General features: G+C 70.2%; 91 protein-coding genes and 3 tRNA genes (1 of these 94 running past the window's edge). 34 read left to right on the forward strand and 60 right to left on the reverse strand.

Annotated elements, in window-relative coordinates; translation table 11 throughout:
• The 5 genes from ACIBFB_RS19580 to ACIBFB_RS19600 all read right to left on the reverse strand — a co-directional run.
• The coding region (locus ACIBFB_RS19580) for a ClpX C4-type zinc finger protein (protein ID WP_397232057.1) at window positions 1–584 on the reverse strand (584 nt) is incomplete at its 3' end.
• Between the two features lie 291 nt (window positions 585–875).
• Window positions 876–1,532 carry an ATP-dependent Clp protease proteolytic subunit gene (locus ACIBFB_RS19585; RefSeq protein WP_397232059.1) on the reverse strand — a complete coding sequence of 219 codons (657 nt, stop codon included), beginning with the start codon at window positions 1,530–1,532 and terminating at the stop codon, window positions 876–878.
• 49 nt (window positions 1,533–1,581) lie between these two features.
• Window positions 1,582–2,145, reverse strand: coding sequence for a ClpP family protease (locus tag ACIBFB_RS19590; RefSeq protein WP_397232061.1), 564 nt, complete (start codon window positions 2,143–2,145; stop codon window positions 1,582–1,584).
• Window positions 2,146–2,421: 276 nt separating this feature from the next.
• On the reverse strand, window positions 2,422–3,858 hold the full coding sequence (tig, locus tag ACIBFB_RS19595; RefSeq protein WP_397232063.1) for a trigger factor: 1,437 nt from the start codon (window positions 3,856–3,858) through the stop codon (window positions 2,422–2,424).
• A gap of 227 nt (window positions 3,859–4,085) precedes the next feature.
• A tRNA-Pro gene (locus tag ACIBFB_RS19600) sits at window positions 4,086–4,160 on the reverse strand.
• A gap of 114 nt (window positions 4,161–4,274) precedes the next feature.
• Between ACIBFB_RS19600 and ACIBFB_RS19605 the strand changes: the two genes are divergently transcribed.
• The 3 genes from ACIBFB_RS19605 to ACIBFB_RS19615 all read left to right on the forward strand — a co-directional run bounded on the left by ACIBFB_RS19605 (window position 4,275) and on the right by ACIBFB_RS19615 (window position 7,067).
• Window positions 4,275–4,348: transfer RNA gene (locus tag ACIBFB_RS19605), tRNA-Gly, on the forward strand.
• A gap of 235 nt (window positions 4,349–4,583) precedes the next feature.
• Window positions 4,584–5,087 carry an adenylyltransferase/cytidyltransferase family protein gene (locus ACIBFB_RS19610; protein WP_397232065.1) on the forward strand — a complete coding sequence of 168 codons (504 nt, stop codon included), beginning with the start codon at window positions 4,584–4,586 and terminating at the stop codon, window positions 5,085–5,087.
• A gap of 117 nt (window positions 5,088–5,204) precedes the next feature.
• On the forward strand, window positions 5,205–7,067 hold the full coding sequence (locus tag ACIBFB_RS19615; RefSeq protein ID WP_397232067.1) for an ABC transporter ATP-binding protein: 1,863 nt from the start codon (window positions 5,205–5,207) through the stop codon (window positions 7,065–7,067).
• 36 nt (window positions 7,068–7,103) lie between these two features.
• On the opposite strand, the gene ACIBFB_RS19620 is transcribed toward ACIBFB_RS19615, so the two are convergent.
• The 9 genes from ACIBFB_RS19620 to ACIBFB_RS19660 all read right to left on the reverse strand — a co-directional run bounded on the left by ACIBFB_RS19620 (window position 7,104) and on the right by ACIBFB_RS19660 (window position 14,623).
• Window positions 7,104–7,670: a (2Fe-2S) ferredoxin domain-containing protein gene (locus ACIBFB_RS19620; RefSeq protein ID WP_397232069.1), complete on the reverse strand. Its 567-nt coding sequence runs from the start codon at window positions 7,668–7,670 to the stop codon at window positions 7,104–7,106.
• Window positions 7,671–7,847: 177 nt separating this feature from the next.
• Window positions 7,848–8,048 carry an antitoxin gene (locus ACIBFB_RS19625; RefSeq protein WP_397232071.1) on the reverse strand — a complete coding sequence of 67 codons (201 nt, stop codon included), beginning with the start codon at window positions 8,046–8,048 and terminating at the stop codon, window positions 7,848–7,850.
• Between the two features lie 124 nt (window positions 8,049–8,172).
• Window positions 8,173–9,516, reverse strand: a complete 1,344-nt coding sequence (gene mgtE / locus ACIBFB_RS19630; protein WP_397232073.1) for a magnesium transporter — start codon at window positions 9,514–9,516, stop codon at window positions 8,173–8,175.
• A 252-nt stretch (window positions 9,517–9,768) separates the two neighbouring features.
• Window positions 9,769–10,872 carry a PP2C family protein-serine/threonine phosphatase gene (locus ACIBFB_RS19635; RefSeq protein ID WP_397232075.1) on the reverse strand — a complete coding sequence of 368 codons (1,104 nt, stop codon included), beginning with the start codon at window positions 10,870–10,872 and terminating at the stop codon, window positions 9,769–9,771.
• A 500-nt stretch (window positions 10,873–11,372) separates the two neighbouring features.
• Window positions 11,373–11,840 (reverse strand): ribose-5-phosphate isomerase, encoded by a 468-nt coding sequence (locus ACIBFB_RS19640; protein ID WP_397232077.1) that lies wholly within the window; start codon window positions 11,838–11,840, stop codon window positions 11,373–11,375.
• Between the two features lie 95 nt (window positions 11,841–11,935).
• Entirely contained in the window at window positions 11,936–12,079 is a 144-nt protein-coding gene (locus ACIBFB_RS19645; RefSeq protein ID WP_397232079.1) for a hypothetical protein, read from the reverse strand.
• A gap of 150 nt (window positions 12,080–12,229) precedes the next feature.
• Window positions 12,230–13,651: an aldehyde dehydrogenase family protein gene (locus ACIBFB_RS19650; RefSeq protein ID WP_397232081.1), complete on the reverse strand. Its 1,422-nt coding sequence runs from the start codon at window positions 13,649–13,651 to the stop codon at window positions 12,230–12,232.
• Between the two features lie 74 nt (window positions 13,652–13,725).
• Window positions 13,726–13,884, reverse strand: coding sequence for a hypothetical protein (locus tag ACIBFB_RS19655; RefSeq protein WP_397232083.1), 159 nt, complete (start codon window positions 13,882–13,884; stop codon window positions 13,726–13,728).
• Between the two features lie 109 nt (window positions 13,885–13,993).
• Complete coding sequence (locus ACIBFB_RS19660; protein ID WP_397232365.1) at window positions 13,994–14,623, reverse strand: DsbA family protein; 630 nt, start codon at window positions 14,621–14,623, stop codon at window positions 13,994–13,996.
• Between the two features lie 164 nt (window positions 14,624–14,787).
• Here ACIBFB_RS19660 and pepN point away from each other — a divergent pair, with 164 nt between their 5' ends.
• Complete coding sequence (gene pepN, locus ACIBFB_RS19665; RefSeq protein ID WP_397232085.1) at window positions 14,788–17,337, forward strand: aminopeptidase N; 2,550 nt, start codon at window positions 14,788–14,790, stop codon at window positions 17,335–17,337.
• 51 nt (window positions 17,338–17,388) lie between these two features.
• On the opposite strand, the gene malQ is transcribed toward pepN, so the two are convergent.
• Complete coding sequence (gene malQ / locus ACIBFB_RS19670; RefSeq protein ID WP_397232087.1) at window positions 17,389–19,425, reverse strand: 4-alpha-glucanotransferase; 2,037 nt, start codon at window positions 19,423–19,425, stop codon at window positions 17,389–17,391.
• Between the two features lie 127 nt (window positions 19,426–19,552).
• On the opposite strand from malQ, the gene ACIBFB_RS19675 reads away from it, so the two are divergent.
• The gene (locus ACIBFB_RS19675) at window positions 19,553–20,827 is read left to right on the forward strand and encodes an MFS transporter (protein ID WP_397232089.1); all 1,275 of its coding nucleotides are present in this window, start codon (window positions 19,553–19,555) and stop codon (window positions 20,825–20,827) included.
• On the opposite strand, the gene ACIBFB_RS19680 is transcribed toward ACIBFB_RS19675, so the two are convergent.
• On the reverse strand, window positions 20,824–22,260 hold the full coding sequence (locus ACIBFB_RS19680; RefSeq protein WP_397232091.1) for an amidase: 1,437 nt from the start codon (window positions 22,258–22,260) through the stop codon (window positions 20,824–20,826). The two genes, ACIBFB_RS19675 and ACIBFB_RS19680, sit on opposite strands and share 4 nt — an antisense overlap.
• A 166-nt stretch (window positions 22,261–22,426) precedes the next feature.
• Between ACIBFB_RS19680 and ACIBFB_RS19685 the strand changes: the two genes are divergently transcribed.
• Window positions 22,427–23,251 (forward strand): nuclease-related domain-containing protein, encoded by an 825-nt coding sequence (locus ACIBFB_RS19685; protein WP_397232093.1) that lies wholly within the window; start codon window positions 22,427–22,429, stop codon window positions 23,249–23,251.
• 197 nt (window positions 23,252–23,448) lie between these two features.
• Entirely contained in the window at window positions 23,449–25,311 is a 1,863-nt protein-coding gene (ilvD, locus tag ACIBFB_RS19690; RefSeq protein ID WP_397232095.1) for a dihydroxy-acid dehydratase, read from the forward strand.
• Window positions 25,312–25,376: 65 nt separating this feature from the next.
• Here ilvD and ACIBFB_RS19695 read toward each other — a convergent pair whose 3' ends face one another.
• Window positions 25,377–25,583: a zinc ribbon domain-containing protein gene (locus ACIBFB_RS19695; protein WP_397232097.1), complete on the reverse strand. Its 207-nt coding sequence runs from the start codon at window positions 25,581–25,583 to the stop codon at window positions 25,377–25,379.
• A 106-nt stretch (window positions 25,584–25,689) separates the two neighbouring features.
• Window positions 25,690–26,190 carry an HNH endonuclease gene (locus ACIBFB_RS19700; RefSeq protein ID WP_017600919.1) on the reverse strand — a complete coding sequence of 167 codons (501 nt, stop codon included), beginning with the start codon at window positions 26,188–26,190 and terminating at the stop codon, window positions 25,690–25,692.
• Between the two features lie 378 nt (window positions 26,191–26,568).
• Here ACIBFB_RS19700 and ACIBFB_RS19705 point away from each other — a divergent pair, with 378 nt between their 5' ends.
• Entirely contained in the window at window positions 26,569–28,662 is a 2,094-nt protein-coding gene (locus ACIBFB_RS19705; RefSeq protein ID WP_397232099.1) for a prolyl oligopeptidase family protein, read from the forward strand.
• Window positions 28,663–28,808: 146 nt separating this feature from the next.
• A complete protein-coding gene (locus ACIBFB_RS19710; protein WP_397232101.1) occupies window positions 28,809–29,252 on the forward strand; it encodes an acyl-CoA thioesterase in 444 nt (147 codons plus the stop codon).
• A 16-nt stretch (window positions 29,253–29,268) separates the two neighbouring features.
• Here the strand turns inward: ACIBFB_RS19710 and ACIBFB_RS19715 are convergent, their stop codons facing one another.
• The 4 genes from ACIBFB_RS19715 to ACIBFB_RS19730 all read right to left on the reverse strand — a co-directional run bounded on the left by ACIBFB_RS19715 (window position 29,269) and on the right by ACIBFB_RS19730 (window position 33,573).
• Window positions 29,269–29,793 (reverse strand): globin, encoded by a 525-nt coding sequence (locus tag ACIBFB_RS19715; protein ID WP_397232103.1) that lies wholly within the window; start codon window positions 29,791–29,793, stop codon window positions 29,269–29,271.
• A gap of 102 nt (window positions 29,794–29,895) precedes the next feature.
• Window positions 29,896–30,660 (reverse strand): arginase family protein, encoded by a 765-nt coding sequence (locus ACIBFB_RS19720; RefSeq protein ID WP_397232105.1) that lies wholly within the window; start codon window positions 30,658–30,660, stop codon window positions 29,896–29,898.
• Window positions 30,661–30,783: 123 nt separating this feature from the next.
• A complete protein-coding gene (gene ettA / locus ACIBFB_RS19725) occupies window positions 30,784–32,448 on the reverse strand; it encodes an energy-dependent translational throttle protein EttA (protein ID WP_397232107.1) in 1,665 nt (554 codons plus the stop codon).
• Between the two features lie 150 nt (window positions 32,449–32,598).
• The gene (locus tag ACIBFB_RS19730; protein WP_397232109.1) at window positions 32,599–33,573 is read right to left on the reverse strand and encodes a GlxA family transcriptional regulator; all 975 of its coding nucleotides are present in this window, start codon (window positions 33,571–33,573) and stop codon (window positions 32,599–32,601) included.
• A gap of 71 nt (window positions 33,574–33,644) precedes the next feature.
• Here ACIBFB_RS19730 and ACIBFB_RS19735 point away from each other — a divergent pair, with 71 nt between their 5' ends.
• Complete coding sequence (locus tag ACIBFB_RS19735; protein WP_397232111.1) at window positions 33,645–34,718, forward strand: saccharopine dehydrogenase NADP-binding domain-containing protein; 1,074 nt, start codon at window positions 33,645–33,647, stop codon at window positions 34,716–34,718.
• Window positions 34,719–34,826: 108 nt separating this feature from the next.
• On the opposite strand, the gene ACIBFB_RS19740 is transcribed toward ACIBFB_RS19735, so the two are convergent.
• Entirely contained in the window at window positions 34,827–35,165 is a 339-nt protein-coding gene (locus tag ACIBFB_RS19740) for a hypothetical protein (protein ID WP_397232113.1), read from the reverse strand.
• A gap of 99 nt (window positions 35,166–35,264) precedes the next feature.
• Here ACIBFB_RS19740 and ACIBFB_RS19745 point away from each other — a divergent pair, with 99 nt between their 5' ends.
• Complete coding sequence (locus tag ACIBFB_RS19745) at window positions 35,265–36,032, forward strand: Scr1 family TA system antitoxin-like transcriptional regulator (RefSeq protein WP_397232115.1); 768 nt, start codon at window positions 35,265–35,267, stop codon at window positions 36,030–36,032.
• Window positions 36,029–36,199 carry a DUF397 domain-containing protein gene (locus ACIBFB_RS19750; protein ID WP_397232117.1) on the forward strand — a complete coding sequence of 57 codons (171 nt, stop codon included), beginning with the start codon at window positions 36,029–36,031 and terminating at the stop codon, window positions 36,197–36,199. The genes ACIBFB_RS19745 and ACIBFB_RS19750 overlap by 4 nt, the downstream gene beginning before the upstream one ends.
• A gap of 149 nt (window positions 36,200–36,348) precedes the next feature.
• Here the strand turns inward: ACIBFB_RS19750 and ACIBFB_RS19755 are convergent, their stop codons facing one another.
• The 7 genes from ACIBFB_RS19755 to cobC all read right to left on the reverse strand — a co-directional run bounded on the left by ACIBFB_RS19755 (window position 36,349) and on the right by cobC (window position 50,089).
• Window positions 36,349–37,557, reverse strand: coding sequence for a DUF4192 domain-containing protein (locus ACIBFB_RS19755; RefSeq protein WP_397232119.1), 1,209 nt, complete (start codon window positions 37,555–37,557; stop codon window positions 36,349–36,351).
• Between the two features lie 204 nt (window positions 37,558–37,761).
• Window positions 37,762–39,111 carry a GGDEF domain-containing protein gene (locus ACIBFB_RS19760; protein ID WP_397232121.1) on the reverse strand — a complete coding sequence of 450 codons (1,350 nt, stop codon included), beginning with the start codon at window positions 39,109–39,111 and terminating at the stop codon, window positions 37,762–37,764.
• A gap of 698 nt (window positions 39,112–39,809) precedes the next feature.
• A complete protein-coding gene (locus tag ACIBFB_RS19765) occupies window positions 39,810–42,482 on the reverse strand; it encodes a GTPase (protein WP_397232123.1) in 2,673 nt (890 codons plus the stop codon).
• Window positions 42,479–44,389, reverse strand: a complete 1,911-nt coding sequence (locus ACIBFB_RS19770; protein WP_397232125.1) for a dynamin family protein — start codon at window positions 44,387–44,389, stop codon at window positions 42,479–42,481. Before ACIBFB_RS19770 ends, ACIBFB_RS19765 begins: the two co-directional genes overlap by 4 nt.
• 72 nt (window positions 44,390–44,461) lie before the next feature.
• The gene (cobA, locus tag ACIBFB_RS19775) at window positions 44,462–45,742 is read right to left on the reverse strand and encodes a uroporphyrinogen-III C-methyltransferase (protein WP_397232127.1); all 1,281 of its coding nucleotides are present in this window, start codon (window positions 45,740–45,742) and stop codon (window positions 44,462–44,464) included.
• Window positions 45,743–46,026: 284 nt separating this feature from the next.
• Window positions 46,027–47,850 (reverse strand): nicotinate-nucleotide--dimethylbenzimidazole phosphoribosyltransferase, encoded by a 1,824-nt coding sequence (cobT, locus tag ACIBFB_RS19780; RefSeq protein WP_397232129.1) that lies wholly within the window; start codon window positions 47,848–47,850, stop codon window positions 46,027–46,029.
• A gap of 1,216 nt (window positions 47,851–49,066) precedes the next feature.
• The gene (gene cobC, locus ACIBFB_RS19785; protein ID WP_397232131.1) at window positions 49,067–50,089 is read right to left on the reverse strand and encodes an Rv2231c family pyridoxal phosphate-dependent protein CobC; all 1,023 of its coding nucleotides are present in this window, start codon (window positions 50,087–50,089) and stop codon (window positions 49,067–49,069) included.
• A gap of 270 nt (window positions 50,090–50,359) precedes the next feature.
• Between cobC and ACIBFB_RS19790 the strand changes: the two genes are divergently transcribed.
• Both ACIBFB_RS19790 and ACIBFB_RS19795 read left to right on the forward strand, forming a co-directional pair.
• The gene (locus ACIBFB_RS19790) at window positions 50,360–51,475 is read left to right on the forward strand and encodes a peptidoglycan recognition family protein (protein ID WP_397232133.1); all 1,116 of its coding nucleotides are present in this window, start codon (window positions 50,360–50,362) and stop codon (window positions 51,473–51,475) included.
• A gap of 166 nt (window positions 51,476–51,641) precedes the next feature.
• Window positions 51,642–52,232 carry a GNAT family N-acetyltransferase gene (locus tag ACIBFB_RS19795; RefSeq protein ID WP_397232368.1) on the forward strand — a complete coding sequence of 197 codons (591 nt, stop codon included), beginning with the start codon at window positions 51,642–51,644 and terminating at the stop codon, window positions 52,230–52,232.
• Between the two features lie 46 nt (window positions 52,233–52,278).
• On the opposite strand, the gene ACIBFB_RS19800 is transcribed toward ACIBFB_RS19795, so the two are convergent.
• Window positions 52,279–52,548 (reverse strand): DUF6504 family protein, encoded by a 270-nt coding sequence (locus tag ACIBFB_RS19800; RefSeq protein WP_397232135.1) that lies wholly within the window; start codon window positions 52,546–52,548, stop codon window positions 52,279–52,281.
• A 303-nt stretch (window positions 52,549–52,851) separates the two neighbouring features.
• Here ACIBFB_RS19800 and ACIBFB_RS19805 point away from each other — a divergent pair, with 303 nt between their 5' ends.
• Complete coding sequence (locus ACIBFB_RS19805; protein ID WP_397232137.1) at window positions 52,852–55,023, forward strand: serine/threonine-protein kinase; 2,172 nt, start codon at window positions 52,852–52,854, stop codon at window positions 55,021–55,023.
• Between the two features lie 106 nt (window positions 55,024–55,129).
• Entirely contained in the window at window positions 55,130–56,095 is a 966-nt protein-coding gene (locus ACIBFB_RS19810) for a quinone oxidoreductase family protein (RefSeq protein WP_397232139.1), read from the forward strand.
• A gap of 67 nt (window positions 56,096–56,162) precedes the next feature.
• Here ACIBFB_RS19810 and ACIBFB_RS19815 read toward each other — a convergent pair whose 3' ends face one another.
• From ACIBFB_RS19815 to ACIBFB_RS19825, 3 genes are all read right to left on the reverse strand, one after another.
• Window positions 56,163–57,251, reverse strand: coding sequence for an SPFH domain-containing protein (locus ACIBFB_RS19815; protein ID WP_397232141.1), 1,089 nt, complete (start codon window positions 57,249–57,251; stop codon window positions 56,163–56,165).
• A 73-nt stretch (window positions 57,252–57,324) separates the two neighbouring features.
• Window positions 57,325–57,765, reverse strand: a complete 441-nt coding sequence (locus ACIBFB_RS19820; protein WP_397232143.1) for an NfeD family protein — start codon at window positions 57,763–57,765, stop codon at window positions 57,325–57,327.
• A 189-nt stretch (window positions 57,766–57,954) separates the two neighbouring features.
• The gene (locus tag ACIBFB_RS19825) at window positions 57,955–60,855 is read right to left on the reverse strand and encodes a penicillin acylase family protein (protein ID WP_397232145.1); all 2,901 of its coding nucleotides are present in this window, start codon (window positions 60,853–60,855) and stop codon (window positions 57,955–57,957) included.
• A gap of 310 nt (window positions 60,856–61,165) precedes the next feature.
• Here ACIBFB_RS19825 and ACIBFB_RS19830 point away from each other — a divergent pair, with 310 nt between their 5' ends.
• Window positions 61,166–61,681, forward strand: a complete 516-nt coding sequence (locus ACIBFB_RS19830; protein ID WP_397232147.1) for a hypothetical protein — start codon at window positions 61,166–61,168, stop codon at window positions 61,679–61,681.
• Between the two features lie 15 nt (window positions 61,682–61,696).
• Here ACIBFB_RS19830 and ACIBFB_RS19835 read toward each other — a convergent pair whose 3' ends face one another.
• Both ACIBFB_RS19835 and ACIBFB_RS19840 read right to left on the reverse strand, forming a co-directional pair.
• A complete protein-coding gene (locus ACIBFB_RS19835; RefSeq protein WP_397232149.1) occupies window positions 61,697–63,187 on the reverse strand; it encodes a cobyric acid synthase in 1,491 nt (496 codons plus the stop codon).
• Window positions 63,184–64,071, reverse strand: a complete 888-nt coding sequence (locus tag ACIBFB_RS19840; protein ID WP_397232151.1) for a cobalamin biosynthesis protein — start codon at window positions 64,069–64,071, stop codon at window positions 63,184–63,186. The genes ACIBFB_RS19835 and ACIBFB_RS19840 overlap by 4 nt, the downstream gene beginning before the upstream one ends.
• Before the next feature lie 547 nt (window positions 64,072–64,618).
• Here ACIBFB_RS19840 and ACIBFB_RS19845 point away from each other — a divergent pair.
• A tRNA-Arg gene (locus ACIBFB_RS19845) sits at window positions 64,619–64,694 on the forward strand.
• 712 nt (window positions 64,695–65,406) lie between these two features.
• Complete coding sequence (locus tag ACIBFB_RS19850; RefSeq protein WP_397232153.1) at window positions 65,407–68,727, forward strand: tetratricopeptide repeat protein; 3,321 nt, start codon at window positions 65,407–65,409, stop codon at window positions 68,725–68,727.
• Between the two features lie 135 nt (window positions 68,728–68,862).
• On the opposite strand, the gene ACIBFB_RS19855 is transcribed toward ACIBFB_RS19850, so the two are convergent.
• The 4 genes from ACIBFB_RS19855 to ACIBFB_RS19870 form a co-directional block, all read right to left on the reverse strand.
• Window positions 68,863–70,350: a tyrosine-type recombinase/integrase gene (locus ACIBFB_RS19855; RefSeq protein ID WP_397232155.1), complete on the reverse strand. Its 1,488-nt coding sequence runs from the start codon at window positions 70,348–70,350 to the stop codon at window positions 68,863–68,865.
• The gene (locus ACIBFB_RS19860; protein ID WP_397232157.1) at window positions 70,351–70,620 is read right to left on the reverse strand and encodes a helix-turn-helix domain-containing protein; all 270 of its coding nucleotides are present in this window, start codon (window positions 70,618–70,620) and stop codon (window positions 70,351–70,353) included. It lies immediately after the preceding gene.
• Between the two features lie 727 nt (window positions 70,621–71,347).
• Window positions 71,348–72,031, reverse strand: coding sequence for a winged helix-turn-helix domain-containing protein (locus ACIBFB_RS19865; protein ID WP_397232159.1), 684 nt, complete (start codon window positions 72,029–72,031; stop codon window positions 71,348–71,350).
• A 145-nt stretch (window positions 72,032–72,176) separates the two neighbouring features.
• Window positions 72,177–72,302 carry a hypothetical protein gene (locus ACIBFB_RS19870; protein WP_397232161.1) on the reverse strand — a complete coding sequence of 42 codons (126 nt, stop codon included), beginning with the start codon at window positions 72,300–72,302 and terminating at the stop codon, window positions 72,177–72,179.
• A gap of 1,176 nt (window positions 72,303–73,478) precedes the next feature.
• Here ACIBFB_RS19870 and ACIBFB_RS19875 point away from each other — a divergent pair.
• Window positions 73,479–74,225: a hypothetical protein gene (locus ACIBFB_RS19875; RefSeq protein ID WP_397232163.1), complete on the forward strand. Its 747-nt coding sequence runs from the start codon at window positions 73,479–73,481 to the stop codon at window positions 74,223–74,225.
• A 265-nt stretch (window positions 74,226–74,490) separates the two neighbouring features.
• On the opposite strand, the gene ACIBFB_RS19880 is transcribed toward ACIBFB_RS19875, so the two are convergent.
• The 3 genes from ACIBFB_RS19880 to ACIBFB_RS19890 form a co-directional block, all read right to left on the reverse strand.
• The gene (locus ACIBFB_RS19880; protein ID WP_397232165.1) at window positions 74,491–74,871 is read right to left on the reverse strand and encodes a hypothetical protein; all 381 of its coding nucleotides are present in this window, start codon (window positions 74,869–74,871) and stop codon (window positions 74,491–74,493) included.
• A 789-nt stretch (window positions 74,872–75,660) separates the two neighbouring features.
• The gene (locus ACIBFB_RS19885; RefSeq protein WP_397232167.1) at window positions 75,661–76,509 is read right to left on the reverse strand and encodes a replication-relaxation family protein; all 849 of its coding nucleotides are present in this window, start codon (window positions 76,507–76,509) and stop codon (window positions 75,661–75,663) included.
• Window positions 76,506–78,908 carry a type IV secretory system conjugative DNA transfer family protein gene (locus ACIBFB_RS19890; protein ID WP_397232169.1) on the reverse strand — a complete coding sequence of 801 codons (2,403 nt, stop codon included), beginning with the start codon at window positions 78,906–78,908 and terminating at the stop codon, window positions 76,506–76,508. Before ACIBFB_RS19890 ends, ACIBFB_RS19885 begins: the two co-directional genes overlap by 4 nt.
• Before the next feature lie 443 nt (window positions 78,909–79,351).
• On the opposite strand from ACIBFB_RS19890, the gene hisS reads away from it, so the two are divergent.
• Both hisS and ACIBFB_RS19900 read left to right on the forward strand, forming a co-directional pair.
• Window positions 79,352–80,602, forward strand: coding sequence for a histidine--tRNA ligase (gene hisS, locus ACIBFB_RS19895; protein WP_397232171.1), 1,251 nt, complete (start codon window positions 79,352–79,354; stop codon window positions 80,600–80,602).
• A complete protein-coding gene (locus ACIBFB_RS19900) occupies window positions 80,599–81,534 on the forward strand; it encodes a phosphotransferase family protein (RefSeq protein WP_397232173.1) in 936 nt (311 codons plus the stop codon). Before hisS ends, ACIBFB_RS19900 begins: the two co-directional genes overlap by 4 nt.
• A gap of 1 nt (window position 81,535) precedes the next feature.
• Here ACIBFB_RS19900 and ACIBFB_RS19905 read toward each other — a convergent pair whose 3' ends face one another.
• From ACIBFB_RS19905 to ACIBFB_RS19925, 5 genes are all read right to left on the reverse strand, one after another.
• Entirely contained in the window at window positions 81,536–82,582 is a 1,047-nt protein-coding gene (locus tag ACIBFB_RS19905) for a polyprenyl synthetase family protein (protein ID WP_397232175.1), read from the reverse strand.
• Window positions 82,576–83,913: an ATP phosphoribosyltransferase regulatory subunit gene (locus ACIBFB_RS19910; protein ID WP_397232177.1), complete on the reverse strand. Its 1,338-nt coding sequence runs from the start codon at window positions 83,911–83,913 to the stop codon at window positions 82,576–82,578. The genes ACIBFB_RS19905 and ACIBFB_RS19910 overlap by 7 nt, the downstream gene beginning before the upstream one ends.
• Before the next feature lie 161 nt (window positions 83,914–84,074).
• A complete protein-coding gene (locus ACIBFB_RS19915) occupies window positions 84,075–84,287 on the reverse strand; it encodes a BldC family transcriptional regulator (RefSeq protein ID WP_397232179.1) in 213 nt (70 codons plus the stop codon).
• On the reverse strand, window positions 84,284–84,580 hold the full coding sequence (locus ACIBFB_RS19920) for a WhiB family transcriptional regulator (RefSeq protein WP_397232181.1): 297 nt from the start codon (window positions 84,578–84,580) through the stop codon (window positions 84,284–84,286). The genes ACIBFB_RS19915 and ACIBFB_RS19920 overlap by 4 nt, the downstream gene beginning before the upstream one ends.
• A gap of 307 nt (window positions 84,581–84,887) precedes the next feature.
• The gene (locus tag ACIBFB_RS19925; RefSeq protein ID WP_397232183.1) at window positions 84,888–85,454 is read right to left on the reverse strand and encodes an ATP-binding protein; all 567 of its coding nucleotides are present in this window, start codon (window positions 85,452–85,454) and stop codon (window positions 84,888–84,890) included.
• Window positions 85,455–85,733: 279 nt separating this feature from the next.
• On the opposite strand from ACIBFB_RS19925, the gene ACIBFB_RS19930 reads away from it, so the two are divergent.
• From ACIBFB_RS19930 to ACIBFB_RS19945, 4 genes are all read left to right on the forward strand, one after another.
• Complete coding sequence (locus ACIBFB_RS19930) at window positions 85,734–87,026, forward strand: helix-turn-helix domain-containing protein (protein ID WP_397232185.1); 1,293 nt, start codon at window positions 85,734–85,736, stop codon at window positions 87,024–87,026.
• A complete protein-coding gene (locus tag ACIBFB_RS19935; RefSeq protein WP_397232187.1) occupies window positions 87,023–87,952 on the forward strand; it encodes an aminoglycoside phosphotransferase family protein in 930 nt (309 codons plus the stop codon). The genes ACIBFB_RS19930 and ACIBFB_RS19935 overlap by 4 nt, the downstream gene beginning before the upstream one ends.
• 419 nt (window positions 87,953–88,371) lie before the next feature.
• The gene (locus tag ACIBFB_RS19940; protein WP_397232189.1) at window positions 88,372–89,109 is read left to right on the forward strand and encodes a hypothetical protein; all 738 of its coding nucleotides are present in this window, start codon (window positions 88,372–88,374) and stop codon (window positions 89,107–89,109) included.
• 54 nt (window positions 89,110–89,163) lie between these two features.
• Entirely contained in the window at window positions 89,164–90,510 is a 1,347-nt protein-coding gene (locus ACIBFB_RS19945) for a hypothetical protein (protein WP_397232191.1), read from the forward strand.
• A 105-nt stretch (window positions 90,511–90,615) separates the two neighbouring features.
• On the opposite strand, the gene ACIBFB_RS19950 is transcribed toward ACIBFB_RS19945, so the two are convergent.
• The 4 genes from ACIBFB_RS19950 to ACIBFB_RS19965 all read right to left on the reverse strand — a co-directional run bounded on the left by ACIBFB_RS19950 (window position 90,616) and on the right by ACIBFB_RS19965 (window position 94,166).
• Complete coding sequence (locus tag ACIBFB_RS19950; RefSeq protein WP_397232193.1) at window positions 90,616–91,923, reverse strand: nucleotidyltransferase; 1,308 nt, start codon at window positions 91,921–91,923, stop codon at window positions 90,616–90,618.
• Window positions 91,920–92,501: an SLATT domain-containing protein gene (locus tag ACIBFB_RS19955; protein ID WP_397232195.1), complete on the reverse strand. Its 582-nt coding sequence runs from the start codon at window positions 92,499–92,501 to the stop codon at window positions 91,920–91,922. The genes ACIBFB_RS19950 and ACIBFB_RS19955 overlap by 4 nt, the downstream gene beginning before the upstream one ends.
• Before the next feature lie 363 nt (window positions 92,502–92,864).
• Complete coding sequence (locus tag ACIBFB_RS19960) at window positions 92,865–93,269, reverse strand: hypothetical protein (RefSeq protein WP_397232197.1); 405 nt, start codon at window positions 93,267–93,269, stop codon at window positions 92,865–92,867.
• Between the two features lie 252 nt (window positions 93,270–93,521).
• On the reverse strand, window positions 93,522–94,166 hold the full coding sequence (locus tag ACIBFB_RS19965; protein ID WP_397232199.1) for a hypothetical protein: 645 nt from the start codon (window positions 94,164–94,166) through the stop codon (window positions 93,522–93,524).
• A 389-nt stretch (window positions 94,167–94,555) separates the two neighbouring features.
• On the opposite strand from ACIBFB_RS19965, the gene ACIBFB_RS19970 reads away from it, so the two are divergent.
• From ACIBFB_RS19970 to ACIBFB_RS19980, 3 genes are all read left to right on the forward strand, one after another.
• Complete coding sequence (locus ACIBFB_RS19970) at window positions 94,556–95,596, forward strand: hypothetical protein (protein WP_397232201.1); 1,041 nt, start codon at window positions 94,556–94,558, stop codon at window positions 95,594–95,596.
• A gap of 57 nt (window positions 95,597–95,653) precedes the next feature.
• A complete protein-coding gene (locus tag ACIBFB_RS19975) occupies window positions 95,654–96,301 on the forward strand; it encodes a hypothetical protein (RefSeq protein WP_397232203.1) in 648 nt (215 codons plus the stop codon).
• A gap of 697 nt (window positions 96,302–96,998) precedes the next feature.
• Window positions 96,999–99,635, forward strand: coding sequence for a tetratricopeptide repeat protein (locus ACIBFB_RS19980; RefSeq protein WP_397232205.1), 2,637 nt, complete (start codon window positions 96,999–97,001; stop codon window positions 99,633–99,635).
• A gap of 3,181 nt (window positions 99,636–102,816) precedes the next feature.
• Here ACIBFB_RS19980 and ACIBFB_RS19985 read toward each other — a convergent pair.
• A complete protein-coding gene (locus ACIBFB_RS19985) occupies window positions 102,817–103,713 on the reverse strand; it encodes an FkbM family methyltransferase (protein WP_397232207.1) in 897 nt (298 codons plus the stop codon).
• 24 nt (window positions 103,714–103,737) lie between these two features.
• Between ACIBFB_RS19985 and ACIBFB_RS19990 the strand changes: the two genes are divergently transcribed.
• Window positions 103,738–104,259, forward strand: coding sequence for an AAA family ATPase (locus ACIBFB_RS19990; RefSeq protein WP_397232209.1), 522 nt, complete (start codon window positions 103,738–103,740; stop codon window positions 104,257–104,259).
• Here the strand turns inward: ACIBFB_RS19990 and ACIBFB_RS19995 are convergent.
• The 6 genes from ACIBFB_RS19995 to ACIBFB_RS20020 all read right to left on the reverse strand — a co-directional run bounded on the left by ACIBFB_RS19995 (window position 104,213) and on the right by ACIBFB_RS20020 (window position 109,093).
• On the reverse strand, window positions 104,213–105,112 hold the full coding sequence (locus tag ACIBFB_RS19995) for a glycosyltransferase family 2 protein (RefSeq protein ID WP_397232211.1): 900 nt from the start codon (window positions 105,110–105,112) through the stop codon (window positions 104,213–104,215). The genes ACIBFB_RS19990 and ACIBFB_RS19995 overlap by 47 nt on opposite strands.
• Window positions 105,109–106,284 carry a glycosyltransferase family 1 protein gene (locus tag ACIBFB_RS20000; RefSeq protein ID WP_397232213.1) on the reverse strand — a complete coding sequence of 392 codons (1,176 nt, stop codon included), beginning with the start codon at window positions 106,282–106,284 and terminating at the stop codon, window positions 105,109–105,111. Before ACIBFB_RS20000 ends, ACIBFB_RS19995 begins: the two co-directional genes overlap by 4 nt.
• Before the next feature lie 11 nt (window positions 106,285–106,295).
• The gene (locus ACIBFB_RS20005) at window positions 106,296–106,994 is read right to left on the reverse strand and encodes a hypothetical protein (RefSeq protein WP_397232215.1); all 699 of its coding nucleotides are present in this window, start codon (window positions 106,992–106,994) and stop codon (window positions 106,296–106,298) included.
• The gene (locus ACIBFB_RS20010) at window positions 106,991–108,148 is read right to left on the reverse strand and encodes a glycosyltransferase (protein ID WP_397232216.1); all 1,158 of its coding nucleotides are present in this window, start codon (window positions 108,146–108,148) and stop codon (window positions 106,991–106,993) included. The genes ACIBFB_RS20005 and ACIBFB_RS20010 overlap by 4 nt, the downstream gene beginning before the upstream one ends.
• 27 nt (window positions 108,149–108,175) lie before the next feature.
• Window positions 108,176–108,388: a BldC family transcriptional regulator gene (locus tag ACIBFB_RS20015; RefSeq protein WP_397232217.1), complete on the reverse strand. Its 213-nt coding sequence runs from the start codon at window positions 108,386–108,388 to the stop codon at window positions 108,176–108,178.
• 249 nt (window positions 108,389–108,637) lie between these two features.
• Window positions 108,638–109,093, reverse strand: coding sequence for an ATP-binding protein (locus tag ACIBFB_RS20020; protein WP_397232219.1), 456 nt, complete (start codon window positions 109,091–109,093; stop codon window positions 108,638–108,640).
• A 222-nt stretch (window positions 109,094–109,315) separates the two neighbouring features.
• Here ACIBFB_RS20020 and ACIBFB_RS20025 point away from each other — a divergent pair, with 222 nt between their 5' ends.
• Entirely contained in the window at window positions 109,316–110,143 is an 828-nt protein-coding gene (locus tag ACIBFB_RS20025; protein WP_397232221.1) for a Scr1 family TA system antitoxin-like transcriptional regulator, read from the forward strand.
• Window positions 110,133–110,312 carry a DUF397 domain-containing protein gene (locus ACIBFB_RS20030; protein ID WP_397232222.1) on the forward strand — a complete coding sequence of 60 codons (180 nt, stop codon included), beginning with the start codon at window positions 110,133–110,135 and terminating at the stop codon, window positions 110,310–110,312. The genes ACIBFB_RS20025 and ACIBFB_RS20030 overlap by 11 nt, the downstream gene beginning before the upstream one ends.
• A 161-nt stretch (window positions 110,313–110,473) precedes the next feature.
• On the opposite strand, the gene ACIBFB_RS20035 is transcribed toward ACIBFB_RS20030, so the two are convergent.
• Window positions 110,474–111,661 (reverse strand): DUF4041 domain-containing protein, encoded by a 1,188-nt coding sequence (locus ACIBFB_RS20035; RefSeq protein ID WP_397232224.1) that lies wholly within the window; start codon window positions 111,659–111,661, stop codon window positions 110,474–110,476.
• A 1,254-nt stretch (window positions 111,662–112,915) separates the two neighbouring features.
• On the opposite strand from ACIBFB_RS20035, the gene ACIBFB_RS20040 reads away from it, so the two are divergent.
• Together ACIBFB_RS20040 and ACIBFB_RS20045 are read left to right on the forward strand one after the other, a co-directional pair.
• Window positions 112,916–113,242 (forward strand): hypothetical protein, encoded by a 327-nt coding sequence (locus ACIBFB_RS20040; protein ID WP_397232226.1) that lies wholly within the window; start codon window positions 112,916–112,918, stop codon window positions 113,240–113,242.
• 33 nt (window positions 113,243–113,275) lie between these two features.
• Window positions 113,276–115,343 carry the 5' portion of a hypothetical protein gene (locus tag ACIBFB_RS20045; protein WP_397232228.1) on the forward strand. 527 nt of this gene lie beyond the right edge of the window, so the window shows 2,068 of its 2,595 coding nt (coding positions 1–2,068); the start codon lies at window positions 113,276–113,278; its stop codon lies off the right edge, out of view.

Below are 115,343 nucleotides of genomic sequence, written 5' to 3' on the forward strand. Positions count from 1 at the left end.
TTCTCACTCTTACGAGCGACCTTGTCCACCTCGTCGATGTAGATGATCCCCGTCTCGGCCTTCTTCACGTCGTAATCGGCCGCCTGGATCAACTTCAACAGGATGTTCTCCACATCCTCACCCACATACCCCGCCTCCGTCAGCGCCGTCGCGTCCGCGATCGCGAACGGCACGTTCAGGATCCGGGCCAGGGTCTGCGCCAACAACGTCTTACCCGACCCCGTCGGCCCCAACAGCAGGATGTTCGACTTGGCGATCTCCACACCCTCGTCACCGGGCCGCTCCCCCTCCGAACGCACCCGCTTGTAGTGGTTGTACACCGCCACCGACAAAGCCTTCTTCGCCTGCTCCTGACCGATCACGTACGAGTCCAGGAACTCGTAGATCTCCCGCGGCTTGGGCAGACTGTCCCACGTGAGCTCGGTGGCGTCGGCGAGTTCCTCCTCGATGATCTCGTTGCAGAGATCAATGCACTCATCGCAGATGTACACGCCGGGGCCGGCGATGAGCTTCTTCACCTGCTTTTGGCTCTTGCCGCAGAACGAGCACTTCAGCAGGTCCCCGCCGTCGCCGATGCGTGCCACCCAGCCACTCCTCAAAACTAAGGCCGCCCCGTCGGTGCCGCTCACGCGAACCGTGCGGAAGCCGAGCTCCCGATCCCGTCCACGACCGGGGCCACGGACGGGGCGATCTGTGTGTCGCTCTCCGCCAGACTAAGCGAAAAACCGGACCGGCTTCACCACCGGGCTGTCCCAGGCGGGTCAAAGACCGGTCCGGCTCGCACCTTCCGACCCACCGAACTCCCCCGAATCACCGGGAACGGGCGGCCGGACCGGAACGGGCGCCGGCCGCCCTCGGGAGCGGCCGACGGCCCCCTACTTCAGCGACGCCTTGCGGTAGGGCAGGACGAAGTCGATGATTCCGTACTCGACGGCCTCGTCCGCGGTCAGGATCTTGTCCCGCTCGATGTCCTTGGACACCTGCTCGGGCGTACGCCCGGTGTGCCGGGCCAGGGTGGTCTCCAGCTGCGTGCGGATCCGGGTGATCTCGTTGGCCTGGATCTCGATGTCGCTGGCCTGGCCGTGCATCCCCTCGGTGGCGGGCTGGTGGATCAGGATGCGGGAATTGGGCAGCGCGCCCCGCTTGCCCTTCGTGCCGCCCGCGAGGAGGATCGCGGCGGCGGAGGCGGCCTGGCCGATGCAGACCGTCTGGATGTCCGGGCGCACGAACTGCATCGTGTCGTAGATGGCCATCAACGAGGTGAACGAGCCGCCCGGGGAGTTGATGTACATCTGGATGTCCCGCTCCGAGTCGAGCTGCTCGAGCGTGATGAGCTGGGCCATCAGGTCGTTGGCCGACGTGTCGTCGATCTGCACGCCGACGAAGATGATCCGCTCCTCGAAGAGCTTGTTGTACGGGTTCATCTCCTTGACCCCGTACGACGTCCGCTCCACGTAGGACGGCAGGACGTAGCGGCTCTGCGGAGCCATCGAGGCCGCGCCGCCGATGAGACTGGGGTTGAACTCGGTCATTTCACGCCTTCCACGCACTGCGCCGTTCCTGCATCCAGGTCCGACGGGATCAACTCTGCGAACGGTCCGTCGTCACGTCGAGCGTGCCTTCCAGGACCTCGTCGATGAAGCCGTACTCCTTGGCCTCCTGCGCGGTGAACCAGCGGTCGCGGTCGGCGTCCTTCTCGATCTGCTCCGGCGACTGCCCCGTGTGCTCGGCGATCTTGCCGATGAACATCTTCTTCACGTAGAGGAGCTGGTCGGCGAGGATGCGGATGTCGGAGGCCGTGCCCCCGATACCGCCGGAGGGCTGGTGCATCATGACCCGCGTGTGCGGCAGGGCGTAACGCTTGCCCGGGGCGCCGGCGCACAGCAGCATCTGGCCCATGGAGGCGGCCATGCCGATGCCGACGGTGCGGACGTCGTTCGGGATGTACTGCATGACGTCGTAGATCGCCATGCCCGCCGTGACGGAACCGCCCGGCGAGTTGATGTACATGGTGATGTCCCGGTGGCGGTCCTCGGCGGACAGCAGCAGGAGTTCACCGACGAGACGGTTGGCGATCTCGTCGTCCACCTGGTCGCCGAGGAAAACGATTCGCTGGCGCAACAGGCGCTGAGGCGTCTGCTCCATAAAAGGGGAAAGCTGCGAGTCGGACGTACGTGCGTCGAATCGCGGGGACTCTTCAAAGGTCGGCGGCACTCTCGTCACCTGCTCCGGAATCGAAACGGTTGCGATACTGCGACACTAACGCCGACCGGTACCGGGGTTGCACGGATACCGTGCCTGTTCGCTTTGAGCGCAGGGTGGAGCAAGCACCACACGGCGATTTCCTCCACGAGCGAACGAGAACGGGCCCCGCCCGACCCGGAAGGTCGGACGGGGCCCGCGGGCACGCAGCGGCGGGGACTACTTGGCGTCCTCGGCCGCCTCGTCCCCGGCGTCCTCGGCCGCCTCGTCCCCGGCGTCCTCGGTCGCCTCGGCGGCGGCAGCGGCGGCGGCCTTGGCGGCCTCCTCGACGGCGGCCTCGTCGCTCTCGGGCTTGGGCTGCTCGACGACGTTGCCGTCCTCGTCGGTCACCGTGGCCTCGGCCAGGACCAGGTCCATGGCCTTGCCGCGGACGACCTCGGTGAAGGCGACGCGGATCTGGTTGGACTCGACCAGGTGCTGGGCCAGCTGGTCAGGGCTCACGCCCATGCGCTGCGCCTGCTGGAACACGTACTGGCTGAGCTCGCCCTGGTCGGCGCTGAGCTCCTCCTGGAGGGCCAGCTGGTCGAGGATGAACCCGGCCTTGACGGCGGAGCTGGCGCCGGTGGTGAGCTCCTCCTCGAACTCCTCCTCGGTCTTCTCCTGCGACTCGAGGTAGGCCTCCTTGGTGAGGCCGCTCTGGGCGAGCTGCTGTTCGAGGCTCTCGCGGCGACGGGTGATCTCCTCGTCGACGACCGACTCCGGCAGCGGGATCTCGACCGACTCGATCAGCTTCTCCAGGGCCTTGTCGCGGGCCGCGGAGAGCTGCTGGATGCGGCGGACCTCGCCCATGCGGTTGCGCACGTCCCCGCGCAGCTCGTCGATCGTGTCGAACTCGCTGGCCAGCTGGGCGAACTCGTCGTCGAGCTCGGGCAGCTCCTTGACCTTCACGCTGTGCACGGTGACGGTGACGTCCGCCTCCTTGCCCTCGTGCTCGCCGCCCACCAGGGTGGTCTTGAAGGTCGACTCGCCGCCGGCCTCCATGCCGCGCAGGGTCTCGTCGAGGCCCTCGAGCATGGTGTTGGTGCCGACCTCGTAGGAGTAGCCGCTGACCGCGACGTCCTCGAGCTTCTCCCCGTCGATGGCGGCGGAGAGGTCGATCGACAGGTGGTCGCCGTCCTCGACGGGGCGCTCGACGCCGACGAGGGTGGAGAACCGCTCGCGGAGCGTGCTGATCTGCTCGTCGACCTGCTCGTCGGTGACCTCGGCGCTGTCGACGGTCACCTCGATGCCCTTGTAGTTCTCGACCTCGAACTTCGGCCGGACGTCGACCTCCGCGGTGAAGGCGAACTCCTCGTTGTCCTCCAGCTTGGTGACCTCCACGTCGGGCTGCCCGAGCGCGAAGAGCTCCTCCTTCTGGATGGCCTCGTTGTAGAGCTCCGGAACGGCGTGGTTCACCGCTTCGCTGATGACCGCGCCGCGGCCGACGTAGCGGTCGATCAGCCGCGCCGGCGCCTTACCCGGGCGGAAGCCCTTGATCCGGACCTGCTTGGCGAGCGACTTGTACGTCACGTCGAAAGCGTGCTCGAGCTCCTCGAAGGGGACCTCGATGGTCAGCTTGACCCGGGTCGGGCTCAGCTCCTCGACATCGGTCTTCACGGGGCGGTACTCCTAGGTTTGCCGGCTGGTGTCCGCGTCGGCCCGCATGCGCGCCACACACAACGGCGAACGGCACGCGCGCACCCCGGCCAGTCTGGTGACCGCGTTGCCTGGGGTGCCCTGCGACGGGCTGGGACTTACAGTTTCCTGCTGATCGCACCAAGTCTAGGGCAGACAGACAGGGGGCCACGGCGCACGGCCGACGGCCGCTGCCACGGATGGTCTCGTCGGGGTGGCGGGATTCGAACCCGCGGCCTCATGCTCCCAAAGCATGCGCGCTAACCAAGCTGCGCCACACCCCGTGCGAATCACGACGATCGCACACCGGGTGGGTGTGCGACCAACGCTCCGGAGACTGTACTCTTGTCTCCGTCGGCTCCACGAGTCTAGAGGAAACCCAGGGGCTCCGACGCCACGCGGGCGTAGTTCAATGGTAGAACTCCAGCCTTCCAAGCTGGCCATGCGGGTTCGATTCCCGTCGCCCGCTCCACCCGAAGCGAGCCGGTGTCGCAGACACACGGCTCGCTTCGCCGTTCCGCCCCGATCCGGTTCCCGGTGACATCCGACACACCCCGCTCCGCGAAGGCCCGTGCCAAGGCGAATCCGGTTCGGTTCCGGCCCGCTGCGTGGAATAGCCACGCGGAACGGGTACGTTGACCCTTCGGGTGAGCCCGTCGGCGGAACCAGGCACGGGTGCCCTCGACACTCCGCGGAGCGGTGACTGGATGACGGACACGAACGCGACGGGCGGCGCGGTCACCCCCCTCAGCGCGCACTGGTTCGAACCCCACGAGCTTCCCGAGCGGCCGGTCGTGGTCACCGGGGTCTTCGACGTCCTCCACGTCGGGCACGTCCGCTTCCTCCAGAGCATCGCCGAACGCGGGCTGCCGCTGGCCGTCGGCATCGAGTGCGACGAGCGCGTGCGCGCCTGGAAGGGCCCCGGACGCCCGGTCAACCCCGCGGAGGAGCGCGCCGAGACCATCGCCGCCCTCGGCTGCGTCGCGGCCTCCTTCGTCGTCCAGGGCCCGCCCGAGGTGGCCGACTGGGCCGCCTACGCCGACCTCCTGCGCCCCCTGGCCCCCGCCGCCCTGGCCTACACCGAGGGTGACCGCTTCACCCAGGCCAAGATCCGCGGCGCCGACGCCCTCGGCGCGCAGGCCTGGGAGCTGCCCTTCACCCCCGGCCGTTCCACGACGGCCGCGCTGGGCCGCCTCGCCCACTCCCTCTGACCCGGCTGCGGACCCCCCTCCTCCGGGCGGCAGGAGCGCGTCCCGACCTGGGAAGCGGCCGCGCCGCACCGGTGTTGTCGCATGCGTGGCGAACTGGCGAGACGAACGAGGCTGCTCATGATGTCTGGGAGGCCCTCCTACCGGGCCCTGGTCAACGACGGGAGCGCCCGGGGGCACCGACTGCCCCCCGGCATCACCCGCCGCATCATCTCCTACGCCCGCCCCCACTGGCGGGCGATCGCGTCCTACCTCCTGGTCACCGCCGTGGGCGCGGGCATCGTGGTGGCCAACCCCCTCCTGCTGAAGGCGATCATCGACCAGGGCATCCTGCCGGGGAACCGGTCCCTGGTGGTGTGGCTGGCCGTCGCCGCGGCCGGTCTGGCCGTCCTGGAGGGAGTGCTGAACCTCCTCGGCCGGTGGCTGTCCTCCCACATCGGGGAGGGCGTCATCTACCTCCTGCGCACCCAGGTGTTCACCCACGTGCAGCGGATGCCCCTGTCCTTCTTCACCCGCACGCTGACGGGTTCGCTGATCAGTCGGCTCAACACCGACGTGGTGGGCGCCCAGAGGGCGATCACGTCGGTCCTCCAGTCGGTGGTGTCCAATCTGATCAGCGCGACCGCCGTCATCGTGACGATGTTCGCCCTGTCCTGGCGGGTGACCCTGGTGGCGCTGGTCCTGGTGCCGCTCTTCGTCGTCCCGGCGAAACTGATCGGCCGCAGGCTGGCGCACATCTCGCGCGACGCCATGGACACCAACGCCGACATGAGCTCGCTGATGACCGAGCGGTTCAACGTCGGCGGGGCGATGCTGGTCAAGCTCTACGGCCGCCCCGAGGAGGAGTCGGCGGGCTTCGCGCGGCGTGCGAGCCGGGTCCGCGACCTGGGGGTGCGCCAGGCGGTGTACGGCTCGCTGCTGTTCAGCATGCTCGGGCTGATCACGGCGCTGGCCCTGGCGATGGTCTACGGCGTCGGCGGCCTGCTGGCGATCGGCGGCGCCTTCGAGGTCGGCACCCTGGTCGCGCTGACCACCCTCCTCGCCCGGCTGTACGGGCCGGTGACCACGCTGTCCAACGTGCACGTGGAGATCATGACGGCGTTGGTCTCCTTCGACCGGGTCTTCGAGGTGCTCGACCTGAGGCCCGGGATCGAGGAGAGCCCGAACGCGCGGCCGCTCCCGGACGGCCCCCTCCCCGTGGAGTTCCAGCACGTGTCGTTCCGCTACTCGGGCGCCGAGGAGCCCTCGGTCGCGTCCTTGGAGGCGACACCGCAAGCGGTGGTCGACGGCGACACCCAGGTGCTCAGCGACGTGTCCTTCCGCGCCGCGCCCGGCACCATGGTGGCGCTGGTCGGACCGTCGGGCGCGGGAAAGACCACGCTGACCCACCTGGTGTCGCGGCTGTACGACCCGACCGACGGCCGCGTCCTGGTCGGCGGCCTGGACCTGCGCGAGGCCGCGTCGGACTCCCTGCGCGACGCCGTGGGCGTGGTCACCCAGGACGCGCAGCTGTTCCACGACACGGTCGGCGCGAACCTGCGCTACGCCCGGCCGGACGCCACCGACGCCGAACTGGAGGAGGCGCTGCGGATGGCGCGGCTGGGCGCGCTCCTGGAGCAGCTGCCGAACGGTCTGGACACGATGGTGGGCGACCGCGGGTACCGGCTGTCCGGAGGCGAGAAGCAGCGGCTGGCGATCGCGCGGCTGCTGCTCAAGGAGCCGTCGATCGTGGTGCTGGACGAGGCGACCGCGCACCTGGACTCGGGATCGGAGGTGGCGGTGCAGGAGGCGCTGTCGGCCGCGCTCGCGGGGCGTACGTCGCTGGTGATCGCGCACCGGCTGGCCACGGTGCGCGAGGCCGACCAGATCCTGGTGCTCGAGGACGGCCGCATCCTGGAGCGCGGAACGCACGAGGAGCTGCTGGGGCAGGACGGGCTCTACACGGCGCTGTACCGCACGCAGTTCGCTCCGCAGCGCGGATAGCGGCCAGGCCCCGACGGGGGCGGTGAGGAGGCCGCGCTAGCGGTTCTTCTTGCCGCCCTTGCCCGCCTTCTTCCCGGCGTCGCCGCGCTTGGCCTTCCCCTTGCTCCCCTGGGCGGCCCCGCGTGCCTTCCGGGCGGCCTTCTTCCGCGCCTTGCGCTCGGACTTCTCGCGCGCCTTGCTCCGCTCCTTCTTGGCCTTCCTGGCGTTCTTGGCCTTCTTGCGCTTCTTCGGCTTCTTGGCGTCCTTGGAGGTGACGTGGTCGGCCAGGACGCCGGGCAGCGGCGCCAGGCCGGGGCCGCCCCGGAAGATCCATTCGTCGATCGCGCCGACGAGCGCGTCGTCGGTGATCTCCCCGAGCCAGACCGGACGGCCCCCGGCGGCCCTTCCCGCCTGGGAGGGCTGGACGACCACGACGTTGCCCTGGAAGCAGATGCCCAGGCACTTGCTGGTGCGGACGGGGACGGTGCGGCCCGACCGGTCGTCGATGGCGCTGAGCCGCGCCAGCTGCGCCTTGTGATCGACCCCCGGTACCTTCTTCCTCTTTCCGCAGCAGCAGCCGCGGCAGACCGTGAGCTGGCAGGGGCGCCCGCCGAGATCGCTCACACCCGCACCGCCTCACATTAGGTTCGCCTTACCTCACCAGCGTAACCCTGTCACAAACCAGGTTTGACCAGCGGATACGGGGTATCGCCCGGACATCGCGGGCGCGGGAACGCCGAGGGGCGGGCCAGCACGCCCGTGGACGCGCCGTGCCCGCCCCGGATGGGCGAGACTTCTCCCCTACTTCTTCCGGTCCTCCTCCGCACGCTTGCGCAGGTACTCCGTCGCGGCTCCGGCTCCCTTGTCGATCACGTCGTCGTGGGCCCCGCCCGTGGCCTTCTTCGCTGCCTCGGCGGTCTTGTCGACGACCTTGCGCGCCTTGTCGGCGTTGTCGTCGACGGCCTTCTTCAACCGGTCGAACGCATCTCCGGTACCGGACATGGAATCCCCCCTAGATCCGTCCTGCACCTACCGCGATACCCGCTTCACCTGCCGTTCATGCGGAGCGCAGCGGTATCGGCACGGTGTGTACGGCTTCGGTACCGTGCGTACGGGTTCGGACGGCTCAGATGCCCAGGACCGCGCGGGCGATCGAGAAGTAGATGATCAGACCCGTGGCGTCGACCAGCGTCGCGACCATCGGCGAGGAGACCACCGCCGGGTCGACCCCCACCTTGCGCGCGAGCAGGGGCATGGACGAACCGATGACCGCCGCCCACGTGCACACCGCGATCACCGAGCAGGCGACCACGACCGCGACCTCGAACCCGACCAGCAGCGTGCCGATGCCCAGCGCGAGCACGGCCAGCACTCCGCCGAGCAGCAGCCCGACCCTGGCCTCCTTCCAGATCACCGCCGGAAGGTCGCGCACCCGCACCTCGCCGACGGCCAGGGCGCGCACGATCGCGGTGGCCGACTGCGCGCCGACGTTTCCGCCCGTGCCGATGAGCATGGGCACGAACATGGCCAGGGCCGTGACCGCCTCCAGCGTGCCCTCGAAGGCCTGCATCACGTTGACGGTCAGCGTCGCCGCGACGATGAGCAGCATCAGCCACACCACCCGCGCCGCCACCAGGCGCACCACGCCCACGGACACGTAGTGCTCACCGAGGGGGCTGGCGCCGGACTGGCGGGCCATGTCCTCGGAGTCGGCGGCCTCGATGACCTCCAGGGCGTCGTCGAACGTGAACAGCCCGACGAACCGTTCCTCGGAGTCCACCACCGGCAGGGAGACCAGGTTGGCCTCCTGGATCAGGCGGGCGGCGTCCTCGACCGGTTCGGTGGCGCGCACCCGCGGCGCCAGCACGTCGACGATGTCCTTGAGCACCTGCTCGTCGTCGGCGACGACCAGGTCGCTCAGGCCGACCGTGCCCACGAGGCGGCGGCCGTCGCTGACGACCGGGAGGCTGTAGATGGTCTCGGCGTCGGCGCCCCTGGCCCGCACCACCTCCAAGGCGCGGCCCACGGTCAGGTCGCGGTGCAGGATGACCGTCTCCGGGGTCATGTACCGGCCGACGGACTCCTCGGGGTAGCCCAGCAGCGCCGCCGTCATCTTGCGCTCGGCGGGGCTCAGCCCGGCCAGGGCGCGGGTGGCGATCTTGGCGGGGGCCTCCCCGATGAGGCGGGCCCGGTCGTCCGGGTCCATCTCCTCCAGCAGCTCGTGGAAGGCGGTGTCCCGCAGCCCGCCGAGGATGACCTGCTGCTGGCCGGGGTCGAGCTCCTCGAAGACCTCCAGCTCGCGGTCCTTGTCCAGGAGCCGGAAGGGGATGATCGCGTCGCGGTCGGGGATTCGGGTGAGCTCGTCCGCGATCTCGTAGGGCCTGTGTTCGGCCAACCAGAGCCTGATGCCGGTCAGGTCGTTGTTCTCGACCAGTTCGTAGAGCTCTTCAGCGCGCTCGCCGTCTGCCATGCGAAGCACCCCCCTGCGTCTCCAACGCCGCGCGGGACCGCCCGCGGGGCCGCCTGTGTCGTCTCGTCTCCCCCGGTGCGGTACCGCCTTCCCCGAACGGGGTGGTCAGCCGTGCGTGCGACGGCGCCGAGGGGCGGAAGGGAAAGCGGGCACGGCGGCCCGGGGACGTTCGTCGGCCGCGCCGGGATCGGGAGTCGGGTCGACCCTATCGCCCGGAGCCGCCGGGAACCGCACGCGCGGCCCCGTCGGGTGTCAGTCTCGCCAGAGGACCACGAGCGCGCAGTCGTCGTTCTTGTCCTTGCTGAGGACGTCGACGACCTTGCCCGCGCCGGTGGCGAAGCCCCGCGCGACGACCGACTCGGCCACGCCCAGCAGGCGGTCGATCCCGGCGTCGAGGTCCTCGCCGGGCGTCTCGATGAGGCCGTCGGTGCAGAGCATGATGGCGTCACCAGGCCTGAGCTTGCCCTCGACGGAGGTGTAGGTCATCTCCGGGATGACGCCGAGGACCACGCCCTTGGCCTCGGTGGTGCTCCACACCCCGCACCCGCTGTCGTAGTGCAGCGCGGGCGGATGCCCGGCGGAGGCGATCTGGAACTCGCCCGTGTCCAGGTCCACACTCAGGTGCACGGCCGTGACGAATCCCTCACCGCCGCCGTCGCGGATGAGGTAGTCGTTGCAGTGGGCGAGGAAGTCCCCGGGGGGCACGGCGCCGATGAGGCCGCTGAACGCCCCCGAGAGCATGAGGGCCCGGGTCCCGGCGTCCACGCCCTTGCCGGAGACGTCGACCACGGCCATGTCGAGCCGGTTGTCCCGGCGGTTCGACACGACGAAGTCGCCGCCGAAGGACGAGCCGCCCGCCTGGCGCAGGACGGCGGTGCGCCCCCAGCCCGCGGGCAGGTCGGGCATCCGCCCCTGGTGGCGCAGCCGGTCGCGCAGGTCCAGCAGCATCATCTCGCCGCTGAGCCCCTGCACGCCCAGCCGTTCACGCACCCCCGACAACAGGTAGGCCAGCACGGCGGTGACGCCGATGGTGACCAGCAGGCCGGGGCCCACCTGGCCGAAGTCGAGCATGAACGCGACGAAGACCAGGACCGCCGCGACCACGGTGAGCAGGAAGGCCAGACTCTTGCGCTTGAGCAGGAGCCCGCCGGCCAGAACGGTGAGGATGGTCGAGCTGGGCGGGAACCAGCCGGCGGGGCCCCACACGGCGCCCACGCCGACCCCGACCGCCAGGGCGACCAGGGTGATGAGCACGAGCCGGTAGCGGAAGAGCACCTTGCGCCGGAGCACCGCTACGAGCCGCTGCGTGGTCGTACGCAGCAGCCGGGTGGTCTTGGCGGTCGGTGTGGGCTTCATGTATCCCCTGGATCGGCGCGCCCGCGCGCACGCGGGCGGTTCGGGTTCTCGTACGGCACGGCCGCGCTGGGGCGGAGACGTTCGGTACCGGGTCGGGCGGTGGTCGGGTGCGGGGCACGCCCTGGTGACCGTGGCCGGGGGCGCCGACGCGCCGTCACCGCCGCGGAGCGGACGATGAGAGGCTGGCCACTGTGCACGAACTGTAGCGCGGGGGCGCGGGCCAGGCACGCGCAACCAGCGGTGTTCTCTCCCATAACCACAGGTTTAGGTTCATCCGATAACCGAGCGTAGGGATTCGGTCCCTGTTCCTTCAGGGTTCTGGTGGGTTTGCCGGGACGATCATCCTCTCTCGGACACGACCGCCGCTTCCGGGAACGTTCCGGACGCGACCGCAGGTCCCGGACCCGGACTCAGGCTCCCCCGGGATCCGCGCGCACCGGCCCCGGACAGCGGTCCGCCCCCGCGCCGGCACGGCACGGGGGCGGACCGGACCGGAGTACTTACGGAAGCGGCGGGAGCTCGCCCGACTCCTCGTAGGCGGACAGCATGCCGATGCGGCGGGTGTGCCGCTCCTCGTCGCTGTACGGAGTGGAGAGGAAGGCCTCGACGAAGCGGGTCGCCTCCTCCAGCGAGTGCATCCGGCCGCCGATGCCGAGCACGTTCGCGTCGTTGTGCTCGCGCGCCAGGCGGGCGGTGTCCTCGCTCCAGGCCAGGGCGGCACGGACGCCCCTGACCTTGTTCGCGGCGATCTGCTCGCCGTTGCCCGACCCGCCGATCACGACGCCGAGCGAGCCCGGGTCGGAGGCGACGCCCTCGGCGGCGCGCAGGACGAAGGGCGGGTAGTCGTCCACGGCGTCGTAGACGAAGGGCCCGGCGTCGACGACCTCGTGGCCGCGCTCCTTCAACCAGGAGACGAGGTGTTCTTTGAGCTCGTAGCCCGCATGATCTGATCCAAGGTAAACACGCACGTGCCCAGTTTGGCAGGTCACACGGGCCACCCGCGCCGCGCCCCGCCCCATCCGGCCTGGACGGGCGGGGCGCGGAAGGGTTCGGGTGGAACCCCTCAGGAGGTGGCGACGGCCGCGACGCTCAGTCCGAGGGCGGCGAAGAGCGCCATGGAGACCAGGGAGACCAGGTTGTACACCAGGATCGACCTGAGGTCCTTGCCGAGGGGACCTGCCTTGGAGACCGCGGGCTTGTTGCTCAACTCACACCTCATCAGGGTTCGACCGGGGGATATCCGGTCCGCATCTTTCCACACCCCACAACGCGCCGTTCACCGGGGCCGATTCCGCGCGAACGGCGTCGACGGGTGTGACTCGGCGCATATCCGATCCGTCGCCGGGCGGGCGCGCGGTCAGAGTTGGACCGCCTTGACCTCGAAGAACTCGTCGAGGCCGTGCAGTCCCCACTCGCGCCCGTTCCCGGAACGCTTGTAGCCGCCGAAGGGCGCGCGCGGGTTGAGGGCGCCGCCGTTGACCTCCACCTGCCCCGCGCGCAGCCGCCGGGCGACGGACAGGGCGCGGTCCGGGTCGGCCGACCACACGGCCGCGTTGAGCCCGTACACGGTGTCGTTGGCGACGGCGACCGCCTCCTCCTCGGTGTCGTACGGGATCAGGCACAGGACCGGGCCGAAGATCTCCTCCCGCGCGATCCGCATGCCGTTGTCCACGTCCGCGAAGACGGTCGGGCTGACGTAGTAACCGCGCGTGCGGCCCTCGACGGGTCCGGCTCCGCCGGTGACCAGGCGGGCGCCCTCCTCCACGCCGACGCGCACGTACTCGCGGACGCGGTCGAGCTGGGCGGCCGAGACCAGCGGGCCCATACGGGTGGACTCGTCCTCGGGGTCCCCGGGGACGTACCTGGCCGCGGACTCGGCGGCCAGGCGCACGGCCTCGTCGTAGGAGTCGCGGTGCACGAGCATCCGGGTGAGCGCGTTGCAGCTCTGCCCGGTGTTGCGCATGACGTCGGCGACGCCGCGCTTGACCGCCTGGACGAGGTCGGCGTCGGGCAGGACGACGTTGGGCGACTTGCCGCCCAGTTCGAGCGCGACCCGCTTGACGGTCTCGGCGGCGACCTGGCTGACCCGGATCCCCGCGCGGGTCGAGCCGGTGAAGGACACCATGTCGACCCGCGGGTGGGCGGCGATCGCCTCGCCGACGACCGGACCGGTCCCGGACACCAGGTTGAACACGCCCGCGGGCAGGCCCGCCTCGTGCAGGACCTCGGTGAGCGCGTACGCGGACAGCGGCGCGACCTCGCTCGGTTTGAGGACCGCGGTGTTGCCCGCGAGCAGCGCGGGCACGACCTTGAGCACGATCTGGTGCAGCGGGTAGTTCCACGGCGTGATGGCGCCGACGACGCCGACGGGCTCGCGCACGATGAGCGAGTTGCCCTGGCGCTCGCCCTCGAAGTAGCGGTCGCCGACCTCCTCGACCAGGTCGACGAAGGTGCGGAACATCAGGGCGGGCAGGCCCGCCTGGACCTTGCGCGCGAACCCGGCGGGCGCGCCCATGTCGCGGGTCAGGATCGCGGCGACGTCGTCGACGCGGGCTTCGTACAGCTCCAGCGCCTTGGCCAGGTGCGTCACCCGCTGGCCCGGGGTGAGCGCCGACCACGCGGGCAGGGCCGCCGACGCGGCGGCGACCGCCGCGTCGACGTCCTCGGCGGCTCCGGCCGGAACGGTGTCGATGACCTGCTCGGTCGCCGGGTTGAGCACGTCCAGGCCCTCGCCGGAGGCGGACGCGCGCCAGGCGCCGTCGATGTAGAGGGATCGCATGCCCCCACTCTCGCAGAACGGGATTCTGGTTGGCCAGCGTCGAGAGCCGGGCCGGTGGAATCCCGGACGCGGGATCAGTCCCAGTGCGGCGGGCGCTCGTCGACGAGCCGCGCGGTGTCGTCGTCGCCGCCGTCCTCACCCCAGCCGAGGGGCCGCTCGTCGCTGGTGGTGTCGGGCAGGATGTCGAGGTCGTCGAAGAAGTCGACCCTGCGGTCGCCGTCGGGTCCGGACACGGCCACGCCCCCTGTTCGATCCGTCTGTCGCGTCCGCGGCGCGGACGGTTGGGCGGAGGTACCGGGCGGGCTGGCCGCCCGCCCGGATCCGACCTTAATCGAAAGTCGGCTAGTCGAAGCTCGGCTCGACGGTGCGGGTGCGCTTGAGTTCGAAGAAGCCCTCGACCCCGGCGACCAGGCGGACGCCGTCCCAGAGCCTGGCGGCCTCCTCGCCGCGCGGGGTCGGGGTGACCACGGGGCCGAAGAAGGACACGCCCTCCACGCTCACGACGGGCGTGCCGACGTCCTCGCCGACCAGCCTCATGGCCTCGGCGTGCGAGGCGCGCAGCGCCGCGTCGTACTCGGTGGACTCGGCCGCGGCGGCGAGCTCCACCGGCAGACCGGCCTCCTTGAGCGCGTCCCGGTAGGTGTCCGGGGTGCGCGGCTCCCTGTCGTGGTGGAACCGGGTGCCCAGGGCGGTGTACAGGTCGCCCAGCACCTCCGGGCCGTGCTGCTGCTCGGCGGCGACGCACACGCGGACCGCGCCCCACGCCGTGTCGAGCAGGCTGCGGTACACCTCCGGCAGCCCCTCCTTGTCCTCGTTGAGCACCGACAGGCTCATGACGTGCCAGCGCACGCGCACCGGACGCACCTTCTCGACCTCCAGCAGCCACCGGGAGGTGATCCACGCCCAGGGGCACGCGGGATCGAACCACATGTCGGCGTAGGTGACGTCGGGTTCTACGGGGGACTGCGTCATCATCGCTCCTCGTCGCTGTGGGCCACCCGGCCTCGCCGGGTCCGCCGAGAGTGGACAACCAGCAGCACGGGTTGCGCATTCCTCGCCGGCGCGTGGCAGGATCGAAGCCGAGTGATGACGACGATTCCGGCCGGCGACGACGGCGGCCGTGAAGGGAGCGTGGCGTGGCGGGGAACCTGACACGGGACGAGGCTCGGGAGAGGGCGCGGATTCTGAGCGTCGACTCCTACGCCGTGGAGCTCGACCTGACCACGGGCGAGGAGACCTTCCGGTCCACCACCGTGATCCGTTTCTCCAGCTCGGAGGCGGGCGCCCGGACGTTCGTGGACCTGACCGCCCCCAGGGTGCTCTCGGCCCGGCTCAACGGCCGCGAGCTGGACCCCGGGGAGCTGTTCGACGGTGAGCGCCTGATCCTGCCCGAGGTGGCCGCGGACAACGAACTGACCGTCGTGGCCGACGCCGCCTACATGCGCACCGGCGAGGGTCTGCACCGGTTCGTCGACCCGGTGGACGCGTCGGTGTACCTGTACACCCAGTTCGAGACGGCCGACGCGCACCGCATGTACGCGTGCTTCGACCAGCCCGACCTCAAGGCGACCTTCGAGCTCGCGGTGTTCGCTCCCGACTCGTGGCACGTGGTGTCCAACAGCGCCCCCGACGCCGAGCGCGAGGCCACCGGCTCCGAGGGCCGGGTGCGCTGGCACTTCCCGCCCACGCCGGTGATGTCGACCTACATCACCGCGCTCATCGCGGGCCCGTACCACGTGGTGCGCGACGAGCACGACGGCATCGCTCTGGGGCTGTTCTGCCGCGCCTCCCTGGCCGAGCACCTGGACGCCGACGCCCTGTTCGACGTCACGAAGAAGGGCTTCGACTTCTTCCACGGGCTCTTCGACCTGCGCTACCCCTTCGGCAAGTACGACCAGCTGTTCGTGCCGGAGTTCAACGCGGGCGCGATGGAGAACGCGGGCGCCGTCACGTTCCTGGAGGACTACGTCTTCCGGTCCCGCGTGACCGACGCCCGGTACGAGCGGCGCGCCGAGACCATCCTGCACGAGATGGCGCACATGTGGTTCGGCGACCTGGTCACCATGCGCTGGTGGGACGACCTGTGGCTCAACGAGTCCTTCGCGACCTACGCCAGCGTCTACTGCCAGGCCAACGCCACCCGGTGGACGGACGCGTGGACGACCTTCGCCAACGTGGAGAAGGCCTGGGCTCTGCGCCAGGACCAGCTGCCCTCGACCCACCCCATCGCGGCCGACATGGTCGACATCCAGGCCGTCGAGGTCAACTTCGACGGCATCACCTACGCCAAGGGCGCCTCGGTGCTCAAGCAGCTCGCGGCGTACGTGGGGGTGGACGCGTTCTTCGCGGGGGTGCGCGCCTACTTCAAGGAGAACGCCTTCGGCAACACCGAGCTGAAGGACCTGCTGCGGCACCTGGAGGCGGCCTCGGGCCGCGACCTGTCGGGCTGGTCGCGCGAGTGGCTGGAGACCACGGGCGTCAACACGATGCGCCCGGACTTCGCGGTCGACGGCGACGGGAACTTCACGTCGTTCGCGGTCGTGCAGGAGGCCGCCGAGGAGCACCCGACGCTGCGGTCGCACCGGCTGGCGATCGGTCTGTACGACCGCACCGGGAACGGCGTCGTGCGCCGCGAGCGCGTCGAGCTCGACGTCAGCGGCCCCCGCACCGAGGTTCCCGCACTGGTCGGCGAGGCGCGGCCGGACCTGGTCCTCATCAACGACGACGACCTCACCTTCACCAAGATCCGTCTGGACGAGCGGTCCCTGCGCACCGTCGTGGAGGGCGTCGGGGAGATCGCCGACTCCCTGCCGCGCGCGCTCGCCTTCGGCGCGGCGTGGGACATGACCCGCGACGCCGAGATGGCCGCCCGCGACTACGTGGAACTGGTCATCTCCGGGATCGGCGGCGTGGACGACGTCATGGTCGCCCAGACGCTGCTGCGCCAGGCCGCCGCGGCCCTGATCAACTACGCCGACCCCGCCTGGCGCCCGATCGGCTTCGAGCGGCTCGGGGACCGGCTCCAGGAACTGCTCAACACCGCCGAGCCGGGCGGCGACCTCCAGCTCGCCTACGCCAACGCCCTGGCCGACTCGGCGCGCACGGACGCCCACCTGTCGCTCCTGCGGGGGCTGCTCGACGGGGCGATCACCGTCGACGGCCTCACGATCGACACCGACCTGCGTTGGACGCTGCTGCGCCGTCTGGTCGCCCAGGGCCAGCTCGGAGAGCCGGAGATCGCCGCCGAGCTGGAGTCCGACCCGACCGCGACCGGCCAGCGCCACGCCGCCGGCGCCCGGGCCGCCATCCCCACCGCCGAGGCCAAGGCCACCGCGTGGGAGCGGATCGTCGGCGCCGACCTGGCCAACGCGGAGTTCCGCGCCACGCTGCTCGGCTTCACCGAGCCCGGCCAGGCCGAGCTGTACCGCCCGTACATGGAGAAGTACTTCGCCCAGCTCGCCCCGGCCTGGGAGAAGTGGACGGGCGAGTTCGCGCAGAGCTTCGCCGAGATGATGTACCCGAGCGGGCTGGTCGAGGAGGCGACGCTGGAGCGCACCGACGCCTACATCGCCGAGCACGACCCGGCTCCGTCACTGCGCCGCCTGCTCGTGGAGGGCCGGGCCGGTGTGGAGCGCGCGCTGCGTGCCCGCGCCAAGGACATCGCCACGGGCCAGAGCAGGGTCTAGGGCATGACCGCGCCCCGGGGACGCGGAGTGCGTTCCCGGGGCCGCCGGCGCCTAGAGCATGCGGCCCTGGCCGCCGCCGACCGGGCCCAGGGTCCGGCGGATGCGCGCCACCGTGCGCGGGTCCGCCAGCAGCTCGTCGACGAGCACCGGCTCACCCTCACCGCTGGTGAGCGGGATCCGCCAGTTCGGGTACTCCGTGCTCGTGCCCGGCTGGTTCTGCATACGCCGCTCCCCCACCACGTCGGTCAGCGCCACACCGATCATCCGCGCGGGGGTGGCCACCAGGTAGGCGTGCATCGCCGCCACCACCGAGGCGGGGTCGGTCACCGGATCCACGTCCTCGTCCAGCAGCCCCAGCTCCACCAGCAGCGACCGCCAGCGGTCCACCCGCGCCTCCGACTCGGCCAGTTCCTCGTCCAGGGGGCGGTCGAGCAGCCCCAGCCGGTCGCGCAGCTCGACGTGCTCGCCCGACAGGAACGACGCCACCGGGGGCAGGTCGTGCGTGGCGACCGTGGCCAGGCAGTCGGCGCGCCACTCGTCCGGGGAGAGCGGCTCACCCTCGGAGTCCTGCTCGAACCACAGCACGGAGGTGCCCAGGATCCCCCGGTCGCGCAGGTGGTCGCGGACCCAGGGCTCCACGGTGCCCAGGTCCTCGCCGACCACCACCGCGCCGGTCCGCCGGGCGGCGAGCAGGAGCGAGCCGACCATGCCCTCGTGGTCGTAGCGGATGTAGGTGCCCTCGTCCGGGGTCGCCCCCTCGGGCACGCACCACATCCGGAACATCCCCATGACGTGGTCGACGCGGACGCCGCCCGCGTGCCGCAGCGACTGCCCGACGACCTGGCGGAAGGGCGCGTAACCCAGCTCGGCGAGACCGCGCGGGTGCCAGGGCGGCTGCCCCCAGTCCTGCCCCCGCTGGTTGAACTCGTCGGGCGGCGCCCCCGTGTGCAGACCGGCGACCAGCGCGCCGCCGTACATCCACGCGTCCGCGCCGCCCGCCTGCACGCCGATCGCCAGGTCGTGCACGATGCCCAGGTCCATGCCTCCGCCGCGGGCGGTGATCTGCGCCTGGGCGAGCTGCTCGTCCAGGACCCACTGGAGCCAGCGGTGGAACTCCACCTCCGGCCACAGGCCCAGCGCCTTCTCCCCCACCGCGTGCGCGCCGACGTCGCGCAGCTGGGCGGGCCAGGTCCGGAAGTCGTTGCCGTGCTCCTCGGCGAGGGCGCACCAGGTGGCGAACTCGACGAGGGGTCGGCCCTCGCGCTGCAGGTAGGAGCGCAGCGCCGCCTCGCGGCCGGGCGCCCGCGGCACCTGGAAGAGCACTTCCAGAGCGGTGCGCTTGGCGCCCCAGACCGCGTCGCGGTCCAGCAGGTCCGCGGTGCGGCCCCGTTCGCGCAGGGGCCGGGCCAGGCGCTGGATGCCCTCGCGCTGGGCCGGGTCGAGCCGGGCGTACTCGGGGATGTCCTCCACCCGGACGTACAGCGGGCTGGCGTAGCGGCGGCTGACCGGCAGGTACGGCGAGGGTTCCACGCGACCGACGGGCTCGGAGGCGTGCATCGGGTTGACCAGGACGAAGTCGGCGCCGAGGTCCCGCGCGCCCCAGTCGGCGAGCTCGGCGAGGTCACGTAGGTCACCTGTGCCCCATGAGGCACGGGAACGGACACTGTAGACCTGCGCCATGAGCCCCCACAGGCGCCGGTTCCCGCGCAGGGCGCTGGGCTCGATCCGGTCGGGGACCACGAGCAGGGGCGCGTCGTGTTCGGCGCCGCCGTCCTCGACGCGCAGCGTGTGCACTCCGAGCGGGAGGCCCGGGTCGAAGGGCAGCAGGGACCCGTCGCCGGTCTCCACGGTGCTGCGCGCGCCCTCGGGGAGGACCAGGTCGGGCGCCTTGCCCTCGCGGACGACGACGGCGGGCGGCAGCGGGCTCCGTCTGGTCGCGGGGACCGGGTGCTCGGGGTCCACCCCCAGCGCCGCCAGGACGTGGCGGATCGTGTCGGGGCTGACGGGCACGCGTCGGCCCCGCCAGTCCTCGTAGGCGGTCGCGACTCCGTACTGCTCGGCCACGCGGGCCAGCTGAACGTCCCTCACAGCAATCGATCATGCCCTAACCCGGGCCGCGTACACCGCAGGACCGCGCGGCGTGGGGCCAGAACGTCTCCCGGGGCAACCGTAAATCCCATCGCCGTACGTCAGCGGCCTGTGCATAATGAACGGGGTGCTGTCCAACTACCGGCGTGTCTTCGCCGTTCCCCACGTCCTGTCGCTGCTGACCTGGTCGCTCGTCGCCCGTTTCTACTTCCCCGGGCTGATGATCGCGGTGACGTTCCTCGTCGAGGACTGGACGGACTCCTACACCTACGCCGGGGTGGTGGCGGGCGCGTTCACGTTGGGCCTGGCGGCGGTCGGCCCGCTGCGCGGACGGATGGCCGACCGGGGCGACAGCGACCGGCTGGTGCTGGTCTGCGGTGCGGTGTTCAGCGCCGGGCTCCTCGCCCTGGCCCTGTTGCCGGGCCCGCTGTGGTGGCTGGCGGTGCCGCTGGCGCTCGTCACGGGGGCGTTCGGCTCCCCCGCCAACCAGATCGTCCGCGCCCTGTGGCCGCGGTTGACCTCCGGCGCGGAGCGCAACGCCATCTACGCGGCCGAGGCGACCACGCAGGAACTGCTCTTCGTCTTCTGCCCCGTGCTCACCGCGGGTGTGGTGGCCTTCGCGGGTCCCCGGTGGGCTCTGGGGCTGCTGTCGGTGCTGGCCCTGGCGGGAGCGGTGGGGTTCGCGCTCTCCCTGCGCCGCGCCGGGGTGACCGGCCCCGACCCCGCGCGGCGGGACGCCGGGCCCACGGGCGCGGCGCCCCGGAGGAGTCTGCTGCGCTATCCGGCGCTGTGCGTCCTGCTGCTCATGTCGCTGCTGCTGGTCTGCGGCATCGTGGGCGTGGACCTGGTCATCGTGGCGTGGGCCAACGAACTGGAGTCCCCGCAGTACGTCATGGTGCTGGCATCGGTGTGGGCGCTGGGCTCGCTCGTCGGCGGGGCGGTCGCCGGAGGATTGCGGGGGCGGCCGCGCCTGGTGCGGCGGAGCGTGGCCGCCGCACTGGGACTGGCGGTCCTGGTGCCGTTCATGCCTCCGGTCGTCCACCTGTCCACCCCGCTGTGGATCACCCCGCTGCTGTTCCTGTCGGGGGTCGCCATCGCGCCCACGGTGGCGGCGGCGATGGGGCGGCTCGGCGAGGTCTCCCCCTCCGACCGCCGCGCCGAGGCGTTCGGCTGGCTGGCCTCGGCCATGGGTGTCGGCAGTGCGTTCGCGGGGCCGATGATCGGTGCGCTGATCGACGGCCTCGGGGTGGCGGGCGGAGCGGCGGGCGGAGCGGCGGTGGCCCTGCTGGCCGCCGGGCTGAGCGTGTTCGTCCCGGCGGCGGCGAGCACGGCCACCGCCGGGGCGGCGGGGCCCGGTGCGCCCGGGACGAGCCCGGCCGCCCCGGCCGTCGGGGACGCCTAGTCGACCCCTGGCGGGACGCGGTGCGCCCAGGGGCGGGCCGCCTCCAGCTGCGCCGCCAGCGACAGAAGTGTGCCCTCGCCGCCCATCCGGCCGGTGAGCATGACGCCGATCGGCAGCCCGTCCGGGGACCAGTGCAGGGGGACGCTGGCCGAGGGCTGGCCGGAGACGTTGTACACCGACGTGAACGGGCAGAACTCGGTCATGCGGAGGAACTCCTCCTCCGGACCGTCGTGGTCGAAGTGCCCGATCGGGACCGGAGGCAGTGCCAGGGTGGGGCTGAGCAGCACGTCGTAGGGCTCGGTGGCGGCGATCAGCGAACGCACCCCCCTCTGGAGGCGGGCGCAGGCCGCGACGTAGGCGGAGACGGGGGTGGCGCGCGCCCGGTCGCGCAGCCAGCGGGTGATCGGCCTGAGCTCGTGTTCGCGGGCGGGGTCCACGGGGCTGGCCGAGGCCATCGCCGCCCAGAGCACGCCGAAGTCCTCCGCGAAGGTTCCGCCGAAGTGGGCGTCGCCGGGGGCGGGGACCTCCTCCACGTCGTGGCCGAGTCCGACCAGAAGACCGGTGGCCGCGTCGTAGGCCGCCAGGACGTCGGGGTGGACGGGGGCTCCCGTGCTTCCGGCGTCGGCGTAGCGGCCGACGCGCAGCCGGCCGGGGTCGCGGCGAGCGTGGTCGGCGAAGGTCCCGCCCGGTGCGGGCGTCGGGGCGGTGTACAGGTCGCCGGGCCGCGGGCCCGCCATGGCGTCGAGCAGGAGCGCGGCGTCCAGTACGGTCCGGGCGAGGGGTCCGGCCGAGGACAGGCCGAGGAGGTCGGGCCTGAGCGGCCCGGCGGAGATCCGTCCCCGTGTGGGCTTGAGGCCGACCAACCCGCACGCGCTGGCGGGGATGCGCAGGGATCCGCCGCCGTCGCTCCCGTGCGCGGCGGGCGCCAGACGGGCGGCGACCGCGACGGCGGCGCCCCCGCTGGAGCCGCCGGGTGTGCGGTCGGTGTCCCAGGGGTTGCGGCTGGGCGGGGCGACGTCGTTCTCCGTGTAGCAGGTGCACCCGAACTCGGGCGTGTTGGTCTTGCCGAGGAGGAGGGCGCCCGCGGAGCGCAGTGCGGCGACCGCGCCGTCGTCGAGCGGGGCCGGCTCGGGGTCGACGGCGCGTGAGCCGAAGGTGGTGGGCGCTCCGGCCATCAGGTCCAGGTCCTTGATGGGCAGGGGTACTCCCAGGAGGGGCGGCAGGGCGTCCGGCGTGTCGCGCATGACACGCTTCTCCGCGTTGAGGGCCTGTTCGACGACCTGTTCCGGACCAACCGTAATGAACGCGCCGAAGGTGGGATCGAGCCGTTCGATCCGCTCCAGACAGTGCTCAGCGATCTCACGAGGGGACAGTTCGCGACTGCGCACCAGGTCGGCGAGTCGGTGTGCCGGAAGTTCGTGGATCTGGGTCATGATCCACCAGATTAGCGGGCACGTCACGGGGCACCACTGCCGTGGCGGTCTTCTCTAGAGAGACTGTCGAACCGGTGATCCTTCCCTTGCCCCGCGTCGCGAACACGTATGCGTCCAGCGGAACGGGGGAAGAAAAATGTGAGAAGTCATGCACTAGGACTCGGATATGGATGGAACTAACCTGTCCGACGTGGAATCGGCAACGACAGCGAACGAACGCACCCAACCGAGCGACGCGACGACACACAGCCCCGAAGAGCTCTTTTTCCCTCATCAACGGAAGAAGAATGACAATTCGGGCGCTAAGGCGCTCTACGGAACACTGAAGTCCAACGAGACCGCGCGCAAGTGGTCCCTCCGCGCGGCCGTCGCCGCGCTGGTCGCCATGGCCTTCGGACTGCTCACCGCCGACTGGCGGATCGGGGTCACCCTCGGTCTGGGCGCCCTGGTCGGCATCACCGTCTACGCCGCCCGGCGCGAGTCCGAGGTTCCCCGGTGGCGCAGGCCCTCGGCGGCCCAGCGCAAGACCGAGGTCCAGCTCCGGGTGATGAAGCAGCTCGGCTACCGCGTCCTGCACGCCCGCGCGGTCCCCGGCGGCAACGGGCAGATCGACCACTTCATCGTGGGCCGTCGCGGCGCGTTCGCGATCGACTCCGAGTCGTGGGACCGGCGCCTGCCCCTGCGCAACAAGCTGGAGAAGCTCTACCACGGGCGGTTCAGCAAGAACGAGCGGATCGACGAGGCGCTGGAGGAGGCCAAGCGGGCCGAGGAACTCATCAGCAAGGAACTGGGCCGCGAGATCTCGGTGCGCGCCTCCCTCGCCATCTACGGCCCCGGGATGCCCTGGGACAGCCACCGGCTGCGCGGCGTCGACATCATCACCGGCACCAAGGTCCGCAAGTGGCTGCGCACGGGCCGGGACCGTCTGGACGAGCGCGAGATCGAGGAGATCTACGAGGCCGCCAAGAAGGCGCTTCCGCCCCGGTACTGAACAGCTCGGGAACTCGTCCAGGGAGGACCCGGGAGGGACCACGGCGCCGTGGTCCCTCCCGGGTCCTCCGCGTGCGGCGGGAAAACACCCTGCCATCTCACGATTCGGACATCGTGTCTTCGGATTCGAGACCGAAGCACGCCCGCGGGGCGACTACCATCGAAGGGAAACACCCGGAACCGATGGGAGTCCACCCCATGCCCGCGCTACGCTCACGCACGGTCACACACGGCAGGAACATGGCAGGCGCGCGCGCCCTCATGCGCGCCACCGGCGTGGAGCGCGAGGACTTCGGCAAGCCCATCGTGGCCGTGGCCAACAGCTTCACCCAGTTCGTCCCGGGCCACGTCCACCTGCGCGAGGTCGCCGAGGTCGTCGCCGCGGCGATCCGCGAGGCGGGCGGAGTGCCGCGCGAGTTCAACTCCATCGCCGTCGACGACGGCATCGCCATGGGCCACGGCGGCATGCTCTACTCCCTGCCCAGCCGCGAGCTCATCGCCGACTCGGTCGAGTACATGGTCAACGCGCACTGCGCGGACGCCCTGGTGTGCGTCTCCAACTGCGACAAGATCACGCCCGGCATGCTGCTCGCCGCGCTGCGGCTCAACATCCCCACCGTGTTCGTCTCCGGCGGCCCCATGGAGGCGGGCAAGGTCACCGTGGTCGACGGCGCCGCCACCACGGTCCGCAAGCTCGACCTCATCAACCCGATGATCGCCGCGGCCGACGAGAGCGTCTCCCAGGCGGAGCTGGACGAGATGGAGGAGGCGGCCTGCCCGACCTGCGGCTCCTGCTCGGGCATGTTCACCGCCAACTCGATGAACTGCCTGACCGAGGCGATCGGTCTGGCCCTGCCGGGCAACGGCACCGTCCTGGCCACCCACACCGCGCGCCGCGCCCTGTACGAGGACGCCGGACGCCTGGTCGTCGAGGCCGCCAAGCGCTACTACGAGGACGACGACGAGTCCGTCCTGCCGCTGTCCATCGCCACCCCGGCCGCCTTCGGCAACGCCATGGCCCTGGACGTCGCCATGGGCGGCTCCACCAACACGATCCTGCACCTGCTGGCCGCCGCCACCGAGGCGGGCGTCGGCTTCGGGCTCCCGGAGATCGACGACGTCTCCCGCCGCGTGCCGTGCCTGTGCAAGGTCGCGCCGAACACGGAGAAGTACCACATCGAGGACGTCCACCGGGCGGGCGGCATCCCCGCCATCCTCGGCGAGCTGGCGCGGGGCGGCCTGCTGGACACCTCCCTGCCCACCGTCCACGGCAAGACCGTCGGCGAGTTCATCGCCGAGTGGGACATCGCCGGCGGCACCGCCACCGACGAGGCCGTGGAGCTGTTCCACGCCGCGCCGGGCGGGAAGCGCACCACCAAGGCGTACTCGCAGAGCACCCGCTGGGACAGCCTGGACACCGACCGGGAGAAGGGCTGCATCCGCTCCGTGCCGCACGCCTACACCAAGGACGGCGGGCTGGCGGTGCTCTTCGGCAACCTCGCCCCGGACGGCGCCATCGTCAAGACCGCCGGTGTGGAGGAGGAGCTGTGGACCTTCTCCGGGCCCGCGAAGGTGTTCGAGTCCCAGGAGGACGCCGTCGACGGCATCCTGTCCAAGCAGGTCGGGCCCGGTGACGTGGTCGTCATCCGCTACGAGGGCCCCAAGGGCGGTCCCGGCATGCAGGAGATGCTGTACCCGACGAGCTTCCTCAAGGGCCGGGGTCTGGGCAAGGCCTGCGCGCTCATCACCGACGGCCGCTTCTCCGGCGGCACGTCGGGCCTGTCCATCGGGCACGCCTCTCCCGAGGCGGCCGCCGGCGGCGACATCGCGCTGGTCGAGGACGGCGACATCATCACCATCGACATCCCGGGCCGCGGGCTCGTGCTGGAGGTCCCCGCGGACGAGCTCGACGCCCGCCGCGAGCGACTGATCAAGGAGCTGGGCCGCTTCCAGCCGCGCGACCGCGAGCGCCCGGTGACGGCCGCGCTGCGCGCCTACGCCGCGATGGCCACCTCGGCCTCGACCGGCGCCGCGCGCGACGTGTCGCAGATCGAACGCTAGGACGGCACCGGAGCCGTCGCCCCGTGTGGCAGGGCCCCGGCCCTGGACCGGCGGTCCCGTACCGCTCAGGAGCAGCAGCCGCCCCCGCAGCACCCTCCGCCACCGGAGGGCGCGGGGGCGGCGGCGCGTCCGCCCACGGCCACGGTGGACAGCAGGCGCACCGTGTCGTCGTGGCCGTGCGGGCAGTCGGCGGGATCGCCGGCGCGGGCCATCGGGCGGGAGACCTCGAAGGCGGTGCCGCACTCGCGGCAGCGGAACTCGTATCTGGGCATGCGGTCAGAATACGGCCGCCCTCCGTCTCCCGGGCACCGGGCGCGACGAAGGGCGAGGGGGCCGCCGCGGGGCCGGTCGGGGACGCGTGGCCCCGGCCCCGGGGCGTCAGGCCGCCAGGTGAGCCATGTAGGGCTCCCACTGCGGGTCGCCGTGCAGGTCACCGTTGATCAGTCGCCAGTGCGGACCCTTGGGCACCTTGGGGGTGATGTGCAGCTCCCATCCGAGTTCGTCCAGGAACTTGTCGGCCTTGCGGTGGTTGCACGGCTTGCACGCCGCCACCACGTTCTCCCACACGTGCGCCCCGCCGCGGCTGCGGGGGATCACGTGGTCGATCGTCTCGGCCTTCTTCCCGCAGTAACCGCACGTGTGCCGGTCCCTGCGCATGAGCGCCACCCGCGTCAGCGGCACCCTGCGACCGTAGGGGACGCTGATGTAGCGTCTGAGCCGGATGACCGACGGCACGTTGTACGACCGGGTCGCCGAGTGGAGCACCGCTCCGGCCTCGTCCCCGTGCACGACCTCGGCCTTCTCCCGAAGCACGAGCAGAATCGCCCTGCGCAGCGGCAGAGTCGTCAGTGGTTCGAAGCTGGCGTTGAGCAGCAGCACGTGTCGGCGGGCGGTCGGTGGGCCGCCCTCCCGGCTGCCTCGGGCGCTCATCGCTCCGCCCCGGCCGTCGCGCTTCGCGGCCGTGTCTCCTCCCCGGCCAGCCGTTCGGCCAGCCAGGAAACCTCCCTGTTCACCGATCCTCGGATCGGTGGTTCCGTACGCCTTGCCACACGGACCTCCCGGTGGTTCCCGCCGAGTTGCGTCCCGCATTCAGTGTGCGTGGTCGGACGGCCTCGGCGCCACCCCAATTTTCGTCAGGACGCCCGGAAAGCGCGGGTCGTGGCTTTCCTCCACCCATTGTGCGCCCCCCAAACCACGTTTCACGGTGCCGCCGCGCCGAACACCGGGCGTGAGATATCGGTGGATAGGGTGCGAAGTATGCGTGAACTTCGCTACCCGCCAGCAGAGCGGCTGGACATCATCGAGACCCTGCACGGCCACGCCGTCGCCGACCCCTACCGGTGGCTGGAGGACCCGCAGACGGCCGCGACCAAGGAGTGGTCCACCGCCCAGGACACCCTCTACTCCGAGGCACGCCCACGGTTCCGGGCGCGCGAGTGGTTCGGCGAGCAGGTCCGGTCACTCATGGACGCCGGACACGTCGGCGCCCCCGTGTGGCGGGGCGAGCGCCACTTCTTCACCCACCGCACCGCGGACCAGGAGCACGGCGTCCTGCTCGTCCAGGACGGCGACGGCCCCGAACGCGTCCTGCTCGACCCCGGGGCCCTGGACCCGAGCGGGCTGACCACCCTGGACTCCTGGAAACCGGACCGCTCCGGGCGGCTGCTCGCCTACCAGCTCTCCGAGGCCGGCGACGAGGAGTCGATCCTGCGGATCATGGACGTCGGGACCGGTGAGACCGTCGACGGGCCGATCGACCGCACGCGCTACAGTCCGATCGCGTGGCTCCCGGACTCCTCGGCCTTCTACTACGTCCGGCGGCTGCCCGCCGACGAGGTCCCCGAGGGCGAGGAGAGCTACCACAGACGCGTCTACCTGCACCGCCTCGGCACCCCCACCGACGAGGACGTCCTCGTCTTCGGCCAGGACCGCGACAAGACCGAGTACTTCAGCGTCACCGTGAGCCGCGACGGGCGCTGGCTCGTCCTGCTCGCCGTGCGCGGCACCTCCTCGGCCACCGACATGTGGATCGCCGACCTGACCGAGGGCGACCTGGGCTCCCCCAGGCTCGTGCCCATCCAGGAGGGCGTCGACGCCACCCTGTCCGCCCACGTCGGCCGGGACGGACGCCTGTACCTGTACACCGACCGCGACGCCCCCCGCGGCCGACTGTGCGTGGCCGACCCGACCGCGCCCGGGTACGAGCACTGGACCACGCTGGTCCCCGAGGACGCCGAGGCGGTCCTGGAGGACTTCGCGATCCTCGACGGGCCCGGCATGGACCGTCCGGAGATGCTGGTCGCCTGGAGCCACCACGCCGTCAGCGAGGTCACACGCCACGACCTGGCCAGCGGCGAGCGGCTCGGCTCGCTGGAGATGCCGGGCCTGGGTTCGGTCGGCGTGCTCATGGAACGGCCCGAGGGCGGGCACGAGGCCTGGTTCGGCTACACCGACAGCACCCACCCGTCCTCGGTGTACCGGTACGACGCGCGCGCCGGCGCCGTGCGCCTCTGGGCGGAGGCGCCCGGCACGGTCGCCACGCCCGACGTCCGCGCCGAACTGGTGACGTTCACGTCCAAGGACGGCACCCCCGTGCGCATGCTCGTGGTCTCCCCCGCCGAACCCGCGGACGGCCCCCGGCCGACCGTCCTCTACGGCTACGGCGGCTTCCGCATCTCCCTGACCCCCTCCTACTCCGCCTCGGTCCTGGCCTGGGTGCGCGCCGGAGGCGTGTACGCCACGGCCAACCTGCGCGGCGGGCTGGAGGAGGGAGAGGAGTGGCACCGCGACGGGATGCTCGCCAGGAAGCAGAACGTGTTCGACGACTGCGCGGCCGCCGCCGAACACCTGGTCGAGACGGGTGTGACCACGCCCGGCCAGCTCGCGGTCATGGGCGGGAGCAACGGCGGCCTGCTGGTCGGCGCGATGATCACCCAGCGCCCGGACCTGTTCGCCGCCGCGGTGTGCTCCGCCCCGCTGCTCGACATGGTGCGCTACGAGGGCTTCGGCCTGGGCCAGCTGTGGAACGTCGAGTACGGGAGCGCCGACGAACCGGAGGAGCTGGGGTGGCTGCTGGGGTACTCCCCGTACCACAACGTGCGTGAGGGCACCCGCTACCCGGCGACGCTGTTCACCGTCTTCGACAACGACACCCGCGTGGACCCCATGCACGCGCGCAAGCTGTGCGCGCTGATGCAGTGGGCCACGTCGGCGTCCCCGGACGAGCGTCCGGTCCTGCTGCGGCGCGAGTCGGAGGTCGGCCACAGCTCGCGGTCGGTGAGCCGGAGCGTGGCGCTCAGCGCCGAGCAGCTCGCCTTCCTCGCCCACCACCTGGGGGCGTCGGTGCCCTGACCGGCGGTCCGACCAGCGCTTCCGACCGGCGGGGGAGACCCGCGCCACAGCGCTGGTGGACGGGCGGTCGAACACTCTCCTGGGGCGGTTGGGACAATCGAGGTCGTCCACCCCCCAGGAGAGCCGCCCATGAGAGGAACCACGACGTGACCCAGATCGAGGCCGGAGGCAACGGGACCGGGACCGTGCCTCGGCGGCACGTGCACCTCGCCCAGGTCCGCTACGCCGACCTTGACCCCCAGCACCACGTCAACAACGTGCGGATGCTCACCTACCTGGAGGACGCGCGGGTCTCCTTCCTGCGCTACGGCGGCGGGGTCGACGCGGGCGAGGAGGTCTTCGGCGCCATGGTCGTGGCCCGCCAGGAGGCGGACTACGTGGCGCCGCTGCTGCCCCGCAAGGATCCGGTGCGGGTGGAGCTGTGGGTGACCGAGGTCCGCAACGCGAGCTGCACGCTCGCCTACGAGATCCGCGACGACACGACGGTGTACCTGCGCGCCAGGACGGTGCTGGTCGGGTTCGACGTGCCCACCCAGAGCGCGCGGCGGCTCGACGACACCGAGCGCGCCTACCTCGCCCAGTACGCCTGAGGGCGTCCGGGCGCGGCTACTTCAGGGAGACGGAGACGGTCTCGCCCCCGTCGCCGTCACGGCGCTGCTCGGCGGACACGGCGATGGACGTCGGCTCGGCCACGACCGGGGGCGCGGCCTCCTCGGGCACGTTGACCATGCTGTGCGCGGCCATGACCATGTACTCCCACATCTGCCGGTCCAGGGCCTCGTGCAACCCCAGCGAGTCCATCGCGGCGCGCATGAGCTCCAACCAGCGGTCGCGCTCGGCGGCGCCGATCCGGAACGGGAAGTGCCGCATCCGCAGCCGCGGGTGGCCGCGCTGCTCGTTGTAGGTACGCGGGCCGCCCCAGTACTGGATCAAAAAGAGGCGCAGGCGCTCCTCGGCGGGGCCGAGGTCCTGCTCGGGGTACATGGGCCGCAGCAGGGGGTCGGCTGCGACGCCCTCGTAGAAGTGGCGGACCAGGCGGGTGAAGGTCTCCTCGCCACCCACGGCGTCGTAGAACGTCGTCTGCACCGGCCCCTCGCCCTGCTTGTGGTGGTCATCTCGCGCGGAAGTCATCGCCCACCAGGGTATGCGACATCCCCGGCGACGGTCAGGGGGCCGAGGCGACGGGAATATCCGCGCCCCGGCCGGTCCGTCCGACGGCGGCTGCTCCGGCGGTCAGGCGCCGCCCCGCACGAGGGCGGCGAGCAGCCTGGCGCGGACGCCGCCGGGCAGGTCCTCGTCGCGGTCTGGCCGCCAGGTGCAGCCGATGCTCACGGCGGCCACGCGGCCGGTGTCCCGAATCCGGCCGACGGCCCCGACGACGGCGTCGGCGCTCGGCCCGCCGGGCGTGGGGAAGAGCATCCCGGGCACTTCGCCGGGGTCGATGACGTCCAGGTCCACGTGGAGCAGGAGCGGCCCGTCGGGGAGGTCCTCCGGCCCGACGTCGGCGACGGCCCGCTGCCGGATGGCCGACCCGCGCAGGTACTCGGCTTCGGGCGGGTCCAGGTCGCGTCCGTCCACGAGGACGAGGCGCCCCTCGGGGATCTCCCGCAGACCCAGGCGGTCGGTCGCGGGGTCGGGCCGGTACCCGGCCAGCACACGCAGTGGGATCCCGCCCGCGTATCCGGAGGCGCTGGTCTCCATCGTCTGGACGTCCCCGTGCGCGTCGAACCACACGACGGACGGATCCATGCCCGCCCGCTGCAGTCCGGCGGCGGTCCCGAGCGCCACCATGCAGTCACCGGACAGGACCGTGGGGACCCGACCGGCACGGACGTGGTCCGCGACGCGCTCGGCGACGGCCTCGTGCAGGACCGCCATGCGCGTCCACACGTCGGCGTCCGGCAACTCCGCGACCACCCTCTCGGCATGCCCGCGCCACGGAGGCCGGAAGTCGGGCATGTACTCGTCGAGGTGGTAGGGCGCCCACAGAATCGTCATGCAGGGACGATACCGACATACGCGGCAGCCGGTACACCCCGTTTCCACCGCCCCGGGGCCGCCGTGGAACACGGAAGGCCCCGCGGACCGGAACCGGTCCGCGGGGCCTCGAACCCGTCGGGATCAGCTGCGGGTGAGCTTGCGGTGCGTGACCGCGTGCGGGCGCGCGGCCTCGGGGCCCAGACGCTCGATCTTGTTCTGCTCGTAGGACTCGAAGTTGCCCTCGAACCAGAACCAGTTGGCGCCGCCCTCCCACGCGAGGATGTGCGTGGCGACGCGGTCGAGGAACCAGCGGTCGTGGGAGGTGATCACGGCGCAGCCGGGGAAGTCCAGCAGCGCGTTCTCCAGCGACCCCAGGGTCTCCACGTCCAGGTCGTTGGTGGGCTCGTCCAGGAGCAGGAGGTTGCCGCCCTGCTTGAGGGTGAGCGCCAGGTTGACGCGGTTGCGCTCGCCGCCGGAGAGCACTCCGGAGGGCTTCTGCTGGTCCGAACCCTTGAAGCCGAACGCGGCGACGTAGGCGCGGCTGGGGATCTCGACCTTGCCGACCTCGATGAAGGTCTCGCCGTCGGAGATGGTCTCCCAGACGTTCTTGGTGTCGTCGATCCGGCCGCGGTACTGGTCGACGTAGGAGATGTCGACGGTGTCGCCGACGTTGATCCTGCCGTCGTCGGGGGTCTCCTCGCCGACGATCATCTTGAACAGGGTCGTCTTACCGACACCGTTGGGGCCGATGACGCCGACGATGCCGTTCGGCGGGAGCGAGAAGCTCAGGTCCTCGATCAGGACGCGGTCGTCGAAGCCCTTGGTGAGGTTCTTGACCTCCACGACCGTGTTGCCCAGGCGCGGACCCGGCGGGATCTGGATCTCCTCGAAGTCCAGCTTGCGGGTCTTGTCGGCCTCGGCCGCCATCTGTTCGTAGCGCTGGAGACGGGCCTTGCTCTTGGTCTGGCGGGCCTTGGCGTTGGAGCGGACCCACTCCAGTTCCTCCTTGAGGCGCTTGGAGCGCTTCGCGTCCTTTTGCCCCTCGACCTTCAGACGGGTCTGCTTGGTCTCCAGGTAGGTGCTGTAGTTGCCCTCGTAGGGGTAGAACTGGCCGCGGTCCAGCTCCAGGATCCACGTGGCGACGTGATCGAGGAAGTACCGGTCGTGGGTGATCGCGACGATGGTGCCGGGGTACTTGGCCAGGTGCTGTTCCAGCCAGTTCACGCTCTCGGCGTCGAGGTGGTTGGTGGGCTCGTCGAGCAGCAGCAGGTCGGGCTGTTCGAGCAGCAGCTTGCACAGGGCGACGCGGCGCTTCTCACCACCGGACAGCTGGGTGACGGAGGCGTCGCCGGGCGGGCAGCGCAGGGCGTCCATCGCCTGCGCGAGCTGGCTGTCGAGGTCCCAGGCATTGCGGTGGTCGAGCTGCTCCTGGAGCCTGCCCATCTCCTCCAACAGGTCGTCGGAGTAGTCGGTCGCCATCTGCTCGGCGATCTCGTTGAAGCGGGTCAGCATCGCCTTGGTCTCGGCGACACCGTCCTCGACGTTCTCCAGGACGGTCTTGTCCGCGTCGAGCTGGGGTTCCTGGGCGAGCAGCCCGACGGTGAACCCGGGCATCAGTCGCGCCTCACCGTTGGACGGCTGCTCGATGCCGGCCAGGATCTTCAGCAGCGTCGACTTACCCGCACCGTTGGGCCCCACGACGCCGATCTTGGCTCCGGGCAGGAACGACCCCGAAACATTGTCAAGGACGACCTTGTCGCCGTGCGCCTTGCGCACGTTTTGCATGGTGTAGATGTACTCCGGCATGTCTTCCAGACTAGGGTGTCGGCGCCTGTGCCGAGACCTGTGGGATCACGTGACGCGACCGCGTTCCAGGGCCCGGCGGGTCACGCACTGGAACGCGCCACGGCGGCCCGGTCTTCCCGCGAACGCGAATCCGCGCGAAAGGGTTCGGCGTCAGGTCGGGGAATCCCCGTCCACGCCCCGGCGGGACGCCCGGAAGGCGGCGCGGTAGGCGATCGGGCTCACCCCGACCAGCCGGTGGAAATGGCGGCGCAGCGTGGCCGCGCTGCCCATGCCGCAGCGGGCCGCGACCTGCTCCACCGTGGCGTCGGTGCCCTCCAACAGCTCCCGGGCCAGGCCGACGCGCTCGCGGTGCAGCCAGGCGAGCGGGGCGGCCCCGGTCTCGGCGCGCATGCGCCGGGCCAGTTGGCGGGGGCCCAGGCCCGCGCGCCGGGCCAGGTCCTCCACGGTCAGGGGCCGCGCCAGGCGGGCACGGGCCCACTCCAGAGCCCCGCCCAGACCGTCGGGAGAGCGGGGGACGGTCGGCGGTGCGATGAACTGCGCCTGTCCTCCCGGGCGGTGCGCGGGGGCGACCAGGCGGCGGGCCAGACCGTTGGCCGCGGCGGCCCCGTGGTCGCAACGCACCAGGTGCAGGCACAGGTCCAGCGCCGCGGTCTTGCCCGCCGAGGTGAGGATCCGCCCGTTGTCGGTGTAGAGCACGTCCGCGCGCACCTCGACGCGCGGATGGAGCCGTGCCAGCTCCTCGGCGTGCATCCAGTGTGTGGTGGCGCCGCGGCCGTCGAGCAGCCCGGTGTCGGCGAGCAGGAAGGCCCCGGTGCACAGCGACACGATCCGGGCCCCTGCCCCGTGGGCGGCGCGCACGGCCGCCAGGAATCCGGGGTCGGGCTCCGCCCCCGGCAGGTCGGTCGCGGGCACGACCACGGTGTCCACCGCGGTCAGATCCGCCAGCGGGCGCCCCGGAACCCCCGGCAGCAGGGGCGAGGCCGTGCCGTCGGCGGTGTGGGCGGTCAGCCGGTACCAGTCGCCGTCGGCGGACAGGTCGGACCGGTCCACCCCGAAGACCTCGGCGGCGATCGCCGTCTCGTAGGGCATCGTGCGCTCGTGGACGGCGATCCCGACCCTGTGCATGTCGGAAATTGTACGCATCACGTCGGATCGGACACTAGCCCGCGGTCCGTCCCAGGGCGAAGACTGGACCCATGGAATCGCCGAACGAGAACCCGCGAGCGCGCGGGAGGGTGCTGGTCTACGGCGCCTACGGCCACACCGGCCGCTTCGTGGTCACCGAACTGCTGCGCCGCGGCCTGGAACCGGTGCTGTCCGGGCGGGATCCGGAGCGGCTCGCCGCACTGGTCGGCCGCCACCCCGGTCTGGAGGCGCGCCCGGCCCGCGTCGGGGACGCGGGCGCTCTGGAGAGGGCGGTCAGGGGCACCGCGGCCGTGGTCAACTGCGCCGGTCCGTTCCTGGACACCACCGGTCCGCTGGCGACCGCCGCCGTACGTGCCGGAGCCCACTACCTCGACGTGACCGCCGAGCAGCCCGCGGTGCGGGCCGCCTACGACGCCCACGGGGCGGCCGCCGCCGCGGCGGGCGTGGCGGTGCTGCCCGCGATGGCCTTCTACGGCGGGCTCGCCGACCTGCTGGCCAGCGCCGCGGCCGACGGCGGACCGGTGGACTCGGTCACGGTGGCCGTCGGCCTGGACCGGTGGTGGCCCACCGAGGGGACGCGCGTCACCGGTCAGCGCAACACCGCGCCCCGGCTGGTCGTCGCCGACGGGCGGACCGTGCCGCTGGACGCGGGCCAGGACGCACGCACCTGGGAGTTCCCCGCCCCGTTGGGCCAGCACGAGGTCGTGCCCCTGCCCTTCTCCGAGGTCATCACCATGCACCGCCACCTGGGGGCGCGGCGGATCGACTCCTACCTGAGCCGGGGTCCCCTGGCCGCGCTGCGCGACCCGGCCACCCCCGGTCCGGAGCCGGTCGACGCCGCCGGGCGCTCGGCGCAGCGGTTCGCCGTGGACGTCAGGGTCCGAGTGGACGGAACCGAGCGCCGGGCCCTGGCCACCGGCCAGGACATCTACGCGGTGTCCGCCCCGCTGGTGGTCGAGGCGGTGGTGCGCCTGCTGGACGGCCGCGGTCGCGCCGCCGGGGCCCTCGCCCCCGGACAGGCCTTCGACGCCGCTGACTTCCTGGCGGCGCTGTCGCCCGAACCGCTGCGTGTCGAGTACGCCGTTGACGCCGCCCTCGTCCCGGAACCCTCACCAGGGGGTTGATCCTCGCGCACGGCCCTGCCGGAGACGTCGCGCAACGGCAGCAGGGGGACCCGCCCACTGGCATGGTCCCCTCCGCGCTCCCGGCGGGCGTCCTCGTCCCGGCACCCCCTACCGCCCCCGCCTGCGCGGCAACGGGGGCACGAACCCGGCGCGGGTCCCGATCACCCGGTCCACGAGGACGTCGATCCGGTCGCGCTGGACGTAGCGCCACGTCCCGGCGCGGTCCTGCCATCCCCAGGTCCAGCCGTCCTTCAGCCCGAGGGCGACGTCGCCCACGTAGCCGGGGCCGACCAGCGCGCGGTCGACGTCGGCGCCCCGGGTCCAGGGGAAGCGCCGCCACTCCAGGGTGAAGGCCAGGCCTCGCGAGGAGAGGAAGGCGTCGCGCGCCCTCTCGAAGGGGTCGGGAGGGGTGCCCGGCTGCGTTCGGAACTGCTCGGTGTCGTTCATGGACCAAGCGTCCGGCGAGAGCCCGGAACTTGCACAGCGACTGATCTGATTCCGCTGTTTCCCGGCTAGGAATGGGATGCACTGGCTACCATCTGGGACATGACGGTTTCCGAGTTTGCAACCACTCTCACTCGATACCGAGAAGTTGCGGGATTAACGCAGTACCAGCTTGCAGCGAAAGCGCGGACGTCCTCCTCGTCAGTGTGCCGCTGGGAGTCAGGAGCGGTGCTTCCCAAGCGGCGGAACGCTGAGCTTCTGGATCAGGCATTCGACGCAAAAGGCAAGCTCTTCGCGGTGTGGCGGATGGCTGCTGGTGGCCGATCCGTCCCGGAGTGGGGGGCGAACGTCGCGGAGTTGGAGGCATCCGGTCAGTCGGTGGAGTGGGTCTGTCCCCTCCCAGCGGTCCCTGGAATCTTGCAGTCACCGAAGTACGCACGCATCGTTTTCGAGGAAGCGCAACCGTTCCTTCCCGCAAAGGAACTCGACAAGTTGACTCGGATGCGATGTGAGCGATTTGAGCAGGTTTCTGAGCTTCGTGTGACTGCTGTGTTTCCGGTGTCGGCGCTGACGACGTTTCCAGAGGATGCGCGCTCGGAGCAAGTCACGCACTTACTGCGGTTGACGGAGTCAGGACGTGTACGTGTCCTGGTCATCCCAGAAGGTTCGCTGCTGGTGGGGCTCCCGTCCCCCTTGCTGGTCTTCCGAATGCGGGACGGTTCCACCCTGGCAAGCAGTGACCATGCAAACGGCAATATCGTGTACAGGGAAGGAGATGGGCTGGACAGGCTGAAGGAGCTGGCGAAGCGCTTCATGCAGTCCGCTCTTCCCGAGAGGGAATCCCGGCGCGTGTTGGAAGGACTACTATGAGCGACTGGCACAAGTCCAGCTACAGCAGCACAAGCGGTCAGTGCGTGGAAGTACGGGAGACTCCCCAGGGAGCGCATGTCCGCGACACCCAGAACCGTGACAGGGGAACCCTCTCCTTCGACGCCTGGGAGTGGCGCGCGTTCCTGGACGTCGCCTCGGGCCTTTGACCCGCCCCCCGTTTCCGCGAGGCCCCTTACCCGTCCCGCAGCAGGGACCCCGTCAGTGCGCTGACGTCGGAGGCTCCCCCGTCACCATGGAATACCCAGAGCATCCGATGTGTGACCTGTCCCCTTCCCCTCAGACGGCTTCGGAACGACTACCCGTCCCAGTCCTCCCTCCCCTCCCGCCAGCGGGGTGCGGCCTCCCGCCACCGCTGCACCGGCATCCCCCAGGCGAGGGCGCGGCTCATGAGCAGCGCCATCGAGTACCCGGGATCGGCGGTCAGAGACACGTCCAGGGCAGCGGAGACGAGTTCCCGGTCGTCGCTCTGCCAGGCCGCGACCGCGAGCAGCGAGGCCGGGGCCGCCCGCAGGCGTTCGGGGACGTGCCGCGTGACCCGGCTCCAGAGCCTCCGGTGCACGTCCGCGCTCCGGGCGGTGATCCGCGCCCACACCTCGTCCCGCACCCGTGTCTGCGTCAGGTACACGCCCAGGGAGGCCAGTTCGCGGGGCCCGGTGAGCCCCTCCCCGCGGCTCTCCGCCCGCACCGCGGCGCGGACCGTGGGAAGCCCCAGGTCCACCAGGGCGTCGGAGCCGCGGGCGGCGTGGTCGCGGGCCACGGCCTCCACGTCCTCGACTGCCGCCGCCACCTCCGTGGCGAGTGGACCGGCGACCGGTTCGAGGAGCGCCCTCACCCGTGCGGAGTCGGCCCGTTCGGCGTGGACCGGCGCCAGTGGCGTGATGCCGCGCAGGACGGCGTCGGCCGGGGCCGTGGACCGGTCCACGTCGACCAACGTGCCCTCGGGCGGACAGCAGGAGGGGTCGACGCAGGTGTAGGACCAGTACCGGCCGCCGGTGACCCGAAGGGCGTCGACGACGGTGATCCCCCGCTCCCGCGCGGCGCCCACGAGTCCGTCGACGTACGGGGTGACCCGCTCCGGCGGGCCGAACGCGACGACCAACAGTGCGTCGCAGCGTTCGGCGACGGCGTGGGCGACGGCCGGAGGCGCGGTTCGCGAGCCTGGAGGGATCCCCTGGCCGCCCAGGTCCGCGCGCAGCACCGTGTGCACACGGCCGTCCTGGAGCGCCAGGACCACGATTCCGGGATCGGGAGGTCCGCCCGCGAGGTACGGGAGCACGGCGATGACGTCGGTCGGTGTGGTGAGCCTGAGCGTGGCCGGAGGGTCGGCCGACGAGCCTCCGGAGGACCCACCGGGCACACCGGTGGCCGTGTCGCCGACAGGGCGGGGCCGGGGGACGGATGTGGGCTCACGCCCGGGGAGTGACGCGGCGGTGCCGTGCTCAGCGCCGCCGCGGCGGTCGGGGTCGAAGGGGTCTACCGGGTGTCCGTGCTGGTCGAAGCGCATACTTCAACGGTGCGTGATCGGACGGAAGCGCACAACGGCGTCTTGGGGTCTGTGGACGACGGGCGCGGCCCCGCCCCGGACCGGGTCCTCCCCCGGTCCCGGGACCGCCCATCGGACAGCGGGGCAACGGTACCGGGACCGCCGCCCGCCCTGGGCGGGGCCGGCGGACCGCCAGGGCACGGCGGTCCCTCCAGGCTCCCGGGGTCACTCGACCTCGCCGCGCCCGGACAGGTTGCCCTCGCGCGGCCCGGGGATCTTCCCCGGCACTCCCGGGCGCCCGGCGGGCAGGCACACCCGATTGCGTCCGGTCTCCTTCGCCCGGTACAGGGCCAGGTCAGCGGCGGTCAGCAGCTCGACCAGGTCGTTGCCGTGCTCGCCGGTGACCGCGGCCCCGATCGAGACCGTGATGGACACCGGCACGTCGTCCACCGATATCTCCATGCACCCGACCTGCGCCCGCAGCCGCTCGGCCGCGTGCCAGGCCTCGGACGTGTCCGACCCCGGCAGCAGCACGACGAACTCCTCGCCGCCGAAGCGGCCGAGCAGGTCGGACTGGCGCAACTGCTGCGCGATGGTCGTGGCCACCCCCAGCAGCACCTGGTCGCCGAACAGGTGGCCGTAGTTGTCGTTGACCCGTTTGAAATGGTCGATGTCGATGATCAGCACGGCCGCCGTCCCCCGCCCCGAACGCGCCCTGGCGATCTCCACCGACGCCTCCTGCTCCCAGGTCGGCGCATTCAGCAATCCCGTCTTGGGGTCGGTGCGCGCCGCCATCTGCAGCTGCTGGAACAACAGGCTGCGCTGGAGGAGCAGAACCGGCGGAACGGCGATGGCCAGCAGGAACAACGTGAGCTGCGCGAGGATCGCCACGGTCACCCCGACACATAACTCGACGGCGTCGACCGTGCACGCCTCCCGGTCCCACATGGGCCGCAGCGACGCCCCGGGCCCCATGCTGATCCTGGCCGCCAGCGCCACCAGGATCGTGTTCAGCACCGTGAATCCGGCACAGCACAGGACCGCGATCAGCACCCCGGCGCCGGTGGCGAGGCTGTCGTGGGCGTCGGGCACCCCGCCCAGCGCGTCCCAGAGCCCGTCGGCGGCCACCGCGTGCCACACCACCGACGCCAGGAAGCCCGACAGCCCGATGGCGGTGGCGTTGAAGACCCGCCGGTGCGCCAACGCCCGCCTCGCCCGCAGCTGCAGCAGGAGGAACACCGGGACGGGGACGATGAGGGAGTACACGGGCGGCAGCAGGAGGACGATCGGGAACCACCACGCCCCCAGGAGATCCCGGGCCAACCCCGCGGGCACGCCCAGGCGGCGGATCGCCTCGACGCAGATCCCCGCGCACACGGTCAGCGCCAGGAAGGTCACGACGTCGGCGAGCGTCACGGTGGTCAGCGCCGCCGCCGCACCGAACAGGAACAGCGTCGCGAACAGGAGCAGCCCCATGTAGACGATCAGGCCCCGAGGCTGTTGGAGGATCGGCCAGCACGACCGTTCCCCGACGGCCACGCCCTCCGCCGCCAACGGCTTCTCCGAGATACTCACGGCTCCATCCTCCCTCCCTGCGTCACGCTCCGCAGTCCGACCCCTACACGTGCTACTGATAGGTGAACCACCCCTTCCGGTTCTCCCTTCGACGACCCGATTTCGCGCGGAGTTCCACGCCGTCGTCACCCGGCGACCGCCCCGGGACACCACACGTACAGGTGGGTACGTCAGCACGGCCCAGCGCGCCACCCCCCAACACTTTACATTACGTTGGGTAATAACTTAATTGCTGAATGTATGATCGGCGCAGGCAGAGACGAGAATGACTCGGGGCTCGCGCTTCGTCAGGTGGGGTGGAACCGGGCTTCGAGACGTTCTACCGTAGGATCCGGCTTCGATGGCCGTTTTCGGACACGAGGCGCCGACCGAACCAGGATCCCGCCCCACGAGGCCGGCGCCGCCCGATCGGAGGAGGACACATGTACAGCACCGTGCAATGGACCTGAGACCCGACACGACTCGGGGGGGGGGGGGGGGGGGGGGGGGGGGGGGGCGGCGCCCCCGGGGGGGGGGGCGCGGGCCCGCCCCCCGGCCGCCCCCCCCCCCCCCCCTCACCCCACACAACCCCCCCCCCCCCCCCCCCCCCCCCCCCCGCGCGCGGGGGGGGGCGCCCCCCCCCCCCCCCCCCCCCCCCCCCCCCCCGGGTCGTCTGGCCGGCCCCGCGCGGAGCCGCCGTACTCACACGGCCAACGGCCTCACGAAGCCGCCCCCGCCACCTCGTAGGCCGCGCGGAAGGCCCGGTAGCGGTCCAACTCGGCCGCCATCGGCTCCACCGCCCGCCGACGCGCGATCTCGGCGACCCGCTCCACCGCGACCCGCTCCACCGTCTCGCGCCGCTGCACGGCCGCGACCTCGACCAGGTTCGCGCAACCCACCCCGGTCAACCATCCGACCAGGAGGGACGCGACCACCAAGGCGCCGGAGTAGGCGACGAACACCGGATCGTCGAACACCGCCATCCCGGTGAGGCCGCCGGCGAGCCAGCTCACGAGAGCCACGAGCGCCCACACCAGGCCCAGGCCCGCGGCGGCCAGCAGCGCGAACTGCGCCGACCGCGCGACCTTCCACCACGGCGCGGTCCGCTCGGAGGCGCTGACCGCGCCCGAGACCGCCTCACCCAGCTCCGCCGGAAGCTCCGAGACCCCGCTGAGCGCGGCCGCGCGCATGCGCCGCCGCCACGGCGCGGGCATCCCGTCCGAGACCCCGTCCGCCGCCTCGCCCAGCACCGTCTCCAGCTCCGCCACGTGCGCGTCCACCGGACCGCCCGCGCCCGCGTCGCTGTCGTCGCGCAGGAAGTCGAGTTGAACCGCCGAGAGCGGATCCTTGCGCACCCGTCCCAGGAGTCGGGCCAGCGGCCAGCCGACCTCGCGTCTGCCGCGCTTGACGTCGTTGGTCTCGGTGACGTCGGCGACGGCCCTGACCCCCGCCGCGCTCGCCAGGCCGCCGCGGATCCGCTCGGCCACCGGCTCGGGGACGGACCCGGGGATCTCCCCCTCGCCGTGGAACTCCTCGAAGGCCACCACGACCTGGTCCAGGTCCGCGACCAGACGGTCGACCAGCGCGCGGCGCTCGCGCACCGCCTCGCCGAGGAACTCGCGCAGGTCGCGAATGCCCTGGCCGGTGACGGTCGACGTGGTGATCACCCTGGGGTGCACACCCGACTCGGTCTCCATCAACCGCCGCAGGTCGGTGAGCAACTCCTCCAGCTCGTCCGGTTCGACCCGGTCGACCTGGTTGAGGACCGCGACGGTCACCGCCCCGTGCCCGGCCATGCGGGCCAGGTACCGGTGGTGGACGGCGGCGTCGGCGTACTTCTGCGGGTCCAGGACCCACACGAGCAGGTCGACCGACCCGATGAGCCGGTCGGCCTCGGCGGTGTGCATACTGCGTACGGAGTCGTGGTCGGGCAGGTCGAGCAGGACCAGGCCGGTCAGTTCGGAGTTGCCCGCGTCCAGGACACCGGTGCGCGAGTGCCGGTAGCGGGTCGGCACGCCCAGCCAGCTCAGGAGTGCGTCGGCGCCCTCGTGCCCCCACACGCAGGCGTGCGCCTTGGACGTGGTGGGCCGGGTGACGCCGGTCTGCGACAGTTCCAGCCCGCACAGGGCGTTGAACAGCGACGACTTGCCGCTCCCGGTTCCGCCCGCCAGGGCGACCACGGTGTGCTCGGCCGACAGCCGCAGGCGCGCGCCCGCGTGGTCGAGCAACTGCGCTGAGCGGGCGACGACCTCCTCCGGCAGATCCTCCTGGCCGAGTTCGGTCAGGGTGGACAGGGCGTCGAGGCGTTCGATGAGCTCGGCCCGCGTGACGGTCGTGGCGGGTTGCCAGTGGTCGTGGCTGGTCGGGCGGTACTCGTCGTCCTCGGCACCGGTCGCCTGGGTCTCCGCGGGCGCGGCGGCGTCGGTGTCGGCGTCCGCCGTCGCCTCGTCCGCGGGCTCCGGGGCGGCGGTGTCCGGGCCCACCGCGCGGAAGGCGCCGGAGACGGCGGACGGACCCGGCACGCGCCGGGGCAGGGGACCGCCGTCCTCCTGCTCCACCGTCTGCGGTGCGGGAACCCCGCCGTCGGTCGGGGCCGCCTCGGTCGGCGACGCGGCGGACGGAGTCCCGGCCGCCCCCTCGTCGGCGCCGCCGGCCTCGCCGTCCTGGTCCGGAGCGGGGACCCACTCCGGCGGGTTCGAGGTCACGGCGGGGAAGGCCCCGGTGTTGCGCCCGGCGATCTGGGCGTCCTCGGCCGCCTCCGCGAGGCTGCCGACCCACCCGGCCAGCCCGTCGGGGTCGTCGCCCTCGCCTTGGGCGTCACGTGAGCCACGGGTCTCGGCGACGCCGCGACGAACGCCGCGCACACCGCGTCGGCCCCGTTCGGCCCTGGCCCCGCGCATACCCCGGACACCGCGGCCCGGGTGGGCCGCGTCGTCCCGTGCGTCCTCCGCCGCGGCGGGGGCGAGAAGGTCATGGCCACCGGTGTCCTCGGCGTCGGCGCCCGTGTCGCGGGTCCGGGCCGCGTCCGGGCCCCGCCGGGCCGCGTCCGCGTCGCCCTCCGGGGCATCGGACACGCGCGCGTGCCGACCGGCCGGCCTGTGGGGCGCCATCGGCGTCTCCTCGGGGGGCGCCGCGTCCGGGTAGCCGGCGATACCGTCGTGCGCGGCCTCCCCCGCCCCCGTCCCGACGCCATGGTCCGGCACGGGGTCGGAGTGCTCGGGCACCGGCACGGTGTACCCGCGCCAGGGGCCGCTCCCGTCGGACACGGCCTCACCCTGCCGGGCACGGTCGTCGCTACGGTCCTCGGACCCGCCGGTCGGTCGGACCTCGTCCCCTGGTTCGGCGGATCCGGTCTCCCCGGACGGCCGCGTGGGGTTCCACTGAGTCGTCATCGTGCAATCTCAAGGTTGTACGTGGCCTGATACAGCTGGACGGCACTGTCCTCGGACGGGATCCCCGCCGACGCCAGGGTGCTGTCGAAGGGCGCGCGCTCCTGGTCGAGCAGCGCCCCGACGCGTTCGCGCAGGTTGTCGCGGGCCGCCGTTCCCATGCTACGGAGGGACTGGGCCCCGAACAGCCCCTTGAGCAGGCGCTGTGGAGAGGGGCCGGAGGCGTCGGCCGCGTGCGCGCCGCCGCCCGAACGGGAGCGATCGTAGCCGAGCAGGTCCATGATGAGGACGAGCGCGACGATGTCGTGGTCGAAGGTGACGAACCGCGCCACGGACCGCTTGGTCGCCCCGCTGGCAGCGGTCATCTCCGCGATCTCCCTCTGCCACTCGGCGAGCTCCTTGCGGACCCGCTGGGCCAGGAGGCCGCGCCCCGGCAGCTCCGACGCCTTCTCGACCAGTTCCTCGCCGCCGGGAACCTCCCGCCAGCGACCGTCGATCTCCTGACCCGCGCGCTCGGCGGCGGAGACCACGAGCGCGGCCAGGGAGTCGCGCACCGCCTCCTCCAGCGCCGCGACCCGCTGCCCCCGTTCCTCGGACTCGGCGCGGCCCCGCCTGGCCCGCTTGCCGCGCAGCCGCAGGCTCCGGGCGAGCTCGCCACTGGCGGCCACCTCCTGCCAGCGGGCCAGCAGGGACCCGCTCAGCAGAGAACCGTCGGCGAGCCCGGTGTCCACGTGGCGGCGCGCCCCGGTGTAGGACTCGTCGACGGCTCCGCCGAGCGCCCGCCCCACCTCCACCTGCGTCTCCACCTGGCGCGCCAGTTCGGGCACCCGGGAGCGGAAGCTGTCGACCACCCCGACGAACGTGCGCCGCGAGACCCGGTCGCGCTGGTCGGCCTCGCCCGCGACGTCCGCGAGGTAGGTGCGGATGTGGTCGGCGACGTTGGCGGTGAAGCGCTCCCCCTTGACCTGGTCGGTCTCGGGGATCGCGAACCGCGCCGCCCCGCCGAGCCCGTTGGCCTCCAGCATGGCGCCGAAATGGTCCAGGAGCTGGCGGCGGCCCTTGCGCGGCACCCGGGAGAGCACCACGGCCAGCGAGGTGTCGCGGTCCCGTGCCACCTGGAGGAACTCCCACACCCGGGCGTCGGCGTAACGGGTGCTCGTGGTGACGAACACCCACAGGTCGGCCGCGTCGAGGAACTTGGCCGCGAACTCGTGGTGGGCGGCCACCGCGGAGTCGACGTCCGGAGTGTCGAGCAGTGCCACCCCGCGCGGCATGGCCTCGCTGGCGGCGAGCACGAGCATGCCGTCCTTGCCCGGCATGGCCAGGCCCTGCTGGCGCACACGCGGCAGCGCGGGGATGAAGGAGGACTCGCTGAACCAGTCCACGTCGGCCGGATGGCAGGCCAGGACCGGACTGTTGGTGGTGGGCCGACGCACGCCGGTCGTGGTGACCTGCTCGCCGACCAGGCTGTTGACCAAGGTGGACTTGCCCGCGCCCGTGGAACCGGCGACGGCGATCAGCAGCGGGATGTCGGGCCGCCGCACCCGCGGAAGGACGTAGTCGGACAGCTGCGCCAGGAGATCGGCCTGGAGCACCCGACCCTCCTCGGCGGCGGGCAGCCCGTCGGCGAACCCGAGGTCGCGGATCTGGATGCGCAAGGACTCCAGGACCCGCTCGAAGCGGTTATCCTCCGGTACCGGCGCACGGTGTCCGCCGGAGTCGGGCGGAGCAGTGGGTCCGGCGGTGGCCGGAGCGGCGGATTCGCCCGGGCCTCCGTGGGCCGGGGCGTCGGCCACGGGTACGGATCCTGGGCCCGGGGCGGGATGGTCGGAGGTGGCGGCCGGTCCGGTGCCGAACCGGTCCGAGGCACCGGAACCACTGGTGTCCGGTGCGGCCGACGGCCGGGTCATGATCGGTATGCCCTCCTCATCGGTGCTGACGGTCCCCCGCCGCACGGACGTCGAACGCCGCTGGCGGGGGTCTCACTGGAGATCGCGCCCGGTCGCCAGTCGACGCGTCTCGAACTGGGTCCCCGTGTGCAGTATGTCAAGATCCCGCGCCGTTTTGACCACTTCTCCAATGATCACCACCGCCGGGGGCCGCACCCGGGCCGATCGGACCGATGCGGCGATGTCCGCCAGAGTACCCGTGACCGTCCGCTGCCCTGGCAGGGTGGCCTCCTGCACCACCGCGACGGGGGTGTCGGCGGGACGCCCGTGACCGACGAGCGCCTCGGCGATCGCCTCGATCCGCTCGACGCCCATGAGCACGACCACCGTCCCGCCCGCGCGGGCCAACCCCGCCCAGTCGACGGTGGACCGCTCGTCCCCCGGAGGCACGTGCGCGGACACGATGTGCACGTCCTGGGCGACCCCGCGGTGCGTGGCGGGGATGCCCGCGCTGGCGGGTGCGGCCAACGCGCTGGTCACCCCCGGGACCGCGATGACGGGCACCCCGGCCGCGGCGCAGGCGGCCGCCTCCTCGCCGCCCCGGCCGAAGAGGAAGGAGTCGCCCCCCTTGAGCCGGACCACGAACTTGCCCCGACGGGCGCGGTCGACCAGAACCCCGTTGATCTGTTCCTGGGTCATCGAACGCCCGTAGGGGATCTTCGAGGCGTCGACGATCTCCACGTCGGCCGGGAGCCGGTCCAGGAGCGAGGTGGGTGCGAGCCGGTCGACCACGACCACGTCCGCCTGGGAGAGCAGCTGCTGCCCGCGGACCGTGATCAGACCGGGGTCGCCGGGGCCTCCGCCGACCAGCGCGACACCGCTGAACCGCTCGCGACCGCGCCGGGCGTCGAGGGTTCCGTCGGCGAGCCCGTCCGTGATGGCGTCGCGCAGACCGGCCGCCCTGCGCGGGTCGCCGGAGGCCACGACGCCGACGGTGATCCCCCCGGCGGTCCCCGAGGCGGGGGTCCAGGCCGAGGAGGCGTGCCGGTCGTCCGCGCGGACACACCAGACCCGCGCGGCCTCGGCCTCGTCGGCGACCGACGCGTTGACCCGGGGATCGTCGGTGGCTGCGTGGACCAGCCAGTAGTCGGGGACGTCGGAGCCGGAGACGTCGCCAGGGGCGAAGGGCCGCCGCTCCCACGTGATGCGCCCGGCGTCGGCGAGGTCCTCCAGAGCGGCCGAGACCTCGGGAGCCACCAAGGTGACCCGCGCTCCGGCCTCCACCAGGACCGGGACCCGGCGACCGGCGACCCGTCCTCCCCCGACCACGAGGACGTCCCGGCCCTCCATGCGCAAACCCAGCAGATAAGTCACGGTCGCGCCCCTTCCGTCGTCCGTACCGGCCCCCGGCGACGACGGCGGGGTGCGCGGATGGCGGTCCATCGCGCCGCCGGCGATGTTCGGCGATTGTGCGATTCACCTTGTCAAAGCGGTATTACGCCCGGGTAAACCGGTGTGCGCCCCAGGTGTGAGCCCGACCGCACCGCACGCCGCGGTCGCGGACGGCGGGCGACCCCTCCCATGAGGTCATACCCCGCTCCCGGCGGCCCGGCCGGGAGCGGGGACGCCGGCGGCGCCCGCCGGACCCGCCCGGCGGCTCAGTCCGCGGTGGACACACCCGCGTCATCGAAGGTGGCGACGTCCCGCAGGGCACGTGCCGACGCCTGGAGGATCGGCAGGGCCAGTAGGGCGCCCGACCCCTCCCCGAGCCGCATCTGCAGATCCACCAGCGGACGCAGTCCCAGGTGGTCCAGGGCCAGGGTGTGCCCGGGTTCGCTGGAACGGTGCCCGGCGAAGCACGCCTGCACCGACTCGGGCGAGATCGCCGCCGCGGCGAGCGCCGCGGACCCGGCGATGACGCCGTCGAGCAGGACGGGAACGCCCAGAGCGGCGCCGCCCAGGACGAAACCGGCCAGGGCGGCGTGCTCCAGGCCGCCCAGCCCGGCGAGGGTGCCGATCGGGTCGGCGGGGTCCACCGGGTTGGCCGCCAGGGCGCGCCGCACCACGTCGACCTTGTGCTCGAAGGTGGCGTCGTCCACACCCGTCCCGCGCCCGGTGGCGGCCTCGGGGGCCGCCCCGGTGAAGGCGCACACCAGCGCGGCGGCCGGGGTCGTGTTGGCGATGCCCATGTCACCGGTGACCAGGCAGCGGTTGCCCGCCGAGACCAGGTCGCGGGCGACCTCGATCCCGCCCTCCAGAGCCTGGAGGGCCTGTTCACGGGTCATCGCCGGGCCCCGGGTGAGGTCGGCGGTGCCGCGCGCGACCTTGCGCGGCAGCAGCCCGGACGCCCGGGGCAGGTCCCCGGCCACGCCCACGTCCACGACGGTGACCTCGGCGCCGACCTGCGCGGCGAAGGCGTTGACCACGGCGCCTCCGGCGAGGAAGTTGTGCACCATCTGGGCCGTGACCTCCTGGGGCCAGGGGGTCACCCCCTGGGCGTGGACACCGTGGTCACCGGCGAACACCGCGACCGCGACCGGTTCGGGGATCGGCGGCGGGCACACTCCGGCCAGCCCGGCGAGACGGACCGACACGTCCTCCAGGACGCCGAGGGAGCCCTTCGGCTTGGTCATGCGGTCCTGCCGGTCCCTGGCCTCCTCCACCGCGCGGGTGTTCAGCGCTCCGATGGCGGCGATGGTCTCCTCCAGCAGGCTCGTGGGCTCCTGGCCGGGCAGACCGCGGCGGCCGTAGCGGTCACGGTGCACCGCCCAGGACAGGGGGCGCCCGCCGGCGGTACCGGCCGGGTCGGTCTCCGGTTCGGCGGGGAACTCCTCGACGTAGCCGACGCAGAGGTAGGCGACCACCTCCAGGTGGGAGGGGAGGCCGAGGACGCGGGCGAGGTCGCGTTCGTCGAGGTGGCTGACCCAGCCGACGCCGAGCCCCTCGGCCCGCGCGGCCAGCCAGAGATTCTCGACGGCGAGCGCGGGAGAGTATCCCGAGCTCAGCGGCTGGGCGTGGCGGCCCAGGGCGTTCCGGCCGCCGCGCGCGGGGTCGACGGTGACGGCGATGTTGAGCGGGGCGTCGACGATCGCCTCGACCTTGAGGCCGGACAGAGCGCGGGCGCCGGGCAGGGTGCGCTCGTGGTCCTCGCGCTCGGCCGCGGCCAGGTCGCGGACGCGGGCGCGGAGGCCGGTGTCGTCGATGAGGAGGAAGTCCCAGGGACGGGCGTCTCCGACGCTGGGGGCCTGGTGGGCGGCCTCGAGCACGCGGGTGAGCACGTCGTCGGGGACGGGGTCGGGTCGGAAACCGTCGATGACGTCGCGGCGCTCGCTGATGGCCCGGTAGACGGCGTCGCGTTCGGGGGCGCCGTAGGTGTGATCGGCCGGTGGCTCGGGGGCGGCGTGGGCCGGAGGGGCTTGCTGGGGCCGCTGACCGGTGGTCGCGGGCTCCGGGTGGGGCTCGGCGGCTTGCTGTGCTTGCACGGTGTTGCTCCGCTCCGCTTCCGTGGTCGTGGGACGCGGTTGCTCGGGTCCGGGTGGGGTGGGGTGGTGTCCGTGGGCGGTGGGTGCCGTGGTCGGTGCGGGCGCCGGGTGGGGGCGGGCGCCGCCCTGGGCAGGGGCGCGGTCACTCGCGCGGAACGGGATGACGTTGGGTCGCGGGTCGCCGACGGCCGGTGCGGGCGCCGGTCGCGCGGGCGCGGCGGCGGTCTGTCCGCGGCGGGGCGCGGTGGGTGGCGCGGGTGCGACCGGTGCGGCGGGTGCGGTCGGTGCGGCGGGTGCGGTCGGTGCGGCGGGTGCGGTCGGTGCGGCGGGTGCGGTCGGTGCGGCGGGTGCGGTCGGTGCGGCCCGCCCCGATGCCGGGTGCCCCGCTGAGGCTGTACCGGGGGTCGCCGACGCTGCGGAAGAGGCGGGAGCGCCGGATGCGGCGGGTGCGGCGGGAGAGGACCGCACGGCGGCTACGGACGGCGTTGCGGCTGGGCCGGTCGTGGCGGCTCCGCCGTGGGTGGCGTGTGGGGCGAGCCCGGGCGGTTCGACGAGAGCGGCCTGCTCCGCGGCGGCGGGCCCGGCCGCCGCGGCTTCGGCGTGTGCCGCCGCCCGCGGAGCGGGATCCGCCGGTTCGGCGGCGGCGTCGGGCTCCGGCGGGATCGCCGCGGCCGGCACGGACGCCGCTGCGTCCCCCGCGTCCCACCGAACGGCCCCCGCGTCACCCCGCACGGCGGGCGCGGGTTCCGGGGGCGCCGTCGGCACCCCGGCGGCGGACGTCGCCGACCCTCCCGAGGTCCCGCTCTCCTGCCCGTGTACCGGCGCGGGCGGAGTCTGCCCGACCGTCGTCGGAATCGGCTCCGTGGTCGTCGGGTCCGTGCGCGGCACCGACGGCCGGGGCGGCTGCCGGAACGGATTGGTGTCGCGTCGAGGCTGGACGGGCTGGGCGCCCCGACCGCTCTCGGGCAGCCCGTCCAGGAGTCCCCCGGCGTCGCCCGCGCCCGCGGCGGAGTCCCCGCTCCGTTTCCGGGACGACCCCTGCGCGCCGCCGCGGCGGGCTGACCCGCGGTCACCGTTGGTCATGAACGCTCCCCGAAGAGGTGTCGACTACCCGTTGTCCGCCTGATCCGACATAGACCGGTAAGCGTAGTCTGCGATGTTTCTACCGTTCACCCGGGTCCCCGCCCCTCGCGACCACCCCGACGCGTCCGGACACTCACCTGGTCAACTCTGCCAGAGCCCGCTCCAGGACGCGGTTGGCGTCGGTTCCGCGCACCGCCACCCGGAACCACTCCGGCCCCAGCCCCGGGAACGTGTCCCCCCGCCGAACGGCCACGCCGCGCTCCCGCAGCCTCCGCCTGAGTCCTTCCCCGTCCGGCGACCCGACCAGGAGGAACGACGCCCGGGCCGACGGCACGACGGTCAGCCCCAGCCCGCTCAACGCCGATGCCAGGCCCTCCCTGCGCCCGGCGAGCCCCACCGCCCAACGCTCCGCCTCCGCGACGGCCTCCGGCGAGCAGCAGGCCTCGGTCGCCACCAGCGCCGGAGTGGACACCGCCCACAGCGGCTGGGCCGCCGACAACGTCCGCACGAGGCCGGAACCGGCCACCACGTACCCCGCGCGCAACCCCGCCAGCGACCACGTCTTGGTCAGGCTGCGCACCACCGCCAGCCCGGGCAGATCCCCCCGGGACGCCAGGGACTCGGGCTCCCCGGGAACGCAGTCGGCGAAGGCCTCGTCCACGACCAGGACCCGTCCGGGACGGGCGAGCGACGCCACGACCCCGGCCGGGTGCAGCACGGACGTGGGATTGGTGGGGTTGCCGAGCACGACCAGGTCGGCGTCCTCGGGCACGAGCGCCGGGTCGAGGACGAAGTCGGGCCGGAGCAGGACCCGCTCCACCGCGTGCCCGGCCGCGCGCAGCGCCGCCTCGGGCTCGGTGAACTGCGGGTGCACCACCACCGCGCGACGCGGCTGCAGGGCACGGGCGATCAGGACGAACGCCTCCGCCGCCCCGGCGGTCAACAGGACTTCGCCCGCGTCACGCCCGTGGCGGCGGGCCGCGGCCGCCCGCGCGGCCCCGGGATCGGGATAGGAGCCCAGGGTCGCGAGCGATTCGGCCAGTCTCCGCGCGAGCCACTCCGGGGGCGCCGCCGCACGCACGTTGACGGCGAAGTCGAGCAGCCCCGCACCGACCTCGGCGTCGCCGTGGTGCCGTAGGTCGTGGTCGTCCCGCACGTGTTCTCCTCTCGTCCCGACGGCGCCACGCTACCCAAACACCCCGTAAGCACCACGAGAGCCCACCCATCGCCAAGGTCGGGTCGGCTCCGAGAATCCACCGTGGCGCGCCGAAACGCCGACGCACACGGGCTTGTGGCAGGCTGTCCGGGCCTCCCCCCGCCCCCGGGAACGGCCCGATCCGCGACCGGCGCCGGGCGGCGCGCCCCAGGCGTCCGTCCCCGCCGACGGCAGGGCCTGTCCATCGCCGCCCGCAGAGAAGGACGAAGTATGCGACGCCGCTCATTCCTGGCCAGTTCCACCGCCCTCGCGGGCCTGACCGCGCTCGGCACCGCACTGCCCGCGCGCGGTCCCGCCCTGGCCGACACGGCCCTGGAGATCCCCCGTGTCATGGCCGAACCGGCCTCCGCCGCCGCTGGCCTGGTCCGCCCGGACACCCGCTTCGACGTCGTGACGGTGACCCGGCCCGTGACGACGCGCACCGAACCCGCCATCCGCTTCGAGACCGGCGGAGTCCTCGGCGCCTGGGAACCGGTGCACCTGCACACCTCGGGACGGGACGACCGGGACCCCGTCTCCTCCGCCGTCGTCCGCGCCCCCGAGGGAGCCACGGGCTACGAGGTGCGCGGCGGCGCCCAGACGTCGGCGCTGAACCTGAGCGACGGAGAGGCGCTGCGCCTCGACGGCCCCGCCCGCACGTCCCTGTCGGCTCCGGACGGGGGCTACCAGACCCTGAGCGGCCCCTACGGACGCCCGTCCGCACGGTTCGTGACCCGCGCGGGCTGGGGCGCGGACGAGTCGTACCGCTTCGACGACGAGGGCAACGACCTCTGGCCCGCGGAGTTCCACCCCGTGCAGGCGCTCACCGTGCACCACACCGCCCTGGCGACCAGCGGCGACCACGCGGCCGACGTGCGGGCGGTCTACCACCTGCACGCGGTCCAGCTGGCGTGGGGGGACATCGGCTACCACGTGCTGATCGACCCCGACGGCGTGGTCTACGAGGGTCGCCACTCGGGCGGGGACGGGGTGCCGGTCTTCTCCGGTCGGCCGAGGCCGGGCCGCGCCGCGTCGGTGACGGCCGGGCACGCCTACACGTTCAACCACGGCAACGTCGGCGTGTGCCTGCTGGGTGACTTCACGGACGAACTGCCCACCCAGGCGGCCCGGGACTCCCTGGTCGACGTCCTGCGTCTGCTGTGCGCCGTGACGGGCGCGGACCCGGCCGCGGAGATCGAGTACGTCCACCCGGGCACCGGCGCGAGGACTCCGGCGCGGACGATCTCGCGGCACCGCGACTGGCTGGACACCGAGTGCCCGGGGAACGCGTTCTCCGAGGTGTTCGACACCGAGATCCGCCAGCGGGTCGTCCGCGGCCGGGGCTGAGGAGCGCGCGGTGGGGCGTCGGCGCGGTGGGATACTGCGGTGAACCCTGTGTGGGGAAGTGCGTACGTTCAGCACCTGTACGTCGTAGATCATCCAGATACGCGAAGAATGTTCCACAACGCGTAGGGTGTGCGCATTGCCCGACGACCGAGGACCCGCCCCGCCCATGCCCGACGCCCCGCCGCGCGACCCCTCCCAGTGGATCCTGCCGACCGTGATCCTGGAGACGGAGCGGCTGAGGCTGCGCGCGTTCGTCGAGGGCGACATCGACGACGTGTACGCCGCCTGCACCGACCCCGAACTCCAGCGGTGGGTGCCCATCCCCTCCCCCGGCACGCCCTACACCCGCGAGGCCGCCGAACGCTGGTGCCGGGAGACCACGACGCTTCTGCGCACCAGCGGCGACGGGCAGCAGTGGGCGATGGAGGAGCGGGAGAGCGGCCGTCTCGTGGGGTGCGTCGGGTTGCTGCGCACCCTGTGGCCCGCGATGAACACCGAGATCGGTTACTGGGTGTCGCCCTGGGCGCGGGGCCGGGGGCTGGCGACCGAAGCCGCTGTCGCGGTCTCGCGGTGGGCGATCGACCAGGGCTTCCAGCGCGTGGAGATCAAGGCCGCCACGGACAACGCCGGTTCGCGCGGGGTGGCCGAGCGCGCCGGGTTCACCCTGGAAGGCGTCGAACGCAGCGCGATGCCGCTGCACGCGGGCCGGGCCGACCTGGCGGTCTACAGCCTCCTGCCCGCCGACCTGGGACGCTGACCGGCGGAGCACCGTCCGAGCGGTCGCACCGCCCTGGGGCCCGGCCTCAGTCCCAGACCCGCGACAGCAGCCACTCCCCCGTCGCGGTGTCGTGGCGCAGCTCGTACACCCCCTGGGCGTGGGCGGTTCCGGCCTCCACCCGCCAGTGGCGGCGTTCGGGCACCTCCGAGGTGCTGGCCGGGCTCCAGTCCATGCGGACGGTCACCCAGTGGTCGAGGATCCTCCGCACCCCGTAGACCCGACCGTTCCACGTGAACCTGGCCGGCCGCCCGTCGTCCTCGACGACCGTGACCTCCGCGCCGTAGTACCGCCCCACCGCGCTCCCCCTCAACCTCGACCGACCCCTGCCCAGACGCACGCCGCCGGACCGCCCGCCCGGAGGAAGCACGGGCCGGCGTTCGAACGTGTGTTCTAAGACTAGCGAAATCCGCACCCCCGCGGAACCGTTTCGCGCGCGCGGGCGTCCCCCCGACCGAACCCCCGCGCGGGACCGCGAGGGTCCGACCCGAAGGTCGTTCCGAAGGTCCGTGCGCAGGCTGACCACACCGGAACCCGCGGCCCTCCGACCTCGGTACGCTGAGCCGCGCACCCTCCCCGATCCATGCGAGGACCCTCAACTGTGACGTCGAACGGGCATCAGAGCGGCCGCCCCCTGCGCGCGGGGGATCCGCGCGAACTCGGCGGCTACCGGATCGTCAGCCGCCTGGGCAGGGGAGGAATGGGAACGGTCTACCTCGCCCGGGACACCGCGGACCGCCCCGTCGCCGTCAAGCTCATCCGCCCCGACCTGGCCGACGACGAGGCGTTCCGGCTCCGGTTCGCGCGCGAGGTCGGGTCCGCCCGGCGCGTGGCCCGGTTCTCCACCGCCGCCGTGCTCGACGCGCGCCTGGACGGGGACCCGCTCTTCATCGTGTCGGAGTACGTCTCCGGCCCCACCCTCGACGAGCACGTCCGCGCGGAGGGCCCGATGCGCGGCGGCACGCTGGAGGGCTTGGCGCTGGGCGTCGCCGCGGCGCTCACCGCGATCCACGGCTCCGGGGTGGTCCACCGCGACCTCAAGCCCGCCAACGTCCTCCTGTCCACCGTGGGCCCCAAGGTCATCGACTTCGGGATCGCCCGCGCTCTGGACGACGAGGACGGCGCGGTCACCCACTCCAGTCAACTCATCGGCACGCCCTCGTACCTGGCCCCCGAACTGATCCTCGGGGAGAGGGCCGCCCCCGCCGCCGACGTCTTCGCGTGGGGATGCCTCGTCGCGTTCGCCGGCACCGGATCCGCCCCCTTCGACGCCGCCACCGTCCCCGCCGTGCTGCACAACATCTCCACCGCCCCGCCGCGCCTGGAGGGGCTGGATCCGAGCCTGTCGGACCTGGTGGGCGCCGCGCTCGACAAGTCGCCCGCGAACCGTCCGACCGCCAGTCGGATCCTCGCCCTGCTGACCGGGCAGGAGGAGCCCGAGGAGGCTGAGGTGCGGCGTACCATCAGCACCTCCTGGGCGCCGCCGGGCCCACCCCCGGTGCCGGGCCCGCCTCCCGTGTCGGAGCACCGGTCCGCTGAGCCGACGCGGGTCACGCCGATCCAGGCCCCGGCCGCCCCGACCCAGGTCCACGACGCGCGATCCGGGTACGCGCCCTCCGGACCGCAGACGACCGTGTACGTCGGCCGACCGCCCCACGGACCCGGGCCGGGCACGGGGCGACCCGCGGACCCCGGAGGGCGCCCTCCCCAAGGGGATCCGGCGGCGGCTCACGGCCGCCACGGACCGTCCGACGGCCACGCGTCGCCGTTCCGACAGGGTCCGCCGACGGGCCTGACCCCGCGCGACGGGCAGCCGTTCGACGCCCGCTCCGGAGCGGGCGGCGCCGGAGGACCTGGCGGCCCCGGTGGCCCCGGCCAGCCGCCGCGCGCGCCGCAGGGGGTCGGTGCGACACCGCCCCGACGCGGGCGCGGCCGCCTCGTGGCCGTCGCGGGCGGAGCGCTCGCGCTGGTCGTGATCGCGGGCGTGGGCGCCTTCACCCTGCTGTTCGGCGGTGACGCGCCACCGGAGATCACGGTGTCGATCTACGGGCACGACTTCGCCGCCGACCCGGGTTGGAGCAACGGCGTCTACGACCCCGAGGCCGAGGAGGACGACGGGTACTGGGCCGGGCGCGGCATGCTGCTCTCCCTCGGCCCCGAGGGCGACGCCAGCCGCGGCGAGATCGCCCCCATCGAGCCCGAACTCCCCGACGCGGTCCTGGTCACGGCCACGGCGCACATGGTGGAGGGGCCCGCCCAGGGCCAGTTCGGGGTGCGCTGCTGGGACAACGCGGACCACCAGGGCGAGGACCAGCGGAGCATGTACGAGGCGCTCCTGCGTTTCGACGGACGGACGGCGGAGATCCGCCGGGTCGTCTTGGACCAGGGCTCCAACGAACCCCTCGGCGAGACGGTCGACGTGTCCGGCTACCTGCGCTACCCCCAGTTCGAGGAAGGGGGCGGGACCCAGGAGGGCGACGGCGGCGACCCCTACGACATCGGCCCCGACGACACCCTGGTCGCCAACGCCGTCGCGCTCGCGTGCGAGTTCTCCGCGGGAGAGGGCGGCGAAGGGGACCGGATGCGGCTGCGGATGTGGGTCAACGACGAACTCGTCGTGGAAGCCGTCGACGACAACCCGCTGCCGGACGACGCCGAGGAGCCCGAGGACCGGCGCCGCGTGGGGGTCGTGACCCGGACGGGCCCCGGCAACACACGGATCGGAGTGCTGTTCACGAGCTTCTCGGTGCACGAGATCCTCGCCGGGGACTAGCCGGAGGCCACCGCGGCCGCGTCCCCGTCCCCCGCCGTGGAATAGGCGGGAATCCGGCGCGGCTGACATGATGCGGGAAGTTCGGAGCCAGCGAAGGAGTGGACCAGTGCGCGCCATCGTCATCGAGGAACACGGCGGCCCGGAAGTACTGCGGTTGACCGAGACGGACGACCCCCGGCCGGGGCCCGGCGAGGTCCTGGTCGACGTGACCGCCCGCGGCGTCAACTTCATCGACGTCTACCAGCGCGAGGGCCAGTACGACGTCCCCCTCCCCTACATCCCGGGCATGGAGGCCGCCGGTGTGGTCGCGGCGCTGGGCGAGGGCGTGGACGGCCTCGCCGCCGGCCAGCGCGTCGCGTGGGCGATGGCCCCCGGCGGATACGCCGACCGGGCGGTCGTCAAGGCCTCCCTCGTGGTCCCCGTGCCGGACGCGGTCACCGACGAGCAGGCGGCGGCGCTGCTCCTCCAGGGGTTCACGGCCCACTACCTCACCCGGACGGTGTACGCCGTCGACAAGGGCGACACAGTCCTGGTGCACGCGGCCGCGGGCGGCACCGGTCTGCTCCTCACCCAGATGGCCAAGGAGCGCGGCGCCCGCGTCATCGGCACCGTGTCCACGGAGGAGAAGGAGCGGCTCGCCCGGCAGGCGGGCGCGGACGAGATCATCCGCTACACCCGGACCCCCGTGGCCGAGGCCGTTCGCGACCTCACCGGCGGCGCCGGCGTCGCGGCGGTCTACGACGGGGTCGGCAGGGACACGTTCGAGGCCAGCCTCGCCTCGCTGCGCCCGCGCGGCGTGCTGGCGCTGTTCGGCCAGTCCAGCGGGATGGTGCCGCCCGTCGATCCGCTGCGGCTGACCCAGGCCGGGTCCGTGTACCTCGTCCGACCGTCCCTGGCCCACTTCGTGGCCGAGCGCGAGGAGCTGCTCGGGCGGGCGCGCGACCTGTTCGGGCTGCTCGCCGACGGTCGGCTCGACGTGCGGATCGGCGGCCGGTACCCGCTGGCCGAGGCGGGACGGGCACACCGCGACCTCACCGGCCGCGCGACAACGGGCAAGCTCCTCCTGACCTGACCGCGCGCCGCGCACGTCGGCCCCGCGCCCCCCGATGGTCGCGGGCACGGGGCCGGCGTCGGGCCGCTCAGGCCTCCTCGCGCGGTCCCGGCATCGTGCCGCCCATGGACGCGCCGGCGCGGCGCACGTCGTCCCGTGCGTCCGCGACCGCGCGCTCGGCCGCCTCGGCGGCGTCCACCGCGGCCTGCTCCGACGACGACCGGTCGCGCTCCTCGCCCGCGGTGATCCGCGCCGGCCCGGCGCCGACCTCCTCGGACCCCTTCTCCGTGGAGGGCACGGTCCTGGCGGCCTCCCCCGCGAAGGCGTGGGTGACGTTCTTGATCGCCTCGGTCAGCTCGCCGGGGATGACCCAGAACGTGTTGCCCTCGCCCTGCGCCAGGTGCGGGAGGGTCTCCAGGTACTTGTAGGCGAGCAGCTTGGCGTCGGCGTCGTTGGCGTGCACGGCCTGGAACACCCGCTCCACGGCCTTGGCCTCGCCGTCGGCGCGCAGGATGGCCGCCTGCTGGTCGCCCTGGGCCTCCAGGATGGCCTGCTGGCGGGCGCCCTCGGCCTTGAGGATCCGGGCCTGGCGCTCTCCCTCGGCGTGCAGGATGGCCGCGCGCTTGTCGCGGTCGGCCCGCATCTGCTTCTCCATCGCCTCCTTGATGGTGGGCGGCGGGTCGATCGCCTTGATCTCGACGCGGTTGACGCGGATGCCCCACTTGCCGGTGGTGTCGTCCAGGACCCCGCGCAGGCGTGTGTTGATCTCCTCCCGGGACGTGAGCGTCCGTTCGAGGTCCATGGAGCCGATGACGTTGCGCAGGGTGGTGACGGTGAGCTGGTCGATGGCCTGGAGGAAGTTGGCGACCTCGTAGGCCGCGGCCTTGGGCTGGGTGATCTGGTAGTAGAGGACGGTGTCGATGTTGACGACGAGGTTGTCCTCGGTGATCACCGGTTGGGGCCGGGAGCTGAAGACGTGCTCGCGGAGGTCGAACTTGGTGTTGACCCGGTCGACGCCCGGGATGATGAAGTTCAGACCGGGGTTGAGGGTCTTGATGTAGCGGCCGAAACGCTCGATGTTGTAGGCCCTCGCCTGCGGGACGATGCGGATCGCCGACAGGGCGATGGCCACGAGGATGACCGCGAGGATGACGAAGGGAATAGTCGGGTCGAACATGTCCGCACCTGACCTTGGGGTCGTGGCTGTGGATCGGGACTTCCCGGGACGCCGGAGCCCGTCGCCTCGGGGCTCAGGGCAGGGCCTCCCGGGGATAGACCACGGCGGTGGCGCCGTCGATCTCCATGACGTCGACGTGCGCGCCGACCGGGATCACCAGGTCCTCGTCGATGCACCGTGCCGACCACTCCTCTCCGGAGAGTTTGATCAGCCCGCGGTCGCCGTCGACCTCCTGGAGGACGACGCCGGAGCGGCCCACCAGGGCGGCGGCGCCCGAGCGCGCGTCGGGCCCCCGGGTCATCTGCCGTTGCATGATCGGTCGGACCAGGACGAGTCCGGCGGCGGCGGTCGCGGCGAACCCGATGATCTGCACGGCCACGGGCAGGCCGATCGCGCCCAGGAGCGCGGCGACAAGGGCCGCGACGGCGACGAGTCCCAGCACGAAGGTCAGTGTGAGGGCCTCGGCGACTCCGAGGGCGACAGCGAGGATCATCCAGATCAGCCAGTCAGGCATGTTCTGCGGCCCTCCCGCGACGTATCGGGTAATCCTTAAGCTACCCAGACGGGCTCGGCGAAGCACGTGATTCTCCGGAGTGATACGCGGACGCGGTCCGCGGCGGCACCCGTGTGGGAGCGCCCCGGACCGCGACCGCGCGCGTTCCGTCCGCCTGGTCCGCGGCGCGCCGCGGACCAGGCGGACGGGTCAGCGACCTCCGGAGAACTGGTAGACCATCTGGTACGTGGGCCGGTTCTGCCAGGCGATCGGCCACATGCCGATTCCCCCGACGGCGCTGTGGACCACCGCGTCGGCGCACACCTGGTCCCCCGCCGGGCAGGAGCCGTCACCCGGGTAGACCTCGTCCGCGGGGACGGCGGCGGCCTCGGCGAGCGTGTCGAGCAGGACCGTGCGGCAGGCGTCGAGGTCCCCGCCTCCGCAGTAGGCGTCGCCCAGGGCCCCCTCCACGTCGTGGCCGAGCACGGCGCGCAGGTCCTTGTCGACGTAGGACCACCAGCCGTACTGGAAGGCCGAACCGACGTGGCCGCCGCTGGAGGGCGACTCGTCGACGCGGGCGGCACGGGTCAGCTCGGTGTAGAGGCCCTCGCCGAGCCCGGGTTCGAACTGGCCCCGGACCAGGCGCGGCCACCAGGCGTCGAGCACGCGGACGGCGTCGGCGTGCGCGTAGTGTCCGGCGTCGCGTTCGGGTTCGCGCCGCAACGAGCCGGACTCGTTCCAGGCGCGCAGGTCCTCCACGACGGCGGCCAGCTCGGGATCCTCGACCTCGGCGGAGTCGATGGCCTCCAGCAGCAGCGGGAGGACCTCCTGGGCGCGCAGGTCGGCGGTCCCGGCCTCCATCATCACCCGGGTGAGCGACGCGGGGGTGAACCGGTGGCCGCTCTCGACGAGCGCCGAGACGCGGCCGTCGAGCAGGTCGCCGCGGTGCACCGACCCGGTGGACCAGCCGGAGGTGTACCCCTGGGCGGGCTTGTTGTTCCAGTTGACGATGTAGTCGGGGTTGACCGCCTGCGGGTGGTCGGCCAGCGGGTGGTAGTCGGCCGCGTTGGTCGCGGGGTCCCAGCCCGACCAGCCCGCGGCCGAGGAGGCGTCGATCGGCAGGTTGGGGTTCGTGCCGCCGAGCCGGACCGGGTTGGCTCCGGAGTTGACGAAGGCGATGTCCTCGTCGTCGACGTAGTGCCAGTTGAACGCGTAGCCGACGTCGTAGGCGGCAGCGGTGAAGGTCTGCGCCGAAGTCACCGCGTCCGGGTCGTTGAACCGCTGGAAGCCGATGATCGAGTCGACCTCCCGCATGTAGGTGGAGCGCCGCGAGGTGAAGGCGACCGGGTCGCCGTCCACCGTGGCGAACGACTCCACGAGACCGTACTCGGAGCGCAGGGAGGTGAGGGTGTAGCCGCCCGCCGGGGTCTGGTCGGCGACGGTCGGCTCCCAGTCGTTGGAGACGCTGAGCTCCTCGAAGGGCACGCACGTGCCCGAGGTGTCGACGTAGTGCCGCGAGTCCGTCGTGGGGGCGGAGCCGTCGGTCTCGCACAGCGCGGCGGCGAACGTGTCGGTGAGGTCCTGGCCCGCGGAGGTGGCGCTCCAGGCGTAGTCGACGCCGCGGCCCATCTGGACGTAGAAGCTCACGCCCGCGAAGGAGGCGCCGCGGGCGCTGATCCCCGGGCCCTGGAGCTCCTGGAGCATGAGCAGCTGCGGGGAGAAGTAGCCGGTCTGGGGGCCCATGACGGCGACGGGGTTGCCGCTCTCGGTGTGCTCTCCCGAGACCAGCAGGGCGTTGGACATGCCGCGCGGGTCGAGGAACCCGTCGGGCAGGACGCCGTCGTTGAAGACGCCTTCCAGGGAGTCCACGTCGCCGTCCTGGGCCATCTCCTCGACCCGCTCCAGCTGGGCGTCCGGCAGGTCGTCCAGGGTCGGCGGGTCGGCGGCGTCCTCGGGTTCGGCCTCCTCGGTCCGGGCGGCCGCCTCGGCGGCGAGCGGCTCGACGCTCTCGCCGGAGACCGCGGATCCGTACTCGTCGTGGACGATGTCGTAGGGCTCGACCGAGCCGGGGTCGGGCAGGACCTCGCCGACGGGGTCGTCGGGCGTGCCGGTGTAGGGGAACTCGCCGTCGACGCTGACCACGGCCTCGGGGTCGTTCTCCATCCGCCAGTCGGCGTAGAGTTCGGCGCCGCGCTCGGCGCCGTAGCGGTCCTGGAAGTTCGCGAGGACGATCGCGGAGCGGACCTCGCCGCCGCCACCGCCGCCGAAGATGCCGCCGACCATGGCCGCGATGCCGACCACGTCGGTGGGTGTGAAGGGTTCGATCTCCCCGCGGTTGGTGACGGCGTTCTTGTGCCCGGTCAGGACGTACTCGCCGGGGAAGTAGCGGCCCCGGTCGGACTGGCGGATGTAGGTGTTGACACCGTCGAGGTAGGCGTCGACGTCCTCCAACGCCTGCCGACCGCGTTCACCGCTGGCGGCGACCCGGTCGATCTGGTCCTGCTTGTCCTCCTCCGTGTAGGGGGCGGTGCTCCACAGGTCCTGTTCGAGGGCGCGGTTGCCCGGAGCCCCTCCGGCGAAGGAGGTGAGCTCGCCGCGGCCGACCCGGCGTAGGACGTCCATGAGGAAGAGGCGGTCCTCGGCCGCGGCGTACCCGGCTCCGAACATGGTGCCCTCGCGCGTGGTGCCGGTGATGTGCGGGATGCCGTGGCCGGCGTCCCGGACGATGGTGACGTCCTCGCGGGGCTGGTACTCGCGGCCGACGTCGTCGGGGTCGACCCCGAACGTGGCGTCGAGGAAGAAGTCGTCCAGGCCCTCCTCGGTGAGGCCGTCGTAGTGGTGGACGAGGTCGTCGTACATGTCCAGCTGGCTGGACGAGTGCCGGGGGCGGGTGCCGAAGAGCTGGTGGCCGAGGATCTCGACGAGCGTCGCGTTGCCGTTCTGGCCGGGCGGGAGGATGTCGTGGCAGCCCTCGGGGGCGCAGTAGTCCGGAAGGGGTCCGGGGTCGGCCGCGGCCGCGGTCGCGGGGAGGGCGCCCGCGGTCGCCGCCGTGACCACGAGTGCGGCGCCCGCGGCGCCGGTACGCAGTCGCGTGCTGAGTCGGGGGAACACGTGCTGTCACCACCTGGGGGTCGGCGATGGATCAGCGGCATGTTACGCGCAGGTAACCAAATTGCGAAAGACATTCATGTTTTCCTCTTCAGGCCCGCGGAGGCTCCGGAGATTCAGAGGTTTGACGTGACCCACGCCACACGCAGCGCCAACGCGCCGGACACGGACTGACGGACTGCCGTCACGGGGAGTCGCACGTGGCCACATCCGGCCATGTTCCGTCCCGCCCCCGACGTCCGAACAGGACGCGAATCCCCACCTTGATCCGGATTCCGCCTGACGGGCCCGAGGGCTCTGACACAATCGCGGCATGAACCAGTACCCCAACCCCAACCCGGGCGACCCGTGGCAGCAGCCCAGCGGTGAGCACCAAGGGTGGGGGCTCCCCCCTGAACAGCACGGCGGCGGGGCGATGGAGCCCTACAACCCCGGGACGGGCGGCTACCAGGCGCCCGACCCCTACGGCGCCGTCCCCAACGAGACGCCCCTGCTCACCATCGGGGACATCGCGATCACCCAGAACACGGTGATCACCCCCGCCGGGCGCTTCCCGATCAAGGGCACGGTGTGGACGGTCACCGACATGAGCCGCACCGAGACCAGCACCCCGACCTGGGCGGTCATCACCGCGATCCTGATCTTCTGGTGGACCTGCCTGCTCGGCCTGCTCATCCTGCTGGTCAAGGAGCAGAAGACCTCCGGGCACATCCAGGTGACCGTCCAGGGGCACGGCAGCTACCACGCCACCAGCATCCCGGCGGCGCGCGCGAGCATGGGCAGACAGATCAACGACCAGGTGAACTACGCGCGCAGCCTCGCCGCGTGAACCCCGCCTCGCCGGTCATCCCACGGGTCCCGCCGGGGGGATGACCGGCAGGTCGGAGGGCGCGCCCTCGGCCAGGAGCCGCCGGATCCGGTCCGTGTCCAGGTGCCGCCCGACGAGATCGCCGAGCGCGTCCAGACGGGCCTCGCGCACCGCCGCGAAATCGGTGTCCCCGGCCGGAACGTAGCCGCGGCCCGCCGCCCGGGCGACGTCCCCGAGGAAGGCGCGGCGGAAGGCGTCGTTCTCCAGCGCGCCGTGCCAGGTGGTTCCCCACACGGCCCGCTGCCGACAGCCGTCCAGGAACGGCTCACCGCCGTGCACGTCAACCTGCCCGTGGTGGATCTCGTAGGCGGCCACGCGATGGCCGTAGGCGGTTCCGACCGGGCGCCCCAGGGTCTTGTCCCGGGCGAAGACCACGGTCGTGGGGAGCAGCCCCAGCCCGGCGACGCGGCCCGACCCCGACTCCACGGGGTCCTCGATCCACCGGGACAGCATCTGGTAGCCGCCGCACACGCCCAGGATCGGGCGGCCCCGGGCGGCCCGCTCCGCGAGCACCGGAGCGAGGGCGCGCTCGCGCAGCCATGCCAGGTCGGCGACGGTCGCCCGGCTGCCCGGCAAAACCACGAGGTCGGCGTCGGCCAGCTGGTGCGGCGCGGTCACGAAGCGGACGTCGACACCGGGCTCCACGGTGAGGGCGTCGATGTCGGTGAAGTTGCTGATCCGGGGGTAGCGGACCACCGCGACGCGCAGGACCTCGCCCAGGGGCGGCCGCATCGGCCCGCGGGCGGTGTCCAGCGCCAGGGAGTCCTCGGCGTCCAGCCACAGCCCTTCCCGCCACGGAAGCACCCCGAGCACCGGGCGCCCCGTCAGGGTGCGGAGCATCTCCAGGCCGGGCTCCAGCAGTTCGCGGGAGCCGCGGAACTTGTTCACCACGAACCCGGCGACCAGCGCCTGGTCCCGTGCGTCCAGCAGCGCCAGGGTGCCGAACATCGACGCGAAGACGCCGCCGCGGTCGATGTCGCCGACGACCACCACGGGCAGGCCGGCGGCGCGGGCCAGGCCCATGTTCGCGATGTCGCCCGCGCGCAGGTTGATCTCGGCCGGGCTGCCGGCCCCCTCGCAGACGACCGCGTCGAACCGGGCGCGCAACCGCGCCAGCGCCTTCAGCGAGGACTCGCGCATGCGTTCGCGCTGGGCCCCGTCACCGAGCGCGCCGACGTCGCCGACCGCGCGGCCGTCGAGGACGACCTGGCTGCGGCCGTCGCCCCCGGGCTTGAGCAGTACCGGGTTCATGTCGGCGGTCGGTTCGATACCGCACGCCGCCGCCTGCACGGCCTGGGCGCGGCCGATCTCCGCGCCCCCGGGCGTGACCACCGAGTTGAGCGACATGTTCTGGGCCTTGAAGGGCGCCACCCTGACGCCCTGCCTGGCCAGCCAGCGGCACAGTCCGGCCGTGACCACACTCTTGCCCGCGTCCGAGGCGGTCCCGGCGACCAGCAGTGCGTTCACCGTGCCACCCCGGCCGCGACGACGAGGGCCAGGACGTTGACCGCCCTGGCCAGGCGCACCGCACGCCGGATGTCGGCGACCCCGACCGGCGGCCCGTCGCCCAACACCGGCCTGGACTCCTCCCTGCCCGCGTACACGTTGACGCCGCCCAGGGACCGCCCGAGCGCGCCCGCGAACGCGGCCTCGCACTGACCGGCGTTCGGGCTGGGATGGGCGTGCCCGTCGCGGCGCCACGTCCGCCACGCGCGCTCGACGTCGCCGCCCACCACGGGGGCCGCGAGAACGGTCAACAGGGCGGTGAGCCTGGCGGGCCCCCACCCGGCGAGGTCGTCCAGACGCGCCGAGGCCGTGCCGAACCGCGCGTACCGGGCGTCCCGGTGGCCGACCATGGCGTCCAGGGTGTTCACCGCACGGAACCCGGCCAGCCCGGGGACCCCGGCGAGCGCGCCCCAGACGAGGGGGCCCACGACCGCGTCGGAGGTGTTCTCGGCGACGGACTCCACGACCGCGCGCGCGATCTGGCCCTCGTCCAGTCCCGCGGGATCGCGACCGCACAGTCCCGTGAGAAGTCCGCGTGCCCGCTCGAGGTCACCGGCCTCGAGCGCGTCCGCGACCCTCCCGGCCTCGCGCCCCAGCATGGCGCCGCCGAGCGTGGCCCACGCGGTGACGGCGGTCGGCACGACCCCGCGCACCAGCGAACCGGCCACCACGACCGGAGCCACGGCGCCCGCCGCGAAGAGCGCCCCGGCCAACCTGGAGTCCCGGTAGACGAGGCGTTCCCATTCCTGGGCGACACGACCGAAGAGGGCCACGGGGTGTCCACGACGAGGGTCCGGCACCACCGCATCGAGCAGGAATCCGGCCACGAGTCCTAGAGATCGCACCCGCCCACGGTATCCGTGTCAACAGCGACCCCGGGCAATCCCAAACCACAGCAAACCAACGTTTGCCACGCAATGTATTCGCCCATACACCTAGAGCGTCCTACAGTCGACCGTGAAGGGATAGCCCGATGCTGGTCACGCTGGCGTCCATGATGCTCCTCGCGGGTCAGTGGTGGATGTTCTGACCCGTCGGGCCGCCCTCCGAGGGGCGGCCCCGTCGGACTTCGCGAAACGCCAGCGGCACAGCACCGCATCGGGGGTTAATCACCGGTAACGTGGTGCACGAGGCCCATAGCACCCGGTTTGGTGGAGCACGAGTGGTAACGAGACGCATCTACGAATGACCGTAGTTGGTCAGACTTTGCCCGGCTGTGGGCGACATCAGACGAATACCCTAGAATGTCTGCCCGGGACGCCACAGGCACCACGACACGGGCCTTCCGGCCACAGGTCGCCGCCCCGACCCCGTCGTGGGGAGCAGCACCCCGTCCGCGCCAAGGGTAACGACGCGGCAACGCGCTGCCACCCAGAGCGACAATTGAAACAGGCACCCGTAGCTCAGTGGATAGAGCACCGGACTTCTAATCCGATGGCCGCAGGTTCGAATCCTGCCGGGTGCGCCACAAAACCCCAGGTCAAACGGGGTGCACGAGTCGAACAGACGAGGTGCGGGGCCCGTCTGGGGGCGGATTTTGCTCCTCGTGTGCTCCCCAGTGCAAGGTCCCGTACAGGCGGGCCCCCACCTCGCGGAGCATTTTGCCATCCCGTGACCCTGTGGGGCCCGTCCAGGGCGCGCCGTGTCCGCCCACCCGCGCCCCGCAGCCGCCACGCCATGCGCGATCCGGGGCCTTGTGCGCCGTGATGGCCACACCGGCCGCATACGGCCGTTTCCCACCGAACCCCTTACCCCACAGCGCTTTTCCCACCACAATCAGATGGCATGAACAAGGCAAGGTGGATCTGGGCGGGGCTGACCGTCATCGCCGTGCTGACCGCGTTAGCGGCTGGACTCTGGTTCGGCGGCGGACCCACCACCCGCAACGGGTGGGAAGCCGCCTCTTGGGCCGCAGGAATCACCGCAGCTCTGGGGCTACCCGTGAATGTCGTGGTCTGGACCGTAACGAGAGTCTCAAGCACTGCTACCCGGCCCATGCCGCCCCCGCCACCCCACCGCACCGGGGCATCGCAGGTACCCGATGACAACGACGCGCGCCCGGAAACGACCACCTATGGGGGAGACCACTTCGACTTCCGAGGAGCCCAAGCCGAGACGATCATCGGCCAGCAGAACAACGCTGCCTCCCCTGAACCTGGTCACGGACAAGGGCGTCAGTCATGAGCGGCCACCAGGGCATGAACCACTTCGATTTCCGGAAGGCGCGGGCCGGGACGATCATCGGCCAGCAGATCAACCACCACCACGCGAAGCATGAGGTCCACTGGCCGGTCCATGTTGGGGCCATCCCCGAAGAAGCCGCCCACTACCAGCGCCGAACCGTCGCCAGCCACCTCGATGAGGCCCTGAGCAGCTTCGGCATCGTGGTCCCACTCCAGGTCCTGTCCGGAACAGGCGGGGTCGGCAAGACCCAGCTCGCCGCCAACTACGCCCGTAACCTGCGCAAGACCACCGGCCCCGAACACCGTATCGATCTCCTGATCTGGGCAGATGCGTCCACCCGCGACCAGATCACCTATGCCTATGCCCAGGCCGCCCACCACCTTTTAGCCATCGTGCCCGAAGACCCCGAGGACGCCGCACATCTGTTTCTGGCCTGGCTCCAGGACTCCACCAAACACCGGGGTCGGCGCTGGCTCATCGTCTGGGATGATTTGGCTGACCCTGCCAATGTGGACGACCTGTGGCCTCCGCACGACCAACCCCGCGGTCGGATGCTGGTCACCACACGGCGCCGTGACCACACGCTCACTGTCCAAGGCCGCCACCTGCTCGACGTGGACGTCTTCACGGAAGAGGAAGCCCGTGTCTTCCTCGTCCAGGCACTCGATGCGGCCGGTATCGACGACACTCGCGAGGAGCTTGATATCCTCGCCCGCGACCTGGGCTACCTCCCCCTCGCTCTGGGACAGGCCGTCCCCTACATGGCCGAGCTCGGCTTGGGCTGCAGGGGCTACCTCCAGGTGTTCCACGATCGCATGAGCGCCCTGCGCGAGGTGTTCCCCGACTGGACGCGTCCCACGCCGCTCACCGCCACCTGGGACCTATCCCTGGCCCAGGCGGACACTTTCCACCCCCGAGGCACCGCTCGCCCCCTGATGGGGATCATCGCGCTCCTGGACGGCACCGCGATCCCGGAACAGGTGCTCACCGCCCCACCCGTCCTCGAGTACTTAGCCGCCCACCGCACTTGCGGACAGGCGACTCTGGCCGCACCGGACGGCCTTTCTCCGCGTGCGCAGCGAGGGCCAGGATTCCTCGCACGGCTCAGGGGCGCGCTGGGCCTGTCCCCCGCCGCCTCCGACACCAAGCTCGGACCCCGCGCACTGGCCTCGCACGAAGTCCGTGCTGCCTTGGCCGCTCTAGCCCGATTGAACCTGACCACCCGCACCACCACGCCCCCCGCCGCGCAAGAGGACACGCCCGGACCAGCGGTGGTGGGAGCCCATCAGTTGGTCCAGCGGGCCACCCGGGAACACACCGCCACCCGCCCCACCCAGACCAGTGTGCGCACAGTGGCGGACGCACTCGTCAATGTTTGGCCCGAGATCGAACGCGACACCGCCCTAGCACAGCTGCTACGCGCCAACACCACCGTCCTGTGCTCCCACCCCATTTCGGGGGGACAATGCGTTGAGGACTGGCTGTGGGACCCCGACGGACACGATCTTCTCTTGCGTTCTAGCCTCAGTCTGGGCGAGGCGGGTCGCGTGAGCGAGGCTATCGCGTCCTTCCAGCACCTTACCGAGTCCGCACACAAGCACCTGGGTCCCGACCACCCCGACACTCTGACCTTCCGAGGCGGCCTCGCCCGGTGGCGAGGCGAGGCCGGTGACACGGCAGGTGCCGCCACCGCCTTCGAAACTCTGCTGGACGACCATCTGCGTATCCTGGGCCCCGACCACCCCGACACTCTGACCTTCCGAGGCGGCCTCGCTCGGTGGCGAGGCGAGGCCGGTGACGCGGCAGGTGCCGCCACCGCCTTCGAAACTCTGCTCGCCGAGACCCTGCGTGTACAGGACGCCGATCACCCCGCAATCTTCATGATCCGCCACCACCTCGCCCGGTGGCGAGGTGAGGCGGGGGATGCGGGGGGAGCCGTCACCGCCTACGAAGGCCTGCTCGACGACCAGCTGCGTATCCTGGGCCCCGACCACCCCGACACACTCGCCACCCGCAACAACCTCGCCCGCATACAGGGCCAGGCCGGGAACCCCGTCGGTGCCGCCACCGCCTACGAGAATCTGTATGCCGAGATGCTACGGGTCCTGGGTCCCGACCATCCCGACACCCTCGCCACCCGTAGCAGTGTTGCCCGATGGCGAGGCGAGGCCGGTGACGCGGCAGGTGCCGCCACCGTTCTCGACGGTCTGCTCACCGACCAGGTACGCGTGCTGGGTTCCGACCACCCCCACACCCTCAACACCCGTAGCAGTGTTGCCCGGTGGCGGGGTGAGGCGGGGGATGCGGGGGGAGCCATCGCTGCCTACGAGGGGCTGCTCACCGACATAGTGCGGGTTCTGGGTACCGACCACCCTCTCACCCTCACCACCCGAAGCGGACTCGCTCACATGAAGGGTCAGGCCGGGGATCCTGCAGGAGCCGCCACCGATTACGAGGGGGTGCTCACCGACATGACACGCGTGCTGGGACCACACCACCCCGACACCCTGACCAACCGCAACAACCTCGCCCACATGCGCGGACAGGCCGGGGATCCTGCAGGAGCCGCCACCGATTACGAGGGGCTGCTCACCGACCAGCTGCGTATCCTGGGCGCCGACCACCCCAACACACTCGCCAGCCGGTCCAACCTCGCCCACTGGCGGAGTCAAGACGGGGACGGGAGAGGCGCCGCTGCAGCCTACGAGGGGCTGCTCACCGACATAGTGCGGGTTCTGGGTACCGACCACCCTCTCACCCTCACCACCCGAAGCGGACTCGCTCACATGAAGGGTCAGGCCGGGGATCCTGCAGGAGCCGCCACCGATTACGAGGGGGTGCTCACCGACATGACACGCGTGCTGGGACCACACCACCCCAACATGCTCGCTACCCGCAGCAGTCTCGCCCGCTGGCGCGGTAAGGCCGGGGACGCGCCTGGAGCGGCTACCGCCTACGCGGGACTGCTCACTGAGGTGAGGCGTGTACTTGGCCCCGACCACCCCGACACCCTCACCACCCGGCACAACCTCACTTGGTGGACCTACCAGTCCGGTGACATCGCGAAGGCCATCGAACTCCTATCAGCCCTGGGAAGAGATCAGCAACGGGTCTTGGGCCCCGACCACCCCCACACCCTCAACACCCGAAACAACCTCGCCGCCTGGACCTACCGGTCCGGTGACACCGTCAAAGCCGCCGAAGTGCTGTCAACCCTGGCAGACGAGCAGGAGCGGGTGCTGGGTCCCGACCACCCTGACACACAGGCCAGCAAGGAGGTTCTACGGCTCTGGCGGGACGAGCTCTCCGACAAGTGACCGCCCCCAGCAGACCTTTGATCCGATGGGATGACGACCCCGGGAACGAGGAAACCCCAGGCCAGCACGGGTGAGTATTCTGCGCGGCCCGGGATCGGTGGAGTCTTCTCGCTCCTGGTGTGCTCTCCGGTCCGGCTACGGCATCGGCGTCTTCAGCGGAACCGGCCCACCCCGCAGCAGCGACGCCGTCGCTTCGGCCGCTGCCTTGGCTACGTCCGGGAACACCGTCTGGTATGTGTCCTGGGTGAAATGGGTGGTCGCGTGCCCCAGTTCGGTGGAGACCACCTTCACGTCCGTCCCCGCGGCCAGGGCGAGGGAGGCAGCCCCGTGGCGCAGACCGTGCAGCGTGATCGGCGGCAACCCCGCCGCACGGGAGATCCTCAAGAACCAGTCACTGACCTGCGCCGGGTGCCACCCCGCCCCGTCGGACCGGGTGAACGCCAACCCCGTGTCCTCCCAGTTCTTTCCGGCTTGGAGCTTGGCCTCCAACTGGAAGCGCCGCCAGGCGCGCAGCGCTTTGATGGTGTCTGAGTCCAGGGTGATGGTGCGCTGACCCGCCGCGCTCTTCGGTGTGCTCGTCACCGTCTCCCACGCGAGCTGGACGACCTGGACGCGGATGTCGATCTGCCCGTCCGTCAACCGAATGTTCGACCACGGCAACCCCACAGCTTCCCCGCGCCGCAGGCCCTTGGCGGCGATCAGGTGGAACATCGCATACAGCCACCGGTACTTGCGCGCGTGCGTCAGGAAGGTACGGGTCTGCTCCGGAGTCCACACCATCACCTCCCCCGGCACCGTCCCATCCGCCTCCCAGCGGCGCACCCGGTCGGGGGTCCACACCATCGGCTTGACCCTCGGGCACGACGGCAACCGCACGTGCGAGGCGATGTTCACCCCCACCGGCAGGTCCGGACGGCGCACCGCCTCGGACAGCGCGCTGCGCAAGGTGGCGCGGATCCGGTGCTTGGTCGACAGGGAGATCACCCGCTGCCCCTTGACGGAGGCTTGCACCGTAAGGTCGTCGGACTCACGCCACTCCAGGATCCGCTGGTTGCTCTCCTCGATGACCGCGAACATCGCCTCGGCGTGGCGGGCCTGGAGCTTGTCCAACCGCAACCGGCCCAGATGCGGGATGAGGTACTTGCGGATGTGCCCGGCGTAGGAGGCACGGGTACCCGGAGCCAGGTCGGGTTTGCCGTCCAACCACTCCGTCAACCACGCGGCAACAGAAGGGACTTCGGCCCGTACGTCCACCCCGGTGCCGATGCGCTTACGGACCTCCTCCAGGTCCGGGAGGGGTCGGCGGTTGGCGAGCGCGGTCTGGATCAGGTCCGCGACCTGCACCTCGATGTCCTCATCCCCCGAGGCCAGAGCGAGGAGCGCCTTGACCTGGTCCAGCCCTTCGACGGCCTCGGTGTGGGTGGCCAGCCCGACCCGGCGGGCCTGACGCCTCTTGCCGTCGGTGGTGCGGGGGAGTTCGTACTGGAACGCCCACGCCCCATGGGCCGGGTTCCATCCCCCGCCCTTGCGCTTGAGCTGGGGACACGTCACCCCCAACGCCCTGCCGGTCGTCTCGTCGCGGCACCCGCACCGTTTGAACGTGGATCCTTCACGCGTGGCCATCTACGACCTCACCTTCGTCTCGGTGTTCTCGCGCGACCCGCATCCGGAAAAACGGGCGCCCACCGGCAACCCGAGATAGGCGAGTACCCCCGCGGTGGGGATGATCCATGTTCTTCCGGTCCGGTGGGCGGGGACGGGGAAGGCTCCTTGGCGTAGGAGCGTGTAGGTGGTGGTCCGCCCAATGCCGAGCATCCGCCCGGCCGTCACGGGGTCCAGCACCACGGGCAACGAGGCGACCTCGTCCAGCGTGACCCGAGTCTTCACAGCCACCTCATCCACCTCCTCCCCATCTCTGGCCTGCGCAGATACGGTTCGCGGCCCCGTGTTGGACAGGGCAGGACGCATCCACGCTCGACCTCGCCGAGGTGGTCAAGCGGATTCGGCGCGTTGACCGTCCAATGGGCGAAGAACCTCACCCCAGCACCCGTTTCGCGGGGTTTCACACGATTCCCGCCACCCGCCCATCCGGCGCTGGCACCGGGGACAGCCAGGGTCGGGCCGTCAGACGGCCCGACCGCCCCGATCGGCACGTCCTGGGGCGATGAGCCCGCCCCGGGCGCCAGCGCCGACGTCGGGGCCCTGGTGACCCCACACGCCCCAGGCCGGGACAGCCCCACACGGTGATCCGAACGACCCCGCCCCCAAGGACCGTCCGCTGGCCAGGGCCGTGGTGTCAGGTACAGGTGTTCGGGTCTTGCCATCGGCGGACCTCTTCCTCGCTCGTCCTCGCGCCCTGATGAACTCCTAGGAAGACGTCTTCGCAGCGAATGCGACACCCGCCCCGGGAAGAGGGCACGACCGCCAGAACCCGGCTGGCCTCGCGCAAGGCCAGCCGGGTGTCGATGAGGCGGGTCAGGTGCTGTTGGCGGGTGTGTGGGCGAGCCGAACGCATGGGCAGCCGAGCCGCCGCAGGAGATCGAACACAATACCCTCCCGGGGTGTTCACCGGGTGGGGGTGTGGGCTGTTGTGCGCCCACACCCTCTGGGTGGGCGGGTGTCAGCCGACGTTCGGGGCCGGGGCCTTGGTGGTGCGGTATCGGCGAGGCCGCTCACGGGTCAGCTCGGCCGCCCCTTCGGCCACCAGGCGGGCGAGGTTGTTCTGGATCGCTCCGATCGACCGGCCCCGGAGGAGGTGGCTGATCTGGGTCGCCCCGAACTCCTGGTTCGGGTCGCTGTCGAGGATGGCCTGGACCATCAGCTTCAGCTCCCCCGGGGCGAGCCGGTTCATGCCGCTCACCGGGTTGACCGCCCCGGCCCCGCCCCCATCCAGCCGGTGGGTGGCCACCGGCGCGACCGCGGGACGCTGAGGCGAGGTCGACACGGGCATCTCTGCCTGGGCGGCAGCCCGGTGGGTGGAGGCGGCCGGAGCCTCGCAGGTATCGACCTCGTCGGGACCGGTGTCGGTGGCCTGGGGGGCGCCCTCGGTCTTTGCCTCCGGAGTCAGGTCAGCGCCCGTGGTGACCATCGTCCAGTGGTCGGGCAGGCGCCGCCTACCGTCGCGGCCGCCCGGGATCCGGGTAGCGGCGCCTTCCTTCTCCAGGTCGTTGAGGTGCTTGGTGATGGTCGAGCGGCCCATCCCGACGGCGTCGGCGAGTTCGGTGACGGCGACCGGTGCGGTGAACATGCCCAAGGCGGCGAGGATGCGCTCGCGGGTGTGCGTGGCCGAGCGGTGCGAAGTCATAGCGGCAGTCCTTACGGTTGTGGGTGTTGGCTCACGCCCGCCTCGGAGGCGGGACGGCATGTCGCACCGGTGCTGGGCGCGAGCGGTGACGGGTTCGGCTCCGGGCAGGTCGCGGTGTTGGCGCACCGCCCGCCCCGGGGCCGAGCTAGAGCCTCGGCTGGTTGAGGCCCACCTGGGTGAGGTGGAGGTGGAACGACACGTCCCCGAACCGCTCGCGGTGACAGGCGAGCACCCACCTGGCCGATCCGTGAATGGCGTGTGTAGTACGCATGGAATAACTCCTGATCTTTTACTGTGCTCCTCTTCGGAGGGCCGGGTTTCACTTGGGTGTTGCGTTTTTCAACCCGCCACGAAAGCCCGTTTTCAGCCCACCCCGGAAACCGGTCTTCCGGTTCGGGAGCAATCCAAGAGGAACTTGGTCGAGGCGGGTTTGTCAAACCGCGCCGCGAAACTTTCTGAGCGCCTTCGTGTGATTTGAAGGACGCACAGGAGCACACGAGATGGGGCGGCGTTGAGGCACGGTTCATGAGGCCGGGCTGGGTGATCATGTTTCCACGCACGGCACGGTTCCGGATGATCACCCAGACACGTTCAAAAGGATGATGTGGACATCATTTATTTATGGGACAAGTGGAACGGTGGGGGATGGAGGGAGGCCGACCAGGCATGGGGGCGGATGAGCAGGGGGGTGGGGCGGCCGATGTCCGCCCTGGGCTGGGGGCCGCCCGCCCCCTACGTGAGATGACGACCTACTAGGTATTCAGTCGGGGCACCCATGGGAGTAGGTGAGAACGCCTTGACCTGCGGTGAGAGCGGGGTGGGGGTACTCCGTTCCAAGGGGAGTAGGCCACGGAGCACTCTCACCACCCCTGTTCACACCCTGATCAGTACCTCGGAACGATCGCCGAAGGCACGCAAGGCGAACGGCGGCTGGGCTCGTGGCCGCCACCTGCCGCGTCGGCTGGTTCCCTTCGGGGATGAACGGCCCCGAGTAGCTCGCCCCGGCATGGGCGAGTCAGAGGAGCGAGGTGGCTTCTATGCGCTGCTCTCATGCCATCCGAATGAGCTGTATTTCTGATCATCGCCTATCAGGTTATTTTCACCTTTCAACTCCCCGGCCGCACAAGGACGGACCTCGCAGGATTGCGCAGAAACCTTCACTGCGTTCCTCAGTGACACTCAGAGGGAGGGGAACCCAGGGATGCTCGCTGAGTTTTCTTGTCCCCGAGATCAGCTGTCGGATGTCCGCGACGACCGAGTGGATTTACCTCACGGCAGTGACCGCCGTTGATGCCGTGGCCAGCAGGTCCATTTCACCGGCGGGCCCGGTTCCGAGCAGCAGGGGGCCAGCGCCTACCTGGCCGGTGAAGGCCGTACCCCGGCTGTCGGAGCCCCGGTGTAGCTTCACCGCGCGACCGACTCCCATCTCTGTTGGAAGGGCCCGATCATGGAGTTCCACGCCCCTGGGCGTCCCGAGGATCTGCCTCCGTTCGACGTCCTCTGGGCTCGTGCCGCCGCGCTGGCCGCCTTGGAGGCGGGCGGCAGCAGGAACCAGCACGCCTATGCCGACGCGGTTGTGCACCACGACGACGCGGGCGGCAACGAGTGGAGGCTCGCACGGATCGAAGGCGGACGCGGGGTTCTCGTCGGTGCCGACCACCAGTGCGACGAACACATCGACATCGAGGGCTACGACCCCTACGCCGGACCCGACTGGCTGCCCTGGACCTGGTTCACCGAGCTGGAGAACCAACGCGAACAGGGATTCGCCTACTGGTGGGACGGGGCCGCCTGGGCGCGCATCGACTACCCCGACCTCATCGACAACGACGGCCTGAACCTGCTGCTGCCCCACCTGTCCACGGCGGAGAACGCGACTACGACGGTTCTGAACTTCCTCGACCTGTGGTCTTCCTCGGACAAGCGGAGGGAGGGGTCCCCTCTCGTCCACCGCGTACTGGAGCTGGCCGAGAGGGGCACCGGAAGCGAGGAGGAGTGGCGTGCGGCCCTGGACAGGGTCCTGGTCTTCGCCGCACGCCAGAACTCGCAGTACATCCGCTGCAAGGCGGACGAGTTCGACGTGGCCCCCGCCCTTGCGGTAGCCCGGGCGACCGGCCTCGTCAAAGGATCCGAGGCCGAAGTCAAGCCCGCCGGGAAGGGCCGCCCCGAGGGCTGGGTACCACGCCTGGGGTAGGCACCGCTCCCGGACGATCCGGCGCACGCTCCCACCTACCCAGCGTGTGGCCATCAGTCGGATCACCGCGGTCACACCGACCGCCACACGGAAAATGTCCAACCAGTCGTCCCTGTGGTGCCCATGGTCGCGAAGAGCACGCAGAGCACTCCGGTTTCCGGATCGCATCCCTGACGTGTGACAGCACCCGTAGGAGACACCGAACGCGGCGGGGGTGGTGTCACCGAACGTTCGGTGACACCACCCCCGAGGAGCGAGTCTGTGGTCAGCCGGTCATGGTCTGCCACTGGCGTATCAGGCGGGCCAGGTCGTCGAACTCTCCGGCTTCCCTCTTCTCATCACCGGAGCTGACAGGGACGGGTGCCGCCCGGTGGCGGCCCACTCCCTTGGCCTCGCCGTGAGCCACCTCCCTGGGCACTCGTTCACGCAGTCGGGCCATGTGCTCCTCGTGCCTGACCAGGTAGGGGCGCACAGCGCTGATCCCGGAGTCGTCCACGCACCAACCGCGCTCAACCTGCCTGGGCCTGCGGGGCGGGGGCACCACTCCCGCCTCCAAGGCGGTGTTGTCGAAGGCGTGCGCCCATGAGGTGGAGTGCTGGTTGCTCGCCGTGCGGTAGTTCGAGACCCATCCCGGATCATCGGCCACTCCCGTCCCAGCGGGCGGAGGCGTAGAGGGCGCCTGTTTGGCCACACATGCCTCACGGGGACGCTGGGATCGGGCGTCCCGGGCTACTTGCCTCTCGGGCCGCCGACGGGCCGCCTGCGGGCGAGAGGACACGAGCGCCAAGAGCGCGGCGAGCCACCACCGTACTCGGCTGGCCCACCCCCGTCGACGCCTGCGGTGCCTTCCAATAGACTCGGCCACGGTTACCTCCTGAAATAGCGCAGGTGGAAATCACGCCCCGGACTGGTGTTGGCAGCACCACCCGGGGCACCTTTCTTTACACATCGATTCCTGGGGACACAGGTGCCTTGCCCGCCTCGCCCCGGAACGGGTTGGGGCGGGTGTCAATGGCCCCGGGTTCGCACGCACCCGGAACTGCGCTTCCGCACCTCAACCGCCCCAGGAGTCGGCGTTCGTTCGCCCCACCCCAGGCAAGTCATCCCAGGTAGATCGGACTACCGAGACTGCTGTCGGAGCTCACGTCTCGAATGTCCGCAAAGTCGACACCGAACCTGGAAACGCACACAAAAACTCGCATTTCAGACATAGGGGAACTCCGGATTCTCGATCACACAGAAACGAAAGAATCGCCGCCGCGCGTGGCAGTGCCGATCGTTCCCGAAAGGAACGAGAATCTTCAACCGGAATCCATCAGAACAGTCACGGCACCCCGAAAATCTTCAGAAACGGCCGTGCGAGCCGCGTGCCCAGCGCATGACTGCGACCGCCCGTCCAGGAGGCTCCTGAACAGACGGCCGCTGGTGCGCCGCGTCAGTCGATCGGGTGGCGTGCGGCGAGTTGCATGAGCGTCAACCGGTCCTGGCTGTGCGCTGGCCTCCACACCGCAGCCGCTGGTCCCGGTGCGGCGAGGTCGGCGTACGTGGCCAGGTAGGCCCCCGCCCGGCTACTGCTCCTCGGGGCGAGCACCCCGGCCAGGTTGGCCTCCCTGACCCGCGAGTGCACGACGAACAGCACCACCGACGCAAAGCGCGTCGCCCGCGCGAGGTCGGCGTAGCTGGTCATCTTGTCCCGCACCATCGCCAAGGTCTCGGAACCGGTGTCGTACTCCACGAACACGTGCGCCTGCTCCCCTTCCTGCTCCCAGCGCACGTAGGCGTCGGGGCGCACGTAGCGCCCCCACCGCTTAGCGCACTCGGCCTCGTTCAGCCACTGCACCAGCTCCGCACCCGGAGTCTGGCGGGCCGCGGCGGTGAAGGCGACCAGGCAGTCGACCAGGCCGAGCATGTGCCCCAGGCGGGGTGAGTCTGCGACCCCCGCCGATCGCTCGAATCGGTAGGAGACCGCCTCGGATCCCCGTTTCTGGGTGAGCAATCGTGCACCGGCTGAGCCGAGCACCCAGTGGTAGGGGCTGCTTCCCCGAAGCGACAGCGGCCGGAAGCGGTCCAGGAGCCCGTAGCCGTGGAGCTTGCGCAACCGGAGCCGCACCGACCTCTCCCCCGCGCGGGGGAAGTAGAGGCGGTGCAGGTGCTCGGTGGTCATCACCTTGTGGTCGTGTACCCCGCCCAGGACCTGGATGTCGCGGGGCATGATCCGCCCCCGGACCAGCGACGAGGACTGCCTCGGGGTGCGCTCCACGTAGTCCTTCGCGTGCCTGCTCATGTGCGCTTTCCCCTCCGGGTGTCGCTCACCGGGAAGGGCCGCCGTTGGAACAACGGCCTCCCCGAAGTGGGCCCCACCCCCGAAGCAGGCGGCTGCGCGGCCGTGTGCGGGGCGTGGCGGCGTGCGGCCTTGCGCACCTGGGTGGCCCGGCCCTTCACCCCGGCCGGGAGGGGGCGGGTGCGCACCGTCGCCGCCCCCTGCTCCTTCGCGCCCACCAGCGGGCGCACCGCCGCCTGGTAGGCGCCCAGGTTCGTCAGGTCGTAGGCCCCCAGCACCGGCAGGGTGTGCTGCTGCAAGCTGGAGGCGTCGTCCGGTGAGGCGGCGAAGTAGATCTTCGTGCGCGCGTTCGCCGACACCGCCTTGCGCAGGTCCGCGGGAAGCTGTCCGAGCTCCTGGTGGGCAAGCGTCAGCCCGAACCGATACCCCCTGGCTTCGGCGAGCATGTCCTCCAACGAGCCCGGCAGATTCAGGAAATTCTGGGCCTCGTCGATAAACGCGCACAGATCCTTGCGCTGGTGTTCTGGCGTGTGGATGCGGGCGGTGACCGCCTGCCAGGTCGCCGCCAACGCGAACGACCCGATCAGCGAGCTGGTGTCCTCCCCCAGCCGCCCCTTCGGCAACCGCAGCAGCACCAGGTGCCCGGTGTCGAACAGGGACGGAAGGTCGATGGTGGACGGTCCCGAGGCCACCACCTGGCGCACCCAGGGGCGCAGCAGCGCGGTACGCAGCTTGTTCAACACGGGCCCCGTGACCGCTGAACGGGCCGAGACCGTCAGCCCCGTGTACCAGTCCCAAAAGTCCGCGAGCGCCTCGTCCTCACCACGACTGTGGGCGTTGACCTTGCCCATCACCTCGTTGCGCAACGCGTCGTCGGCCAGCAGGCGCGGGATGTGCCCCAACGTCAGCCCGGGATCCTTCGCCCTGGTCAGGGTGAGTGTGGCGGCGCGCAGGATGTCATCGGTCCGCGGCCCCCAGTACTGGTCGTAGATCCTGCGGAAGATCCCCACGACGGTGTCGGAGACGAAGTCCGGATCCCCGCCCTGCAACAGGTTCAGCCTCGGCGGTGGCGCGTTGTCATCGGGATCGAACAGCACCACCCGGTCGATGGCGTGTTCGGGTAGGCGGGCGAGGATGTCGGTGACCAGGTCACCGCGCGGGTCGATCACCAGCCCGGCCCGGCCCGCCTCGGCGTCCTGCAGGACGAGGTTGGCGAGCAGCGTGGACTTGCCCGATCCGGTCTTGCCGAGGATGTGCGTGTGCTGCCTCGACTCGGCCACCCCCAACGCGATGGGACGGCGCACACCGGCGTCGGAGTCGCCGACCACCCTGGTGTTCTCCCCGCCCCTGGGCACCACCGGGCTGGGCGCGGCCGGACGGGCTCCGGCCCTGGCCAGGCCGGGGACGCACGTGTCGGTGGGCAGGTGCGCGATCCCGGCCAACTCGGCGGTGCAGAGCAGGAACCCGTTGGCGAGGAACCGGTTGACCGCCCACCAGGCGGGTTTGGGCATGAAGCGGCGGTCCAGGTGGTTGGTGCCGCTGCTGAAGGCCGCGAAGCCAGACGCCACACCGTGGGCCCGCCCCCGCAACCGTTCCTTCGCGGTCTCTCCCTCGTGGATGGTGGTGAGGATGTAGGCGATATCGCACGCCAACCTGGGGCTGGACGCCTTCGTCAGGATCGCCCGCACGTCATCACGGGTCCCCGGCAGCACCGGCATTCGCCGGGGCTGCGAGGAGACAGTGGGGTCCACCGCGTCCAGCAGCATGCTCGCCAACCCCGGGTGGCCCTGGCGTCGGGCCGCGGCCTTGCGTGCCCGGGCCAACCGGAGTCCGGTCGCCGGGCGCGCGCTGATCCGCACCAGGCAGTGCTCGCCCTCTGCCAGGTCCTCCAGAGCCCCCAGAAGGGCACGGAGCGGGTCGTCGTCGAACTTCGTGCGCAGCGGGAACTCCTCACCACGTCCCAGACGCACCAGACCTCCCGTGGTGTATGCCCCTTGCGGCAGGGGCGACTCACCGACAGTCAGTTTGCGTGTGGAGGTCGTCGCGCCGGGCCAGGCCGAGGCGACGGCTCGCTCCACTGTTCCTGGCGGCACGATCCCGGGCACCCACACTTGGAACCGCACCCCGGCGGCGGAGGCCACGATCTCCACACACAGGTGCGGTTGCACCAGCCATCGCGACCAGCGGGGCTTGAGCAGCCCCATGGTGTGGTTCCAGAACTCGGTGGCGTTGGCGAGGGTGGCCTGCGGTGGCGGCAGGATCTCCACCAGGCGGGCCTCGCGCGACAGGTAGCGGTGGCGGGCCAACCGTGCCGTGATCAGCGCGGCGGACACCGCGACGGCTATGAGCGGGATCACGGCGATGACCGCGTACACCCCGCCTCCGACGAGGAAGTCGATCATTCGACCACCTCCCCGCGGCCCCGCACCGCCGCTTGCGGGACGTTCGGCCGGACCTCCAGCAGCCGCCTCCTGGAGCGCTGTTCCTCACGGGTCTGTGTTGTTCTCACCTGGTCGACCTCCGTCATCGTGTGCCCTCGACCGTCGAGGGCTCCGGCACCGGGGCCATCTGCCGGGGGCTGCGCGTCGCCGCAGCACCCCCGCTTCCGGTTGCCCTGATGACCTCCTAGGAAGACGGGTGCAAGGCGAATGCGACATGCTCGTATGAACGATGTGGTGGAGGGCGAAGACAGAAGTGGTCGAATCGGACGGCGATTTCCGCAGTGCGCCGTCAGCTCGAAGTTTCCGCGCGTTCAGATCGGCGAGTTTTCCCCACGTGTTCGGGAGTCCGGTTAGGTTGGGTTTCGGCACTCGCCGTTGAACACACCATCTTGAGGAGAGCGATCGTGGCTCAGCGTCCGTCCCCCGTGCGGGGTATGCGCGATGTCCTGCCCGATGCCGCGGAGCGGCGTCAGTGGTTGGAGTCCACGATCCATCATGAGTTCTCGCGGTTCGGGTACCGGCCCATCGAGACCCCCGCCTTGGAGGACCTGAGGTTCCTGGAGTCCGGGCAGGGCGGGGACAACGAGAAGCTGATCTTCAAGACCCTGCGTCGCGGCATCTCGCTGGACGGGGTCGCTGACGTGGCATCGTTGGCCGACTCCGGCCTGCGGTTCGACCTGACGGTGCCCTTGGCCCGTTTCTACGCCACCAACGCCCCCAGCCTGCCCTCGCCCTTCCGAGCGGTGCAGATCGGACCGGTCTGGCGCGCCGAACGCCCCCAGCGGGGCCGGTATCGGCAGTTCACCCAGTGCGACATCGACATCCTGGGTGAGGCATCGCTACTGGCGGAGATCGAACTGCTCAGCGCGGGCAGTCGGGCTCTGGCCGCGGTGGGGTTGGCGGAGTTCACGGTCCGGCTCAACCACCGTCGCCTGCTCACCGGGCTGTTGTCCGTGTGCGGGTTCGCGGGCGAGGCCCACGCGAACGTGCTGATCGTGGTCGACAAGCTCGACAAGATCGGTGTGGAGGGCGTCGAGCGTGAACTCGCCGAAGCGGGCCACCCCCGTTCAGCGATCACCACGCTGTCGGAGGTCCTGGCCAAGGCCGAGTCAGCAACCGAGCCTGACCAACTCGCCCAGGTGCTGCCATCGGGGATGGACGAGGAACCCTTGGAGGAGCTGCGCACGATCGCCTCCGCCGTGCTCCTGCCCGAGACGGCACCCAAGGCACGACTGGTCATGGACCTGTCGCTGGTGCGCGGGATGGGCTACTACACCGGGCCGATCTTCGAGGTGGCCGCGCCCGGCCTGGGGTCCTCGATCGCCGGTGGCGGCCGGTACGACGAGATGATCGGGCGGATCGGCGGCCAACCGACGTCGGCCTGCGGGTTCAGCATCGGCTTCGAGCGCCTGGCCGAGGTCCTCGACTCCGCCTCCGCGCGGGAGGAGAGCCGTGTGGCGCTACTCTGGCGCTCCGAGCAGGATCTGGCGCAGGTCGCCGCGCACGCGGATCGGCTCCGCGCACATGGGTACGTGGTGGAGACCGTGCACGTCGGCGGCAAGGGCAAGGGCGTCTACAAGCGGTTGGCCGCCGCGGGGTTCGACCTGGTGGCCCAGGCCCTGGACGGGGCCGAGCCTCGCCCGCTGTCCTCGTGAACACTGCACGACCCCGGTGGGGTGACCTCCCCGCGGCCGTACGCGGGAAGGTCACCCGCTTCCTCGGGGAGGAGGTTGTCAGCGAGGAGCTCCAGGGCGGCGGGTACACCCCGGCGATGGCGTCGGTGTTGACCACCTCCAGCGGCCGTGCCCTGTTCTGCAAGGCGATGCCGGAGGAGCACCCTCTGTGCGCGGCCTTGGCCGCGGAGGCGGCTGTGGCCGCGTCGGCTCCTGCGGGCGCGGCCCTTCCCGGCCTCGTGTGGGAGGGGACGGAAGACGGATGGCGGGTGGTGGTGTTCACCGCCGTGCGCGGTCGGCACGCGAACCTCTCACCTGGTTCGGATGACGTGGCCGCCGTGGTTTCTGCGCTCGACGGTCTGGCTGGTGACCTCACGCCCTGCCCGCTCAGCACGGCGCCGACCGCACGCGAGGTGCTCTCGCCGCTCCTGAGCGGATGGGCCTCCCTGCGGGAACAGCCTCCCCCGGGGCTTGCCCCTTGGGCGTTGGCCAATCTCGAACGCCTGGCCTTGTTGGAGGAGGCGTGGGCCGACCACGCGGACGGGGACACGCTCACGCACGGCGACATCCGCGCTGACCAGCTCCTCATCGACGCCCAGGAGAGGGTGTGGGTGGTGGACTGGGCGTACCCCTGCCGGGGTGCGGCGTGGATTGACGGGGTGGACCTCGTCACTCCCCTGATCATGAACGGCCACACGCCTGAGGCCGCCGAGAAGCAGGTGACGGGTTCGGCGCGGTTCGCCTCGGCTCCCGCTGTCGCTGTGACCTCCTTCGCCGTCGCGGCGGCCGGGTACTGGGCGCGGGCCTGTCGTCAGGCTCCACCACCAGGAGCGGGCGGGGCGATGTTGCGCGCGTTCCAGGCCAGGGCAGCTGATGCCGCCCTGGCCTGGGTGCGTCACCGCCTCGGGGAGTGAATCAGGCGAGCACGGGGCGCAGTCCGTGGAGGACTCGCTGTTGGGCCAGATCGCTGATGTAGGCGTGGGCCGCCGCTCCGACCTTGGCGCGGGCCAGGTCGCGCAGCGTCTGCTCCACCAGGTCGGCAGCAGTGCGGGCGGCGGCCTGGACGGCACCGGTCGTGGTGAAGGCCAGGCGAATCTCCTCAACCTGCTCGTCGGTGGCGAGGTCTCCCTCGATCACTGGTCGCAGCCTGTGGTCGGCGGGCAGGCGCTGGTGGAGTTCAACCAGGAGCAACGTGCGGCGCAGGTGGCGGATCTCGGCCGGGTCGTCCTTGCCCGCCTCCATCAGGTCCGGGCATCCGGTGGCCAGGTCGTCCACGATCTGCGAGGCGGCGCCGATGGTCTCCAGGATCCGGGCTACGGCCTCGCGCTGGGTGGGGTCCGCGCCGGTGGCGGTGTGGCCGATGCGCCAGGGGAGGCCGTAGCAGTAGTCGCCCGCCTTGTCCTGATACATGCGCACGATGGCGTCCGTGGTGATGGACTCCAGGTCCCGTTGCCACAGCAGTTCTTGGAGTTGGCCGTGCTGAGTTCGGCGGACGCACTCCACGACCACGTCCCACAGGGGTGCCCGGTGCTTCGGGTTGGCGTCGTCCAGCAGGTCCCTGGCGAGGGAGAGGAGCAGGTCTGCCCAGAACAGGGCCGCTCCGTTCCCGGCGGTGCCGATGCGGCGTCGGAACGCCTCGGGCAGGGTGGGGTGGCCGAACTTCTCGGTGTCGCCGTCGACGATGTCGTCGTGGATGGCGAACAGGTCCCTGACCACCTGCGGGACCAGGGCGACGGTGCCGAGCCGGTCGACCAGGTCGTCGGGGAGTTCGGTGTGTTCGTGGGCCGCGCCGACCAGCGTTAGGACGGGGCGGGGCAGGAGGGAGTCGACCTGGGCGTAGGCCAGGTAGTCCTGTCCCAGTCCGGCCAGGTGCGGGGGCAGGTCCTGTGTCCACTGGGTGAGGGTCCGCGTCCACAGGGCACCCAGGGGCCGGGAGAAGCGGTCGAGTGTGGTGGTCAGCACGAGGTGGTCTCCGGGATCTGTCGGGCCTGGGCGTAGCGGCCGATGGCGTCGGTGTCGGTGGCCTCCCCCACCCACAGGTCGACGCGTCGGTCGTCGGTGTGGTCGGAGGTGGTGGCGTAGGCGCGCAGGTAGTCGCGGACGGGGTCGCCGGTCGGTTTCGGGACGAGGAGCCGGTCGGCGGTGCTGTGGCCGAAGTGGTGGGCTCGCTGGTGGGTGGGGGTGCCGGTGAAGGTTCCGCAGGCGTCCATGACGGCCAGGAGGCGTTCGATACCGAAGGCGAAGCCGCTCGCGGGAACCGTTCCGGGGCCGTTGGCGGCGAAGTGGCCGATGAGGTGGTCGTAGCGGCCTCCGCCGGCGATCTCCACGAAGCTGGCGCCCGGCAGGACGACGTCGACCTCGAAGGCCAGGCCGGTGTAGTACTCGTGGCTGCGCACCACGCCCAGGTCCACCGCCACGTTCAGGCCCGCCTGCCGTAGGGCCTGGGCCGTCGACGCGAGTCGCTCCAGGTAGCCCGGGGCCACGTCGCCCAGTGTGGCCAGGAGGCCGGGGTCGATGTCGCCGGAGTCGTGGTGGGCCATCGCCCGCCAGCGCTCCACCGTCTCGGTGGGATGGTCCGTGATCAGGGAGTCCAGACGTGTGTCGAGACCAGAGGCGCGGTCCGGGTCCTTGCCCGCCCGGCACTCGGCGAGGGCGTCGAGGCACTCCTTGATGGCGACCGTGGTGGTTTCGTTGAAGCCGCTGTGCTCGGCCAGGGCGCGGAAGACGCCAACGTCGCTGATCCGGATACGGACCGCGTTCTCGGGTGTGCCGAGCGCGCGGAGTGCCCCGTCGATGAAGGTGATGATCTCGGCGTCGGCCGCCGCGGACGCGACTCCGAGGATCTCGACGCCGAACTGGCGGAACTCGCGTGCCTTGCCCGGGGACAGGGTGTCGACCGCTTCGTTGCGCCAGCACGGCAGGTCGTAGAAGACCTTCAGCGGCAGGGTCTGGGCGGGCAGGACCGAGGCGAGCCAGCGGGCAACGGAGACCGTGCCCTCGGGGATCAGCACGGCGGGGGTGTTCTGGTGGGTGTGGGTATGGCCGGGCCCGTAGTCGGGGACGTCGAGTTCGAAGACGCCCTTGGGGTTCCACTCGGGCCAGGGCGAGGCTCCGACGACCTGGCGGCTGAAGGATGCCTTGCGTTCCAGGGCGGGGACTTCGAGGCGGTCGTATCCGCGGGTGTGGGCGTACTGGGCCAGGACGGACTGGGCGTAGTCGCGCTGGCGCAGTTCGGGGCCGAACCGGTCGCGGGTTCCCGCGAAGGGCTGGGTGTCGCGGGGGGTGTGGGGCACAGGGGGCTCCGTTCGTTGTGGTGTCGTTGTCGGTTGTCGTGTGGTCGTGGAGTGGGGGCGCGGCGGCACGGGTGGGCTGGGGGTTGTGCCGCCGCGCCGGTTCGTCGGCGTTGGTGGTGTCTCGCGCGGTCGGGCGGTGTTCTCGTCGGAGGGACGCGTGGTCAGCGGGCGGGTGTGAGGTGTTCGGTCCGCAGGGCGGCGACCTCGCTCTTGAGGTAGCGGCGGTGGCCACCCGGAGTTCGGAAGCTGGAGATCCGTCCCTCCTTGGCCCAGCGCGTCACGGTCTGGCTGTCCACGCGGAAGAGGGCGGCGACCTCGGCGGGGGTGAGGGCCTTCGGGGACGCTGAGGTGTTGTCGCCGGTCAGGGGTGTCATCGGGCCGGTTCCTCTCGTACGTGGGTGGTGGGTTTCAGCGGGGCCAGGTGCGCGCGCCAGTCGTCCACCTGGGGGTTGTTCAGGCGCAGTGCTCGGCGTTCGCGGGCCGTCATGCCGCCCCACAGGCCGGAGTCGATCCGCAGTTCCAGTGCTTCGGCCAGGCACGCCGTGCGGATGGGGCAGGGAGCGCAGATGTGTCGGGCGCGGCGTTGCTGGAGGGTGTTGCCGAACAGGCGGTCGGGGTCGGGTAGGTCGCGGCAGGAGGCGCGGGAGTCGGTGAGGGGTGTGCTCATGTCGGCGGCCGTGGGACGTGGTGGTGGGTGGGTGTGCAGGGAGTTCGGGAGCGTGCGGGTTCCGGGGCGGAACGGTCAGCGGATGCCGTCGTGGCGAGGTCCGTCTCGACGTGCAGGATCTGGCGGTGCAGTTCCTGACCGGTGGACGCGAACAGCGGGGCGATGTGGGCGCGGCCTCGGTAGAAGGCGAAGAAGGCGCGCGAGCCCGGGCCCCACATCACGAGCCAACAGCTCCGGTGACGCAGTTGGAGCTGTCGAGCGGCCGTGTACTGGTCGTGGTCTTCCCTGACGTCCCAGGCCACCGTGATCACCACTCGGCGTAGTCGGCGGGCCGGGCAGGGTTGCGGTCGATGCGGTCCACCTCGAACCAGACGCTGGTACGACCGTCGTCGTGGTGGATGGTGCCCCACCGGCTCGCGCCCGTCGCGACCAGGTGCAGTCCGCGCCCGCTCTCGTCGTCGGGGTCGAGGGGCCGCAGGTGGGGCACGGTGATCTCCCCGTCGCGGGGGCCGGCGTCGGTGATGCGCACCTGGGTCCGGCCCTCCAGTTTGAAGACGCTGATGGTGATCTCGCCGCCCGGATCGCCCGATCGGGTGTGGCGGATGCAGTTGTTGAACAGTTCCGAGGCGAGCAGTTCGATCGGGCGGAGCTCTCGGTCGGGGAGAGACGCCAGTGTCCGCAGGCGACGGCGCATGACCTTGGCGTAGGCGGGTTCACCGGGGACGGTCATCGCGGAGCCCGTGAACTCGTCGTTGGGCTCCAGTAGGACTGGGGCGCGGTCCGAAGGTGCGTTGGCGCGCTTGGGCAGCGGGAGAACTTCTCGGTTTCTGGTGTCGGTCTTCGTGTTCTTCGCCTGTTCCACCAGTGCGGCCATGTCCCATCACCGTCCTCTCGTGCCTGGTCACCGTGCCTTGTGCGTCAGTTCCAGGTCGTTGACGAGTTCTCATTTTTGGGTTGGCGCACCTTCGGTTCCCATGAGCAGGGGTGATGATCGTTATTACGGTGGTGATGCTTTTGGGAGCAGGGCTGGCGAAGCAGGCGGGGAGCCCGGTTTCATGGGTGGAACATTTCCTCTTTCAAGGGATCCGTGGTGGCGATATGTACGAATTGCGGCAGGCAGAGGGATCCTGTCGCTGATGTGAAGAAAAGGTGTTTGTGTATACCCAAGGGATTCTGGGAGACACCTGAGGCGCAGGAGGCTGCTGGGCGCCTCGACGCGGGCTCGCTGGTACGTCTTCTGCGTTCGCGCACGGACTTGTCCCAGGAGGCCCTCGGGCGGTTGACCGGGCTGTCCCAGTCGATGGTCTCCCAGCTCGAATCGCACAAGCGCGAGTTGAAGGACGTCGTGAAGCTGCGCCGTTTCCTCGACGGCCTCGGGGCTCCTCGGGTGACGGCCACTCGCACGCAACGGGAGAGCATCGAGAGCACCCGGCTCTTGGCGCACGCCGCCCAGGTCACCATGGGCGCGGCGGAGATCGATCCGCACAGGTGGCGTGGCCCGAGCATGCCCGAGGCGGCCCTGCCCGTCCGGAGGGTGACGGGAACCGACGTGGACCACGTCGAGACGGTCACCAAGGCGCTGCGAGCCGCCGACTACCGGCTCGGCGGTGGAGCGTGCCTGGACGCGATCATGGCGCACCTGGCCTACGCCCACCGGCTGCTGCGCGCGGCCAAACCCGGGAACCAGGTCGGCCTCCAGCTCTACCGAGCCGTCGCCGATCTGCACAACCTCGCCGGATGGGCGAGCTTCGACGTCGGCCGCTACAAGGTCGCGGCCGAGCACCTGTCCCTGGCGCTGGAGCAGGCCCGATACATCGAGGAGCCCTCGCTGGTGGCCAATGTGCTCTACCGGATGGGACGCCTGCACCTGCACCGCGGCCATACCCTCCAGGCCCTGCGGTTCCTACAACTGGGCCAGATCGCCGCACAGGACTCCGGATGCGAGCGCACCGTCGCTCTCATGTGCGCCAACGCCGCCTGGGCCTACGCCGTCCTCGATGACCAGAAGCGGTCCATGGACTCCCTCGCCCGCGCCCACGACGCCTTCGCCCGCGCCGATGCGGACACCACCCCGTGGGTGCGGTTCTTCCACGAAGCCGACCTGGACGCCATGTCCGGGGTCGTCAACGCCGCACTCCCCACCCCTTCGTCCCGCACGTACACGGCCACGACCGAGCACCTGTACCGGGCCGTGGACGCCCGCAACCCGGACATGGGCCGCAGCCAAGCCTTCGAGCTGACCACCCTGGCCACCGCCCACATCCGCAACGGCGACCCCGACCAAGGCGTCCGCATCGGCCGCCAAGCCGTCGACCTGGCCCGGCAGGTCCGGTCGGTGCGAGTCATCGACCGACTCGCCCCACTCCACCACGCCGCCCTGGCCTACCGAGCCCGGGGCGAGACCGCCGAACTCGCCGACGAGATTGCTACTCTTCGCACATCATGAGCACCACTCCCGCTCCCTCCACCAGCCCCCGCTTCACCCTCGCCCGCGAGCGCGTCCACGACGTTCTCGCGGCTCTGTGTGAGGAGGCCGGGCTGGGCGCCAAGGCGGCTGATGACGCCGAGCTGATCAAGTTCACCAACAACGCCGTCTACCGCCTCCCCCGTGTGGGGTTGGTGGTGCGCATCGCCGGATCAGCGACCGTGGCCGAACGCGTCCCCGTCGTCATCCAAGCGGCCCGGTGGCTCGCCCAGCACGACGCCCCCGCGGTGCGGTTGGCCGAGGACATCCCCCAGCCAGTGCGGATCGGTGGGGCTACGGCGACCTTCTGGCACCTGGTGCCCTCCACCGGACCCGAACCGACAGGGACCGACCTGGGCCGTATCCTCCGCTGCATCCACGCCCTGCCCGCACCGGGTTTCGCGCTGCCGTCGTGGGAGCCGTTCGCGCGCATCCGCAGCCGCATCGCGGATGCCGAAGGGCTGGCCGAGGCCGACCGGGTCTTCCTCACCGAGCGCACCAACCGCCTGGAGCTCCTGGCCCAGGACCTGGAGTTCGAACTCCCCGCCGGGGTGCTCCACGGCGACCCGTTCATGGGCAACCTCATCCCCGGGCCTAACGGCCCGGTGATCTGCGACTTCGACAGCCTCAGCCACGGCCCCCGCGAATGGGACCTGATCCCCGCAGCCGTCGGCAAGGTCCGCATGGACTACCCGGCAGACCACCACAGCCCGCTCGCCGCCGAGTACGGTTTCGACGTCCTCACCTGGTCCGGGTTTCCCGTCCTGCGCCAGCTCCGCGAGCTCAGGCTCGTTACCAGCGTCCTGCCGGTCCTGAACACCAACCCCGGGCTACGCACCCAGTGGCGCCACCGCTTGGACACCTTGCAGCTCGGAGATACCACCACTCGCTGGTCCACCTACAGGTAGGCGTGACCGGATGTGGCGAGTGACGGGAGGCGATCCCGGCACACACCGCAATCTCCACCACACCCAGCACGAAACACAGTTGGAGGCATGCAATAACGCAAACCCTTGGGTGTGGGCGGGATCCAGCGCTCGTGCTCCTCGCCGTCCAGGAGATCGAGTTCGATCCTGCATGTTGACGGCCTCTGCCGGACAATCGAGATCTGGGCCGGTCACCGGCGTGAGGCTGGCAATCGGGTCTCGTCAAGGACGATGTCAGCGAGACTCCGACCTGTACACGAACCAGAGGCGGCGCTCGAGCCGCGCAGCTCCGCAGCCACGGGCTCACCAACTCCGCGCTGGCTTATATCCTTGAATCCCTCGATTCCCTCGGACCGTTCCCAACGGGTCGCCAGGCGAACTCTCGGAAGGCAGGTGGGGACATGACCTCGACTCCTGCAGGACTGCACCCTGCCCTCTCCACGCGCCAGGGGTTCGCCCTGATCGAGGAAGCAGCCTCCGTGCGCAACTTGATGCGCGACGCGATTCAGGCGATCCGGGACATGCGCTATGTGCACATGAACGGCGATGCCGTCTTCACCCTCGGCAGCATCGGCGTTGAGAAGGCGATGAAGGTCATGCTCGGGTGCGCGACAGTCGCGAATACAGACGCTTGGCCCACGAAAGAGGTCCTCAAGAGTTGGGGCCATGACATCGAGAAGCTGAACTCTCACATCCTGACAAAGATCGACGAGGGCGTGGAGCACACAACTGCCACCGGATACTCCGCTCAGCTCGCGGGACGCGTCAAGGAGAGCACGCTCCTCCCTCTCGTCTTCGCTGCCTTCGCTCGCTACGGGAGATCGGGGCGCTTCCACCACTTGGACATCCTCGCGACCGACGAGCCGGGCGAACACGATCAGCCCTCCGAGTACTGGGAGCAAGTGGAACTGCACGTCCAGGAGTCTCTCCCTGAGTTCCGCGAGGTCCCGTACGGCGACAACGCCGCAGTCGACGCCTACGTAGAGAGGCTCCGCAGCTTTATCGCGGACGAGTTGGACGCATGGTGGTTCTGCCTCCACCGGCTTGGAGTCCAAGGATGCTTCGGCGACCTCGGAAAGAAGATCGGCTGGGAGATCTGGGAGATCGACCGGCCAGAACCGACTTCGGCCGGGATCTAGGCAATTGACTCGGGCCCTCCTGCGGCGAGCAGCGACGGATGGGAGAATCGTTCCATGCCTGATGATCATGCGAGCTCGGTCAGCTCAGCGCTGGACACCGACATCATTCCCCTCGGTGAGCGGGCCCTGCGGAGCGTCCTCGACCACGTGATCGCTGTCGGGGACGAAGCCGAGACGACCTACCTCGAGGTCAAGAGCACGCTCGACATGAGCAGCAAGGCCGCTGCGGCCAAGATTGCGAAGTTCCTCCTTGGCTCGGCCAACCGCCGTCCGAGCCAAGCAACCCGGCACCTCCACGGCTACGCGGTGCTGGTGATCGGCGCGCAGAAGGGCGGCGCTCCGGGCGTGTCCCGCGGGACCGAGGCCCATGAGCTCGAGGACCGGCTCCGTCCCTACCTCGGGCCGCAGTTCCCGGCCTTCGAGTTCGGTCGGATCGGCGTCGACTCCGAGCACGAGGTCTTGTTCGTCATCGCGCAGCCGCCGGAGGACGGCCAGTCGATCTTCCCATGCCACAAGGGCTTCCAAGGCAGTGACCGCCGCGACAGTCTCGAGGACGGCGCGATTTACGTGCGAGGGACCAGCAACACGCGGCCTGCCCGCTCCGGAGAAGTACTCGCCCTTGTCGAGCGCGCCCGCGGTGGCGGGAAGCCGCCGATCAACCTCGAAGTGGAGGTGCTCGGCCCGATCTGCAGGATCGACCATGTGGAAGAGGTCTTGGAGAGCCTGCTCGACTACGAGGAGGAGCAGTTCAGCAAGCAGCCGGGGCCAACGAAGGACCTCCTCGTCTCGACGTCGTTCTGGCCAGCGTCGAGCGTCTTCACCGACCCAGGTCCGCTGTCGGCCCAGGAACGGGAGAAAGTCCTGGTCGCGTGGCGGAGCAGGAAGGCCGAGCACATCGCGAAGGGGCGCGAGCACTTCCTGGGCGTCGGCCTGCCGGGCACGGGCATCCGCGTGGTCAGCCGCGACCGGTTCGTCGCAAAGCCGCACCTGGTCATGACTTTCCACGGCTGCGAGCTGCTCGATCACCTACACTCGGACGATGCCGACTTCGAGGAGGCCGTCGAACCCGTGGTGCGAACGCAGGATCCTTTCCAGGCCAACTTCGGCTACTCCGCTCTCCGGCCCCTCTCGCGCGACTACCCCGTGTCCTGGAGCAATCGCGGCGAGGATGCCGAAGTCGTCCTCACGCCGGAGTCGTTCCGCCCGAACGTGCCGTGGATGAGCGACCAGGACGACTATGTGCTCCTCTCGAGGGATCCTGACGCCAGTTCGGTGAAGATCTCCTGGATCCTCACCGAGGACGGCAACGACGCCGTGACCACTGGCGAACTCCGGTTGCCGACCAGGGAAATCGCCGACGCTGCCGACCTGTTCAAGTCGGTGTTCCTGAGCGAGGGTTGAGGACGCTTCGCGGTGTTACGTGCGATTCCGCCTTCCAAGACAGTCTTCTGAGAACGAGGCCCCCGCAGGATCGTGGAGGCCTCGTCATACACCGGGATAAGACGCCTACGAAACGCTCGCCGGCTTAACGCTGGTGTTAATGATCGAGACGTCGATGCGATCGCGAGCGACAACGACGCCGTCCTTGACGACATAGCACTCGACGACGTGCTCACCCTTGAAGTCGGAGTGTTCGAGACGAACGTCCGGCTTGCTCGACCCAACGATCTGACCGCGGACCGCGTTCCGGCGCTCAGCTTCGGGGCCTCGATTGAGCACCTTCCACTTCAGCTCGTACGGATGCGGGACGGTGCAGTTGGTGACCGAGAACTTCAGGTCCTTGTCGGCCTTGAGCAGCACGCCCGTGCGCAGCATCTCCCTCAGCCGAGTCGGTCGCCAGCCGTTCTGCGTGACCTCGCAGTCGATCAGGACCGTCCCTGAGATGTCGATCGAGTACCGCTCCTCGATGAACTCCTCGGTGTCCTGGTACGACTTGGCTCCCTCGCTGACGGCCACAGGCACGGACGTCCCGAAGATCTCGCGCCACTTCTTGTTCGCCGCCGCCTTCCCTTCGTTCTCGATCGCATCGAGGCAGCGGCGGTACGCCTTCTTGGCCTTCGGTTGGAACTTCGCTTTCACCTTGACCCGCTGCCTGCTGCCCAACGCCAGGTAGTAGTCCTTCTCCGGCTCGTCCTTGAGGAACGCGAAGAAGTCGCGGACCATGAGGTCGAACGAACCCGTCCCCGCCGAGTCGTAGTCATCGGTCTGCGCGAAGAAATTGTGCACCAGGGTGTCGATGAGCAGGCCGCCCATGTTCACGCCGTTCGCGTTCTTCCACGCCCGCGCCATCCGCGCCAGGTGACGCATGTTCGTCGACGTGCGATCGTTGCACTCCTTGGTCGCGGCGATCTCCTCGCGCGGCTTGGTGACCTTCCAGCCCTCGGCGACCGTGTCCGGGTAGTCGAAGCTGCCGTCAGAGTTCTTGAACGCTGGCTGAACCTCGAACTTGAAGGCGTTGCTCTTGAACTGCACCCGCACGACGCACTGGTCGACGCGGATCTCGGTGTCCTTGTACCGCGCTTTGAGGTCGTCCCGGACGCGCTCGAGTATCCGGCGTGGTCCGGTATCGCTGCTGTAGTTCGAGCGGATCCCTGGCGGGAGAATGAAGATCATGTCGAGGTCAGACACGCCCTTGATGGCCGTGTGCCGACCGAACGAGCCGACCATGAGCTTGTAGTCGGTGCAGCCTTCCTTGGAACGGAAGTCCTTGTTGAGCGCCTTGGTGATCTCGTCCCGGCGGGATGCGATCACGGTTGCTGTCTCGCCCACTTTGAGGTTCCCAAGCAGGGCGTCGAAGATCTCGGACGTCTTCATGACCGGCCCTCACCCTCGTCAAGTCGGAGCGTCTCAGGCAGCAAAAGGTCGATCTCGCGGGTCGTGAACGTCATCTCTTCGTTGTTTTTCAGTCCGTCCTGAGCCCGAGCGAAGGCCTTGGTGCTCGTCCTGGGCGCGTCGGCGTACGCGTCGTGCGTGGCCTGCTGGAGCTCGTCGCGGCGCTCCCTGGCCTCCGCGTCGGAGACTGTACTGGACATCAGGTCGGCTATAAGCGAGATATGGGACTCGCGGACGTCCCACAGCCGCGAGGCTATGTCGCGGTGGGCGTTGGACTCTTCCTGGAATTTGAAGGTCTTCGTGCCGAGGCTCATCCAGCTCACGAGCAGCGCGATGGACGATGTCGCGAGAGTGGTCAGCACCGGGTTGCCCAACAGGCCGACGACGGCGGCCAGGAAGGTGCCAGAGCTGATCGCGGTGAGGGCGATGAGCACGCCCTGCTGCAACCGGTGCTTGTTGAAGCAGATGTCCGCTTGCTTCTCATGGGTCTTGTGGCTGTACACCACTCGCCCGAATGACTCGCGCACCTGCGCCAGCAGATACGGGTCGTGGCCGGGCACCGCTCCTCGCTCGTCAGCCAATCCGCTCCGATCATCGTCCTCTAGGAGAGCGCTTCCGCTTTGGAACCTCCGGTCTCCGCCTCCCGGAAGGGCAGCCACCGTTGATGGTCGCCGCACGCCCTCCAAGTATGGACGGGAGCACTGACAGTCGAGGCAACGATGACCAAGGCAATCGCGCTCCTGCCGATCACCTCCTGAGCGGTCAGCAACGAAGCGCCACGCCAACTGGCCACCTGCTCCACTCCTGCTCCACTCCTGCTCCGGCGGCACCCGACTCTCGTGGGTGGCGGGAGGCGATCCCAACACACACCAGAACCTCATGACTTCCGGCTCAAGACAAGGCGCAAGCGGTTAACGCCCTCGCTACAGGTCCTCGAACGCTTCCTCACCCGGCCGCCACACCATCAAACTGCGATCGCCAAAGCCGCTGAGCATCGCGATCTCCGGACCGTAGAGCTCAGCCTCGGTCGGATGAAGCTGGACCGCGCCTCTGGCGAAGTCGAGCTTGAGCCCGATGCCGGTCCTCTCCTGCGTGGCGATCACGTTCTGGCCGATGAGAGTCCGCAGCGCCTCCGCCCAGCCGGGCTCTGCAGGGGCGAACCGTCGGCCGCCCAGAATCACGTGGGGTAGAGCGTCACAGGTGAGCGAGGGCGTGGCGCTGGACGCTTCGCTGTCGAACCACATCTGGACGTAGTCCATCACAAACTGCACCGAGTACAGTCGACACCCGACGAGGCGGCCCAGAAGCGAGTTCAGCACGTACACCACAATCAAGACTCTAGACGGCGAGCACGGTCCGATACCCGAAACATCAAGTCGGCGTGAGGACGAACATGGACAGCCCCTGGTGGAAAGGAACAGGGCGACTTGTCGACCGGCCGCGCCAGAGGGTGATTCGTAGTCGGCGAGAACCTCGCGAAGTGCCATCGGAGGCCACCCATCACCCGTGTGTGCTCCGTTTATGCTCCGCAGTTCCGTACTGACACGACACCAGGCGGCACCACCCGGCCCCAGACGACATTACGGATCGGATGGGGTGGCATGAAACGGTACGTAGCGGCTTCTCATCCGATGGCCGCAGGTTCGAATCCTGCCGGGTGCGCCACAAAACCCCAGGTCAGACGGGGTGTATTGCCTCAATGCAGAGAAGGTGTAACGCCGGTGGGTCCAGGGTGGGACCGAGGTGGGACCAACACCAGACCCCGCCGACCACCCCACCTTCTCGTACGCCGACCCGTCCTCCCAGCGTCCCGAAGCACCAGCCAAGCCGTCCACACCGCCCGCAGGCCGCTCGCCTCCGTTGCGCCACGCGGCCACCACTTGGTCAGTCCACACCACCGGCCGCGCGGCCTGGCCGGAATCCAACCGCAGCCCTCGGGCAGGAGTGGAGGACAACAACCGCTCACGCACCGCGGTGTTCAACGCCGCCCTCAGCGTGGCCCGCACCCGCTGCACCGTCACCGGGGAGAGCCGATCCCCGGCTGGCGTGGTGTGGTGGGAGATCGCGTCGAACGCCTGCCGTACCAAGGCGGGAGTCAACTCGCCCAACAGCACACCACCCAGATACGGGATCAGATAGCGGTCGATGTGCTCGGCGTAGCCGACCCTGGTGCGCGGACGCAACCGGGTCCGGGTGTCCAGCCAGTTCCGCAGCCACTCGGCCACCGTCCACACCGCCGGATCCGTCCCGGCCGCTTCGATGCCCTGGGCTCTGCGCAGCGCCGCGCGGGCGGCCCCCCGGGAGGCGAACCCACCACGGCGCACACGACACCGCTCCCCCGGAACGTGCTCCAACTCAACCGAGAAGTACCAACTCCCGTGCCCCCGCCGCCTCAGCCCCGGACACACCCGCTCACCAACACCAGAAGCGCGGCACCCACACCGCCTAAACACCGAACCAGACCCGGACATCACCGTCACCTCCGGGCCCAGTCTCAACCCGAGCAACGGTGCTCAGAGAAGCCGAGTGAGGGGAGACGATTCTGACGTGCATCACGGCCTCCGCTCTCCGGCACAGGACAGGATCCCCAGCGGTAAGGGTCTACAGTGCGCCCATGACAGACACCGACTCCCCCGATGGCCGGGTCCCCCTGCTGGGCCAACTCGCCGGCGAAGGCTGGTTCATGAACATGGGCGAGGTCGCGGCGACCACATCGCTGACCTGGCTGGCGGCCGATCCAGGACTCCGCGCCGCGATACTCGCGCACCTGGGAATACGGGCCGGCACCGACCTCACCGGCGTGGAACAACTCCTCCCCGAGTCGGTGCACGAGGACAGGTCCCGACCCGACATCGCGATGCTCGACTCGGACGGCCGCACCATCGCCCTGGTCGAGGCCAAGTTCAGTGCACCACTGACCGACGAGCAACTGGCCGCCTACCTCGACATCCTCGACCGGCGCTCCGGCCCCCATCGCGGCGCCCTGTTCGTGCTCGTCCCATCCAGCAGAGAAGCCGAAGCGCAGCGGACCCTCCAGCGGACGATCAACGCCCGGTCCCAGACCGTGGCACACGCTGTGATCACCTGGGACGAGTGGCTCACGGTGTGGGCCGGCGTCGCCGAGGAATCCCGTGACCCCGTACTCGCGGGCGATCTGCGTCAGCTGAGGGCCATGTGCCACACGCTGGGCGGACACGTGATACCTCCTCTCACCGATACCGCCACCGGCCGGGGCTGGCAGGAACGGGCAGGCGACCTCGCCAAGATCGTGGACGCCGTCACAGCACGGTTCCTGGGCTCTCTGAGCCCCCGCGATCTGCCGATGCAGGGAAACCTGGGGGCGAAGCCGTGGATGAGATACCGGTATCTGCCGATGATCAGCCAGGAGACCTGGGTGCAGGTCGGGGCCTGGGGCAGGTTCGCAGACGAGGGGCTGACCCCGTTCTGGCTGATGCTCCACAAGGACGACAAGGGATCGGGCGGATTCCAGGCGGCCCTGCAGCGACTCATGGCCTCGGAGCTGTCCCGCAAGGTCCGACGCGATGACGGACACGCGTGGGTGCCTCTGGAGGTGCCCGGCGACGCCGGTGAGCCGGAGCTGGTCGAGGTCCTCGCGACGAAGGTGAGCACTGTGCTGGGGATCCTGAAACCGTAGTCACGAGTCGGCGGCGGGGCGTTCCGTGCGCTGCCGTGCGGCTGTAGGTTGACCGGCATGAGCAACTGGGGCAGCCGGTTCGGGGCGTGGATCGAGCACCTGAGGCGCACACGGCCGGTGTTCCAGTCCAAGTCGGACCTGGTGCACTCCCCCGCCCACAGCATCCGCGCCTGCGACCCGCCCCTGGAACTCCACCCCGGTGAAGGCCGGGGAACCGAACGCGTGGACCTGCGCGTGTCCATCCCCGCGTCGGGGGTGCACCTGGCCCTGCGGCTGCGCTACCCCCGGGCCGCTTGGACCGGGACCGTGGCGGGCGAGCGGTTCGCCCTCAAGAACCACAGCGCCCAGGACCTGACCTGCTACGACGTGGTCCGCGACATCCGCGACCTGGAGCAGCTGAGCGACCACCACCTGGGCTGGAGCGGCGGCGTCCTGCTCCTGACCAACGACCCCCTGTACTGGAAACACCCCGACCACCACCGGCCCGCCATCCACGACGCCTTCCGCCTCTACGAAGGCGCCCACCTGGCAGGTGTCCGCGCCTGGCGCCCCTACGCCGGTCAGGGCACCACCGCCAAACGCGAAGAGGCCCTCGCGCTGCGCGGCGCGTACCGGTGCACGTGGTCGTGGTACTCCCGGTTCGAAGGCCGCCGAGGCGACTTCCGGCTGCTGACCGTCCCCATCGGCAGACGAACGCCTCCGTGATACTCACCTCGCGGGTACCGCACGGTCAGCGGCCGAACGCCGAACGAGAACCTCGCGAGGTGCCATCGGACGCCGACAACAGGCCGTGTGTGCTCCGTTCGTGCTCCGCAGTTCCGTACTGACACGACACCAGGCGACATCACCCGGTCTCAGACGGCACGGCGGATCGGGCGGGGTGGCATGAAACGGTACGTAGCGACACGTGACGGTACGTAACCAGCGAACTTCTAATCCGATGGCCGCAGGTTCGAATCCTGCCGGGTGCGCAACAAAATCCCAGGTCAGATGGGGTGCGCGAGTCGAACAGGCGAGGTGCGGAGCCCGTCTGGGGGCCTGAAATGCTCCTGGTGTGCTCCCCAGTTCAAGGTCCCGTACAGGTGGGCCCCCACCTCGCGGAGCATTTTGCCCTCCCGTGACCGCGTGGACCCGGCCTGGGGCACCCACCCCCGGTCCGCCCACCAGCGCCCCACAGCCGCCCCGACGCCGTCGCGTGGGGACTCTGAGGTGCCCCGGGCACGCCCTGCCGCCCCACCGGCCGCATACGGCCGATTCCACGGGGCGCACCCGCACCATCCACACCACAACGCGAACCGGGAACCTCCAGGGCAGAGTGGCCGTCGAATCACAAGAAGCACAGCTTCACCACCCGGCCCCTGCCCCGCCCAGGTCGGTGACCAAGCACAGAAAAAGGTCCCCCATGGCCCCTCACCCAGGCGACTCCTCCAACAAGGCGGGCAAGGACGAACACCGCCCCCGAGGTGCCGTCCCACAGACCCGCACCACCCTGCCCGAGCCCACTGTCGGTTTCTCCGGCCGAGACCGTGAACTCGCCGCGCTCCTGGAGATGCTCAACCCCGACAGCGAGGACGGTTCCACTGGTGTGCTGATCTCCGGGACAGGCGGGATCGGCAAGACCGAGCTGGTCATGGCCGCCGGACACACCGCACTGCAACGCGGCTGGTTCTCCGGGACACTGTTCGTGGACCTGCGCGGCCAGGACACCGACCCGGCCACCGCTGACCAGGCACTGGAATCCCTCCTACGGGCCCTGGAAGTGCCCAGCGCAGACATTCCGCCACTTGTCGCTGGCAAGCAGGCCCTGTACGAGTCCCGACTCGATCACAACGCCGCGGAAAACGGAGGTCCGCTGCTGGTGATCGCCGACAACGCCTCCGACGCGGCCCAGGTCCAGCCCCTGACACCCCGAGCGGGGAGCCACCGACTACTGATGACCGCTCGCTCAGACATGGACGAGCTCCCCGTGCATCGTCTGCCCCTGGACACGCTCTCCACTGAGAACGCGGTGGCACTGATGGCCTCGGTGCTGGATGTCACCAACGAGGCGGATGAACGCGTGGCGGCCGATCCCGCCTCCGCACGGGAGATCGCCACCGCCTGCGGGGGACTGCCCCTGGCACTGTGGATCAGCGCGGCGATGCTGCGCGACGAACCCGACCGGCCCCTGTCCCACCTGGCCGCCGACCTCACCGGGCATCAGGAGAGTTCGTGGGCCACGGTAATCAGGTCGAAGTGGTGGCGTCGCACCACCGAGCGTCAGGAATATTCGGAGTCCTCAGGAGACACTGACCGCGCCATCACCCGTCTGTTGGACCATGCCGTAGCTGCGCTGCCATCCGGGCAGCGGAACCTGTTCATCCTCCTGGCCGTCGCGCCGGGACGCGATATCACCAGCGCCGCCGCAGCGGTCCTGATCGACGCCACGCCAGAGGAGACCTCCCACCTGTTGCGGGAGCTGGCCAGTGCCCGACTCGTCAACTACTCACCCGGCACGGGTCGGTGGAGCATGCACGACCTGGTACACACCTACGCCCGAACCCGCACCAACGTCGGGCACGGGGGCTACCATCGTGACGCGCTCCTCCGGCTGCTCGACCACTACAAGGCCACGGCCAGGATGGCCGTCGCTCATCTGGAGCCGCCCTCTGGTGGTGAGAAGCCGACGGGATTCACCGATCGCGAGGAGGCCCTGGCGTGGCTTGACGCCGAACGGACGGTGCTGATCGACGCGGTGCACACCGCTGAGCGGATCGGTCACACCCGGGTCGCGATCGATCTGCCATCGGAGCTGGCGTCATACCTGCAGTGGCGGAGAGCCTTCACCGACCAGATCAGCGTAAGCACCGTCGCCCGTGAGACCGCCCACCGTACCGGTGAACCCGTGAACGAAGCGGGAGCCTGGAACAACCTCGGCACCGCGCTGCGAGAGTTGCGACGGTTCGGGGATGCCATCGAGGCTCTTCGCACCGCCCGGGCCCTGTTCGCCGAGTCGGGTGCTGAGAGCGGCGAGGCCACGGCAGGGGGCAACCTCGGAAACGTGTTGTGCGACGTGGGTCGGTTCGAGGAAGGAATCGAGGCGCACCAGCGGCGCCTGGCCTACTGCCGGAAGGTCGGTGACCACCGAGGCGAGGCTATGGCGTCGAACAACCTCGGTGCGGCGCTGAACAATTCACAGCGATTCGAAGAGGCCATCGAGCTACTCAACACCGCCCACACTCTGTGCGCCGAGATCGGTGATCGCCGCATGGAAGCAGCGGCCCTCAACAACCTGGGCACGGCTCTGCGCGAAGTGAACCGTCTGGAGGAGGCCGTCACCGCTCACAGGAGCGCACTGGCCTGCTTCCAGGAGATCGGAAACCGCCACGACGAGGCCGGAGCATGGCGCAGCCTCGGTAATACACTCCGCAAGCTCAAGCGGTTCGAGGAGTCCGCCAGCAGTCTGGAGAAAGCCCGTACCTTGTACGCCGAGGTCGGTGACCGCCGTACCGAAGCCGACACGTGGCACAATCTCGGCCACGCACTGCGAATGTGCGACCGTTCCCAAAAGGCTGTGACCGCCCTCCAGAACGCCCGTGCCCTGTACGCCCAGGTCGGTGATCGCGGCGGCGAGGCCGGGGCGTGGTACAGCCTGGGAGCGGTCCTGCACAACACAGGCCGGTTCGAGGACGCCATCGCCGCCTACCAACACGAAATCGCCTACCGCCAAGAGACCGGTGACGCCGAGAGCGAAGCAGTGACGTCGTACCAACTCGGTTCGGCTCTGCGCAAAACAGGCCGGTTCGAGGAAGCCGTCGCCGCCTACCAGCACGTTATCGCCTACGGTCAAGAGACCGGTGACGCCGAGGGGGAAGCAGAGGTGTGGTACAGGCTCGGCTTCGTACTGCCCGAACTCGGGCGGTTGGACGAAGCCAAGGAGGCCATGGAGAAGGTGCTGACCTTGTCTGCCGAGACCGGCAACGACCGTCGGCAGGGTAGCGCGCGCCGCATGCTGGACTGGCTGCGCAAACAGACAGGCGGTGCCCCCGAAGGGGCCTGAACTGCTCGTATTGTCGCTGGTGGGTGCAGGTCCGACCCTGCACCCACCAGAGCTCCTGGTCATCCCACGCTCAACGGACGAGGTTCCTTCTTACTTCCACCGGGTGTCCGCATCGGCGGATCAGCCGGATGACCCATCTCGTCCAGGGGACCTTTGATCCGATGGGGAACACGTACCCGGCCACGAGGGAACCCCAGGCCATCACGGGTGAACCTCCCGCGTGGCCCGCGGCCGGTGGCGACGTTTCGCTCCTGGTGTGCTCGCCGGTCCCGCACACCCGCACCCCGTCCGATTCGGGCGATACGCCCTCATCCCTGGCCAGGGCCACAGACGCCCCTGTCCGCCCCACACACCCCGGACGGGGGACCACGGGACCACCATCAGCTGTGGAACCGACGTGGGCCCGCACAGCCCCGACATCGGGGCGACCGTGGCCACGGGATCACCACCCCACCAGCCACCACCACGGCGCGACAACGGAAACGAACAGGGCCTCCTCTCCCCCACCGGCCCCCTCCCCCACCTCACCGTGCTTCCTCTTCACGGCCCTGACGACGACACCCAGGCAGCGCATGCGACACCCGGCCACCGATCTCGCTGAGCCGCACCACGACAAGCCAGGCCCGTTCCGCCTCGCCTGCCCCGCCAGTCCGTGGAGGGACCACTCGCAGTGCTCGACACCGGTACCCGTCCACCACACGGGCCCGGGTGATCTGCGCACCGTCTCCACCAGTCCCACCGCGCGCCACGAAACGGACGCTTCAGTACAGACCCTTGGAATAAGAGAAGAGAACACGAAGAGATCAAAGAGGAGGAAGGATTCGAGGTGAAGACGAACGCATACGAGGGATACAAGGGCGGGGCGCCCGACGCTCGTCGGCGGGCGCCCCGCCCCCTACGTGAAGATGACGACCCACCGGGTATAAGTCTGGGTTGTCAACGGCCCACCCAGACCGGCCCTGACCTGCATGGATAGTCGCCTGTGGGTGGGCCGATCTAACTGGCCCACTTACCGGAACCTGCACAGGGCCACTTACCGGCGTACTTACTGGCGGCGCCATGGGCCCACTTACCGGACACACTCAAACATGAACATCGCGCCCACCATGCTCGTGTTTCTTCTCCGCGCCGCCCACCTCGAAGAATCCCCGCAACGAACCCGACACCACCTCCCACCAAGACCAGAAGGACCATCGGCCCGAGACCGTCAGCGGACGCCGGTGACCACCGAGCGGATCCCGCCCACCAGACGGCGCGGCCTCGCCACGCATTCGCGCACCCCACTCCGGAGGAACCACCCGCTTCCATCAGCATCAGTTTCTACTGATGTATGTCCAGGAAACAGCCAGGAGACGTTCTCGTAGACACGGTGGGGAACGAGCCTTTGAACAACAGGTGCGGGCAGGGTCGCCTCGCGCTCGTCGCGGGCGGCCCCGCCCGCCCTACGTGAAGATCACTACCCACCGGGTTTCAGTCTGGACACGCGTTGGCCCACCTGAATAGCCCCTGACCTGCACTGATAACGGCGCCAGGGTGCTCCGTTCAAAGCGGCCCTCCCGCAGGCGGAGTCACAGGCAGAGTCACAGGACTACTGACCGGCGGAGTCACAGGCGAAGTCACAGGCCCTCGTTCGGCCCCCGCCACACGCCCGCCACGGCACGCACCGACCGACGCCACCGGCGCGGCACGCGAACCAGACCACCTCAACCAACCCGCCACAAGAACACCCACCGCCCCGACCAACAGACCTCCAGAAGATTCCTCTCCAGGGCAACCAGCAAAAAGACCAAGGAAGGAACCCGAAGAAATATCGACGCCGCTCGCTTCCATTATTAGTTTCTCTTGAGTACTTACAGGAAACAATCAGGAGATGTTTTCGTGGGCACGGTGGGGAGCGATACTGTGAGCACGTGCGGGCGGGGCCGCGCCGCGCTCGTCGCGGGCGGCCCCGCCCGCCTACGTGAAGATCACTGCCCACTTGGGTATGAGTCTGGACACGCGTTGGCCCACTTGAACCCCATCTGACCTGCGAAGATGCTGCTGGAGGGGTGGGCCACAGGAGCGGCCCAGGCGTCGGCCCACACGACGGCCCACCCGTTGGCCCTGGTTCAAATCGTGTTCACTCTGGGTTCAGCAGCCCCTCCCGGGCGCGATAAACACCCGAAACCATTCCAGAATTCTCCTCTTCCTGAGCCCTTTCGATAGCGCACGGCCGACCTGCAATACCAGGACGAGAACGAAGAACAATCCTCGGGGTGGTGCCGACCACGAGCATAGTCGGCACCACCCCGAGGAGCTCACTCCCACCGATCAGGAGGTCATGGCCTGCCAATCGCGTACGAGACGAGCCAGTTCAGCGAACTCACCCTCCCCACCACTCTCAAGAACCGGAGCGGGAGCGGGTGGTGGCCCGTGAACGGTGGCCAGGAGGTCACCGTGACCAGCCCCTGCAGGTGCTTCGGTGCGGTCGCGGAGGAAGCGTTCCTCCGCTCGGGCGAGGTAGGGGCGCACCCCACGGACCCCGTCGTCGTTCACACACCACCCACGCCGCCCCACATACGGGTCCCGCTGACGCGGCACCACAGACGCTTCCTCTTGCGCCCCGGTCCCCGCGTGAGTAAGCGAAGCCTCCCCTTGCCTCTCGCCCGCCGCCTTCTCCCAGACGGCTTTCCAGTCTGTCCGGGCACACCGCTCCGGACCTGGTCGACGAGATTCGGGCTCTGGTGTTAGCGGAACGGTTCGGCTTGTCGGGCCACAGAACACGGCGGCGAGCACCGCGCCGAGCACCCAGCACACGTGTTCGCCCCACCCCTGGCGGCGCTTGCGGTGCCGCCCGATAGACTTCTCCACGATTTCCTCCTGCTCTCTCAGGTGGGAATCACGCCCCAGGTCGGTGTTCACAGCACCGGCCCGGGGCACCCCTATCTTCTCTTCTTCTCCAGCCCCGGCGAGGCTGGCCCTTGTCCGTGCGTGGGCGGGCGAGTGTCAATGGCTCCGAGGTCGCGCGTCCTCGGAACTGCGCTTCCCACCCACAAACCCACACAAATAGACACAACACACCACAATTCCTGAGAAATGGGTGTCGAGCCTGGTCAGGGCTGGTCGATGGTCGCTTGGGTGGCCGGGAACCTTCAACCCCTTCCGCCCAGAACAGTTACCAACCCCAAAAGAGGGGTTGGGGTCACAGGTATGCGGCGTCAATCCGGGAGAACACCAGGTCGCTCATCTCGGTGACTTCCCGCTCCCACCGTCGCGGCGGTTCCGGGGCTCCGATGGCCGTGAGGTAGGTCGTCGGGTCGTAGTCGTTGGCGATCCGGTAGGTATGAAAGCCCGCCGCCCGTAGTGGCCCGATCACGTCTTCGACTTCCAGCCCCTGTTTGGCCAGAGTGCGCGGTGTGATCTCGATGATCAGTTCGACGTCGGGCCGCAGCAGGTCGAGGAGGGGTGCCAGACTCTGGACCGCTGCGGCTTCGGCTCCTTCGACGTCGATCTTGATCAACCGCGCATCGCGGATCTCGGCGGGTGTGAGGATGTCCGGGAGCGGTGCGGCGTCGACGTGGAAGGCCTCGTGCACGTGCCGTGGCCGGATCGTGGAGGCGCCGCCGAGGTTGCCCGGGTCGGCCAGGAACATCTCCACACGGCCGGGTTCCTCCGCGATGGCCTGGTCGATAGTGCGGACGTTGTGCGCCTCGTTGAGCAGGAGCGTTGCCTGGAGGTGCTGGTGGAAGCGCGGGACGGGTTCGATCGCTGCGACGTGTCCGGGCGGGCCGACGAGGTGGGAGGCGAGCATCGTGTAGTAGCCGATGTTCGCGCCCACGTCCACGAAGGTGTCCCCCGTGTTGAGGCGGTGGGTGATCCACGCGGTCAGGTGGGGTTCCCAGGTGCCGAACGTGTAGAGGTAGCGCTGGATGATGTCGCTGGTGGTGACCGGGACATGGGCGCCGAACCGTGTCGAGGCAGTGGTGGTGACGGGGTTGCGTAGGAGGTCGTCGTCCAGCCAGCGGATGGCGCGCTGGGGGATGAGGGCGGGTGCGCGTTGGATCGTGGTTCGTAGAGTTGCTCGTGTGAAGAACTTCATCGGCGGCTCCGAGGAGGAGGGTGTGTGGGACGGGTTCCTACGGTGTTTCTGCTGGTCGGGTTGACCGGGTCGGGCAAGACCACCTACGCGCGCACGGTGCTCGAGCCGTCCGGTGCGGTGCGGTTGTCGGTGGATGAGGAGGTCCACCGACGGCACGGCCGGTACGGGGTCGACTACCCGGAGTGGGAGTACTTCGAGCGTCAGGCCCCGGTCGTGGACTGGGTCCGCGACCGTCTGGTCGAGCTGCTCTCCCAGGGGCGTGACGTGGTGTTGGACCACGGTCTGTGGCGGCGCGGGGAGCGGGAGGAGTGGAAGAAGCTGATCGAAGCCTCAGGGGGCCGGTGGCGGCTGCTGTATTTCCCCGTGGAGCAGGAGGAGCTGCTGCGGCGTCTGGGCGAGCGGAACCGTCGCCAGGACGCCAACGCGTTGACGGTGACGGCGGAGGCGTTGGCGGACTTCGTGGCCCGGTTCGATCCTCCCGAGGGTGAGGGTGAGGAGGTCATCGCCGCTGGTTCGTTCCCGGCGGGGCCGGCCGCCACTGGGTGAGGATCGGGTGGGCCTCGTCCTGCCAGGTGGACGGGGTGTGGTCGAGTGTGACGGGCCGGAAGGCGAGTGCGGGGTCGGTGGTGTCGATCCGTCCGTTGTTGTCGCGCAGATGGGTGAGGAAGCGGGCGGCTTCGTGGCGTACGGCCGGGCTGGTCTCGGTCCAGGTGCCGCAGGTGAAGCGGGTGATCCTGCGCCTGAGGTCGGCCTCGACGCCGAAGCGCCATTTGAAGTGGTGCACCACGGCGACCTGACCATCAGCGGGGTGGTGGCCGGGTGCGCGGTGGTTGCCCGTGGAGAGAGGGACGTGGGCGCGGGCCAGGACGATCTTGAGGGGGTCGCCCAGCAGGAGCCGGTGGGTGAGCCAACCTCCCAGGGGGTAGGCGGCGTCCAAGTCCTCTCGCCAGCCCTCCCCCTTCTCTCCGGCAGTGTGTTCTCGTGAGTGCCAGGCGGTGAGTTCTCCGGTGCGGGTGACGCGGTCGAGCATGAGTCCCCGTACGACGGTGTGATCGGCCTGCTCCGCGGTGGCGATCGCTTCGTCCAGCGAGGTGGCGAAGGTGTGGAACTCATCGCTGTCAGCGATCAGGTGCCACTCCTCTCCTGCCTCGGCTCGGAGGCGGTCGCGCAGGTGGGCGTTGGTGGTCTCGTGCCAGGGGCCGTGTTCCACCAGGGCAGGGACGATCCCGCAGCGGGCCAAAGCCTCGCGTAGCCGGTGTTCGGTGCCGGGTAGGGCGTGTTCGGGCAGGTGGAGGGCGAGGTGGAAGTCGTGAATGCCGAGGGTGCGGTAGTGCTCGATCCATGCTTGGAGCAGGGGTGTCTCGACGGGGCCGATCACGGCGATCAGGGGCGGGGTCATGGCATCAGCTCCTTCAAGAGGGCGAGCATCTGGCGTGGGGTGCGGAGCCCGAGGTCTTCGGCAGCGCTGGACGGCGGTGTGGGTGGTGGGTGTAGGGCGGCCTGGTCGAGGGTGTCGGCGAGCGTGACGGGGTCACGGGGAGGGACGACCGTCGCCCAGGCGCTGACGCGGCGGGTCAGGTCGGGGTCGTGGTCGGAGACCAGGAGCGGGACTCCGAGGCGGGCGCAGTCGGCGACCAGTCCGGACTCCTTGCCCACACCGGGGTGGCGCAGGACAGCGGTGAAGCTGCTGGCGGCGTAGACCTGGCGGATGTCAGCGGGTGTGAGCGGGCCGGGCAGGGTCCTCAGCGTGACCTGTGGGGCTGCGGCGATCCTGTGTAGAAGGTTCGGGTCGGTGGGCTCGCCCGCGACAAGGACGTGCAGTGGCTGGGTGAGGCGTTCCAACGCGGCGACCGTGGTGGTCATGTCCTTGTGGGGCCACCACCCACCCACCAAACACAGCACCGGCACCGTGTCAGGGATACCGAGGGCGCGGCGGGCCTGGACACGTTCGTCGTCGGTGATCCGCTCCTCGGGTGCGGCCAGGGCGAAGGGGTGGACGGTGGTCCGCAGCTCAGGGAAGCGTTCACGGACCTCACGCTCTACGGCTCGGGTCGGGCACACGGCCACGACCTGCCTGGGTGAAGCGAGGTACCCGAGTGCCCGTAGGGGGCGGTCTTCGGTGGTGTTCACCTCGTGGACCACCCGCAGGTGCGGGGTGCGTGACAGCAGGTAGGCCATCCCGTGGAGGGCCTCGCTGGCGGTCAGGATCACGACCACGTCGGGTTCGTGCCTCAGCACGTGGCGGGCGGTGCGCAGGGAGGCCGCTTCGACCAGGCACCGAGCGGCCAGGGTGATCTGGTGCGGCAACCGGCGGTGAGGCAGCAGGCGTCGCGCGATCGCGGCGACCCGATGTGTCCCTTTCCCCAGCGCGAGGAGAAGCCTCCCCGCAGATCCTCCGGGCCGGGTGAGCACGAATGCCCCGTGTTCCTGAAGCATGCTGTGGAAGTGTGCGGGCATTCCCTTGAGGGTGACCACGACGACCTGGAGGCCCTCGGCCGTGGCCGCTGCGGCGAGGTAGACGAGGGCGTCCTGCCAGTGGCCCGCGTGCTCGGTGGCCGGTTCAACCAACACCACCGCCCGCCTCACAACCGCTCCCGAGCGGAGACAGCCTCGAACTGGGCGCGCAGCCACACGGGATCGTTCAGCCGTTGCCAAGCCAGGCTGTTGGCGGTTGTGGTGTGGGCAAACTCGGTGCCGTCGGCGGCTCCGCGCCGCACCCACGACGTGAACCGGCCTCCGACCGGGGCAGTCCAGGCGCGGATCTGATCGCGGGTGGTGTCGGAGTCGGCCCCGTACTCGCAGCCCCGGGTGAGCATCGCGACCTCGCGGAACGCGGCCTTCCAGGCGTGGTAGGGGCTCTGGTCGAAGCGGGTGGTGCCCGCGACCTGGGTGGAGAACTCGACCCTGCCGGGCAGGGCAGCCAGGACGTCGACGGCCTCGCCCAGGTGGCGGAGGGAGTCGCGGCGGATGAGCTTCATGCCGCCGTAGCCGTAGGTGCGGCCGGTGGCGGGGTTGGTGGCCTTCCACACCCGCATCGCCACGCCTTCGGGCAGGGGTTCGGGGTCGGGGGTGAAGGCGGGGTGGATGTGGAAGTCGCCGTCAGCAAGCAGGAAGGTGTCGGTGTCCACGAGTTCGGCGGCCAGTTGGTAGGCGCGGCGCATGCCGACCACGCCGTGCAGGCGCTTGACCGGCCGACCCAGGACGCGTTCCAGGTGGGCGTGCAGGTCGTTGGCGAGGGGCTCGTCGAAGGAGAGCATCACCGCGTCGGGGCGGGGGTTCACCTGATCGCCTCCAGGTAGTCGGCGGCTACCTGTTCGGGGGTCAGGTTGCGGGTGGAGTCGTGGGCGTGGCGGCTGTGGGCCTGCCAGAAGGCGGGGTCCTCCACGAGCCGGTCCACGATCTTGATCGCGCTGTCGAGGTCGGCCGGGTCGAAGAGCAGGTCCTCGTGGACGGCCTCGGCCATCCACGCCATGCGGGGCGCGATGACGGGGACGCCCATGGCGTGCAGGTCGATGATCGACATCGACCACGTGCACCCGGGCCGGAACGGCGCGAACCCCACCGTGGTGTCGGCCAGCAGGGTGCGGTAGCGGTCGCGGTCGCCTCCGTCGCCGCAGACGGTGACGCCGCAGATGGCGTCGAGGCGGGCCAGGGCGTGTTCGGGGCTGGGGTCCAGGGCGACGCGGTCGGGGTCGCGACGGCCGAAGAGGTCCATCACCCGCAGCAAGAGCCCGTTGGCGGTGACCCGGCGGGCCAGGTCGATGAAGTGGTCAGTGCCGTAGTGGCCGTAGAGCCGGTGGTTGTACAGGCCCAGGGCGTGCTCGGGTGCGGTGGCGTCGGTGCGGACGAGGCGGGGGTCGCGGGGCGGGGGCACGATGTGGACTCGGTCGTGGATGTTGGCGCGGTAGGTGTCGGAGGCGGCCAGGGTCCAGTCGCGGGCGGTGCGGGAGTGGACGAGGATCCGGTCGCAGGCGGACAGGCCGCTGGCGAAGGCCAGACGGATGGGCAGTTCGAGGCCGCCGTCGCTGAAGGCGGGGTCCTTGACCAGGCGGCCGTGTTCGTCCAGGGAGAAGGGCAGGTAGTGGCAGTAGCCGACGACCTGGGCGGTGCTGTTGGCGTCGAGCATGGCCGCGCGCACCGCGGGGGCGGCTTCGATCTGGTTGACCACGATGGTGTCCGGGCGCATGGCGCGCAGGAGTTGGGCGAGGTAGCCGACATCGTGGGTGACGCGCACCCGGTACTTGCTGGTCGCGGTGGGTGGGGGCACCATGTGGCGCACACGGGGGTCGCTGACCGGGGTGGGACAGACCAGGGTGATGTCGCATCCGGCGTCGGTCAGGGCGCGGGTGAGGATGTCGGCGTAGATCCATCCGGAGTCGGCGCTGAGCTTGGAGGCGTTGGAGACGTTGAGCAGGTACAGCAGGGACCTGGACATGGGGACTGCTTTCTTCGTCGTCGGGGGTCAGTGGGCGAGGAAGGTGCTCGCGGCCAGCAGCGCATCCACCTCGTGCTTGAGAAAGCGGCGGTGGCCACCGGGGGTGCGGAAGCTGGTGATCCGGCCTTCCTTGGCCCAGCGGGAGACGGTCCTGGAATCCACCCGGAAGGTTCGGGCGACCTCACCAGGGGTGAGTGCGTGAACGGTGCCGGGAGCGAGCGGTTGCGGTTCAGCGGACATGGCGAACAGGGGTTCCTCTCCGAAGGTGTGAAGGGTCGGTGTTACCGCGCTCGGGATCTGTGCAGGCTGCTCGGTCTATGCGGGCGATCCGGTATTCGCGATGGCGGAGGTTCCGGCGCAGGTCTTCGGGGGTGGGCGCGTTCACGGTGGGCAGCGAGTCGTCCACATGCGCTGGCGCTCGCGTTGGGGGACACGAGGGCTTCGTCGCGCTCCTGGTCGTGGTGGACGTTCCAGGCCACGGCGCCGCCCTCATCGCGCGGGTGGCAGGTGACGGTCGAAGATCCCCCAGACAGTGAGGGCTCCTCCGGCGCAGCCGTCCCACTCCCAGTACAGAGCGAGCTCCTCCAAGCGCCGCAGCCCGAACCCGTGCCCCGCGGGTACTCCCTCGGCGGAGGGCTCGCCAGCGGGAACCGGGAAGGTGAGTGGTGCACCCGGACGGGGGCCGTCGTCGGTCACCGCCAGCTTGAAGGTGAAAGGTTGCTTCTCCAGCCTGATCCGCACCGTCCCACCCAGCAGGCCGGACGCGGTGTGCTCCAAAGCGTTGCTGTGGAGGATCGCCAGGGCCTCCAACAGCCGCTGCGCCTGGCTCCCGAGCGGGCCGCATCGCGGGAGCAACCACCGGGCGGCTGTGCGGATGTGGTGCGGTTCGTGTCCGAACGCGGCGATCCACGTGTTGGGGTCAGCACAGCTGATCCTGCGAGGCAACGTCGAGCTCCTGATCGCGGCACTCACTCGTCCCACCCACTCCTCTCTGGCAACCGGGGCGCTCGGCCGACGGCGCATCGGCGTCACGCCCTTTAGCAGGAGAATGCGGGCAGGGAAGTACTCGGCGTAAGGCTGACCGGATAAGCCGTGAATCTTCCAGGAGGCTCTGGAATCTTCTGGAATCCCTCCACGACTCGCGGAGTGATGTGCTCACATAGAGTCATGACCCCCGACGAGCGCACCCTGAAGATTTTCGGACGGGAGCTGCGCAGGCTCCGCGCCGAAGCCGAGTTGACCCAGGAAGCCGTGGCCCGACGTGTCAGTCAGCGCGGCACGACCATCAGCAACTCGCATATCTCCGACATCGAGACCGGAAAGGCTCTGGCGCGCCCCTGGCTACGGCGCGCCCTGGACGAGGTCGTGCACGGTGGTGGGCGGCTGGAAAGGCTCTGGGAGGAGCTCACCGGCTCCGGCCGACGGGCCTGGTTGCACGAGATCACCGAGCGCACCCACGGCGCGGACGCCCTGTACGAGTACCAGGCCCTGGTCTTCCCGGTCTATCTTCAGACCGAGGCGTACTCCCGCGCCCTCATCCGTTACGGTGCTCCTTGGCTGTCCAGGAAGGACCTGGCGGAGCGGGCCAAGGAGCGCGCGAACCGTGCGCGTCACATAGCGGAGGCCGTCTCCCCTGTCATCTGGCTCGTGATCGACCAGTCGCTGCTCATGCGCCGCTACGGTTCGGCTGAGGTCCAGATGGAACAGCTCGCCTACGTCGTCGACCTGGTGGAGAAGGAGCGCGTCAACCTGCTGATGGTCCCGGTGGACGAACCCCGTCACGCGGGTAACAATGGCCCCTTCAGGGTCATCACCTCAGGCGACCAGCCCGAGGTCGTCTACGTGGAGTCCGCTCATGAGGGGCAGATCATCACCGCGGCCAACCAGGTGGGGCGGTACCGCATGTGGTTCGCGGCACTGCAGGGTGTCGCCGCCGGGCCAGATGAGACCCTGGAAGCCATCCGCAACGAGATGAAGAGGATCAATGGTGGCTGAGTGGCACAAGTCGTCCTACAGCGGCGGCAACAACGAGTGCGTCGAGGTCCGCGAGCACTGCACCGGTGCCGACGTTCGTGACACCCAGCACCGTGACGACGCACAACTGACCTTCTCGGCAGCGGAGTGGCGCAACTTCCTCGCTCAGATGAAGCACCAGGGGCGCTGACGCCCCCGGATCCATGGGGCATCCGGCCACTCCGTCGGAGGCCAGCGAAGGCCATCTGTGCGTTCTCTCCGCGCGAGAGCGCACGCACAGATGACGAAGGCAATCACCCGACACACTCCACAATCGCCGCCACGCCCGGCACAGGACATTCATACCGTGGGTCAGCCCTCCTTCTGACTGGCCCGCCACTCCAGAGCCTCGGGTGTCTCGCGGTACTCCAGCAGGTGCTGGTCGGAGATCCGAGCCAGAGTGTCACGCACCTCACCCGGAGTGGCGTGGAAGAACTCCCGACGCAGGTTGACCCGGTTGACCCGACGCTCCTCCAACTCCTTGTGCAGACGCGACTCCAACCCCACGGCGTCCTGGCTGAAGATGAGGGCGTGCACATCGAAGCGGAACGGAACCGAGGCATCCCCCAGTTCGCGCACGCGGTCCATCGGATCCAACCGCCGGGTCATCCCGATCTTGACCATGTGCTCGCCGAAGGCACCGACATTGGAGATCACGTAGACGTATCCGGCGCGGATGTTGGCCTCGCGGTCGTTGACGCCCTTGATCGCCTCCTCAGCCTCGGCGATCTTCTCGCGTAGCTGGGCGGCACCGGCCTCGTCGCCCTTGGCTTCGAGCTTGGCCAACGCGGACCTGTAGTGGGACTGCTCCTTGAGCAGGCGCGCCTTCTCCTTCTCGAACTCGCGTCGGGCCTTGTCCTCCTCCCTCTGACGCTCCCGCTCCTCGCGGACGCGTTCCTTCTCCTCCTCGACCTTGGCCAGGTGGTCAGCGGTCAACTGGAGTTCGTACAACCGCTGATGGTGGTAGGCGTCGCTGATCCGGATGTGCATCGTCTTGCCCAGCCTGGCGATGGTCTCACGGGTCTTTGCGAGCCGGTCCATGGCTGAGGCGAGCTTGTGGGGCTTCATCGAGCGGACCAGGGTGTCGGCCTCAGCGTTGTAGGCGCGCAGCATCAGCTTGGAGAAGTCGCGCACCATGGTGCGGCCTTGCGCCAGCGATCCGTTGACCTGCCAGTCGGTCGCGGCGAGTACGGCGCCGTCGTTGCGCACCATCGTCTTCAGCGCGTCCTTCACCTCCTTCAGTCGGGACTTGTAGGCGATCGCGTCGGCCAGCGGGTGGTGGTACTCGTAGACGCCCGCCTCCTGCAAGAGCGCGATCTCCTCCGTCTCCACGACCCGAGCGCGGGCCTGGCTCACCTGTGACCGCACTCGGTGCAGTTCGGCTTCGGAACGGCTGATCTCAGCCCGCCAGCGGGCTTGTGCCTCCTGCGCCTGTTGTTCCTCCTGTGTCTGTCGTTCGCGCAGGGCCTCAGTCTCCGCGGCGATCTGCAGAGCGTCCATTGCTTGCAGGCTCTCCACCCACGTACGCAGCTGGGCGTTCTCCGCTTCCAACTGCTCGAGCCGTTTCTTCTTGCCGAACAGCCCCGAGCCTGACTTCGCCGGACTCGAGAGGGGAGGCAGACTGGTGGGTCCTGGTGGGACGGGTGCGGTGGGGGATGGCGCTGGTTGCGGTGTGGCTGCGACGGGGACCCAGAATTCCCAGCCGGGCGGGGCTGGGGGCCAGGTCGGATCGGGTGTCCATCCTGGGGGCGGGGTCCACCCTTCGGGGGCGGCGGGCCAGTTCGGGGGAGGGTTGAAGCGGTAACCGGGGGCAGGAGTCATGGTCGCTTTCCGGATCAACGCGAGCAATGCGCGTATTGTCGCTTTTGACTGGAATCCCGTGTTGATTTGAGTATCTGATTACTTGACGCGGTAGGAACGGAAAAGGATGACTTCCCAGATCAATGTGATCAGGGCGCAACCCGACGGCCATCCACCACTGGGGGCATCATCCGGTCCGGTGGCTACAGTTGCGAGTCTTGCTGGGATCCCTGCGAAGCCCCAGTTCGAAGCCTTACCTGGCTGGGACCCGGCGAGGTCGCCCTGCCGGTTACTCCAGAGGTTGGGACCGGCCCCAGCCTCACCTTCGATGTGCACCCCGGGGTCAAGAGCAACGGTCCCCCTCCTCACGAGAGTGACGGGAGGATCCTGGCACACACCAAGAGCCTCCATCACACCCAGTACGAGACAGTTCGGGCGGATGCGGATCGAGATGAAGCGGCACGGGAGCCTGTTCCAGATCGCGATGACGGACGACGGAGTGTGGGGCAAGCCGTCGGTGCCGTGTGTGGGCGGGGGACACGGGTGCACCTGGCGAAGGAGCACTCGCAGGCCTGGGGCTGGTTCGCGCTGCCCGGTAGCCCAATAACGGTGTGGGCGGTGTTGGACCCGCGCGCGGAGAGGACGCTCGGGTGTGTCCCGCAGCCACGGAAAACCGGCTGTCAAGGAGAGAAAGAGGGCCCAAAGGTAGGCCCCGGCCTTCTCTACGCAAGAAGACCGTCAGGTTCTCCGACAGGTGACCGTGTTCGGTCATCGGGCGGTCTAGCTAAGACAAGTAATCGCAGGTGAGAGACCTCCCGCGTTCAGCCGCATCCGAAGCCGTGGTTCGAGCCCTCCAGCGTGCATCCGCGACCGACTGTCACAGGTGCTAACTTGCAGACATATATCGGTCTGTGAAGAGATACCCCTACGCCCCATGCAGAGAGTGAGTCCCCCATGACCGAAGCAGGCGGCAACCCGATCGACGGTCTACAGGGTGGTGAACGGGCTGAGGCACTGGCCACCGCCATGGCAGGGATCGCCGACATGTTCGAGTTCCTGACAGACGACGCTGCCGGTTCAGCGGGTCATGATGACGTTAGCGCGGGCTACCGAGCCCTCAAAGAGCGGCATTCGCAGGACTTCGTCGACATCCAGGCGCACGGCATTCAACTGGCCAACAATATTCAAGCTGGTGCAGGTGAGATCGCGCTGAACGACGTGGAGAGTGCGGAGAGCTACGAGACCCCGTGGGACTTCGGCCGAGATATCAACTCTGAGTGACCCCTCTAGACCTCTACCAGAACTGGGACAACCATGGCCTCCTTCCAGCTCTTGTTCGCTCCGCGCACGATATCCGCACACGAAAGCCAGATTCGCCCTCATATCGAGCAATTCAACGCACTGAAGCAGCGACTGCTCGGACGAGCAGACAATCTAGAAATCAGCTTCGAGTCCGCAGGAACTCATTTCACTGATCTGATTGCGTGGGATATCACGAGTCTGGGAGCGGAGGACTATCAACTGTGGGTTGACTCCACAGGCGCCTTGGAGTTTGCAGCGGACACCACGGAGATGTGGGCTGACTATGTCAAGGAGTTCTGGGACACTAACGACGACCTGTGGGATGAGTGGGATGCGGCTGTAGCAGCAAAGGTCGCAGAGGTTCCTGAAGAATACCAGGGCGAAACCATCACCGCTGACTATCCGGCACGCGAAAATCGGTTGGAAAGCATCTTTGGCGGCGATGCGAACAAGTGCCGAGACCTGTACGACGAGCTCCAAGAGAAGCTAGATGATATCAACGAGCGCGCTCAGGCGAACTATGACAAGCATCAGGAACATGCTGCGGAGATCGGGGGCATGCTCGAACAGGGCGCGACCGACGTCAACGTTCAGAGACTCATCGACGGTGGCTACTCGACCTGGAGCTATTCGAACATTGACCCGGAGCGATACCTGGAGTTGGAGTCTGACTTCGAACTCACTCCGGAGTCCGGGCGGAATGCCGCTGAAGAGCTTGAGCCCTACTTCTCAGGCGAAAAGCCTCTGGACGATCGTTACCACGAGTTGATGCTCGTTTTGGCTATGGTCGGAACCAACGCCCGGAACGCCCAAAACGACGGTTCTGAACTCGAGAACGGAGAGATCGAGTTCCTGGACGCGTTCTACGACAGGTTGGAACAGGACCAGGGCGTCATCGATATCCCAAGGGTGATGGAAGGCGACCATCTGACTGACGAGGAACGCGAACACGCGCTTGGTGTGCTCGGCGATGGCCTGCTAGCCCTGTCCGACCCGAACCTCGGCGGTGGCTACGAGAATCTGCCCCAGAGTGTACGCAATGCGATCGACATTCCTTTCCCCGCTGACGGGGAAACCCAGGGTGATCTCACCACCCATGAGGGGGACGCTCGAACTTATGCATTGCTCTCAGAGTTGTTTGCTCACGCGAGCGACGATTTGGAGGGAGGCTACGGGCTTTCCACCAACCTCGCCCTTTCCGCTGGGATGTACATGGGGTATTGGGGCGACAGCAGCGCACACTGGGTGTCCGAGAGAGATCTTGGGATCCTTGTCGACGTTGCCACCCGAAACAAAGACGCCAACTACTTCATGCTTACGGGCGACCATCTGAATCCTGAGATTGGAGTCGACTACCACGAAGACGATAGAACAACTGCGATCGAGGGGTTGTTCACGTACGAATGGGGCGACTACGGTACCACCGTCCGGCAACTAACAGACTGGTTGGCCGAGGACATCAACAGCGATGACTACCAGGAAGTCAGCAGGGCCGGGCGCGGCTTCGCCGGTTTCATGGAGACGATGACTGATCCCGACATGTACGAGTCCCTGATCAACACGGGAGTGCACATCGGCGAAGGAGGGAACGACTACCAGAACGCGTCCTTCACCCATTTCAACACTGAACTGGCGAACAGCCTCGCGGATATCTTCGACGCGCACATCTATAGCTTCGCCACCAGCGACATCTGGGAACATAGTGATGTGCCAGTGGAGGGTGTCGGGAGATACGAATACGACATCAGATTCGTGCGGATGGGGCCCGAGGAGCGAGCGATGTACATGCAGTATCTCGTGGGCAATGACGAAACCGCCGGACGCCTGGTCAACTCCGTAGACGTGTATCAACAGCTCGAGGCGATGGCCTTCCTCGAGAGCGGGCAGGACGAGAATACTGCACGTGGAGCCGGAACCCTCCAAGGTCTGCTGGAGGAGGCACTCAGGCGAGATTCGCAAGATCGTACTGATGACTTGGGAGAGCAGGTCGACCGGAACAAGGAGATCGCTGGCTTTGTGGTCGACGAGCTTGGTAGCCAATCGGAAAAGATTCCAGTCATCGGTGCAGCGCTATCCCAGG

It is taken from the genome of Nocardiopsis sp. NPDC050513, assembly GCF_044457925.1.
Lineage (GTDB): Bacteria > Actinomycetota > Actinomycetes > Streptosporangiales > Streptosporangiaceae > Nocardiopsis.

What these genes read in the sequence shown, in the direction of transcription:
- ACIBFB_RS19685 (WP_397232093.1), top strand. Translation starts at nt 22,427, where the DNA reads ATGGATGGAACTAACCTGTCCGACGTGGAATCGGCAACGACAGCGAAC.
- ACIBFB_RS19875 (WP_397232163.1), top strand. Translation starts at nt 73,479, where the DNA reads ATGGAGTTCCACGCCCCTGGGCGTCCCGAGGATCTGCCTCCGTTCGAC.
- ACIBFB_RS19635 (WP_397232075.1), bottom strand. Translation starts at nt 10,872, where the DNA reads ATGAAGCCCACACCGACCGCCAAGACCACCCGGCTGCTGCGTACGACC.
- ACIBFB_RS19625 (WP_397232071.1), bottom strand. Translation starts at nt 8,048, where the DNA reads ATGTCCGGTACCGGAGATGCGTTCGACCGGTTGAAGAAGGCCGTCGAC.
- ACIBFB_RS19650 (WP_397232081.1), bottom strand. Translation starts at nt 13,651, where the DNA reads ATGCGATCCCTCTACATCGACGGCGCCTGGCGCGCGTCCGCCTCCGGC.
- ACIBFB_RS19705 (WP_397232099.1), top strand. Translation starts at nt 26,569, where the DNA reads ATGCGTGAACTTCGCTACCCGCCAGCAGAGCGGCTGGACATCATCGAG.
- ACIBFB_RS20030 (WP_397232222.1), top strand. Translation starts at nt 110,133, where the DNA reads ATGGTGGCTGAGTGGCACAAGTCGTCCTACAGCGGCGGCAACAACGAG.
- ACIBFB_RS19855 (WP_397232155.1), bottom strand. Translation starts at nt 70,350, where the DNA reads ATGGCCACGCGTGAAGGATCCACGTTCAAACGGTGCGGGTGCCGCGAC.
- ACIBFB_RS19985 (WP_397232207.1), bottom strand. Translation starts at nt 103,713, where the DNA reads ATGAAGTTCTTCACACGAGCAACTCTACGAACCACGATCCAACGCGCA.
- ACIBFB_RS19830 (WP_397232147.1), top strand. Translation starts at nt 61,166, where the DNA reads ATGAACCAGTACCCCAACCCCAACCCGGGCGACCCGTGGCAGCAGCCC.
- ACIBFB_RS19715 (WP_397232103.1), bottom strand. Translation starts at nt 29,793, where the DNA reads ATGACTTCCGCGCGAGATGACCACCACAAGCAGGGCGAGGGGCCGGTG.
- ACIBFB_RS19735 (WP_397232111.1), top strand. Translation starts at nt 33,645, where the DNA reads ATGGAATCGCCGAACGAGAACCCGCGAGCGCGCGGGAGGGTGCTGGTC.
- ACIBFB_RS19970 (WP_397232201.1), top strand. Translation starts at nt 94,556, where the DNA reads ATGACAGACACCGACTCCCCCGATGGCCGGGTCCCCCTGCTGGGCCAA.
- ACIBFB_RS19920 (WP_397232181.1), bottom strand. Translation starts at nt 84,580, where the DNA reads ATGAGCACACCCCTCACCGACTCCCGCGCCTCCTGCCGCGACCTACCC.
- ilvD (WP_397232095.1), top strand. Translation starts at nt 23,449, where the DNA reads ATGCCCGCGCTACGCTCACGCACGGTCACACACGGCAGGAACATGGCA.
- ACIBFB_RS19695 (WP_397232097.1), bottom strand. Translation starts at nt 25,583, where the DNA reads ATGCCCAGATACGAGTTCCGCTGCCGCGAGTGCGGCACCGCCTTCGAG.
- ACIBFB_RS19795 (WP_397232368.1), top strand. Translation starts at nt 51,642, where the DNA reads ATGCCCGACGCCCCGCCGCGCGACCCCTCCCAGTGGATCCTGCCGACC.
- ACIBFB_RS19940 (WP_397232189.1), top strand. Translation starts at nt 88,372, where the DNA reads ATGACCTCGACTCCTGCAGGACTGCACCCTGCCCTCTCCACGCGCCAG.
- ettA (WP_397232107.1), bottom strand. Translation starts at nt 32,448, where the DNA reads ATGCCGGAGTACATCTACACCATGCAAAACGTGCGCAAGGCGCACGGC.
- ACIBFB_RS19950 (WP_397232193.1), bottom strand. Translation starts at nt 91,923, where the DNA reads ATGAAGACGTCCGAGATCTTCGACGCCCTGCTTGGGAACCTCAAAGTG.
- ACIBFB_RS19980 (WP_397232205.1), top strand. Translation starts at nt 96,999, where the DNA reads ATGGCCCCTCACCCAGGCGACTCCTCCAACAAGGCGGGCAAGGACGAA.
- ACIBFB_RS19765 (WP_397232123.1), bottom strand. Translation starts at nt 42,482, where the DNA reads ATGACGACTCAGTGGAACCCCACGCGGCCGTCCGGGGAGACCGGATCC.
- ACIBFB_RS19790 (WP_397232133.1), top strand. Translation starts at nt 50,360, where the DNA reads ATGCGACGCCGCTCATTCCTGGCCAGTTCCACCGCCCTCGCGGGCCTG.
- ACIBFB_RS19995 (WP_397232211.1), bottom strand. Translation starts at nt 105,112, where the DNA reads ATGACCCCGCCCCTGATCGCCGTGATCGGCCCCGTCGAGACACCCCTG.
- ACIBFB_RS20010 (WP_397232216.1), bottom strand. Translation starts at nt 108,148, where the DNA reads ATGTCCAGGTCCCTGCTGTACCTGCTCAACGTCTCCAACGCCTCCAAG.
- ACIBFB_RS19915 (WP_397232179.1), bottom strand. Translation starts at nt 84,287, where the DNA reads ATGACACCCCTGACCGGCGACAACACCTCAGCGTCCCCGAAGGCCCTC.
- ACIBFB_RS19890 (WP_397232169.1), bottom strand. Translation starts at nt 78,908, where the DNA reads ATGATCGACTTCCTCGTCGGAGGCGGGGTGTACGCGGTCATCGCCGTG.
- ACIBFB_RS19745 (WP_397232115.1), top strand. Translation starts at nt 35,265, where the DNA reads ATGACGGTTTCCGAGTTTGCAACCACTCTCACTCGATACCGAGAAGTT.
- ACIBFB_RS20015 (WP_397232217.1), bottom strand. Translation starts at nt 108,388, where the DNA reads ATGTCCGCTGAACCGCAACCGCTCGCTCCCGGCACCGTTCACGCACTC.
- ACIBFB_RS19730 (WP_397232109.1), bottom strand. Translation starts at nt 33,573, where the DNA reads ATGCACAGGGTCGGGATCGCCGTCCACGAGCGCACGATGCCCTACGAG.
- ACIBFB_RS19820 (WP_397232143.1), bottom strand. Translation starts at nt 57,765, where the DNA reads ATGCCTGACTGGCTGATCTGGATGATCCTCGCTGTCGCCCTCGGAGTC.
- ACIBFB_RS19885 (WP_397232167.1), bottom strand. Translation starts at nt 76,509, where the DNA reads ATGAGCAGGCACGCGAAGGACTACGTGGAGCGCACCCCGAGGCAGTCC.
- ACIBFB_RS19720 (WP_397232105.1), bottom strand. Translation starts at nt 30,660, where the DNA reads ATGACGATTCTGTGGGCGCCCTACCACCTCGACGAGTACATGCCCGAC.
- ACIBFB_RS19865 (WP_397232159.1), bottom strand. Translation starts at nt 72,031, where the DNA reads ATGACTTCGCACCGCTCGGCCACGCACACCCGCGAGCGCATCCTCGCC.
- ACIBFB_RS19975 (WP_397232203.1), top strand. Translation starts at nt 95,654, where the DNA reads ATGAGCAACTGGGGCAGCCGGTTCGGGGCGTGGATCGAGCACCTGAGG.
- ACIBFB_RS19870 (WP_397232161.1), bottom strand. Translation starts at nt 72,302, where the DNA reads ATGCGTACTACACACGCCATTCACGGATCGGCCAGGTGGGTGCTCGCC.
- ACIBFB_RS19585 (WP_397232059.1), bottom strand. Translation starts at nt 1,532, where the DNA reads ATGACCGAGTTCAACCCCAGTCTCATCGGCGGCGCGGCCTCGATGGCT.
- mgtE (WP_397232073.1), bottom strand. Translation starts at nt 9,516, where the DNA reads ATGGCAGACGGCGAGCGCGCTGAAGAGCTCTACGAACTGGTCGAGAAC.
- ACIBFB_RS19815 (WP_397232141.1), bottom strand. Translation starts at nt 57,251, where the DNA reads ATGTTCGACCCGACTATTCCCTTCGTCATCCTCGCGGTCATCCTCGTG.
- ACIBFB_RS19615 (WP_397232067.1), top strand. Translation starts at nt 5,205, where the DNA reads ATGATGTCTGGGAGGCCCTCCTACCGGGCCCTGGTCAACGACGGGAGC.
- ACIBFB_RS19680 (WP_397232091.1), bottom strand. Translation starts at nt 22,260, where the DNA reads ATGACCCAGATCCACGAACTTCCGGCACACCGACTCGCCGACCTGGTG.
- ACIBFB_RS19740 (WP_397232113.1), bottom strand. Translation starts at nt 35,165, where the DNA reads ATGAACGACACCGAGCAGTTCCGAACGCAGCCGGGCACCCCTCCCGAC.
- ACIBFB_RS19750 (WP_397232117.1), top strand. Translation starts at nt 36,029, where the DNA reads ATGAGCGACTGGCACAAGTCCAGCTACAGCAGCACAAGCGGTCAGTGC.
- ACIBFB_RS20040 (WP_397232226.1), top strand. Translation starts at nt 112,916, where the DNA reads ATGACCGAAGCAGGCGGCAACCCGATCGACGGTCTACAGGGTGGTGAA.
- ACIBFB_RS20035 (WP_397232224.1), bottom strand. Translation starts at nt 111,661, where the DNA reads ATGGACGCTCTGCAGATCGCCGCGGAGACTGAGGCCCTGCGCGAACGA.
- ACIBFB_RS19770 (WP_397232125.1), bottom strand. Translation starts at nt 44,389, where the DNA reads ATGACCCGGCCGTCGGCCGCACCGGACACCAGTGGTTCCGGTGCCTCG.
- ACIBFB_RS19850 (WP_397232153.1), top strand. Translation starts at nt 65,407, where the DNA reads ATGAGCGGCCACCAGGGCATGAACCACTTCGATTTCCGGAAGGCGCGG.
- ACIBFB_RS19610 (WP_397232065.1), top strand. Translation starts at nt 4,584, where the DNA reads ATGACGGACACGAACGCGACGGGCGGCGCGGTCACCCCCCTCAGCGCG.
- ACIBFB_RS20025 (WP_397232221.1), top strand. Translation starts at nt 109,316, where the DNA reads ATGACCCCCGACGAGCGCACCCTGAAGATTTTCGGACGGGAGCTGCGC.
- ACIBFB_RS19755 (WP_397232119.1), bottom strand. Translation starts at nt 37,557, where the DNA reads ATGCGCTTCGACCAGCACGGACACCCGGTAGACCCCTTCGACCCCGAC.
- ACIBFB_RS19660 (WP_397232365.1), bottom strand. Translation starts at nt 14,623, where the DNA reads ATGACGCAGTCCCCCGTAGAACCCGACGTCACCTACGCCGACATGTGG.
- ACIBFB_RS19925 (WP_397232183.1), bottom strand. Translation starts at nt 85,454, where the DNA reads ATGGCCGCACTGGTGGAACAGGCGAAGAACACGAAGACCGACACCAGA.
- ACIBFB_RS19935 (WP_397232187.1), top strand. Translation starts at nt 87,023, where the DNA reads ATGAGCACCACTCCCGCTCCCTCCACCAGCCCCCGCTTCACCCTCGCC.
- ACIBFB_RS19945 (WP_397232191.1), top strand. Translation starts at nt 89,164, where the DNA reads ATGCCTGATGATCATGCGAGCTCGGTCAGCTCAGCGCTGGACACCGAC.
- ACIBFB_RS19590 (WP_397232061.1), bottom strand. Translation starts at nt 2,145, where the DNA reads ATGGAGCAGACGCCTCAGCGCCTGTTGCGCCAGCGAATCGTTTTCCTC.